Consider the following 90,703-nt stretch of genomic DNA (forward strand, 5'->3'; position numbering starts at 1 on the left):
CGAGGATCCCGCTTCGGGTCTCCGTAGGTCCCCAGCTGTTCCAAGTGCGCGCCGTTGTCCTGAGCGGGCGCGGCCGCGTCATGCGCACACAGCCCCGTCTCCTCGGCCAGCTCACGCGCCGCCGCCCCTGTCAGATCCTCGTCGTCCCGCACGAACCCGCCCGGCAGCGCCCAACGCCCCTGAAACGGCGGTTCGCCGCGGCGCACCGCCAACGCACACAGCGCATGACGGCGCACGGTGAGCACGACCAGGTCGACGGTGACAGCGAAGGGCGGGAAAGCCGACGGGTCGTAGGGCGACATGGAACGATCATAGTCGTCTGCCTGACGATAAACAGTCCCTTCGCTCGTTGCTTCCTCCAATTCCCGGTGCGGCGCACGCGGCTCCGGCCTGGCCCGGCCATTCCGGCCACACCACCGGTCACCTCGTCGGCCGCTTCCGGTCACACGCCCAACTGCAGGGCGTCCGCGGCCTCCTCGACCATGGCGAGGCCGAGTCTGCTGACCCGCACGGAGAAGGCGTGCCCGGCCACCCGCAGTCCTGTCAGCCCGATCTCACCCAGCGGCGCGCTGCGCACCGGGGACAGCGCCACCGTCCCGGCGGGCGCGTCCGGACGGATACCCGCGAGGGAGGTCAGGAGGTGCACACCGGCGGCCGCGGCGACGGCAGCCGGTCTGCAGGCGGCGGGATGCGGCAGCGGGGTACTGCCCTCGACGCGCTGCTCCCCCGCGTACATCTCCGGAATTCGGTACTCGAAGGTCTCCGCAGCGGCCAGGACACCCCCGAGCAGGGACGCCGCCTCTTTCTCGTACCCGGCAACGGCCAGGCCCGCTACAGCGACCGCCGTCTCCTGCACGCTCACGGCCCCCGCGCGATGGCCGAACGGGTTGTACGACGCCTCCTTCACTCCCAGGGTTCGCAGGCCCCAGCCCGAGTCCAGGCCCGGGCCTCCCAGCAGGCGCGCGAGTTGCTCGGTCTGCACCTTGTCCAACAGGCCCGGCGCACACGTGCCGGCTCCAAGAAGCCCGGTGTCCAGAAGATGGGCGGAGCCACTGCCCAGTTGCGGGATCAGGCGGCCGTCCCGGGTGCGTGCTGCCGCGGGTCTGCCACCGCTCCTGTCGTCGGCCCAGAAGTCCACACGGAACCGCAGCCGCAGCTCCCCCGCCCATTCGCGCAGCTCCGCGGCGCCGGGTCTGCCGTACGCGTCGAGCAAATCGGCGCCGAGGATCGCTGCCCGGTGAGCGTGGGCCTGGGTCTCACAGCGCAGCAGCCCTGCCGGGCCGGGATCCGGCAGAAAAGGCCCCTCACGGGCCGCGGTGCGCAACCAGTGCAGGCATCGCTCCGCGGCGGGGAGCAGCTCCGCCACCTCCTGCTCGGCGAGCCCCCAGCGTCTCGCTTCGGCCAGCAGCACCGGGAACAGGAGCGTGGCCTCGATGCCGGTGCAGCTCGGGGGCAGTCCCGCACCCATATGTCGCATCGGGCCCGGCAGGCGCCCGAACTGCGGTCCTGCCCCGTCCAGTTGCGTGCGGGCAAGTGCTCGCAGCGTGCTGCCGGCCAAGCGGGTTCCCAGAGGCAGCACCATCCTGGCCGCCGCGAGCGCCTCGGCCGGTGCCGGACCACAGCGCCAGGGAGCGCCCGCTGCCAGGTAGACGTCCGACGGGTGCGCGGGGTCTCGCATCATGAGCGCTTGCAGGTCATCGATGCAGGTCCGCAGCAGGGGTCCCACGCGCGGGTCGTCCCCTCGCGCGTGCGCCGCGGCGAGGGGGCGGGCCGCGCTGTGTCCTGCGGCTCTGCCGATCCCGGTGCCGTCCGCCCCCACCTTCAGCTCCACGGTCCGCGTACCGCCGGGCGGCAGTTCGAACTCCCAGCGCAGGAGGCCGGCCGAGGCCAGAGCATCCGTGGGCGGCGGTGTCGCCGTGACGACGGTGTGGCCGACCGGGGACGACCATCGCATGCCCGTGTCATGGACTGTCGCGGGCAGTTCGCGGCCTGCGTTTCCCGCGGCCACCGCGCCGAGTTCGGCCAGGTCCGTGCCGAGCGACACCTCCAGGGGCAGCCGCAGAGGCCGCACCGCGGAGCTGTGGAGTGTGATGCGTTCCGTGCCGTCGGCGTGCCGGATCCGCTCCACGATGACGTCCGGGTCCGGCCCCGCGTCCGAAGCTGCGCGCACGGTCCCCACGAAGCGGGCGCGATCGGCCGAGACCATGCGCGCGTGCACCGCGAGCGGCTCCCGGCCCGCCACACGGACCCGGCACCGCGAGAGGAGCCGTCGGCCGCCGCGGTAGAAGCCCTCGAGTCCCTGGGTCGTCAGCTGCCCGCCCTCGGAGGAGATGGCCAGCCCCGGCAGCGCCACGCAGATCAGCGTCCGGTGGGTGGGTGGAAGTTCGAGGGAGCGCCTGGGCATCGCTGCCGGGTCCGCCGAAACGGGCTGGAGGGCGGAGCGGCCCGAGGAAGCCTGCGGTCGCTCATGCCAAGGCTCGGGCAGGCGGCCGCCCGGCAGCGAGGTCATGCCTCCGTCCGGCGGTGACGCCGTGGGCTGCCTCGACACGTTCGCCGTCACGACTGCCGCCCTGCGAAGGGAGCCGCGAGCGAGCGAGGCGCCACGAGCATGCGGGACGCCCCCAGCACGCAAAGCGCCGCCAACCCGTGAGGCGCCGCAAGCATGCGGGGCACCCTCAACATGCCGGACGCCTCCGTCTTGCGCGGTGCCGCCAACGCGCCGGACACCGTGCCCCCCGCTGTCGCCGCTACCTCGCGCACCACCCAGGTTCCGGGTGAAGACCACCCGGCACCGGGCGACCCAACCGGCCGGTGGCCGCCGCCTCTGTCCGTCATCCGCTTCCGCTGCGGCTCCCGCATGAACGGTCTCCTTTCGCGCACGGTCGCGCGAGGCGCCGGCATCCTGCCGGGTTGGTGGACGCGCCGACGGGGCCCGGCCGCCGCTACCGACACACAGTTGAACGGAGTCGCCCCGCTCCAAGTAACGCCACGGCGCGGCGAACCACCGATGCCCTCGACCACAGACCGCAGCCACGAACGCGGCGACGGCCATGGCCCTGTTCATCCGTCGTCCCTGGTCCGCGGCCGTCCTACGCGACGGTTTCCCGTAGGTCGCCGAGGCGCACGCGCTCCCGCCCGGGGCGGCCTGGTGCCCGCCCGGTGACGATGCTCGCCGCGTCGCCGCAACGCGGCTTCCAGACCGCGGGCCGCCCGGGACGCCCCCGGGTCCACGGCGCCTCCCGGCAGCGGGGCGCCAACTCGTCCTTGCTCCGCGGCGAGGTCCCTGTCGGCCGGCCCACCCGTCTTCCCGGCATCGTCCGTGTCCTCGGTCGGCCGAACATCTCCCGCGTCCTCGGTCGGCCGAGCTCCCTCCGCGGTCGGCTCCGTACCCCGACCGGCCCGCTTGCCGCGCAGCGAACGTCGTACCGGTTCCAGATCGAGCCCATCGGCCCGTGCCGCGTTGAGGAGCCGGGCGAACACGTAGCGCGGGTCGACGGTGAGTGCCATCTCCAGGACTTGGTCCGCCTCGACGGTGTCACCGAGCGACCAGGCGATCCAGCCCGCGAGGGACAGCGGCGCGGCGGCGTGTTCTCCGTAGGGCCCGACGCAGCGCCGCGCCAGGGCCCTCCACAGACGGAGCGCGCAGGAGGCTTCGGCGCCTTCCATCCACTCTGCGGCTCGGTCCCGGGTCAGTCGGTCCTGGAGGCCGAGGATCAACGCCGCGGCTTCGTCGTGCGCAACCAGTTCGTCGTCCCTGAGGTCGGCCTCCAGTTCCGCGTCCTCGCACGGCGCGTCCGAGAGACGGCGCATGACGCGGCGTGCCAGGTCGAGGGTCTCCGCCTCCACCTCTTCACGCGAGACGCCGGCGAAGATCCTCGGCACGAGGTCCATCGCCGCGGCGTCGAGCGCCCGCGTCTGTTCCGCGACGAGTGCCGTCTCCAGCGGGGCCAGGCGTGCCCGCACTTCCTGCGTCGACGCGCGTACGTGGATACCGGCGTAAGCCGCTGTGGCTGCCATGACCGAGGTGCCGTCGGTGGCGATGACGTTGCCCTCCGGCGGACAGCAGTCGAGGCGCGGGCAGCAGTAGGACCAGTACCTGCCGTCCGAGAGGCACAGCGCTTCCGTGACCGGCACGTCCAGGCTGCCGCACGCCGTGCGCAGGAACTGGGCGAGAGGGCGCAGCCGCTCCATGATCAGTCGCGCGGACTCCATACCCGGGGCCGCGTCCTGGCAGAGGAACGCGACGATGCTGTCCGGCCGCCCGTCCCGGCGCTCGCATTCGCCGATCAGGCAGCGCGCCATCTGTTGCGCCACGGACGGCCAGTCCTCCGCACGATCGGGGATGCCGAGGCGCACCCGGCCGCCGAATCGCCCCTTGTGCAGGGCGACGAGGACGACGCTGTCGTCCGGCCGGAACCCGAGCAAATACGGCAGCGCCTCGGCGAGTTCACCGGCCGTGCGCAGGGTGATCTTTGCCGCACCGGTCGCACCGGCGGGCTCGCTGTGATTCGTCATGGGACGACCATCCCGCGGATCGGCAAACTCCGTTTCGCGCTGTGGATAACCTCGATCAGGGACACGACACGAGTTGTCCACAGGTCGACGCCCTCGTTCGCGCGATGTCAGTCCCATCGGGTTGCATAGGGGCATGAGCAACGAAGAGCTGCGGACGGCCGCCGATGCCGTACTCGCGCGTCTGGTCTCCGACCCGAGCGGGACGGCCCGCCTGCGCGAGGACCAGTGGCGCGCGATCGAGGCCCTGGTCGCCGAGCACAGACGTGCCCTCGTCGTGCAGCGCACCGGCTGGGGCAAGTCCGCGGTGTACTTCGTGGCGACCGCGCTGCTGCGCGAGCGCGGCGGCGGTCCGACCGTGATCGTCTCCCCGCTGCTCGCGCTTATGCGCAACCAGGTGGAAGCCGCAGCGCGTGCCGGTATTCGCGCCCGCACCATCAACTCGTCGAACGCGGAGGAGTGGGACGCCGTCCGGGCCGAGGTCGCGGCCGGCGACGTCGATGTGCTTCTGGTCAGCCCCGAGCGGCTGAACAACCCGGATTTCCGGGACAACGTGCTGCCACAGCTGGCCGCCGCCACCGGCCTGCTGGTCGTCGACGAGGCGCACTGCATCTCGGACTGGGGGCACGACTTCCGTCCTGACTACCGACGCCTGCGCACGATGCTGGCCGAGCTTCCCCAGGGCGTCCCCGTCCTGGCCACGACGGCGACGGCCAACGCCCGCGTGACGGCGGACGTCGCGGACCAGCTCGGCACCGGCGGCGGCTCGGACGCCCTCGTCCTGCGCGGACCGCTCGACCGCGAGAGCCTGAGTCTCGGGGTGCTGCAACTGCCGGACGCGGCACACCGGTTGGCCTGGCTTGCCGGTCACCTCGACGAGCTGCCCGGCTCGGGGATCATCTACACGCTCACGGTCGCCGCCGCCGAGGAGGTCACGGCCTATCTGCGCCAGTGCGGTCACACCGTGACCTCGTACACCGGCAAGACGGAGAACGTGGATCGCCAGCAGGCCGAGGAGGACCTCCTGGCAAACCGGGTGAAGGCCCTGGTCGCCACCTCCGCGCTCGGCATGGGTTTCGACAAACCGGACCTCGGGTTCGTCGTGCATCTCGGCTCCCCGTCCTCGCCGATCGCGTACTACCAGCAGGTGGGGCGCGCGGGACGTGGCGTCGAGCACGCGGAAGTACTGCTGCTCCCCGGTAAGGAGGACGAGGCGATCTGGCGTTACTTCGCCTCGCTCGCGTTCCCCCCGGAGGAACAGGTACGCCGCACCCTGGATGTGCTGGCGCAGTCCGACCGGCCGCTCTCGCTGCCGGCTCTCGAACCCCTGGTGGAGCTGCGTCGTTCGCGGCTGGAAACCATGCTCAAGGTGCTGGACGTGGACAGCGCGGTGCACCGGGTGAAGGGCGGTTGGATCGCCACCGGCAGGCCGTGGACGTACGACACCGAACGCTATGCGTGGGTCGCCAAACAGCGGGAGGCCGAGCAGCAGGCGATGCGCGACTACGTCACGACGACCGACTGCCGCATGGAGTTCCTGCGTCGCCAGCTGGACGACGACGCGGCGGCCCCTTGCGGGCGCTGTGACAACTGCGCGGGAGCACGCTTCGAGGCCGCCGTCTCCCCGGACGCCCTGGACTCGGCGCGGGGCGAGCTGGGTCGCCCCGGCGTCGAGGTGGAGCCCAGGAAGATGTGGCCCACCGGCCTCGCCGCCGTCGGCATCGACCTGAAGGGCCGCATTCCCGCGGGCGAGCAGATGGGCTCGGGGCGGGCGCTCGGCCGCCTCTCGGACATCGGCTGGGGCAACCGGCTGCGTCCCATGCTCACGCCCCAGGCGCCGGACGGCCCGGTGCCGGACGATGTCGCCCGAGCCGTCGTGGAGGTCCTGGCCGACTGGGCGAAGGGGCCTGGCGGCTGGGCGAGCGGAGGTCCTGACGCGCAGCCGCGCCCCGTGGGCGTCGTCACCCTGGCGTCGCACACGCGCCCCCAGCTCATCGAGTCGTTGGGTGCGGGCATCGCCCAGGTCGGACGCATGCCGCTCCTGGGGCGTATCGCGTACGCGCCGGGCAGCGACACGACGCACATCCCGCGGAGCAACAGCGCGCAGCGTCTTCGTGCCTTGGAGGGCACGTTGACGTTGGAGCCCGAGCTGACCGAGGCCCTCGCGCGCGCGGGCGGCCCGGTGCTGCTCGTCGATGACTACACAGAGACCGGCTGGACGCTTGCGATGGCCGCTCGGCTGCTCCGTCGGGCAGGCGCCGAGGGGGTGTTGCCGCTGGTCCTGGCGGTGCAGGGCTGACTCAGGAGTCGAAGAGTCTGCCTGTGGGCAGGGATATAGACGACGCATCGCCAGATACCGCAACCGGACCGCGATTGCTCGTTGCCGTGCGCCAGCGCGACGGGAAGAATTGGCAGCGCTCCCCGCGTGGCTCCCCGTGGTCCGGTAGGGGCTTATGTCGCGGTGCGCTCCCCCAGTCCGCCCCTGCCCGCGTCCGGGCGTGTAGCCGAAGGGAGGACCGTGACCTTCGGATTCCCTCCATCCTCGGCCGCATCGACGTCCGCGTCATCGATGCGCTTCGAGAGGTCCACCGATTCCGTCAACCGACCGACCAGATTGCTGGAACCCACGGAGTGGGCGGCGGCGGGAATTCCGCTGCTGCGCAATCCCCGTGAGGTCGTCAGCGGGCTGCACGCGCGCCACCGGCCGGTGCCCCGGACCGCTGTGGTGGCCGTCCTGGACCCGGAGGAGCGATTGAGTGCCAGCGCCTCGTTCACACGCCGTGAAAACGCCATCGACGGCTGGACGTTCCGCAACGCACTGCTTTCCCAGCTGCGCCGGGTGATCCCGCACGACCTGCGCCGTCGTACTCCGGTGCGTACAGCGGTCCTGCTGTACTGCCGCGAGGGGAACACGCGGTGGACGGAGGAGGACGGCGCGTGGATGTGGGGGCTGCGTGACGCGTGCACGTTGCACGGCCTGCGCTGTGGCGCGTACATCACGATGACGCGTGACGGCTGGCAGGTGCTGGGCGAGGGCCGTGGCGGCCGACGCCCGAGCGTGGGCTCCGTGACCGAGGTCCTCGGCGGCGACGAGGAGTCGACACCGCGGACCGGCGGCGCCGCGACGGAGATGCTCCGCCGTGCGGCGGCTCGCTGAACCGCACCACCGCGGGCACGCACCGGCCTGACCACCGCGGGCACGCACCGGCCTGCCGGTCTCCCCGGGCACCGACGAGCGGTGCGGGCAGCCGGCAAGCGGTGCGTCAGACCCCGGCGCCGAGCAGTGTGTTGACGCGCTGCGGGTCACCGCACACGATCAGCAGGGTGCCTGCGCTGCCGAGAGCGAGCGGCAGAGCGGTGGTGGCTGCCTCATCGGCGCCGCCGTTCACGGCGACGACGACCACGGGCCGGGACGCGGCACGGCTCAGGGCGGAGGCGTCTGCGTAGAAGACGTCGTCGCCCGCGTCGTGCTGCGCCCAGTAGGCGGTCTCGCCGAACGACAGCTCGTGAGCGGCCCACGGGTGCGGTTCCCCCGTGGTGATCACCAGGATGTCGCCGGGCGCACGACCCGTGTCGAGCAGCAGGTCGACGGCTTCCTCCGCGGCGTCCAGCGCGCCCTCGGCCGAGGCCGGGATGAGCTGGACCTGCGGCTGCGAGGCCGAAGTCGACGGGACGGCCGGGGCGTTGGGCCCCGGCTCGGCGGCGGGAGCCGACTCGCGCGAGGTGCGCTGCGCGGGCGGCGTAGGCCTTACGGGACCCGGACGACCGGGTCGCGGCGGCGCCGCAGGACGCGGGCCGGGTACAGGACGGGGGGTCGGCGCGGTGCGGGGACCCTGGGCACTCTCGTGAATCTGAGGCTCCTCGGGAATGAGAGGCATGAGCTGATATCTATCAAACGCAGGTGCGGCTCGCGTCAGCGGGTGGCACATCAGTACGAACGCAATGGTCAGAAGTCGAAGCCGAGCTGGCCCTCGATTTCTGGAACGCTCACGTCCGCCCAACTGCGGGCTTTCTTGAGATGCCGCCACTGGGGCAGCGCATCAAGATACGCCCACGAAAGCCGGTGGTGCGGGGTGGGCCCCCGCTCCTCCAACGCGGCGCGATGCACCGGCGACGGGTATCCGGCGTTGGCCGCAAACCCGAAGTCTGCATGGTCGATGCCCAGTTCGGCCATCATTTTGTCGCGGCGGACCTTGGCGATCACCGACGCCGCGGCAACGGCGACGCAGGATCGGTCCCCCTTGATCACCGTACGGACCTGCCAGGGAGCACCGAGGTAATCGTGCTTCCCGTCGAGGATCACCGCTTCCGGCCGCACGGGCAGACCCTCGAGGGCACGGACCGCGGCGAGACGTAGCGCCGCGGTCATCCCCAGGTCGTCGATCTCCTCGTGCGAGGCGTGCCCGAGGGCGTGTGCGGTGACCCAGCCCTCCAACTGCTCCGCGAGCACCTCGCGGCGCTTGGGGCTGATCAGCTTGGAGTCGGTGAGCCCCTCCGGCGGGCGCCGCAGTCCCGTGACGGCGGCGCAGACGGTGACGGGGCCCGCCCAGGCACCACGGCCGACCTCGTCGACACCGGCGACGATCTTGGCTCCGGTGAGAGCGCGCACAGAGCGCTCGACGGCGTGAGTGGGTGGTTCGTACGGCATGGCGGCAAACAGCGTACGCCGCCCGTGCCGCGCCGCGACACCCGGCCGGGTCTAATCCACGTGCCGCCGCAGCAAGGGGACCATGACCTGGTCGATCAGCGTCACCAGATCTGCCTCCTCCCATTCGCTTCCGCACACCTTCGAGCGGTACATCATCATCGCCGGGATGACGTCGAAGACCGCAGCGTCCGAGGCGTCGGACCGCACCTCACCACGCTCGATTCCGCGACGCACGACTTCCTTGATCAGCTCGACGCTGGGCTCGACGACGCCCTCGATGATCACCGCATGGAAACGCTCAGCCGTGAACGTGTCGCATTCGTGAAGTACGGAGCGAAGCGCAAAGCCCGGCCGTGAGTACATGGCCGTCCGCATCTGCCGGCACAGCTCCAGCAGATCCTCACGGACGTTGCCGAGATCCGGGGCGGAGTCCATCTTGGGCAGCCCGGACTGCAGGGCGTCGACGACCAGGTCCTCCTTGGAGGGCCAGCGCCGGTACACCGCGGCCTTGCCCGTCTGCGCACTCGCGGCCACGCCCTCCATGGTGAGGCCGTTCCAGCCGACCGTACTGAGCTGATCCAGCGCGGCGTCGAGGATGGCCCGTTCGAGCACGGGACCACGCCTGCGCATGGACGCGGCCGATTGAGCGGAAGCGGCCGTCCAGCGCGAAGTAACCATCGTCATCTCTCCGTTGAGCAGGTCGAGCGGCACGAGACGCACGGCAGTAAATTCAGTGAACGGTTGCGTTCACTAGAGGGGAGTCACTACCGTTGACGCGACAGTGAACGGGTTCGTTCACTAATAGGCTCGTGGGGGATCCATAGTGTCAACCTCTCAGTTAACGCCACGTCAGAAGCCGGGAGCGGCCCGCCGGGAGGGACACCCCGGCATCGCACTCGCCGTCATCGCGGCCTGCCAACTCATGGTGGTCCTCGACGCGACGATTGTGAACATCGCGCTCCCGCATATTCAGAACGCGCTCAGCTTCTCGACGACCGACCTCACCTGGGTCGTCAGCGCCTACACGCTCACCTTTGGTGGTCTGCTGCTGCTCGGCGGCCGGGCCGGCGACATCCTCGGCCGCCGCCGTGTCTTCATGACCGGCATCCTGCTGTTCACCTTCGCCTCCCTCCTCGGCGGGCTCGCCCAGGAACCGTGGCAGTTGCTGGCCGCGCGCGCCCTGCAGGGCGTCGGCGGCGCGATCGCGTCGCCCACGTCACTGGCCCTCATCACGACCACTTTCCCCGAAGGGCCCGAGCGGAACCGCGCGTTCGGGGTCTTCGCGGCGGTCTCGGCGGGCGGCGGCGCCGTAGGTCTCCTCGCCGGCGGCATGCTCACGGAGTGGCTGGACTGGCGCTGGGTGCTGTTCGTGAACGTGCCCATCGGCATATTGATCGCGGTCCTCGCGCCGCGGTACATCAGCGAGTCCGAGCGACACCCAGGACGCTTCGACATAGCCGGAGCGCTCACCTCCACGCTCGGGATGGCCTCCCTCGTGTACGGCTTCATCCGTGCCGCGGAGGAGGGCTGGCGAGACAACCTGGCCATCGGGTCGTTCGCCGCGGCGATCGTGCTGCTGCTGTCCTTCGTGGCCGTCGAGAGCCGGGCCAAGGAACCGATCACTCCGCTGAGGATGTTCGCCGACCGCAACCGGTCGGGGACGTACGTGATCATGCTGAGTCTCGCCGCGGCCATGTTCGGCATGTTCTTCTTCATCGTGCTGTTCGTCCAGAACGTGCTGAGCTACTCGCCCATCAAGGCCGGTCTCGCCTTCCTGCCGGTGACGGTGGCGATCGCGTTCGGTGCGGCTCTCTCGCAGCGCTTCCTGCCGGTCCTGGGGCCGAAGCCGTTCCTGGCCGGCGGATCGGCCCTGGTCGTGGTCGGGCTCACCTGGCAGACGCTCATCAGCCCCGACAGCTCCTACGTGAGCGGGGTGCTCGGCCCGATGGTGGTCTTCGGGTTCGGCATGGGCCTGAACTTCGTGACGGTGACGCTCACCGCGGTGTCCGGAGTGGCCCCGCACGAGGCCGGAGCGGCGTCCGGTTTGCTCAACACGACGCAACAGGTGGGCGGTTCGCTGGGTCTGTCCATCCTGACGACTGTCTTCGGTACAGCGAGCCGTAACGAGGCGAAGGACCAGGTGGCCGACTTCATGGCCCATGCCTCACCGGAGCAGAAAGCCGCGTTCGCGAAGACCCATGAGCTGCCCGCGCCCTGGAGCCATGAGGTGCTGGCGCACGGCATCTCGACGGCCTTCATTCCAGCAGTCGCCATGGCCGTTCTCGCCCTGGCCGTCGCACTGGTAGTGATCAAGGTCCGCAAGAGCGATCTGGAGGCGCTCTCCGGCACGGCGAGCGCGGCCGGACCGGCCGGAGGCTGAGGCTCCGGAGGGGACGTGGGTGCCGGGCCTCGCCGAACGGCGGGACCCGGCACCCACGAGGTCTGCCGCGCCTACGCCACCGATCAGCGCGGTACATCGGAGCGAGACGGCCGACTCCACTCCGGAAGGGCCTCGGTACGCTCCAGCCAGTCGGCCGGCGGTGTCGCGCCGCTGCCGGCGGCGATGACGCCGCCCACGATCGCGCAGGTCGTGTCCATGTCGCCGCCCACCTGAGCAGTGGTCCAGAAAGCCTCTTCGAAGTCGTCGAGCCCGCGCGCCGCCGACCACAGGGTGAACGGCACCGTGTCGTGCGCGGTCGTCCGCCGACCGCACCCGAGCACCGCGGCCACAGTGCCCGCATCGCCGTAGTCGAGCATGTCCCTGGCCCTGCGCAGCCCCGCTCCCACCGCACTGCGTGGCACGAGCGCGATCACACCGTCCAGCAGCTCCTGCGGGCTCGGTGGGCCCGCCGGGTCCGCCGCGAGCGCCGCGGCGGCGGCCACGGCCATCGCTCCGACGACGGCCTCACGGTGCTGATGCGTTGGATACGCCGAGATCTCGGCCTGGTGCGTGGCCTGCTCGGGGTCGTCGGCGTAGTAGGCGCCGAGAGGTGCGATACGCATCGCCGCTCCGTTGCCCCACGACCCCTGTCCCTTGAACAGAGCGGACGCGAGCGCCCGCCAGTCGCCGCCCTCCCGGACCTGCCGCAGCAGCCGGTTCACCGCCGGTCCGTAGCCGCGGTCGAAATCGTGGTGCTCGGCGAACGACTGTGCCAGGACGTCCTGGTCGATGCGCTCGTGAGCCGCCAGGACGGCCACCACGGAGCAGGCCATCTCGGTGTCGTCGGTCCACTGCCAGGGGCCGTCCGGAACCGCACGGCGCTTGAGCAGCGGATAGTTCGCCGGGACGAAGAACTGGGAGCCCAGCGCGTCGCCCACGGAAAGTCCACGCAGGCTGGACAGGGCGCGGTCCAAGCGCCCGTCGGGTGAGGTATCAGCGGTCATCGCCCTGTCACCCTATCCGGTTGCCCCATAGGATCTAGGGTCACACCAATGTTCGAATGGCCGGTCCATTTCGTACTTGCCGTTCTTTCCCAGAACGAGCGCCCTCGTCTCGGCGTTCCCGGGATTCGACAGCGACTCGAATTCCGCGACGGTCCAGTGGAACCAGCGCATACAGAACAGCCGCATGGTCAGCCCGTGCGTCACCAGAAGCACGTTCGGCGGATGGTCCGGGTGCTCGAAGCTGCGGTACAGGCTTTCCAGGAACGCGCCTACGCGGTCGTACACATCGGCCCCGGACTCGCCCTGCGCGAACCGGTAGAAGAAGTGGCCGTAGGCATCGCGATACGCCTTCTGAAGCCGTACGTCGTCACGGTCCTGCCAGTTTCCCCAGTCCTGCTCCCGAAGGCGTGGCTCCTCGCGCACCCGCACCAGAGCGGGATCGAGACGGAACGCCCGGAACGTCTCGTGGGTGCGCCGGTACGGCGAGACATAGACGCTCACCCGCTCGCGACCGAACAGCTCCCGCAGCCGCTTGCCCGTCTCCTCGGCCTGCTGCCACCCCGACTCCGTGAGTGCCAGGGCATGGTCGGGCTCGCGCTCGTACACGGTGTCGTCGGCGTTGCCTTCCGATTCGCCGTGCCGGACCAGAACAATGCGCCGCGGTCGTGCCATGCGCAAACACTAGATCGGTTCGGCCGGTTTCGAGCACTCGTACGAGCTCCATCCGGCGTACGCACCACGACTACGCGCGCGTGGTGTGCGCGTCGCGGCACGCGCGCGTGGTCACGCGTTCACACCGTCCAGGTCGGCTCCAGCCGCACGATGTCACCGTCGATGGCTTCGATGTCGGTCTCGGTCTGCGCTCTCAAGGACAACCGCTCCACCCGGTCGACCTGGTACTTTCCGCGCTCGGCAGCCGACAGCCACATCGACAGGACCAGAAACTCGTCGCCCGGCGCCTCCCCGAAGAAGCCACGCACCATCCCCGGCGAGCCGGCCATCGCCGGGTTCCACACCTTCTGCTGCATCAGCGTGAAGTGCTCGGCCCGCTCGGCCCGGACCTTGCAATGGGCGACACGGACGACATCCGTATCCGTGAATCTCGGCTCGAACCCCGTCTTCAGATCGAAGAGGTGATCGAACAATTTCGCCTGCATGCCCCTATAGGTGCCGCTCTGCGCCGCGGCAAGCCGGTCATGGGACCGCGCCATGAAGGAGTCGTAAAAGGCACGGCTCTCCCAGAAACCGAAGACATGGGCCACATCGGGCCGCTGCCTGCTCCAGCCCCCGCCCTGCCCCCGGAACCCCGGCTCTCCAAGGAGCCCCGCCCATTTCCGCTGTCCCCGCTCGAACCCCCGACGGTCCACCACAACGCAGCGAATCCACTTGACCAGCACCGCGCCATCGTACGGCGCGGTGCGTGACACGGGGTCACTCTCCGGTGCAGTGCACGCTTACCAGCTCGGCGGGATCGCCCTTGCTCAGCTCGATCCCGAACTCACGGTCGAGAACCGCACTCAACTCCCGCTCACCGATGTCCCGTTCTGCCCGTCGCTCATCCACGTATTCGGTGACAAAACCTCCCCCGGTAAGCATGTTCCGCGTTCCGCGTCATTCCCCAATGATCGACCCGTGGTGTCAGTGGGAGGACGTAGCGTGTCGGTAGCAAGCAACATCGCGTGAAGAAGGGGGAGTTCGGTGAGCAGTCTCCGCAAGGGGATCGAAAAGATCGAGGTCGGCCTGAAGTGGGACCCGAGCCCGTTGGGTTCGCCGCCCCACGACCTGGATCTCATCGCTGCGCCGTACACGAGCGAGGACCCGCACGGCAGCCCCGCCTACGTCGTCCACTTCGACAGCCGCTCCCCCGACGGGACCATCCACCTCGACCGGGACAGCCGGACGGGACAGGGCTTCGGTTTCGACGAAGTGATGACCCTCGAGCTGGAGCGGCTCGCGCCGAAGTACGGGCGCGTGGTCGTCGGCGTGGTCCTCCAGCAGAGCGAGCAGGAGCTGGGACGGCTCACGGTGTTCGGGGACGTGGCGAACACCGCGGTACGCATCCGGGAGGACTACACCGAGCTGTCGCACCACGACCTCTCGGCAGTGGACAGCAGCTCGGCGGCCACCATCGCCGAGTTCACGCGCGGCGCCGACGGCGAATGGGCGTTCCGCGAGCTGATACGCGGTTTCGACGGCGACCTCACGGCGTTCGCCGCCGCGATGGGCACCCTGTAGCGCCGGAACGCCGAAGGGGCGGCGGAACCGAGTGGTCCCGCCGCCCCTTCAGGTCAGGCGATCAGCTGCAACCGCTGGTCGAGCCGCAGCCCTCGCAGATGTAGCAGGAGCCGGCCCGCTGCATCTTCGTACCGCAGGAGAAGCAGAGCGGGGCGTCGGCCTGGATGCCCAGCTGCATCTCGACGAGCTCGGCGCTCGTGTGCACCTGCTGCGGGGCGGCCTGGACGGCGGCGGCTTCGGCCTTCGGCGTCTCGACGACCTTCAGGGACTCGGCCTGCGACGTCTGGAGAGGCGCCGACTGCGCCAGGCCCTCGACGTCGAGCTCGTCCTCGGACGGCTCGTAGGAGCCCGTCTCCAGGTGGCGCTGACGCTCCTCGGCGGAGTGGATGCCGAGCGCGGAGCGCGTCTCGAAGGGCAGGAAGTCGAGCGCCAGACGGCGGAAGATGTAGTCGACGATCGACTGCGCGATCCGCACGTCCGGGTCGTCCGTCATGCCGGCCGGCTCGAAGCGCATGTTCGTGAACTTCGAGACGTACGTCTCCAGCGGCACGCCGTACTGCAGACCCACGGAGACGGCGATGGAGAAGGCGTCCATCATGCCCGCGAGGGTGGAGCCCTGCTTGGACATCTTCAGGAAGACCTCACCGAGACCGTCGTCCGGGTAGGAGTTGGCGGTCATGTAGCCCTCGGCGCCGCCCACCGTGAAGGAGGTGGTGATGCCGGGACGGCCCTTGGGGAGACGCTTGCGGACGGGGCGGTACTCGACGACCTTCTCGACCGCCTTGCGGATCTCCGCCTCGGTCTTCTCCGTGACAGCGTCGGTCTCGGACTTCGCCTTCTCCTTGGTCTTGGCGGAGAGGGGCTGGCCGACCTTGCAGTTGTCGCGGTAGATGGCGAGCGCCTTGACGCCCATCTTCCAGGCCTCGAAGTAGACCTCTTCGACGTCCTCGACCGTCGCCGTCTCCGGCAGGTTGACGGTCTTGGAGAGGGCACCGGAGATCCAGGGCTGGATCGCGGCCATCATGCGGACGTGGCCCATCGCGGAGATGGAACGCTCGCCCATGGCGCAGTCGAAGACCTCGTAGTGCTCGGTCTTGAGACCGGGAGCGTCGATCACGTTGCCGTTGTCGGCGATGTGGGCGACGATCGCCTCGATCTGCTCCTCCTGGTAGCCCAGGCGGCGCAGGGCCTGCGGGACGGTGCCGTTGACGATCTGCATCGAGCCGCCGCCGACCAGCTTCTTGAACTTGACCAGGGCGAGGTCGGGCTCGAGGCCGGTGGTGTCGCAGGACATCGCGAGACCGATGGTGCCGGTCGGGGCGATGACGGACGCCTGCGAGTTACGGAAACCGTTCTTCTCGCCGAGGCGGACCACGTCCTGCCAGGCCTCCGTGGCGGCGGCCCAGATCGGGGTGTCCAGGTCGTCCACGCGGACGGCCACGGTGTTGGCGTCGGCGTGCTGCTTCATGACGCGCTGGTGCGGGGTCGCGTTCTTGGCGTAGCCCTCGTACGGGCCGACGACCGCGGCGAGCTCGGCGGAGCGCTTGTAGGACGTGCCCGTCATCAGCGACGTGATCGAGCCGGCCAGCGCGCGGCCGCCGTCCGAGTCGTAGGCGTGGCCGGTCGCCATGAGCAGGGCGCCCAGGTTCGCGTAGCCGATACCGAGCTGACGGAAGGCGCGGGTGTTCTCGCCGATCTTCTGCGTCGGGAAGTCCGCGAAGCAGATCGAGATGTCCATCGCGGTGATGACCAGCTCGACGACCTTCGAGAAGCGCTCGACGTCGAAGGACTGGTGGCCCTTGGCGTCGTCCTTCAGGAACTTCATCAGGTTCAGCGAGGCGAGGTTGCAGGACGTGTTGTCCAGGTGCATGTACTCGCTGCACGGGTTCGAGCCGTTGATGCGGCCGGACTCCGGGCACGTGTGCCACTGGTTGATGGTGTCGTCGTACTGGATGCCGGGGTCGGCACAGGCCCAGGCGGCCTCGGCCATCTTGCGGAAGAGCGACTTGGCGTCGACCTCCTCGATGACCTCACCGGTCATCCGGGACGTCAGACCGAACTTGCCGCCCTCCTCGACCGCCTTCATGAACGTGTCGTTCACACGGACCGAGTTGTTGGCGTTCTGGTACTGGACGGACGTGATGTCGTCGCCGCCCAGGTCCATGTCGAAGCCCGCGTCACGCAGGGCGCGGATCTTCTCCTCTTCCTTCACCTTGGTCTCGATGAAGCCCTCGATGTCGGGGTGGTCGACGTCGAGGATGACCATCTTGGCCGCGCGGCGCGTGGCGCCACCCGACTTGATCGTCCCTGCGGAGGCGTCGGCACCGCGCATGAAGGAGACGGGACCCGAGGCGTTGCCGCCCGAGGAGAGGAGCTCCTTGGAGGAGCGGATACGGGAGAGGTTCAGGCCGGCGCCGGAGCCGCCCTTGAAGATCATGCCCTCTTCCTTGTACCAGTCGAGGATCGACTCCATGGAGTCGTCGACGGACAGGATGAAGCAGGCGGAGACCTGCTGGGGCTGCGGCGTGCCGACGTTGAACCACACCGGCGAGTTGAAGCTGAAGATCTGGTGCAGGAGGGCGTACGCCAGCTCGTGCTCGAAGATCTCGGCGTCGGCGGGGGAAGAGAAGTACTTGTAGTCCTCGCCGGCCTTCCGATACGTCTTCACAATGCGGTCGATGAGCTGCTTGAGGCTCACTTCGCGCTGCGGAGTGCCGACGGCACCCCGGAAGTACTTGCTGGTGACGATGTTGACCGCGTTCACCGACCAGAACTCGGGGAACTCGACGCCACGCTGCTCGAAATTGACCGAGCCGTCGCGCCAATTGGTCATGACGACGTCACGGCTCGCCCATTCCACCTCGTCGTACGGGTGCACGCCGGGGGTGGTGTGGATGCGCTCGATACGCAGACCCTTGGTGGCCTTGGAACCCTTGGTACGGGAACCTCGTGCCGGGCCGCTCGTCGTCTCTGTCATGCCGCCTCCCATATACCGGGCTAAAACGCCCAAAAGTGCCGCGTAATTCCCGTGGCACGGTGTGTGTCTTGTATTGCGGACGCCGCTCACGCCGCCCGCAACAGGTCTGTGGTGCCGCCGCCCCGTCCGGACCGGTCAGTCGGCGGCTTGGGCGGGCACGGGAACCTCGACAGTTCCTCCGGGCCCGCTGTCACGCTCTGCGCACTCTCCGGCGGCGCCGTCCGCCGTCGCGCCGGGCGCTTGTTCCCTCAGTTCCGCGATCGCGGACTCGAAGTCCTCCAGCGAGTCGAACGCCCGGTACACGGACGCGAAGCGCAGGTAGGCGACGAGATCCAGCTCCTGAAGCGGGCCGAGCATGGCCAGGCCCACATCATGCGTGGTCAGCTCCGCGCTTCCGGTGGCGCGCACCGCTTCCTCGACGCGCTGGCCGAGCAGAGCCAGAGCGTCCTCGGTCACGGGCCTGCCCTGGCAGGCCTTGCGCACTCCGTTGATCACCTTGGTGCGGCTGAAGGGTTCGGTGACTCCGCTCCGCTTGATCACCATCAGTGAACACGTCTCCACCGTCGTGAAACGACGGGAGCAGTCCGGGCACTGGCGGCGTCGGCGGATCGATGTGCCGTCGTCGGTGGTGCGGCTGTCGACGACACGGCTGTCGGAATGCCTGCAGAAGGGACAGTGCATGAACTCCCAACCCTCCTTCACGGCACGACTCGATAGCCTCACGGGGCTTGTTCCGCCCCTCGAAGCAGCCCCAAGCATAGGCGATGACTTCGGCCGCGAAGGACCGGGGACCACAACTTCTGGGCTGCTGATGCAATCCAACCACTACATCTGGGGTTTGGCCGCCTTTGCAGCACTAGCGCGTGTCGTCGAGCCCGAGTTGGCCGCGTATGGCACGGAAACCCCACAGGCCACAGCTGTCGACCGGCGCGACGCACGCAGGGAGGGGGCGGTGCCCGACCGTCGAGGGGCCCAGTGGCAGACTGGGAGGGCCCTCGGAGGGGGTCTCGGTCCCGGCGGAGAAGCGTACCGGATTGAACCGAATTGCCACTCTGTGCGGCCGCTAGCCATACACCTAGGCACATGATCACGACAAGTAATCTACGGTTTTTCACTCGAACGTGTGTTTGGCGCAACCTTTCGAAAGGAACTACCGTTGGCTAGCTAGGGAGACATTCTCGAGAGGGGCCGACCGACGTGACCACCACCGCAGACAGCGCCACCATCACTGCCCAGGGCCGCGCCCCGGGCCGACTCGAGCCGGTGCATGCCATGACTGACGCGCCCATGAGCCAGGAGGGGCCCAAGCCGGGCCGTTCCCTGCCCGGCCGACCTCCAGGAATCCGCGCCGACAGCTCGGGTCTCACCGACCGCCAGCGTCGCGTGATCGAGGTCATCCGGGACTCGGTGCAGCGTCGCGGGTACCCGCCGTCGATGCGGGAGATCGGCCAGGCGGTGGGCCTGTCCAGCACGTCGTCCGTCGCGCACCAGCTCATGGCTCTCGAGCGCAAGGGCTTCCTGCGCCGCGACCCGCACCGTCCGCGTGCGTACGAGGTCAGGGGCTCGGACCAGCCGAGCACGCAGCCCACGGACACGACGGGCAAGCCGGCCGCCTCGTACGTGCCGCTCGTCGGTCGGATCGCCGCAGGTGGGCCGATTCTCGCCGAGGAATCGGTCGAGGATGTCTTCCCCCTCCCCCGGCAACTGGTCGGCGACGGCGAGCTGTTCGTCCTCAAGGTCGTCGGCGACTCGATGATCGAGGCCGCGATCTGCGACGGTGACTGGGTCACGGTCCGTCGCCAGCCCGTCGCGGAGAACGGCGACATCGTCGCCGCGATGCTCGACGGTGAGGCCACCGTCAAGCGCTTCAAGCGCGAGGACGGCCATGTGTGGCTCCTCCCTCACAACTCCGCGTACCAGCCGATCCCCGGTGACGAGGCGACGATCCTCGGCAAGGTGGTAGCTGTTCTGCGCCGGGTGTGACTCCTCCCTGACCGGGCCCCGGAACCAACTGCGCCGGTTCCGGGGCCCAGCGCTGTCCGCACCAGGCCCCGAGGCCGGCCGAACCGCCCCGGGAAGCTACTTCTCGTCGGCCTTCGCCGTCGCGTCGATCGCCGCGAGCGAGCGCCGTGCCTGATTCCGGTCCGTTGTGTACCAGAAGTCCGGCATCGAAGCCCGCAGGTAGCTGCCATAGCGGGCCGTCGCCAGGCGGGGGTCCAGGACCGCCACGACGCCGCGGTCTCCGGTCGCTCGCACGAGGCGGCCCGCACCCTGCGCCATCAGCAGCGCCGCATGGGTCGCCGCCACCGCCATGAAGCCGTTGCCACCCGCCTCCTCGACGGCCTTCTGCCGGGCGCTCATCAGCGGATCGTCGGGCCGGGGGAACGGGATCTTGTCCATGACGACCAGCTGGCAGCCCGTACCCGGTACGTCCACGCCCTGCCACAGCGACAGCGTGCCGAACAGACACGTCTTCGGATCTGCTGCGAAGTTCTTGATCAGCTCGCCGAGGGTGTCCTCGCCCTGCAGCAGGATCGGGTATTCGGGGATCCGCGTCCGCAGCTCCTCGGCCGCGGCCTGTGCGGCGCGCATGGAGGAGAAGAGGCCCAGCGTTCTGCCGCCGGCCGCCTGCACCAGCTCGGTCAGCTCGTCCGTCATGTCGTCCCGGGTGCCTTCGCGGGCGGGACGGGCCAGGTGCTTGGCGACGTACAGGATGCCCTGCTTCGGGTAGTCGAACGGCGAGCCGACATCGAGGCCCTGCCATTCAGGCAGGTCGTCGCCGTGCGTACCTTCGGGCGCGAGACCCAGGGAAGCGCCTACGCCGTTGAAATCACCGCCGAGCTTCAAAGTCGCCGATGTCAGGGTCACGGAGCGGTCGGAGAACAGCTTCTCCCGGAGCAGCCCCGACACGGACATGGGTGCCACCCGCAGCGATGCCCCGCTCTGCCGGAACGTGGACCCGGCGCGGGGCTCGTGGCGCTCGTACCAGACGACGTCCCACTCCGACCCGTTCGTGATCCGCTCCGCCACATCGTGGATCGTCTCCACGGAGGCCAGAGCCTGCTTGCGTACGGCGTCCTCGTCCTGGACGGATTTGTCCCGCGTGGAGCCGATCGCGGTGATGACCGTCCGCGCGGCGTCGCGCAGCGCCATCAGGGCATAGCCGAGGTCTTCCGGGATCTCCTCGAGGCGGCCGGGCAGTGCCAGCTCCATGAGCCGCTCGAAGCCCTCGGCGGCCGTCTGGAGCTGGTCCGCGGCCTTCTCGTTCACCAGCTTCGCGGCCCGCCGCACCGCGCGGTTGACCTGGCCCGGAGTGAGCTCGCCCGTCGCCACACCGGTCACCCTGGACACCAGCTCGTGGGCCTCGTCCACGATCAGGACCTCGTGCTCCGGCAGGACCGGCGCGCCCTCGATGGCGTCGATCGCGAGCAGGGCGTGGTTGGTGACGATGACATCCGAGAGCTTGGCCCGCTCACGGGACATCTCGGCGAAGCACTCCTGTCCGTACGCGCATTTCGACGCGCCCAGGCACTCGCGCGACGACACGGACACCTGGGCCCAGGCCCGGTCCGAGACACCCGGTGTGAGGTCGTCCCGGTCACCGGTCTCCGTGTCGTCCGCCCAGTCCCGCATGCGCAGCAGGTCCTGCCCGAGCTTGCTGGTCGGCGCCGCGGCCTCGAACTGGTCGAAGAGCCCCTCCTCCTCGTCCTGCGGCATGCCTTCGTGCAGGCGGTGCAGACACAGATAGTTCGACCGGCCCTTGAGCATGGCGAACGTGGGGCGGCGGCGCAGCAGCGGGTGCAGCGCCTCGACCGTGCGCGGCAGGTCCCGCTCCACGAGCTGGCGCTGGAGGGCGAGCGTCGCCGTCGCCACCACGACGCGCTCCCCGTGGGCCAGGGCCGGCACCAGATATCCGAGCGACTTGCCGGTGCCGGTGCCCGCCTGGACAAGCAGATGGGAACCGTCGTCGATCGCCGCGGCGACGGTCTCGGCCATGGTGACCTGGCCAGGGCGCTCCGTGCCGCCGACGGCAGTGACGGCGGCGTGCAGGAGCTCGGGGAGTGAGGGCTTCGTCATAGCTCGACCACCCTAAACGGCGGCACTGACAATCCCGCGATCACGGTTGGTGCAGGGGGTTGGCGACGGTGCCGTGCACGGCGGCGTGCGGGCGGTGTGCACGGTCGCGGTAGCCGTCGAGGTGGAGGCGGTTGCGGTTGAGGCACAGCCGCTCGATCCGCGGGGTGAGCAGGTCGAACATCTCGTACCGCTCCTTCAGCTCCGGGAAGCGGGCGTGGTGGCGCAGGATCTCGGCGCGTACCAGGAACCAGAACTGCGCTTCCGGGACGCCGAGTTGTTCCTCGCACAGGGGCGCCAGGTACCGGAAGACGCCGATGAAGAGGCCGGAGTGGATGAACTGCGTCAGGAAGTCGGGCCTCTCCGTGAGCAGGACGTCGCGTACGTCCTGCGGCATGGAGTCGTGTTCCGGGAGTGGTTCGCCGCTGACGTTGACGTCGTCGACGAAGTCCTTGACCGCGAGGCGCACGGGTACGTCCTGCTCGTCGAAGACGACGATGGCGTTCTCCCCGTGCGGCGAGAACACGGTTCCGTAGCGGTACAGGAAGCGCAGCAGGGGTGGCAGGAGAGCGGCGAAGAGCCTGCGCAGCCAGGTCTTCGCGTCGAGTCCCGAGCGCGCGACGAGTTCCGCTGTGAAGGACCGCCCCTGCGGATCGACGAGTAACAGGGAGGCGAGCGTACGGGCGCGCTCCCCGGATGCGAGGTGCCGCGTCACGGGCTCCCGCCAGATGGCTCCCAGCAGCTCTTTGTACTGGTAGGGGACTTCGTCGAGATCCCCGTACACGGGGTGCTGGACCGCGACGGAAGCGACCTCACCCAGCAGGATGACTCCGCACTCGTCCTTGAGGAAGGTGTCGGCGTCGCGCAGTGCCAGCATCCAGGTGGTCACGGCGGGTGCGGCAAGGGTGCGCTCCGTCGGGAGTCCGCGCCATACAAGGGTGTTGAGAACCGACAGAGGCAGTTTGACGGTGTGCCGTTCCGGATGCGTGGTGTTCAGGAACGTGCGGATCGACTGCTGGGGCAGGCGCAGGTCGCCGTCGGTGGGGAGCGGGACGATCGCGTCCGTGGCGACGGAGTGCGCGAAGAGCGGGAGCACGATGTCGTCCCACTGCCACGGGTGCACCGGCAGGTAGAGGTACGCGGCCGGGTCCAGGCCCCTCGCACGCAGGCTGTCGGCGAACAGTTGCCGTATGGGTGCGTCCAGTTCGCGGGAGTAGAGAGAGTCGGCGGATTCCAGGCCCGCGGCACCACGGTAGGTGGCGAGGCTGGTGTGCACGGCGATCCAGGGGAGGCTGGTGTGACGGCGGGCCTCTGGTGCCCAGCGGGAGGCGTCCGTCGCCGAGAAGCCGAGCCGGCCCTTGTTCAGGACAATCCAGGGGTGGCCGGTCTGGTGGCCCTCGAGCTCGGCGTATCCGAGGTCGGTGAGCTGCGGTGCGGTCAGGGCGGTGTGGTCGAGCCGGGCGTCGGCGGCGAGGGTGACGGAGAGCTCGCGGATGAGGTGGCCCAGGGTGGTGCCGTCGAGGCCGATGAGGTGCTTGGTGCGCAGGAGGAAAGCGAGGGGGTCGGTGAAGGGCTCGGGGTCGGATGGTGCGGCGGTCACGTCGTCCGCTGCGTGCGGTCCGGGCTCGGGCTCGGGGTCGGGTGATGCGGCGGCCTCGTCGTCCGCAGCGTGCGGTACGGGGTCGGATGGTGCGGCGGTCGCGTCGTCCGCTGTTCCCGGCCCGGGCACCCACTCGATGCTGTCCGGGTCCACCTGCCAGCTGCCGTACGCGCCACGGCGGGCGTTGAACCGGACTCGGCCACTGCCGGATCCGTCGTCGCTCGGGACGTTCAGGATGTAGGGGTGACGGCCCGGCGCCGCGTCCACCGCCGCGTCCCGGTCGACGGGCAGCGGCCGGAGGATCTCCTCGTACGCGAATTCACCGATCAGTTTGGCCAGCAGACGTGCTCCTGCCCTGTCCCAGTTCTTACGCGTGAGCTCGGGCGGGTCGTACAGCACGGGCGGCTCTGCGGAATGCGGGACGACGGGCGGGTTCGGCACAAGGACTCCTCGCGAGGGAACCGGATCGGGTCGAGCGGTGTACCAAGCGTGACGAGCTCACAGCACGGTGCGCAGGGCTCGGTCACGGACCATGAGCGCGGCCCGCTTGTCGGGGAGGTCCACCTCGGCGGAGAAGCGGAAACCGGCGCTCAAGAAGGCGGAGACGGAGGGGGTGTTGCGAAGGTCTGGCTCTGCGACGACCCGCGCACACGGCGGACGGTGATCGAGTACGAGATCGGCAACGGCTCTGAGCAGTGTGGTTCCGAGCCCATGACCGCGATGGGCGACGCCGCCGATGAGGAGGTGGATACCGGTGTCGTGGGGGCGGGCGGGGTAGTGGCGGGCCAGCGGGTCGAGGTCGGCGCGGTAGATCTCCCAGTAGCTCATGGGCGTGCCGTCGAGTACACCGAGGCAGGGCACACTGCGTCCGTCACCGTCGAGCTGGGGGCCCAGGTGGTCCGCGGTGACGGATTCGGGGCCGGCGAGTTCCCAGAAGGCGGCCACGGCGGGGTCGTTCATCCAGCGGCTGAGGAGCCCGAGGTCGCGCTCGATGCGGACGGGGACGAGCTGGAACACGCCTGAGGGGGTGGTGACCGGTCCCCATCCCCCTACGTGGTCGAGCAGATCGTCCTGGGATGTGCTCGTGAGGACAGGAACGCTCCGGTGGTCGCCGCCCGTCCCCTCGGTGGGTTGCGTCCCGTCCTGTTCAGCGATGAGCGCGACGAGTTCGTCGGGAAGGCGCAGGTCCAGGGTGTCCTGGCAGTCCGGGTTCTCCGGAGGGGCGGTGGGTTCGTCCGGGTCGGTGACGGGGGCGGGGTCGGCGTCGGCGTCGGCGTCGGTGCTCGCATGGGTGGGAGACACGGCGACGCTCCTCTCAGGAAGGGGTGCGGAATGTGGTCCTCGGGTTGGGTTGTCGGGGGTCTCAGGTGTGGAGGGGGTTGGCGATGGTGACGTAGACGGATTGGGTGTCGACGGGGCCGACGAGTTCGTCGAGGCCGTGCAGGCGGGTGAGGAGATTTGCCTTGCAGCGCAGCGTGGGCGAGTCCAGCAGGCGATGCGGCAGCGGGCTGCGCAGTCGGCGGGGGCCGGCAGCGGCCTCGCCGAGGAAGCGGCGGAACGCGGCGATCAACAGTCGTTCGTCGGCGAGCTGTTGGGAGCCGAAGGCGCCGACGAGACCGAAGACGTTGTTGATGGCGAGGTAGTAGGCGAATCGTTCGTCGGTGACGTCGTCGGAGACGAAGGTGTCGCTGAGGGCGCCGATGCCGGGCAGGCGCTTGTCGAGTTCGGCGCGACGGGACTCGCGGAAGTAGTAGCCCTGGTTGTCCCGGTATCGCCCGCCGGTGGGCCAGCCGTCAGGGTCGAGGAGGAGGAGGGTGTTCTGCTGGTGGGCCTCGAGGGCGACGCCGGCTTCGCTGTCGAGCCAGAGCACGGGGCGCACCACGTGCTCGAGGTAGCGCAGGAACCACTCGGCGGCCACGGCTTCGCGGGAGCGTCCGGTACGGGTCGCGAGGTTCGTGACGATGTCGGCGAGCCTGGAGCTCATCGGGGAGCGGTCCAGGTGGGTGTCCTGGTCGTACGGGGGCCGGGGCGAGACGAAGCCGGCGACGCAGGTGGCGTCGGTGTCGGGCGCGAAGGGGTTGTTGCGGATCATGACGTCGAGGCCGGGGACGGGTTCGCCGGCCGGATCATCGACCGCGAGCCAGGCCGGGTCGCGGACGATGTCGAAGCCGGGGTGGACGGCGTGCCACTGCTCGGCGAGGCCGTTGCGCAGGAGCCGGTGGACCTCGACGCCCCGGTGCAGTTCCTTGCGGAGGTTCTCGCGGCGGGAGTTGGTGATCCGCAGGCTGAGGGAGAGCTTCAGCATCGCTGATGCGCCGGGCCGGTACAGGGTGCGGACGGAGGAGGTGGGATACCAGGGCTCGCCGTGGGGGCCGAGTTCGCGCAGGAGTCCTGCGTCGAGGAGAGCTGCGGTGCCGGGTCGGTGCTTCAGTTCGCGCAGCTGCCAGGGGTGCATCGGCAGGGCGGCGTAGCCGCGGGGCAACGGGAGGTCGGGGCCGGCGAGTTGTGCGGTGAGGCGGGTGGCGGGGACGGGGCGGCCGCGTTCGGTCCAGGCCGAGTCGTGGGCGAGGACGTCGGGTGCGACAGCGATCCAGTGCAGGGGGAAGGAGCCGCGCAGTTCCGGTGAGTAGAGGCGGGCTTCGGCTTCGGAGAGTCCTTCCCGGCTCTTCGGCGTCGGGTGCAGCGGGTGGCCGAGAAGCAGGGCCTGTTCACCGGCGAGGAAGTGGTCGGGGGTGTCTTCGCGACGGCTGCGGCGGTCGGCGATGAAGACGGCCGTGCGGCGGACGGAGTCGGCGACGCGGCCGACGAGGTCGCCACCCTCTTCCTTTTCGTCGGCTTCGGCTTCGGCTTCGGCGGGCCCGGACGGCGCCGGGATCGTGTCGGTCGGGGCCGATTCGCGGCTGAGGAGGGAGGCGAGGGTTACCGCGTCGACGCAGGGGGCGCCCTGGGGGCCGTCCTCCAGGTAGGGCAGGCCGAAGCGGTGCCAGCCGGTGGGTGACCAGTAGTGGACCGGGACGAGGAGGGCGGTGCCGCTCGCGGGCAGGGCGACGCGGAGGGCGCCGACGGCAGGAGGGGCGAGGTTGTTCTCGCGTACCCAGCAGCGCAGCAGGTTCTCGACGGCCGCGACCTGGGCGGAGGTCGCGGGGTCGGGGTGTTCGAGGAGGTCGACGGGAGAGGCGTGCAGATGTTCGGCCTCTTGGGCGCCGCCCTTCTGCCAAGGGACCGTTTCGCGCTCCGGGCCGCGCGGGCTCTGCGTGTCGCAGGCTCCTCCGGCAGGGGTGCGGGGACGACCGTCGGATGCGGGAGTGGCGTTCAAGAGGGCTTCCTTGCGTGGGGTGGGGGCTCCGTGAGGCGGTGGTCCGGCTGGTCCGGTTGCCGCGGCTGGCGCTGGGGCAGGGCGTGCCGCCGGGTACTGGTGCGGCTAGGTGCGTGCTCGGGCCACGGCGGCGATGGCGTCCGCGAGCCGGTCGACGATGGCCGCGGCCTGTTCATCGGTGATGGTCAGGGGAGGCAGGAGGCGTACGACGCTGGAGTGGCGGCCGCCGAGTTCGACGATCAGGCCCCGGTCCAGGCAGGCGTCGCGAACGGCCGCGGCCAGGTCGGGAGCGGCGGGGAGCGGTGTGGCCAACGGTTCGCCGAGGAGGGCGTCGGCCGTGAAGTCGGCGATGTCGACGCCGTCAGCGGTGCGCGCGGTGGGGTCGGTGGGCCCGGTGGGCCCGGTGGGGTCGGTGTAGGCCGTACCGGTGGCATCCGGGCCGGTGATACGCGGACCTGCGGCGCCCGAGCCGGTGGTACCCGGTCCGGTGGTACCCGAGCCGACGGCGCCCGAGCCGGTGATACGCGATCCTGCAGCGCCCGCGCCGGCGGTACCCGGTCCGGCGCTACCCGGTCCGGCGGCACCCGAGCCGGCGGCACCCGAGCCGGCGGTATTCGGGTGAGCCGCACCCGGGCGGCCGACGGCGTTCGGACCGGTGGAGGCCCGGCGAGCGCCCTCCGGGTCCACCAGTTCGACTCCGATCATCAGGCCTCGGCCTCGTACGTCACCGATGCACGGGTATTCCGTGGCGAGGGCCCGGAGTTGGCCGATCATGCGGGTGCCGAGTTCGGCGGCACGTTCGGCGAGGCCGTTCTCGCGCACGTAGGCCAGGGTCGCCGTGCCGGCGGCCATCGCCAGTTGGTTGCCGCGGAAGGTGCCCGCGTGGGCGCCGGGGCCCCAGACGTCGAGGTCGTCGCGGTAGACGATCACGGCGAGCGGGAGGCTGCCGCCGATCGCCTTGGACAGGACCATCACGTCGGGTACGACGCCGCTGTGGTCGACGGCCCAGAAGGCGCCGGTCCTGCCGACGCCGGTCTGCACCTCGTCGGCGATCAGTGGGATCGAGCGGGACTCGGTGATCGCCCGCATGCGGCGCAGCCAGGTGTCGGGGGCGGGGTTGACACCGCCTTCCCCCTGCACCGGTTCGAGGATCATGCCCGCCGGGTGCGGCACTCCCGATTTGGTGTCGTCGAGGAGCGACTCGGTCCAGCGGGCGGCTAGTTCGGCTCCGCGTGGGCCGCCGATGCCGAAGGGGCAGCGGTAGTCCTGCGGATAGGGCAGCCGGGCGACCCGTACGTCCTGCGCCCCGCCCGACGCTTCGAGGGCTCCGGCGGTCATCCCGTGGTACGCGCCGGTGAAGGCGAGGAGGCCCTGGCGGCCGGTGGCGGTGCGGACCAGTTTCAGGGCGGCCTCGACGGCGTCCGTTCCGGCGGGCCCGCAGAACTGGATGCGGGCCCTGTCGGCGAGGGCGCGTGGCAGCGTACGGAACAGCTCGGTGGTGAAGGCGTCCTTGACGGGTGTGGCCAGGTCGAGGACGTGCAGCGGCGCACCCGAGTCGAGCACCTTGCGGATGGCTTCGAGCACCACGGGGTGGTTGTGGCCGAGGGCGAGGGTGCCCGCGCCGGAGAGGCAGTCCAGATAGCGGCGGCCGTCGGCCCCCTCGATGGTGAGGCCTCGGGCCCGCACCGGCACGATCGGCAGGGCACGCGCGTAGGTGCGCGCCGCGGACTCCCGGGCGGACTGGCGGCGCAGGATGCCTTCGTGCACGGCGCTTTCGCGTGCGGCTGCCTTGCGCACCTCCCCGTCGTAGGGGGTGGGCACCGTCAGGGGCGCAGGGTCGGTCACGGCCACGGTTGCTGGTCCTCCCGCTGGAGATACGGCCGACTAATGTTGTCAACTTACCTTTGTGCGGGGCGAGTTGGCAGGTACAGCATCGAAGGACCGCCCTGGCGGCACACCAGGACGGTTCGAGGGCTGAGCGCCGACTGCGGTTCCCCCGGACGCACTAACGACGAGGGAGCGAGAGGAACACGGGCCGCTCGCAGACTCGTGACGAGACCTGCGCCACAGATCGTCTCCGCCGAGGGCCCCGGTGCGGCACCGGTGTGCGGCAGGGCCGGCCCGGGGTGAACGCCGGCCGCGGATCCCGCGTACGTACCGAAGACGCGGAGCGGAGGTGGCGGTTCGTAGCTGGGTCATGATCCGTCCGTGACGGAACCGTTGCGGTCCCGTCGGTCGTCCCCGACGGCACCGGCATAGTGTGGGGTGCCGTTCGGGGAGGGGCCGCACCGCTCGTCCACCGCACCTGTTCGGCAGTGCACTGATCTCGAAGCCCAGGGGGATTCACACCATGCGACCCATACGCCCGCTGTTCGCCGCTCGCCGCGCCCGGAGCGTACGCGGCAGAACGTCCCCCGTGGCGGCGGCCGTTGCCCTTGGCGCGGCGCTCGCCCTCACCGCTACCGCGTGCGGTCCGAGCGAGGACGAGGCGAGCGACAAGGCGACGTCCTCCGCGGCCGCGGGCGATGGCTCGTTCAAGATCCCGGACAACATCAAGGACAAGCTCAAAGAACACGGGATCGATCCGGACAAATGGAAGAACGGCGAGTGGAAGAACTGGGACAGGGACAAGTGGCTGCGTGAGGCGCAGGACTTCGTCAACCCGATCATCGACGGTCTGTGGGACTCGGACCGGATGCGTGACGCCGACAAGAACCCGGGCGGCGAGGTCGACGAGAACGACCTCTCCGGCGACCAGGGGGTGACGGACCCGACGCCGCAGCCGGTGGAGGCGGCGGCCGCCGCGAGTCCGTACCACGACAGTGCGCCGTACGCGGGGAAGTTGTTCTTCGACGGGCCCGAGGGGTCGATGGTGTGCTCGGCCACCGTGGTCTCGGACCCTGCCCACCCGGGCAAGTCCGACATGCTCTGGACGGCCGGTCACTGTGTGCACGCCGGCAAGAGCGGCGGCTGGTACCGCAACATCGCGTTCGTCCCCTCGTACAACAACGACGGCAAGAGCGCCGAGGAGTTGCAGGGGGCGCCGAAGGACGAAGTCGCTCCGTTCGGTGTGTGGTGGGGCGACTGGGCACAGACGTCCGACCAGTGGATCGAGCAGGGTGGCCCGACCGGTGGTGCGGGGGCGCCGTACGACTTCGCCGTCATCCATGTGACGCCGGAGAAGGGCGGCTCGGGCAAGTCGCTCGAGGAGACGGTCGGTTCGTCGCTTCCGGTGAACTTCAACGCGCCGACGGTGGCGAGCATCTCCCAGCTGACGGCGAAGGGCTACCCGGCGGCGCCGCCGTTCGACGGGCAGAAGCTGTTCCAGTGCGCGGACAAGCCGGGGCGTCTGTCGCTGAACTCGACGGACCCGACGATGTACCGGGTCGGCTGCACGATGACCGGTGGTTCGTCCGGCGGCGGCTGGGTCGGGCAGGGTCCCGACGGCAAGCCCGCGCTGGTGTCCAACACCTCGATCGGCCCGGTGACGGCGGGCTGGCTCGCCGGTCCGCGGCTCGGCAAGGAAGCCAAGGGCATCTACGACGCCGTGAGCAAGAAGTTCGCCGGCCAGTAGTACGGCCCGCGTCGGTGTCCGGGCAGGTCAGTGACGTAAGGAACCCGGTCCGGACACCGGTGTGAACCAGTACGAACGGCAGGCGGGGTGCCGCGTCCTCCACCACCCCGCCGCCGTGACTCGCCACGCGCCGCCGCCAGAACCTTCACCGCTCCGCCGCTGTTCGTCCCCGACTCCACGGGCATAGTGGGGTGCTGTGTCGAAACGGGTGCGCGCGGACGCCCGCCCCGCATCAATGACACGCACATGACAGACACGCGCTCATGACAGACATCGCGCCGGCGCCGCGCCGTGGTCCCGCATCACGAGCACGCCGGGCGCCGTTTTACTTCGGGGGTACTCGCACCATGCGTTCCACACGTCCGTCCGCCGTGCGCGGCCGGGGGCGGCGCTCCGTCCTCGCCGCGACCGGGATCGCCGCCGCTCTGGCGCTCACCGCCACTGCTTGCAACGACGGCGAGGACAGTGCCGCGGCCAAGCCGGCCGCCGCTTCCTCGCAGGGGTCGCAGAGCGGTGCCGAGCTGCCGGCCGACATCGCCGACAAGCTGAAGAAGCACGGCATCGACCCCGACAAGTGGGAGAGCGGCGCCTGGAAGAACTGGGACAAGGACGACTGGCTGCGTGAGGCCAAGGACTTCGTCAACCCGGTCATCGAGGGGCTGTGGAAGCCCGAGCGGATGAAGTCCGCCGAGGAGCCGAAGAAGACGATCGCGGCGAAGGACTACGCGAGCGACCAGGGCGTCTCCGACCCGGAGCCCGCGCCCGTCCGGGCACAGGCCGAGAAGGTTCCGTACCACGAGAACGCGGCACCGGTCGGCAAGGTCTTCTTCGACTCCCCCGAGGGGTCGATGGTCTGCTCCGGCACCGTCGTGAAGGACCCGCGCAACCCGGGCCGGTCGAACCTGGTGTGGACGGCGGGCCACTGTGTGCACGCGGGTTCGGCGGGTGGCTGGTACCGCAACATCGCGTTCGTGCCGTCCTACAACGACCAGGGCAAGTCGGCGAACGCGCTGCGCAACGCGACGCAGACGGAGATCGCCCCGTACGGCACCTACTGGGCCGACTGGGCCTCCACCTCCAACGAGTGGATCGGCCAGGGCGCCGAGTCCGGCGGCGCGGGTGCGCCGTACGACTTCGCGGTGCTGCACGTGAAGCCGGAGCAGGGCACCAAGTCCCTGGAGGAGACGGTCGGCAACGCGCTGGACGTGGACTTCTCGGCGCCGTCCGTCCAGACGGTCGATTCGATGGGCGCGTGGGGCTACCCGGCTGCCCCGCCGTTCGACGGGCTGCTCATGAACAAGTGCCTCGACCGGCCCGGCCGGCTCTCGCTCAGCCCCGAGCAGCCGACGATGTACCGCATCGGCTGCACGATGACGGGCGGTTCGTCGGGCGGCGGCTGGTTCCGTGTCCGTGACGGCAAGACCGTCCTGGTGTCGAACACATCGATCGGCCCGGCCGCCAACACGTGGCTCGCCGGACCGCAGTTGGGCCAGGAGGCCCAGCAGGTCTTCGACATGATGAGCGAGAAGTACGGCAGCCGGTAAGACGGCAAGGCGATAGCAAGGAGCCCCGTCCGGGCGGACCCGGACGGGGCTCCTTCACTTCATGCACGTCGAGCCAGGCCTGCAGGGCCGGTCGGCGTCAGCGCGTGCCCGCCGCCGTCGGAACGTACGGCGCGAGGTCCGCCGCCAGTTCCTCGTGGACGCGCGCCTTCAGGAGCGTGCCCTCCGGGGTGTGCTCCTCGGAGAGCACCTCACCGTCGGTGTGCGCCCGCGCGACGAGCCCGCCGTGCGTGTACGGGACGAGCGCCTCGATCTCGACCGCGGGTCGCGGCAGTTCGACGTCGATGAGCGCGAGCAGCTCCTCGATGCCGGCGCCTGTACGGGCGGAGACGGCGATCGCGCGCTTCTCCTGGCGCATCAGTCGCTGAAGCACCAGCGGGTCGGCCGCGTCCGCCTTGTTGATCACCACGATCTCGGGGACCTTGGTGGCCCCGACGTCGCGGATGACCTCGCGTACGGCGGCGAGCTGCTCCTCGGGCACCGGGTGCGAACCGTCGACCACGTGCAGGATCAGGTCGGAGTCGCCGACCTCCTCCATCGTGGAGCGGAACGCCTCGACGAGGTGGTGCGGCAGATGGCGGACGAATCCGACCGTGTCGGCCAGCGTGTAGAGCCGGCCGCTCGGGGTCTCGGCCCGGCGCACGGTCGGGTCGAGGGTGGCGAACAGCGCGTTCTCCACCAGTACGCCCGCGCCCGTGAGGCGATTGAGCAGGGAGGACTTGCCCGCGTTCGTGTAGCCGGCGATCGCGACCGACGGCACCTTGTTCCGCCGGCGCTCCTGGCGCTTGATCTCGCGGCCGGTCTTCATCTCCGCGATCTCACGGCGCATCTTGGCCATCTTCTCGCGGATCCGGCGCCGGTCCGTCTCGATCTTGGTCTCACCGGGGCCACGGGTCGCCATGCCACCGCCGGAGCCGGAGGAGCCACCGCCACCCATCTGCCGGGAGAGTGACTGGCCCCAGCCGCGCAGCCGCGGCAGCATGTACTGCATCTGCGCGAGCGCGACCTGCGCCTTGCCCTCTCGGGACTTGGCGTGCTGGGCGAAGATGTCGAGGATCAGGGCGGTCCGGTCGACCACCTTGACCTTGACGACGTCTTCGAGGTGGATGAGCTGGCCGGGGCTCAGCTCACCGTCGCACACGACGGTGTCGGCGCCGGTCTCGAGGACGATGTCCCGCAGCTCCTGGGCCTTGCCCGAGCCGATGTACGTCGCCGCGTCGGGCTTGTCCCGGCGCTGGATGACGCCGTCGAGCACCAGGGCGCCCGCGGTCTCGGCGAGGGCGGCCAGCTCCGCGAGAGAGTTCTCCGCGTCGTCGACCGTGCCCGACGTCCAGACGCCGACGAGGACCACGCGCTCCAGGCGGAGCTGGCGGTACTCGACTTCGGTGACGTCCTCGAGCTCGGTGGAGAGACCCGCCACGCGGCGCAGGGCCGCGCGCTCGGAGCGGTCGAACTGATCGCCGTCCCGCGCTGTGTCGATCTCATGGCTCCAGGCGACGTCCTCTTCCATCAGGGCATCGGCCCGAAGACCTTCGGTGTGGTTCTGCGCGAAGCTCTGCTCGTCCTGGGAAGGGGAAGAAGAGGAGGTCATTGGATCCTTACGTCGCTGGGAGTGTGGCTGACTGCTCGGTACATGTGACGGACGCCTCGTCCGTCATCACTGACAACGCTCGACCCCGCTCCGGGATTCCCGGAAGAGGCGATTCCCCGGAAGAGCCGATCAGAGCGACCTTATGGCCCGCGCCGCCGATGGCAAGATGTTCGCACGGGACGGGCCGTCTCGTCACCCGAGTTATTTCCCGTGATTGCCGGGTCGAAGCCTCACCGCGCGCCCTGCTTCTGCTCCGGCTTGGACTTCCAGTCCGGGTGCCCGGGCATCGGCGGCGTCTTCTCCCCGTAGAGCCAGGCCTGGAAGAAGCCGCTCAGGTCGCGTCCGGCTACCTGTGAGGCGAGCGTGACGAAGTCGGCGGTCGTGGCGGTGGAGTCCCGGTGCGTGCTCACCCACCTGCGCTCCAGCCGCTCGAAGGCCTCCTTGCCGATGTCCTGGCGCAGCGCGTAGAGGACCAAGGCGCTGCCGTCGTAGACGACCGGCCGGAAGATGCTGATCTTCTCGCCGTCCTTGGGGCCCTTGGGTGCGGCGGGCGGGCCGCCGGCCGCGCGCCAGCCGTCGGAGGCCGTGTAGGCGTTGCGCATCCGCTTCTCCATGGGCGCGTGCGCCTTCTCCTCGGTGTACAGGGCCTCGTACCAGGTGGCATGCCCTTCGTTGAGCCAGAGGTCGGACCAGGTGCGGGGGCTGACGCTGTCGCCGAACCACTGGTGCGCCAGTTCATGGACCATGATCGATTCGACGTACCACTTCGGGTACTCGGGTCGTGTGAAGACGTCCCGCTCGAAGAGGGAGAGCGTCTGCGTCTCGAGTTCGAAGCCGGTGTTGGCCTCGGCGATGAGCAGGCCGTAGTTCTCGAAGGGGTAGGGGCCGACCTTGCCTTCCATCCAGGCGATCTGGCCGGGCGTCCTGGCGAGCCAGGGTTGCAGCGCCTTCGTGTCCTTGGCAGGAACGACATCGCGTACGGGCAGGCCGTGCGGGCCCTTCTGGTGCAGGACGGCCGAGCGGCCGATGGAGACCTGGGCCAGTTCGGTGGCCATGGGGTGGGCGGTGCGGTAGACCCAGCTGGTGGTGGGGCCGGAGCGGGTCGTCGCGACGGGCAGCCCGTTGGCCACCGCTTGCAGGTTCTTCGGGGCGGTCACTCGGAACGTGAAGTACGCCTTGTCCGAGGGGTGGTCGTTGCTGGGGAACACGCGGTGCGCGGCGTCCGCCTGGTTCGCCATGGCGAGCCCGTCCTTGGTGCGGAGCCAGCCGACGTCCTGCTTGCCCGGCATCGGGTTGCTGGTGTGGCGCACGGTGATGTGCAGGGGCAGGCCCGGCAGCACCGGCCGGGCGGGCGTCACGACCAGGTCCTCCTGGCTGGTCGCGAAGCGCGCGGGCTCCCCGTTGACCTCCACGGAGCTCACCGTTCCGTGCGAGAAGTCGAGGTTGACCCGCTCCAGCCGGTCGGTCGCTTGGGCGTCGATCTTGGTGACGGCGGCGAGCGGCTTGCTGTTGTCGCCTCCGTAGGTGAAGGCGATGTCGTACGACCTGACGTCGTACCCGGGGTTGCCCAGGTGCGGGAAGAGGCGGTCGCCGATGCCGAGCGGGGTGGCCGACTGCGGCGCGCCCGCCGCGAGGAGGGCGACGGAGGCACCTGCGGCGAGCAGCGCGGCGGTGCGGGGCGTTCGGGAGCTGAGCAGCATGAACTACGGCTATCAGCGTGTCGCCCCACGGCGGGGGCGGTACACGCCGCACCCACCCGAACGAGACCCCCGGGGCCCGCGACGGGCTCAGAGAGCGCCGGTCGCCGCGTGCTGTGCGCGCCCCACGTCGAACACCCCCGGCACGTTGCGCATCGCCCGCATGAGCCCCGGCAGATGCGCGGCGTCCGGGAGTTGCAGCGTATACGTGTGCCGGACGCCGCCCTGGGTGGGCGGTTCGACGGTCGCCGAGATGATGGCGACGCCCTCCAGCGCTATGGCTTCCGTGAGGTCCGCCAGGAGATGCGGGCGGCTGAACGACTCGGCGACCAGCGTCACGCGGTACTCGGCGGTCTCCTCGTCGGCCCAGCGCACGTCGACCTCCGCGCGCCCGTCGTCCTTCATGCGCGCCACCCCGGGGCACGCGACACGGTGCACGGTGAAGACACCGCCGCGTACGGCGAAGGCCGTGATCTCGTCGGGCGGTACGGGCGTACAGCAGCCGGCCAGACGCACGGCGGCGCCCGGCTGGTCGACCAGCGCGTTGGCCGCGGCGGGCCGCACGGAAGGCCCGCTGTAGGGCGCGCGCGGGGCCGCTTCGGGGGCGCTGGGGCCCTCGGGGTGGGCGGTCAGCCAGCGCCGGATGGCGATGCGTGCGGCGGGCGTACGGGCGTGGTCGAGCCAGTCGCGGGAGGGTTCGGAGGCGGCGGCGCCCTCCATGCGGTCCATCAGGAGCTGCACCGTGTCGCCGTCGACGAGGACCGTGCCGAGCGTCGCCAGGCGGCCGTTGACCCGCGCGCCGATGCAGGCGTGGGCGTCCTCGCCGTACTGGGCGTACGCGGCGTCGACGCAGCTGGCGCCGGCGGGCAGGCCGATGGTGCCGCCGTCCGGCCGGAAGACGGTGATCTCGCGGTCCTGGGCGAGGTCCTCGCGCAGCGTCGACCAGAACATGTCGGCGTCGGGTGCGGACTGCTGCCAGTCGAGGAGGCGGGAGAGCCAGCCGGGGCGCGTGGGGTCGGCGCGCTCTCCGTCCGTGTCCAGGTGCTCCTCGCCGGACGGCGTGTACGGATTGCCGAGGGCGACGACACCCGCCTCCGCCACCTTGTGCATCTGATGCGTACGGATGAGGACTTCGGCGACCTCGCCGTCGCCGCGGGCGACGGCGGTGTGCAGCGACTGGTACAGGTTGAACTTCGGTACGGCGATGAAGTCCTTGAACTCCGAGACCACCGGGGTGAAACAGGTGTGCAGTTCTCCGAGGACGCCGTAACAGTCCGCGTCCTCCGAGACGAGGACGAGGAGCCGGCCGAAGTCGGAGCCGCGCAGCTCACCGCGCTTGCGGCGGACCCGGTGGACGGAGACGAAGTGCCGGGGCCTGATGAGGACCTCGGCGCTCAGGCCCGCCTCGCGCAGCACACCGCGCACCTCTTCGGCGATCGCGGCGAGGGGGTCGTCCTCGCGTGCCGCGTTGGCCGCCATGAGGGCGTGGGTCTGCGTGTACTCCTCGGGGTGCAGGATCGCGAAGACGAGGTCCTCGAGTTCGGTCTTCAGGGCCTGGACGCCGAGCCGCTCGGCGAGCGGGATGAGGACATCGCGGGTGACCTTCGCGATCCGTTCCTGTTTCTCCTGCCGCATGACGCCGAGGGTGCGCATGTTGTGCAGGCGGTCGGCGAGTTTGATCGACATGACGCGCACGTCGTTGCCGGTGGCGACGAGCATCTTGCGGAAGGTCTCGGGTTCGGCGGCCGCGCCGTAGTCGACCTTCTCCAGTTTGGTGACGCCGTCGACGAGATAGGCGACCTCCTCGCCGAACTCGGTGCGCACCTGGTCGAGGGTGACGTCCGTGTCCTCGACGGTGTCGTGGAGGAGGGAGGCGGTCAGGGTCGTGTTCTCCGCGCCCAGTTCGGCGAGGATCAGCGTCACCGCGAGCGGGTGCGTGATGTAGGGCTCGCCGCTCTTGCGCATCTGGCCGCGGTGCGAGGACTCGGCCAGTACATAGGCGCGGCGCAGCGGGTCGAGATCGGCGTCGGGGTAGTGGGCGCGGTGCGCTTCGACCACGTGCCCGATGGCGTCGGGAAGGCGGCCGCGGGAGGCAGATCCGAGGAGTGCGGCGCGGCCCAGACGTCGCAGGTCGATCCGGGGGCGGCCACGCCTGCGGTGTACTCCGGGCGTGATCGGCCCTGGGGTGGCGGGGTTGGTCGCCTCCGCGCTCATGAGCACCTCCGGCTTTCTCGACCCGGCGGCGGGCTGGCGGGGGTACCCGTCCGGACCGGTGCTTGATGCTACCGAGCCCATCACGTGGCTCGGTCCCGCTCTCGCCCAGCGTGAAACGGATCACCCATTCGAGCGACGGTTCACGGGTTTACGGTTTCGATAGCCGCGAACCAGTCCGTGTCGATCATGCCCTCGGCCACGATCACGGCCGGCCCGGTCATCTCGATCTCGCCGCCGGGCCGCTCGGTGATCGTGAGCCGGCCGCCGGGCAGATCGATGTCGTACGTGACGGGCGCCCCGGTCAGGGCCGGGTCGAGGCCGTCTCTGCGGGCCGCTGCGACGGCCACGGCGCAGGCACCGGTGCCGCAGGAGCGGGTCTCGCCCGAGCCGCGCTCGTGCACGCGCATGGCGACGTGCCGCGGGCCGCGGTCGACGACGAATTCGACGTTCACACCCTGCGGGTAGGCGTTCGCCGGAGCAAAAGGGGGCGGGTCGTAGAGGGTGCCCGCGTGCGCCAGGTCGTCCACGAAGGCCACGGCGTGGGGGTTGCCCATGTTCACGTTCGTCGCGGGCCAGGTGCGCTCGCCGACCGACACGGTGACGGCGCCCTCGGGCAGCGCCGCCTTGCCCATGTCGACCGTGATCAGGCCTTCCTTGTCGATGTGGACGCGCTTGACGCCGCCGCGCGTGGCCACGGCGACGTCGCCCTCGCCCACGTGCCCGGCGTGCTGGAGGTAGCGGGCGAAGACCCGGACTCCGTTGCCGCACATCTCGGCGATCGAGCCGTCCCCGTTCCGGTAGTCCATGAACCACTCGGCCTCGGCCGCCATGGCACGCGCCTCGGGGTGGGCGGCGGAGCGCACGACGTGCAGGACGCCGTCGCCGCCGATTCCGGCGCGGCGGTCGCACAGCGCGGCCACCGCGGCCGCGGAGAGCTCGATGCCGTTCTCCGGGTCCGGGATGATCACGAAGTCGTTCTGCGTCCCGTGGCCCTTGAGGAAGGTGGTCATTTCCCGATCGTACGAGATACGTCCGACGCCGCGGTCAGCGGAGTCGCGCCACCCGCCAGACGGCCAGGACCGCCACCGCCGCCACCACGACCACGTACGCGCCCACGACGCGCCAGTCCGGCCACCGGCCCGAGCCGCGCGGCGGGAAGCCCGGCAGCGTGTAGCCCACCCGGCGGGCCGCCATCATGCCCCAGCCGGCCGCGCACGAGCTGATCAGCAGGCCGAGCATCGCGACGACCGCGCCACCGTCGCCGAACTCGAAGAACAGCGGGAACGCGAACATCAGTGAGCCGACGGTGGCCAGGATCACGATGGGGGCGAGCTGCCAGATGCGGAGCCTGCGCTGCGGGCGCAGCTCGATCTCGACCTCGGCCGCCTCGTCCTGCGCGGTGAGCTCGTCGGCGGTCGGCCCGTCGGCGATGACGCCGTCCGGGATCGCCTCTGGACCGTCGGGGCTCAACTGCTCCCCGCCCGGTGCGGTGTCACGAGGGCCGGCCTCCATCGCCACGCGCCCTCCCACTTCGGACTCCACTGGTCGATCGATGGTCGATGATGGCACGGCCGAAGAGGCCGGGATGACGGCCGGAGCTTCCCGATGCCATCACGTGATCAGGCTGTAACCGGTCGTTCGACCAACGCGATTGCCCGGTCCTGGAGTTCCCCGCGCTCGGCGACGGCCCCACTGAGCCAGTGCACCCGTGGGTCACGCCTGAACCACGAGTCCTGGCGGCGCGCGAAGCGCTTGGTGGCGCGGACCGTCTCCGCACGCGCCTCTTCCTCGGTGCACTCCCCCGCGAGAGCCGCGAGTACCTGCTGATAGCCGAGCGCGCGCGACGCCGTGCGGCCCTCGCCCAGGCCCTGGGCCGCCAGAGTGCGCACCTCGTCTACGAGACCCGCCTCCCACATTCGGTCGACGCGTGTGGTGATGCGGTCGTCGAGTTCGGGGCGCGCTACGTCGACGCCGATCTGGACGGTGTCGTAGACGGAGTCATGTCCCGGCAGGTTGGCCGTGAACGGCTTTCCGGTGATCTCGATGACTTCGAGGGCGCGCACGATGCGCCGGCCGTTGCTCGGCAGGATCGCGGCACCGGCCTCCGGGTCCGCCGCGGCGAGGCGGGCGTGCAGGGCGCCGGAGCCGCGCATCGCCAGCTCCTCCTCCAGGCGGGCGCGGATCTCGGGGTCGGTACCGGGGAACTCCATCTTGTCGACGGCGCCGCGTACGTAGAGTCCGGAGCCGCCGACGAGGACGGGCCAGCGGCCCTCGGCGAGGAGGCGGTCGATCTCGGCGCGGGCGAGCCTCTGGTACTCGGCGACGCTCGCGGTCACCGTGACGTCCCAGATGTCCAGGAGGTGGTGCGGGATCCCGGCGCGCTCCTCGGGCGTCAGCTTGGCGGTGCCGATGTCCATCCCTCGGTACAGCTGCATGGAGTCGGCGTTGACGACCTCGCCGCCGAGCTCCTTGGCGAGGAAGACACCGAGATCTGACTTTCCGGCCGCGGTCGGACCGACGACGGCGATGACCCGCGGGGCGGGAGCTGCGCTACTCACCGCCCCAGTCTCGCAAACCCGGGGGTCACTTCTCGAACGAGCTACGTGACGCCACGGGTCCGGGTTCGTTGCCTGTTGCGAGGTTCCAGCCGCCGGTTTCGAGGACCGGTGACCCGGGCGACGCAATGGGACGCACCGGGCAGGGCGGGATTTCGCCCACACGAGTAACGTATGGAGTTGAAATGGGCGTTTTTGCCATGTTTCGCCGGAAGGCCAAGGACAGCGACGCGGCGTCGGCTGCCGAGACGCAGGCCGCCCCTGTGACCGCCGAGGCGGAGCCGGAGGGCCAGGAGGGCGCCGAGGGCGCGACGTCCCCGTCCGAGGCCGTCGCCGGGGCTTCCACGGCCGAGGAGAAGGCCGGGGTGACCGAGGCCGGCGAGACGGCCGAGGCCGCCGCTGCGGAGAACGTGGAGATTCCGAAGCAGCAGTCCGCGGAACAGGCCGCCGACAACGAGGCGGCCGACGAAAGCGTCCGTAAGTAGCTTCCGCGAGGAAAGGTGTTCCATGGGCTTCCTGGACAACTTGAAAGCCAAGCTCGGCCCCGCCAAGGACAAGGTCTCCGACCTCGCGCAACAGCACGGGGACAAGATCGACCAGGGTCTGGACAAGGCCGCCCGAGCGGTCGACGGCAAGACCAAGGGCAAGTACAGCGACAAGATCCAGCAGGGTACGAGCAAGGCGAAGGACGCTCTGGACCGTCTGTCCGCACCGGACGGAAAGGACGGCGGTAAGCCGCCGTCACCCCCCGCGGCCTCCTGACGCCGCACCCGCGCACATGGCCGACGGCCGCGAAGCCCTCGGGTTTCGCGGCCGTCGCCGTCTCCCGTGGGCCGGAGGCGCTGGATGTACTGATCACGAGCGCTGGGCACTACAGCGACTCGGCCGCGGCAGCGCTACGTCCAAGAGGCCACGAAGTAGCCCACTCCGTAGGGCGCGTCCTCGTACAGGAGGCGGCCCGTGCCGTCGTCGCCGTGGTCCTGGGACCAGGCCGCGGAGAGGAGTTGCCAGGGCGCGCGGCCGGAGATCTTCAGCTCGGCGGCGAGCCCGGCGTCCAGCTGGGCCAGGTAGCCGTCCCGGTCGAGGGTGCGCAGGGACTCCGCGATCCGTGAGTCGACCCCGTCGGCGCGCTCGTCCAGGTACCCGGGGGCCTTCACCGTGCGGCAGGCGGTGCCGTCGCCCATGACCAGGAAGCCCACGCGCTCCTTGCCCGTGCGGCCCTCGCCGAGGCGCCACGCGCCGTCCGCGCCGGCGAACGCCGAGTCGTCCGGCGCCACCTCGTGACCGCGGGTCTCGCCGGTCCACCCCGCGCGCGTGAGGAGCCAGGCGCCCACGGCCAGGGACGGCGCGAGCGTGACGTCGGCGGACTCGTCCGGTGCTCCGAGGTACACGTCGAGGTCGACGCCGAAGGGGCGGAACGAGCCTCGGGCACCAGGGCGGTGGACACCGGGGCGCGGGCCCTGGCCGATCACCCACACCAGGTCGGGGCCGGCGGCGAGGACCGCGCCGATCGCCTCGTCGCACGCCTCGCGCGCGGCGTCCAGCTCGGGGGCGGCGCCGGCCGCGACCTCCGGTACGAGCAGAGGCGGACAGGGGCAGACGGCTGCGGCGACAAGCATGATCGGCAGCTTACTGGTCGGGTGCCCGCCAGACGTCGGGGACGGCGTCCCCGGCCTCCGCAGCGCCCGCGGACGGGTGGCCCGGCGCCGGCCCGTCGGTGCTCCAGACCAGCTCGCTGAGGCAGTACCGCAGGTGATAGGTGGCCAGCTTGCCCTCGATCTGCACGTGGTAGACGTCCGGGTCCTGCCGGAACACCTCGCGGCGCTGCTGTTGCAGGGCGCGGCTGAACCGGTGCGTGCACGCCGTCTCGTACAGCCTGCGGCGGGCCTCCTCGCGGGTGGCCTCGAAGCGTGCGACCGGCTCGGCCCCGTGCGCCTCTCTCCCCTGGCTCAGTTCACGCGTGATCAGCCATGCGGTGGCCACGTGTCCCCCCTCACTCTCGTAGGCCGGCTCAGTCGACGGCGCAGCCGCCCGTGACCGCCGGCAGCGGCTCCGGTACGCCCACCTTGGGCAGGCCCAGCAGGACGCCCGGCTTCTTGTCCTGCTGTTCCTTGGTGCGCCGCTCCCAGGCGTCGCCCGCGCGCGTGGGGCGCACGTTCAGGACGGGGCCCTCGGCGAGCAGGTGGTGCGGGGCGGCGTAGGTGATCTCGACCGTGACGACGTCGCCCGGGCGGACCTCGCCGTCCGGCTTGGTGAAGTGGACCAGGCGGTTGTCGGGGGCGCGGCCGGAGAGGCGGTGCGTGGAGCCGTCCTTGCGGCCCTCGCCCTCGGCGACCATGAGCTCCAGGGTGCGGCCGACCTGCTTCTTGTTCTCCTCCCAGGAGATCTCCTCCTGGAGGGCGACGAGACGCTCGTAGCGCGCCTGGACGACCTCCTTGGGGATCTGCCCCTCCATGGTCGCGGCCGGGGTCCCGGGGCGCTTGGAGTACTGGAAGGTGAAGGCGTTGGCGAAGCGGGCCTCGCGCACGGCGTGCATCGTCTGCTCGAAGTCCTCCTCGGTCTCGCCGGGGAAGCCCACGATGATGTCGGTGGAGATCGCCGCGTCCGGCATGGCGGCGCGGACCTTGTCGATGATGCCGAGGAAGCGCTCCTGGCGGTACGAGCGGCGCATCGCCTTGAGGACCGTGTCCGAACCGGACTGCATCGGCATGTGCAGCTGCGGCATCACGTTCGGCGTCTCGGCCATGGCGGCGATCACGTCGTCGGTGAAGTCGCGCGGGTGCGGGGACGTGAAGCGCACGCGCTCCAGGCCCTCGATCTGCCCACAGGCGCGCAGCAGCTTGCTGAAGGCCTCGCGGTCGCCGATGTCGCTGCCGTACGCGTTCACGTTCTGGCCGAGCAGGGTGATCTCGCTGACGCCCTCGCCGACCAGGGCCTCGATCTCCGCGAGGATGTCGCCGGTCCTGCGGTCCTTCTCCTTGCCGCGCAGGGCGGGCACGATGCAGAAGGTGCAGGTGTTGTTGCAGCCGACCGAGATGGACACCCAGGCCGCGTACGCGCTCTCGCGGCGGGTCGGCAGCGTGGAGGGGAAGGCCTCCAGGGACTCGGCGATCTCGACCTGTGCCTCTTCCTGGACGCGGGCGCGCTCCAGGAGGACGGGCAGCTTGCCGATGTTGTGCGTGCCGAAGACGACGTCCACCCAGGGCGCCTTCTTCACGATGGTGTCGCGGTCCTTCTGGGCGAGGCAGCCGCCCACGGCGATCTGCATGCCCGGGCGCTGTGTCTTCCTCGGAGCGAGCCGGCCCAGGTTGCCGTAGAGCTTGTTGTCCGCGTTCTCGCGCACCGCGCACGTGTTGAAGACCACGACGTCGGCGTCGCCGTCGGAGCCCTCGGGGGCGCGGACGTAACCCGCGCCCTCCAGGAGGCCCGACAGGCGCTCGGAGTCGTGGACGTTCATCTGGCACCCGTAGGTGCGTACTTCGTACGTCTTGGCGGGATTGGGTGAACGGTCGTCCACGGACGGGCTCGGCTGGCTGCTGCTCATGACAACAAGGGTATGGGGTGCACAGGGGCGCCCCGAGCCGCCCCTGTGTCCTTCCCCCGCTACTTGCGGCGGTCCGCGACGGCGGCGATCCAGCGGATGAAGTCGGCGGGGTCCTGGTCGGCGCCGTGACCGGCGTCCCAGTAGTAGGCCGTGTCCACGTCGTCGCCGAGTGCGGTGAGCCGGGCGGAGAGGTTGCCCGCGACCGTGTGCGAGGTGTCGGTGTCCTTGGTGCCGAGCCGGATCCACCAGTGCCGGGAGCGGTGGCCGTTGCCTTGACCGGACAGGTGGTGCATGGGGTTCATCAGGTCGAGCTTGGCGGGCAGGTCGGGGTCGAGGCGGGCGCTGCCGCCGTTCTCGTGGCGGAGGCTGTAGAGGGTGAAGTGGCGGGCTCTGGTCGTGCCCGTGCCGAAGAGGTTGGTCTCGGGGCTGGTCATGGCGAAGTCGTCGAAGGCCGGGGCGTTCTTCTTCCGGGGGCCTACGTGGGTCAGGAAGTCGTCCCAGGTGAAGGTGGCCCGGCCGTGGGACCAGGTGATGAACGGGTTGGCGGCCAGGTAGGCGGTGCGGTCCTCGGCCGACAAGGAGGCGAGGTATTTCGTGGCCGACGGCTCCATGTAGGTCTTCAGGAGGTACGCGTCCAGGTTGCGGGCGGTGAGGGAGCCGAAACCCTTCGCCTTCAGGTGGAGCGAAGCCAGATAGTCGGCATATGTAGTCGCGAGTTCCCTGGAAGTGGTGCGGTCCACCAAGGAGCCACCACTGAGGGGGTTGCTTCCCCAGCACCACTCGTAGGCCATGTCGGCGTGCTCCAGGTCCGTGATGGGGCACCACGTGCCGGTGGCGAAGATCGCGTCCGAGGCGGGGGCCGCGCCGAGTTCCTCCAGGTAGGGACGGTAGAGCGGGCTGTCGCCCGAGGCGCCGAGCAGGGCCGAGAGGGCGCCGCCCGCGCTGACTCCGCCGGAGACGATGCGGTCCACGTCGCCGGGGACGCGCCCCTTGTTGAACCTCAGGTACCGGACGGCCGCCTTCAGGTCGACGATCACAGCGGGCGCGGTGCCGTAATACGTACCACTGGAGTCGACGAGGGTACGGCCGCGGGCGCCGGGCTCCACGACCACGTATCCGGCGGCGAGCGCGAGGCCCTGGCGGCTGGTGCCGCCGCCCATCCCGGAGGCGTTGATCCCGGTGGCGCCCGCCACCGAGGACGGCATGTACCCGCCTATCTGGTTGGCCAGCAGGATGGGCGCGCGCCCGGCGTCCACGGCCTTGCCGTCGATCGTCACCGGGACGCTGACGTTCAGGGACTGGTACGCGGGGTCCACCGGCTTCGCCACGTAGGAGGCGACCTCGGTGAAGCGGTAGACGACCTCGTGGGCGGTGCCCTCGGTGTCCTTGATGGTGGCGGTGAGCTCCGTGTACGCGTGCGGGTCGAAGACCAGGGAGGGCGGCGCGGCAGCTCTCGCCATTGAGGCAGTGGCGAGAGCGGCCGTCGGTGCCGCGGCGGCGGCCGCGGTGAGTCCCATGACCACTGTCCTGCGCTTCACGTGCGTCTCCTGTCATCGCGGCTCTACGGACAACTCCCCGGCGTCCGCGCCCGGTTGGGGCGCGGACGCGTTCGGTCCGGCTGCGGGCACCACAATAGGAATCGCTCACAAAATTGTCAGCAATTTCGCCTACATTTAGCCGGGGACTTCGGTCGGCACGGGTTCCGCCGTCGGCGCGGGCTGCTGCGTGCGCCGAACCGGCGTACGCAGCAGGAGGAACGCGACCAGCGCCGCTACGAGGGTGAGTGTTCCGGCGACCGTGAGGCACAGGCGCATACCGTCGAGGAACGCCTCCCCCACGGCGCCCATGGCCGGTCCGGTGGCCGCACCCAGGTCGGCGCCGGCGACCGCGCCGAGCCCGCCGTCATGCGCCGCCGCGACAGCCCGCCGACCGGCCTCTCCCGTGACGCCGGCGTCGGCCAGCCGCTCCGGGAACGAATCCAGCGCCCTGGTGGTCAGCAGGGCGCCGAGCACGGCAGGACCAAGGGCGCCGCCGACCTGCCGGAAGGCGTTGTTGCCCGCCGCCGCCATGCTCGCGAGGGGGTAGGGCACAGCGGAGACCGCGGTGGCGGTCATCGGCGTGATGACGCAGCCCATGCCGAGGCCCAGCACGATCAGCCGCCAGGCGACGGACCCGAACGACGTGTCCACGTCGAGGGTGAGCAGCGAGAAGAGCGCCGCGGAGACGACCAGCAGCCCCGAGGTGATCATCGCGCGGGGCGAGATCCGGTGCATCAGACGTCCGGCGGGACCGCCCACCACGAGAGCCGCCGCGGAGACCAGCAGCAACCGGACACCGGCGTCCAGCGTGTCGAGCCGCTGCACCATGCCGAAGTACAGGCTGAGCAGGAAGAAGAAGCCGATGAGCGCCAGAAAGGTGATCATGGCGACGAGGGTGGCGGCGGTGAACCCCGGGCTGCGGAACAGGGTCAGGTCCAGCATCGGGCTGTCGCTGCGCCGCTCGGCCAGGACGAAGCCGATGCCGCCGAGCACGGCCACCGCCAGGGCGAGCACGACCCTGGTCTCGGTGAAGGACGCGGCGCCGCCCTCGATGACCCCGTACACCAGCGCGGTGACCGCGACCATGGCGGTGAGCTGACCGGGCCAGTCCAGCGTGCGGCCGTGCGCGGCGCGCGAGTCGGCCAGCAGCCGGGCGGCCACCACCATGGTGATCAGCGAGACCGGGATCGGCAGCACGTAGATCCAGCGCCAGGCGGTGTGGTCGATGACCGGCCCGGCGATGAGCGGGCCCACGGTCAGCGCCGCGAGCAGGGACATGGCCCACAGCCCGATGTACTTGCCGCGCTCCCTGACGTCCGGCACCGCGTGGCTGATGAGGGCCAGCGTGGTCGGCAGCAGGGTCGCCGCGCCGAGGCCCGCGAACGCCTGCCCGAGCCACAGCACCTGCACGGACTGCGCGGACAGCGCGATCGCGGCGCCGAGGGCCGAGAACAGCAGCCCGGCCTGGAACACCTTCTTCCTGCCGTGTACGTCGCCGAAGACGCCCGCGGTGAGGATGAACGCGGCCATCGGCAGTACGAAGGCGTCCTGGACCCAGGCCAGTTGGGACGTGGTCGCGCCGAGCGCCTCCTGGATCGCCGGCAGGCTCACGGCGACGGTGGTGATCGGCAGGTAGGCGACGAAGACGCCGAGGCAGGCCATGAAGAGGGTGGCCGCTCTGCGGTCCCCCGCGCTGCTCGCCGGTGTCGTGACGTTCAAGAGAACTCTCCTTCTGGACGCGGGCGCAGCCACCCGGCACGGGCGTGATCGCCCGGCAGGGACGTGATCGCCCGACACGGACGTGATCGCCCGGAGAGCCAGATTCGGCGTGCGCCGCGTCGAACGCCTATGCAGAAGCGGGAAGTGCACCAGAACCTCCAGCCCAGAGCGTTCGGCTGCATACTTCCCTCATGCTTGACGCCGTCGACAGGACGATCCTCCGCTCGCTGCAGATCGCGCCCCGCGCGCCGTTCCGGCTGATCGGCGAGATCGCCGGGGTCTCCGAACAGACCGCCGCCCGCCGCTACCAGGGTCTGCGGCGCAGCGGCGTCATGCGGGTGGTCGGCCTCGTCGACCCGGCCGTGTACGGCGACGCCCGCTGGGTCGCGCGGGTCCGCTGCCGCCCGGACCGGGTCGGGCCGCTCGCGCACGCACTGGCCCAGCGGCCGGACATCGCCTACGCCGCGCTGGTCTCCGGCGGTTCGGAGATCGTCTGTGTGATCAGCGCGCCGGTCGACGCCGCGCGCGAGGACGTCCTGCTGCGTCAGTTGCCCCGGGCCGCCGCAGTCCTGGACGTCAGCATCGACCTGATCATCCACCCCTTCGGCGCCGGGGTGCCGGGCAACTGGACCGGGTACGGCGATCCCCTCACGGCCGAACAGACCCGCCTCCTCCAAGCGCAGCGGCCTCCTGGGCCCATCGGCCCGGCCCGGCCGCCCGCCGACGAGGACGCGCCCCTGCTCGCGGCCCTCGCGGAGGACGGACGCGTCACGCACACCCGGCTCGCCGGGCTCACCGGCTGGTCGAAGGCCCGGGTCGCCCGCCGCCTCGAGAGGCTCGAGCGGTCGGGAACGCTCCTCTACGACGTCGATCTGCTGCCCGAGCTGCTGGGCCACCGGCTCAACGCCACGCTCTGGCTGCGCGTGGCACCGGCCCGCCTCGCCCGGGCCGGTGAGGAGCTGGCCCGTCACGACGAGGTCGCCTTCGCGGCGGCGACCAGCGGCGACCACAACGTGATGGTGAGCGTCGCCTGCCGGGACGCCGAGGATCTGTACCGCTATCTGACGACGCGCGTCGCGGCTGTTCCCGGCATCGACGGGTACGGAGTCAGCATCCGGGTCCGGCGCCTCAAGCAGGCGGCCTCCCTCATCGCCCACGGGCGCCTCGTCCAGGCGGCGCCGCCGGTCTGAGACAGACCATTTGGGACAGCACGGTCCCCGCCCGAGACAGACCGGCGATCACGAGCGGCCGAGGGCAGCGTCCACCCGGTGGGCTCCGGCACCCCGCCGGCAACCGGACGGGCAGGGACCGAGGGCCTGCCGCTGCCCCGCGAGAAGCCCGCCAGGCCTGGTCAGCACCCGGTCCGAGCTGGCAGGATCGCGCGTATGCCCGCTCCGTTCACCCGTGTCACCCGCCGCCGCGCACTCACCGGAGCCACGGCCGGGCTCGTCGTGTTCGGACTGCTGCTGTGGTGGCTGCTCCCCCTGGGCGAACCGGCGCAGAGTGGACGGGTCACGATCAGCACGGGCGCCCGCACCGGCGTCTACGAGAAGTACGGCAACCTGCTGAAGACGGCCCTGTCCCACGACCTCCCCCGGCTCGACGTGACCCTCACCGGCAGCGAGGGTTCATGGGACAACGTGGAGCGGGTCGCCACCGGCAAGGCCGACTTCACCATCGCCGCGGCCGACGCGGTCGCCAAGTACCAATACGAGGACCGGCCGGGCGCGCTGCGCCTGCGCGGCTGCGCCCGCCTCTACGACGACTACATGCAGCTCGTCGTGGCGGACTCCTCCTCCGTGCGGAAGGTCGCCGACCTGCGCGGCAAGAAGGTCGCCGTGGGCGGGGACCGCTCGGGCGTGCGGCTCATCGCCGACAAGGTGCTGCGCGCGGCGGGCCTGGACATCAACAGGGACGTCACGCCCGTGGGTATCGGCATAGACGCCATGCCCCAGGCCCTCAAGTCGGGGGAGATCGACGCGTTCTTCTGGTCGGGCGGCCTACCCACCAACCACGTCCGCAACCTGTCGGCGAAGTTCCCGGTCCGCCTCGTCGAACTCGGCAGCCTCGTCGACGAACTGCACAGACAGGGCGAGTCGTCCCGCTACTACCGGGCCGCCGTGATGCCCGCCGACGCCTATCCGGCCGCCCAGCAGGGCAAGGCCGTCAGCACGCTCGCCGTGGCGAACCTGCTGGTCACCACCGATCGCACCGATCCGGAACTGACCGAGGCGATGACGCGTACGGTCATCGACAGCCGCGACCACATCGGCGCCGAGGTGCACGCGGCGCAGCTCGTCGACCTCAGGACGGCCGTCTACACGGACCCGCTCTCCCTGCACGAGGGCGCGCGCCGCTACTACCGGTCCGTCAAGCCCTGAGAGCCGCCCCGGGGCTCCGGCACCGGCGCCGCCCTGGGCACGCGCACCGTCACCTTCAGCCCGTGCGGTTCGTGCGGGGCGTACGTGAGGGAGCCGCCGCCCGCTGTCAGCAGCGCCCGGGAGATGGACAGGCCGAGGCCCGAGCCCTTGATGTTCTGGTGCCGGCCGCTGCGCCAGAACCGGTCGCCGATCCGGGCGAGCTCCTCCTCGCGCAGACCGGGGCCGTGGTCGGCGACGACGATGGCGCTGCTCTCCCCGTTCGCCGCGACCGTGACCGTGACCTGCTCGCCCGCGGGCGTGAACTTCAGGGCGTTGTCGATCACCGCGTCCAGGGCGCTGGACAGCGCGACCGGGTCGGCCCAGCCGGTCACCGCGGGGCAGTCGGCGACCAGCCGTACACCCTTCTCGTCCGCCGTCAGGCGCCAGGCCTCGACGCGCTCGGCGGCCAGCTCACCGATGTCGGTCAGCTGCAGGTCGGCGTCGGCGTGCTCGGCCAGGGCCAGGTCGAGCAGGTCGTCGAGGACCCGGGCCAGGCGCTTGCCCTCGGCCCGTACGGACGCGATCTCCTCGTTCCCCTCCGGTAGTTCGTAGGACAGGACCTCGATGCGCAGCAGCAGGGCGGCGAGCGGGTTGCGGAGTTGGTGCGAGGCGTCGGCGACGAAGGCGCGCTGCTGCTCGAGCACGTCCTCGACGTTGTCCGCCATCTCGTTGAACGACCGGGCCAGGCGCCGGAGTTCCGGCGGGCCGCCGGCGGCCGCGACCCGCGACTTCAGGCGTCCGGTGGCGATGTCGTGGGTGGTCGCGTCGAGGACCCGGACCGGACGCAGCACCCAGCCGGTCAGGCGCAGCGCGGCGCCCACCGCGAGGAGCATCGCGGCGACCTCGCCGGCCGCGATGAGGAGCCAGCCGCGCAGTGTCGCGGCCCGCATCGCGTCGGTGGGCGAGTCGGTGACGACGACCGCGACGACGTCACCGTCCCTGATGACCGGTGAGGCGACCACGAGCCGGCCCCGCTGCCACGGCCACACCTGTGGCGGATCGTGGCTGCCGCGCGAGTACAGCGCCTCGTCGAACGCGGCCCGCAGGGCGCCGTCCCGTGGCACCCGCAAGTCACCCGGCGCCCGCCCCATCGGCTCCCAGGTGCGGTAGAAGACGCCGGCCTTTATGCCGTACACGTCGTGGTAGCGGGCGAGTTCCTTCTGCAGCGTCTGCTGCCGTTCGTCCGCCACGTCCTCCCCGCCCTCGTCCGGCCGGGTCGTGACGAACTGCGCGAGCGAGGCGAAGCGGGCCGTGTCGTCGATCCGGTCGACGACGACCTTCTGCTGCTGTGCGGAGGCCACGCTCACCGCGAGCGGGAACCCGAGCGCGAGCAGCACGCCCGCCATGAGGACGATGAGCAGCGGAAGCAGACGGGCGCGCACCCGGGGACTCTACGGCTTCCGCTACGCGGCCGGGGCCACGAGGCGGTAACCGACGCCGCGCACGGTCTCGATGAGCGCGGGCATCCGCAGCTTGGAGCGCAGGGAGGCGACATGGACCTCCAGGGTGCGCCCCGTCCCCTCCCAACTCGTGCGCCACACCTCGCTGATGATCTGCTCCCGGCGGAAGACGACGCCCGGCCGCTGCGCGAGCAGGGCCAGCAGGTCGAACTCCTTGCGGGTGAGCTGCACGACGGATCCGTCCACCGTGACCTGCCGGGTGGGCAGTTCGATGTGGACGGCGCCGAGCCGCAGCCCGCTCTCGGCCACCGGCGCACTCTCCGCACCTGTGTTGCGCCGGCTCACGGCATGGATGCGGGCCAGCAGTTCGCCGGTGTCGTAGGGCTTCACCACGTAGTCGTCCGCGCCGAGATTGAGCCCGTGGATGCGCGAGCGTACGTCCGCGCGCGCGGTCACCATGATGACGGGCGTCGACGTGCGCTTGCGGATCTTGCCGCAGACCTCGTAACCGTCCTGGTCGGGCAGGCCCAGGTCGAGCAGGACGACTCCGAAGCCGTCGGGTTCGGGGACGAGGGCCTGGAGCGCCTCCTCGCCGTTACGGGCGTGCAGCACCGAGAAACCGTGCCGGGCCAGCACGGCGGACAGGGCCGCGGCCACATGGTCGTCGTCCTCGACGAGCAGCAGTCTCATTCCGGCCCCCTCTCCCGTCCCGGATTCTTCAGGTTCACCAAGGCATCCACGCCGATACATGCGGATGCCGTCAAGAGTCTGCCGGTCACGGCCGTGTTCCGTTATGCAGCCGGTACGCGCCAGCCCCGCCCTCTTCACACATGGTGTCCGGTTGCGGCCGGATCGTTATGCTCAATTTCCCCTCAGATGTAATGACGCTGGTCGCATGGCGTTATTAATGTCCTCCCAACCGAGGAGGATGGAGCAAGACCCCGATGACCGAAGTTTCGGTGACCAAGGACGCCACTCCCCCTGCGGGCGACGCACTGGTCGCGCTGAGCGAAGTGAACAAGCACTTCGGAGCGCTGCACGTGCTGCAGGACATCGACCTGACCGTCGCGCGAGGTGAGGTCGTCGTCGTCATCGGCCCCTCGGGCTCCGGCAAATCGACGCTGTGCCGCACGATCAACCGCCTGGAGACGATCGACTCCGGCAGCATCACGATCGACGGCAAGCCGCTGCCCCAGGAGGGCAAGGAACTGGCCAGGCTGCGTGCGGACGTGGGCATGGTGTTCCAGTCCTTCAACCTCTTCGCGCACAAGACCGTGCTCGAGAACGTGACGCTGGGTCAGGTCAAGGTCCGCAAGGCGGACAAGAAAAAGGCCGAGGAGAAGGCCCGGACGCTGCTCGACCGGGTCGGGGTAGGCGCCCAGGCGGACAAGTACCCCGCACAGCTCTCCGGCGGCCAGCAGCAACGTGTCGCCATCGCACGGGCGTTGGCGATGGACCCGAAGATCATGCTCTTCGACGAGCCGACGTCGGCGCTCGACCCGGAGATGATCAACGAGGTGCTCGAGGTGATGCAGCAGCTCGCCCGGGACGGCATGACGATGGTGGTGGTCACGCACGAGATGGGCTTCGCCCGCTCGGCGGCCAACCGCGTCGTCTTCATGGCGGACGGCCGGATCGTCGAGGAGTCCGCCCCCGACCAGTTCTTCAGCAACCCGCGCAGCGACCGGGCCAAGGACTTCCTGTCGAAGATCCTGCACCACTAGTTCACTGCCGAATCTGCCGACACGAAGGCCGACACGAAGGATGTTCACCATGAAGCTCCGCAAATCCGCCGCTGCGGCGACCTTGGCCGTGCTCGCTCTGACCGCTACCGCCTGTGGCGGCGAGTCCGGCAACGCCGGTGACAAGCCCGCCGGCACCACCGGCGGCAAGAACCAGCCGAAGCTGCCCACCTACAAGGTCGCCACGGACGTCAAGCTGGACTCCGCGGCCCTGAAGCGGGCCCAGAAGGCCGGCAAGATCGTCGTGGGTGCCAAGAACGACCAGCCCTACCTCGGCTTCGAGGACACGGACGGCAAGCGGTCCGGCTTCGACATCGAGATCGCCAAGATGGTCGCCGCCGACCTCGGCTTCAAGCCGTCCCAGGTCGAGTTCAAGACGGTCGACTCGAACGTCCGTGAGACCACCATCTCCAAGGGCGAGGTCGACCTCTACGTAGGCACCTACACGATCAACGACGAGCGCAAGAAGCAGGTCGGTTTCGCCGGCCCGTACTTCCTGGCCGGCGCGGACCTCCTGGTGCGCAAGGACGACAAGGCCATCACCGGCCCGGACTCGCTCAAGGGCAAGACGGTCTGCTCCATCAAGGGCTCGACTCCGCTCCAGGAGATCAAGAAGCCCAAGTACGGCGCGAAGACCATCGAGCTGTCGAAGTACTCCGAGTGCGTGCAGCAGCTCCTCAACAACGAGGTCGACGCCGTCACCACCGACGACGCGATCCTCAAGGGCTACGCCGCCCAGCGCCCCGAGAAGCTGCGGGTCGTCGGCAAGCCCTTCACCAAGGAGCCGTACGGCGTCGGCATGAACAAGGACGACAAGGCGCTGCGCGACGCGGTCAGCGACGCCATCGAGGCGCACCAGAAGAACGGCGACTACAAGAAGGCGTACGACGCGACGCTCGGCCTGTCCGGCTCCGCGTACACCGAGCCGCCGGCGCTCGCGCGTTACTGATCAGCGCCTACTGATCGACGCCTGAGGGGTTCTCTTCCGCGGCGGGCGCATCCCTGCGATGCGCCCGCGGCGTGGCCCTTGCTGTCCGTCTCCCTGTCGCCCGTCCGCTGCCGCCCACGAGGACATCCCCGTGAACGTATTGCTCGACTATCTCCCGGAGTTTCGCGAGGGGTTCATAGGCACCGTCCTGCTGACCCTGGCCAGCGGGCTCCTGGCGATGGTCCTCGGCGTGATCATCGCCGGCTTCCGTGTCTCCCCCGTCCCGCCCCTTCGACTGTTCGGCACCGCCTGGGTCACGCTGTTCCGCAACACGCCCCTGACGCTGCTCTTCCTTGTCGTCTGGTTCGTCATCCCGGTCATCTTCCTGCCGGGCCTCAACCCGTGGACCAAGGCGCTGCTCGCGCTGGGCTGCTACACCTCGGCGTTCGTCTGTGAAGCCGTCCGCTCCGGCATCAACACGGTGCCGCTGGGCCAGGCCGAGGCCGCCAGGTCGATCGGCATGACCTTCTCCCAGACGCTGCGCATGATCATCCTGCCGCAGGCCACGCGGACCGTGCTGCCGCCGCTCAGCTCGATCTTCATCGCGCTGACCAAGAACTCGGCCATCGCGGGCGCCTTCAGCGTCGCCGAACTCTTCGGGGTGCAGAAGCTGTTGAGCGACAAGGGTTACGCCATCGGCTGGATCTTCCTGTGGGTGGCCCTCGGCTACCTCGTCATCACCTTCACCATCAGCGGTCTCTTCCGGCTGCTCGAGCGGCGCATGGGGGTCGCACGATGAGTTCGAGCGTCCTGTACGACGCACCCGGCCCCAAGGCCCAGGTGCGCAACCGGATCTACACGGTCGTCGGCTCCCTCGCGGTGCTCGGCCTGATCGCGTTCACCCTCTACCGGATGAACGCCACGGGCCAGTTGGAGTCCGAGGTCTGGAACATCTTCAACAACGCGGGAGTCCGCGCCAACATCCGTGACGGTGTGCTGACCACCCTGAAGGTGTTCGCCGCCGCCGGTGTGCTCTCCCTGGTGCTCGGTCTGCTCCTCGCGGTGGCACGCCTGTCCGACCACAAGTCGGTCAGGTGGTTCGCCACCGGCTTCATCGAGCTGTTCCGCGCCATCCCGCTGCTGATCACGATCTACGCCCTGTGGGTGCTCTTCCTCACCTACAAGGAGAACCTCGGGATCGTCGGCGAGAACTCCGCCTTCTGGGCGCTCACCATCGGCCTGACCGTCTACAACGGCTGTGTCCAGGCCGAGGTCATCCGCGCCGGCGTCAACGCCGTACCGCGCGGCCAGGTCGAGGCGGCGTACGCACTGGGGCTGCGCAAGTCCCAGGTGATGACGATGCTGCTGCTGCCGCAGGCCGTCCGCGCCATGCTGCCGACGATGATCAGCCAGCTCGTGGTGACCCTCAAGGACACCTCGCTCGGCTACATCATCACCTACGGCGAGCTGCTCTTCGCGGCCCGCACGATGGCCAACAACATCATCGTCAACGGCGACAACCCCATCACCGCGGTGGTCATCGTCGTGGGCGCCATCTACATCGCGATGTGTCTGGCACTGTCGTCGCTGGCCACATGGATCGAGCGGCGGGGACGTCGCACCAAGAAGGGCGTGGCCGTGGCTCCCGCGGGCGAACCCACCGTGGAGATGTCGGAGATCGAGCAGGCTCTCGGCAAGGGCGGCACCGGCGGCGCCGGCGGCGCCTGACGGAACGACACGCACCATCATCGACCGTTCCGGTGTCTCGGAGGCAGTGGCATGATCGCCACTGCCTCCGTCACTTGACGCAAGCACCGGCAATGGGTTGCATACGCTCTGTGAACGTGCACCCCGCTCCAACTGCCCCTTCTTGTACGTCCAGTACGCCACCCGCACCGCGCGGGACACTTTCCGGCGGACTTCCCGGGGCAGGAGGGGCCGCGCCGTGGATCCGGTGATCGTCGTCGGCGCGGGCCCCGTCGGGCTCGCGCTGTCCCTCGCCCTCGCCCGCCACGACGTCCCGTCCGTGGTGCTCGACGAGGGTCCCGGCAAGGACGAGCAGCGTCCCGCCCGCACCGTCGTCCTGCGTGAGGACACCGCCGCGCTCGTCGAGCGCCTGTCGGGTACGTCGTTCGACCGGGCCGGCTCCCGTTGGACCGGTTGGCGTTCCCTGCGCCGCAAACAGGAGATGCGTACACTCACCTTCGGTGAGCAGTCCCCCGCACCGCTCCACATCGCCCAGCACGAACTGACCGGCGCGCTGCGCGAGGCCGTCGCGCGGGAGCCGCTCATCAAGGTCGCCGTCGACAGCCGCCTCGACTCGATCGAGGAGGACAGGTCAGGGCTGACCGCGCACACGCGCGGCCCCAAGGGCACGTGGTGGCGCGGCAGTTATCTGGTGGGCTGCGACGGCCCCCGCTCCACGGTCCGCAAACTGCTCGACATCCGCTTCCCGGGCCGTACCGCCGTCGAACGGCATGCGGTCGCCGCGCTGCGCACGGAACTTCCGTGGCCCGGTGAGGCGTTGCTCCATCGGAGCCCTCCGTGGCGGACCTCGGGTCCGGCGGGCTCGGAGGTCGTCGGCCGCCCCCTCGCCGACGGCGTCTGGCGCCTGGACTGGCTGCTGCCGCCCCGCAGCGACCTGGTCACCCCCGACGTGCTGGTGGCGCGCATCCGGGAGACCCTCGCGGGCTGGTGCGGAGGCTCCACCCCGCCGTACGAACTGCTCGACACGGGCGTCCACACCGTCCACCACCGTCTCGCCCGCCGCTGGCGCGTGGGCCGGGCCTTTCTCGCCGGCGACGCCGCACATCTGCTGGGGGCGCTCGGCACCCAGGGCCTGGACGAGGGGCTGCGCGACGCGGACAACCTCTCCTGGAAGCTGGCCCTGACCTGGCACGACGGGCCGCACCCGGCCCCCGCCGCACTGCTCGACAGCTACCAGGCAGAGCGCCGCGCCATCGTCGCCGCCCGTCTGCGCGCCGCGGACCAGGCGCTGCCGATACTGCGCGGCGGTAAGGGGCCGAGAGGACTGCGGGCCTACGTTCCCGGAGGCGCCCGGGGCCACGACGCTCTGCTCACGGACGGTCACCTGGGTCACGGCCCGCTGGGCGCGCCGGGGGCGTACACCGACTCGCCTCTCGCACCCCTGCCCACCGAATCACAGGTGGACGTGGGCACCGCACCGGGCGCCCCGATCGCCGATGTGCGGGTGACGGCGCCCGACGGTTCGTTCGTCCGGCTGCGCGACCGGCTGGGCCTCGGACACCTGCTCGTCGTCCTCGTCGCGCCCGGCACCGGTGTGTGGGAGCGCAAGCACTGGATGTCCGCGGGGCTGATGCCCCGGCTCGCGGCGGCCATCGCCGCGCTGCCGCACGAGGCGGAACTGCTCGTCGCGGAGAGCTACCCCGGGGCTGCCGCCCATACCGTGCTGCTGATCCGGCCCGACGGGCATCTCGTGACGGCGCTCAGCGGAGTGCGCCCCGCGGAACTGTACGAGGCGGCACAGACGGCGCTCGGCGGCGCCGCACCCGAGGGCGAACCGGTGGAGTCCGCGGCGAGAACGGGTGGACCTGCCTGATCACGTGTCTCCGGGGGCGCGCGAGGGGCGTTGTGTCGCGCGCCACTCGCGGGCCGCTCGCGGGTTACTCGTGTGCCGCTGGTGGCCGGCCAGCGGGCCAGCAACAGGCCCTGTAACAGGCCCTGCAACAGGCCGCTTGCGAGGCTGAGCCGGGGTTTCTGGACGTGAGTTGACCGGCATCCGCCTCCGTGGTGTACTCCGGAGCGTGACGATCGACACCGATGTACGCCTGTGGCGGAGGGTCCATATGGACCTCGTCCGCTATGCGGGCTGCGTGTGTCGCCCGTCCTGCTGAATTCGCCTTTTCCCCTTCCGCGTGCCTGCCCCGCGCTGCCGGTCCCTTCGGCGCCCCGCGGCACGCGTCCTTCGCGAACTCCAGGACGGTATTTGTGTCTCTTCCCACGACGACCACGTCATCCGCGCCCCTGACGTCCCCCGACTCTGCCCCCGCCTCGTCCGGTCCGGCTGCGCAGGGCGTGGCGCCCACCCAGGCCGAGCTGCTCGACTTCGTCCGCCGCACCGCTGCCGACCGCGACCTCATCGCCTCCCTGCCGCTGGATCCGGAGGGCCGCACGTGGGTACGGCTCGAAGGTCCCGGCGGCAGCGAGGCCTGGCTCATCGGCTGGCCGCCCGGCACCGGCACCGGCTGGCACGACCACGCCGAGTCCGTCGGCGCCTTCCTCACCGCGTCGGGTGAGCTGCGGGAGAACGCCCTGGCTGCCCGGCTGCCCGCCGACGGCTGGCAGACCCTGGAACTCTCCGAAGGAGTCGACAGGCAACGGAGTCTGACGTCCGGTCAGGGCCGCGCCTTCGGCCGCCACCATGTGCACGAGGTCCTGAACGAGTCCCTCAGCGAGCACGCCGTCTCGGTGCACGCCTACTACCCGCCGCTCCCGCAGATCCGCCGCTACAGCCGCACCGGTCAGGTGCTGCGCCTGGAGTCGGTGGAGCGCCCGAAGGACTGGCAGTGAGCGCCGCGGACCCCCGCCGGGTGGGCATCGACGAGCTGCTGGAACAGGTGCGGTCCGGACTCGACCGCGTCGAAGCGCGGGAGGCCTTCGACGCGGCCTCCGGAGGTGAGGCACTCCTGGTCGACATCCGGTACGCGGCGCTGCGCGAGCGCGACGGGCTGATCCCCGGAGCGCTGGTGGTCGAGCGCAACGAACTGGAGTGGCGTCTCGACCCCCAGGGCAGTCACCGCGCGCCCGAGGCGACACATCATGATCTTCGCGTGATCGTCGTCTGCAACGAGGGCTACGCCTCCAGCCTCGCGGCCGCGTCCCTGCGTCAGTTGGGGCTGCACCGGGCGACGGACCTGGTGGGCGGCTTCCAGGCGTGGCGAACGGCGGGCCTGCCGGTCACCGAGGCGTAAGGTCCCCGCCCTGCCGGTCACCGAGGCGTACAGTCCCCGCCCTGCCGGCCTCCGACGCCTCTACTCCCCGAACCCCAGGTCCTCCGTCTCCTCCCCCTCTTCCTCCAGCGCCTGACGCACCACACGGAGCGCCAGGCCCTCGGGGTACCCCTTGCGGGCGAGCATGCCCGCGAGGCGGCGCAGCCTCTTGTCGCGGTCGAGGCCGCGCGTGGAGCGGAGCTTGCGCGCGACGAGCTCGCGCGCGGTCTCCTCCTCCCGCTCGGCGTCGAGCTGCCCGACCGCCTCGTCGATCACCGTGGAGTCCACGCCCTTGGTGCGCAGCTCACGGGCGAGCGCCCGACGGGCCAGTCCCCGCCCGTGGTGCCGGGACTCCACCCAGGCGTCCGCGAAGGCGCTGTCGTTGATCAGCCCGACCTCCTCGAACCGGGACAGCACCTCCTCCGCCACCTCGTCCGGGATCTCCCGCTTGCGCAGAGCGTCCGCCAGCTGTTTGCGCGTGCGCGGGGTCCCGGTGAGCAGACGTAGGCAGATGTTCCGTGCCCGCTCCGCCGGGTCCCCTGACGGCTCCCCTCGCCCGCCCCCCGACGAGTCAGGGGGGCCGTCGTCCCCCGTGGCGCCGGACGGATCCCCGAACCCGCTCCGGCGTCGGCGTCCGCGCGGCCCGGCCCCGCCACGCGAACGTCCCCCGCGGCGCGGCCCGCCCGCCGCACCGTCCCCCGCTTCGACGTCGTGCCCGGCTTCCCCGTACGCGGCATCGTCGTACGCCTCGTCGCCCCCGTGCCCCCGGCCCTCGGGGACGGCGGGGCGGGCGTCGTACTCACCCCAGTCGGTTCGTCGTGTCACGGACTAGCTCTTGGCCGCCGCGGCCTTGGTCTTGGCGACCTTGGGAGCGGGCACCGTCTTTGCGGCGTCCTCGACGGGCGCCCCGGCCACCACGTCGGCGGCCGGCTCGACGGCGGGCTCCTCCGGACGGACACCGACGCCCAGCTTCTCCTTGATCTTCCTCTCGATCTCGTTGGCCAGGTCGGGGTTGTCCTTGAGGAAGTTGCGCGCGTTCTCCTTGCCCTGGCCGAGCTGGTCGCCCTCGTACGTGTACCAGGCGCCGGCCTTGCGGACGAAGCCGTGCTCCACGCCCATGTCGATCAGGCCGCCCTCGCGGGAGATGCCCTGGCCGTAGAGGATGTCGAACTCGGCCTGCTTGAAGGGCGGCGCGACCTTGTTCTTGACGACCTTGACGCGGGTGCGGTTGCCCACCGCGTCCGTGCCGTCCTTCAGGGTCTCGATGCGGCGGATGTCCATGCGCACCGAGGCGTAGAACTTGAGCGCCCGGCCACCGGTCGTGGTCTCCGGCGAGCCGAACATCACACCGATCTTCTCGCGGAGCTGGTTGATGAAGATCGCGGTGGTCTTCGACTGGTTGAGCGCACTGGTGATCTTTCGCAGGGCCTGGCTCATCAGACGGGCCTGCAGACCCACGTGCGAGTCACCCATCTCGCCCTCGATCTCCGCACGCGGCACGAGCGCGGCGACGGAGTCGATGACGATGAGGTCGAGGGCGCCGGAACGGACCAGCATGTCGACGATCTCCAGAGCCTGCTCGCCGTTGTCCGGCTGGGACAGGATCAGGTTGTCGATGTCGACGCCGAGCTTCTTGGCGTACTCGGGGTCGAGAGCGTGCTCGGCGTCGATGAAGGCCACCGACCCACCCGCACGCTGCGCGTTCGCCACGGCGTGCAGCGTCAGCGTCGTCTTACCGGAGGACTCCGGACCGTACACCTCCACCACGCGGCCGCGCGGGATGCCGCCGACGCCGAGCGCGACGTCGAGCGCGGTCGACCCGGTGGGGATGACCTCGATGGGTTCATTCGGCCGCTCGCCCATGCGCATGACAGCGCCCTTGCCGAATTGCCGTTCAATCTGTGCGAGCGCGGCTTCGAGCGCCTTCTCGCGGTCGGTTCCTGCCATGGGTTCCACCCGGTTTGCTTGTGTCGATCGCTTCACGTCAAAGACGCTAACGCCTGCCACTGACAATCGGCCTCGACGCCCGTCCGCCTGTGGATAACTCGAGGCTCCTCGCCCGGTCACTCTCTCCGGATCCCTTGGGATTCCTGAGAAGAAAGCCCCTGGTCGCTCCATAAGAATGGATGTTCGATTTCAGTGTCAAGCGCACCACGCGGGGCGCGCCGCGCGGCGGGACCGGCTTCGGGACCCGCCTACCGACCCTCGGCGTTGGGCTCGTTCGGCCCCCGCAGAGCGCGTCGTGCGCGGGCCAGGACCGACGCGCCGCCGCGCCTGCGGTGTCCGTGTACCCGCGGATCGTCGGTGACGTCGTACCGCTTCACATACGCGCCCAGGAACGCCTGGAGCGTCGCGACGGCGGGGATCGCGATCAGGGCGCCCACCGCACCGAGCAGCGCCGTGCCCACGATGACCGACCCGAAGGCGACCGCGGGGTGGATGTCCACCGTCTTCGCGGTCAGCTTCGGTTGCAGCATGTAGTTCTCGAACTGCTGGTACACGACGACGAAGATGAACACCCACAGCGTGTACCAGGGGTCCACGGTGAAGGCGATCAGCATCGGCAGCGCGCCCGCCAGATAGGTGCCGATGGTCGGGATGAACTGCGAAACGAGGCCCACCCACACGGCGAGCACCGGTGCGTAGGGCACCCCGAGGGCCTGCAACAGGATGTAGTGGGCGATCCCGGAGATCAGCGCCATCAGGCCGCGCGAGTACAGGTAGCCGCCCGTCTTGTCGACGGCGATCTCCCAGGCGCGCAGCACCTCGGCCTGCTTGGCGGGCGGCAGCACCGAGCACAGCGCGCGCCGCAGCCGCGGCCCGTCGGCGGCGAAGTAGAACGAGAACAGCGTGACCGTCAGGAGCTGGAAGAGGCCGCCGAGCACCTGCGCGGAGACGTCGAGGACACCGGTCGCGCTGTTCTGGACGTACTTCTGGAGCCAGTCCGAGTGCAGCAGGCTGTCCTGGACCTCGACGCGGTTGAGCTCCGTGTGGAACGTCTGGTTGACCCAGCTGATGACCTGGTCGAGATATTTCGGGAAGTCCTCGACCATGTCCACGATCTGGCCCGCGAGCATCGACCCCATCAGCACGACGAAGCCCGCGCCCGCGATCATCACGGCGAGGAAGACGAGGCCCGTGGCAAGGCCGCGGCGCAGACCGCGCGCCGACATCCAGCTCACCGCGGGCTCCACCGCGAGCGCCAGGAAGAACGCGATCAGTACGTTGATCAGCAGCCCGGTGATCTGGTGGAAGGCCCAACTGCCCAGTTGGAAACAGGCGATGAGAGCCAGGGCTAGCACCATGGCGCGCGGCAGCCACCGCGGCATGCCCGCGCGCGGGACCGGCGTCGGGCCCGGCGGCCGCTCGGGGGGCGCCGTACCGGGCGGTGCCGCGTCGGCCGTCACCGGGAAGGTCTCGTCTGTCGCTGCCACGGAGCCAGTCTCGCCCACACCTGGGACAATCGGTGAACTCCCCCGTCCCGCCACCGCTCTCAGCGCTTCTCGGCGGGCACGTTCATCGTCGTGCACACCACGCGCCAGACGTCCTTGGCCTCCCAGCCGGAGTCGAGCGCCTCGTGCACCGTGCGCCCGCCGAGACCCGCCATCACATGATCGCGCGCGAACGTGTCGGCGTACCCGGACCCGAAGTGATCCGCCATCCGTTGCCAAAAGACCGTCAACCGCATGCCTCCAGTATCCCGCCCCTGAGAGTGGGGCCCGGTCCGGGAGGCTCGCCGAGAACGCTTTCCGTCCTACGGTCGGTGCATGGCTGAAACCGGAGCTTCCCCACTCCCCTCATCGCCGTCGGCACGCTCCCCGCTCTCCCGCGCCGAATCGTTCGTCTGGTCGACCGCGCGCGTCCTGGAACAGCGCCGCTTCGCCTATCACTTCCTGGAGGCCTCATCCGCCGCGGCCGACGCCGTCGAGCTCGCCCTGGCCGCCTACCGCAACGAGGACGACGGGTACGGCTACGCCCTCGAACCCGATCTGCGCGGCCCCGCCGGCCAGCCCCTGCACACAGGTCACGCGCTGCGCGTCCTGGACTCGATCGGACGGTGCTCGGGGCAGCGCGTGGAGCGCGTGTGCCGGTATCTGACCACCGCGTCCACCCCGGAAGGGGCCCTTCCGGCGGTACTTCCCAGCCAGCGCGGCTATCCGCATGCCCCGTTCGTCCCCGTGGTCGACGACCCGCCGGGCGAGCTGCTGGCCACGGGCCCGGTGGTCGGCCTGCTGCACCGCAACGAGGTGTGGCACGCCTGGCTGTTCAGGGCCACCGAATTCTGCTGGTCCGCCGTCGAGTCCCTGAAGACCTCGCATCCGTACGAGGTCGAGGCGGCGGTCGCCTTCCTGGACGGTGTGCCGGACCGCTCACGCGCGCGGGCAGCCGCCGACCGCCTCGGCCGTCTCGTCCGCGAGCAACGCCTCGTGGTCCTCGATCCGGGGCACATGGAAAACTACCCGGTCGCTCCTGGTTACGCGCCGGGCGAGCACCACTTTCCGTACGACTACGCGAAGACGCCCGAATCGCTGGCCCGCTCCTGGTTCACCGACGAGGAGATGGCCCGCGCGCTTGACCACCTGGAGAGGGAACAGCGGGAGGACGGCGGCTGGCCGGTCAACTGGCGCCAATGGGCACCGGGCGCCACCGCTGAGTCGCGCCCCATGGTGACGATCGAGGCCCTGCGCACCCTGCGCGCTCACGGGCGTCCCCTGTAGTCATCACTCAGGGCACGCAGGGGGGCACGTCAGCCCGTAAGGGCCCGTACCCCGGCCGTGGCGACCACGGCGACAGCGACGACCACGAGGAAGGGCGCGCGCAGCACGAGGGCGACGGCGGCCGCGGCCAGGCCCGCGGCCTTGGCGTCCAGGATCAGGACGCGGCCCTCCGCGAACGTCTGCTGAGCCGTGAGCGCGGCGAGCAGCGCGACCGGCAGCAGGGCCGCGAGCCGCTTCACCGCGGGCCGCTCCAGGGCGCCCGCGGGTACGAGCAGACCGATCAGCTTGACGGCGTAGCAGCCCACTGCGGTGACACCGATGGCGATCCAGATGTTCATCGGTCTCCTCCTTGTGCGGCGTCGGAAGCGGAAGTGCGGCGACGCCCTTCTATGTAGAGCACGGTCGGCGCCGCGAGGGCGGCCACCAGCACGGGGACTCCGGCGGGCAGCACAGGAAGCAGCCCGAGCCCGAGTACGACGGCGACGGCCGCGACGGCGCGCTCCGTGGTGCTGCGCAGCATCGGTGCCAGCAGCGCGAGGAAGACGGCCGGACCGGCCGCGTCGATCCCCCAGGCGTCGGTGTCGCCGATGGCCTCGGCTCCGAGGGCGCCGAGGAGCGTGGTCAGGTTCCACAGGACGTACAGGGTGAGCCCGGTGACGGTGAAGCCCATGCGCACACTGCGCCGCGTCGGCTGGGCCAGGGCGACCGCCGCCGTCTCGTCGATGACCCAGTGCGCGGCGAACGGCCGCACCGCGCGCGGGAGGGCCAGTAGCTGCGAGAGACGCAGCCCGTAGAACGCGTTGCGCACCCCGAGGAAGAACGCGCCGGCGGCGGCGGTGAACGGGTTGCCGCCGGCCGCGAGCGCGCCGACCAGCGCGAACTGCGACGCCCCGGTGAAGACGAGAAGGCTGAGCGCGCAGGTCTGGAGCACAGTGAGGCCGCTGCCCGCCGAGGTCACTCCGAAGGCGAAGCCGGACAGGCCGACGGCGACTCCGACGCCGAGTGCGTCACGGACGACCGCGCCGTCGGACTTCAGGGCCTCGTCGGCGTGCTCGGGGCGGGGGCTGTCCGGTGGTCGTATGTCTGCGGGTGTTGTCTGTTCTGCCACGTCTCGGACAGTACGAGAGGGCGCTGGGCGGTTTCTTGTACGTTCTTGCGCTCGCGCTGGTAGGCCCCGGGAGGCACGCCGACGATCCGGGTGAAGTGCCGGTTCAGATGCGGCTGGTCGGTGAAGCCGACGGCCACGGCCGCCTCGGCGGGCGCCGTGCCTTTTTCCAGGAGGCGACGCGCGACGCGCACGCGCGCGTTGGTGAGCCAGGCGTGCGGTGGCATCCCGTAGGCGTCGCGGAAGGCCCGCAGGAGCGCGAACGAGCTGGTGCCGAGGTCCGCCGCCAGGGTCTCCAGAGACGGCGGATCCGTCATGCCCTCTTCCAGTACCTCACGCGCGCGTGCCGCGGCCGAGGCCCCCGCCGACCGGAGCGGCCGCGGGGCGAGTGCCGTGCCGTGGTCCCGCAGCAGCCGGGCGAGGACGATCCGCAACAGGCTGTCGGCGGCCAGCGCGTTGCCCTGCTCTGCGGCCCGGTGCACCTCGCGGACGAGGTGTGCGGCCTGCGGGTCGGTGACGATGGTCTCGCCGAAACTCACGGTGCCGCGGATCGTGGTGGTCTCCGCGGCTATCTCGCCGACGACCCGCGCCGACGGATAGAGCGTGGAGTACGACCAGCCGTCGGGCCCGGCGGCCCGCGCGGTGTGCGCCACCTCGGGGTTGATCATGACGACGGTGCCGGGCCTGGCGTGCACGGTGTCGTCGGGCATCCCGACCTCTTCGACTCCGCGGGAGACCGCCCCGAGCACATACCCGTCGTGGCTGTGGCGCGGGAAGGTGTGCCGCAGGTAGCGGGCGCGCAGCAGGTCGAGGCCGGGCAGCCGCTCGTACTGCCAGTGCCGTGCCCATTCGCCCTCGCCCGCCATGCCCCCATTCTGCGTCACGTCACCCCGATGAACCAGTCATTTCCGCAGGTCACGGCCATTGTCAGTGGCGGGGTGCAGGATGGGGTCATGGTCAGGTCCAGGCAGGGCGCCCGCGGCGCCCTTGACGGGTTCTCCCCCGCGACGCGCGGTTGGTTCACGGGGGCCTTCTCCGCGCCCACACCCGCTCAGGCCGGAGCGTGGCAGGCGATCGGCGAGGGGTCGGACGTCCTGGTCGTCGCACCGACCGGTTCGGGCAAGACGCTCGCCGCGTTCCTCGCCGCCCTCGACCAGCTCGCCTCGACGCCCCCGCCCGCCGACCCGAAGAAGCGCTGCCGCGTCCTGTACGTGTCACCGATGAAGGCCCTCGCGGTCGACGTGGAGCGCAATCTGCGCAGCCCTCTGACCGGCATCCGCCAGGAGGCCGTGCGCCTCGGCATGCCCGAGCCCGAGGTGAAGGTCGGCATCCGCTCCGGCGACACCCCGCCCGCCGAGCGCCGCGCGCTGGCCACGCGCCCGCCGGACATCCTGATCACGACACCGGAGTCGCTGTTCCTGATGCTGACGTCGGCCACGCGCGATGCGCTGACCGGCATCGAGACGGTGATCCTGGACGAGGTGCACGCGGTGGCCGGCACCAAGCGCGGCGCCCACCTGGCGCTCTCCCTGGAGCGCCTGGACGAGCTGCTGCCCCGCCCGGCCCGCCGCATCGGCCTGTCCGCGACGGTCCGGCCGGTCGACGAGGTGGCGCGCTATCTGTCGCCGCAGCGCAAGGTGGAGATCGTCCAGCCGCCGTCCGGCAAGGAGTTCGACCTGTCGGTGGTCGTCCCGGTCGAGGATCTGGGCGAGCTCGGCGGCTCTCCGGTCGCCGACTCCGACCAGGGGGCCGAGCGCCCGTCGATCTGGCCCTCCGTGGAGGAGCGCATCGCGGACCTCATCGAGGCCCACCGTTCGACGATCGTCTTCGCCAACTCCCGGCGTCTGGCGGAGCGCTTGTGCAACAGGCTGAACGAGATCGCGTACGAGCGGGCCACCGGTGAGGCCCTTCCCGAGGACCACTCCCCCGCCGAGCTGATGGGCGGCTCCGGCGCCGCGACGGGCGCCCCGCAGGTCATCGCCCGCGCGCACCACGGCTCGGTCTCCAAGGAGCAGCGCCAGCTCGTCGAGGAGGACCTGAAGGCGGGCCGTCTGCCGGCCGTGGTCGCCACCTCCAGCCTCGAGCTCGGAATCGACATGGGCGCCGTCGACCTCGTCGTGCAGGTGGAATCACCGCCCTCCGTCGCCTCCGGCCTGCAGCGCGTGGGCCGTGCGGGCCACCAGGTGGGCGCAGTCTCCACCGGAGTCGTCTTCCCGAAGTACCGCGGCGACCTCGTGCAGTCCGCGGTGGTGACCGAGCGGATGCGCTCGGGCGCCATCGAGTCGCTGCGTGTCCCGGGCAACCCCCTGGACGTGCTCGCCCAGCAGTTGGTCGCGATGACGGCCATGGACACCTGGCAGGTCGACGACCTGCTGGCGCTGGCCCGCCGGGCGGCCCCCTTCGCCTCGCTCCCCGAGTCGGCGTTCACCGGCGTCCTCGACATGCTCGCGGGCCGCTATCCCTCCGACGCCTTCGCCGAGCTGCGCCCCCGCGTCGTCTGGGACCGCGTCGCCGGCACCGTCACGGGCCGCCCCGGAGCCCAGCGCCTGGCCGTCACCTCCGGAGGCACGATCCCCGACCGCGGCCTGTTCGGCGTCTTCCTCGCGGGCACCGACCCCAAGAAGGGCGGCGGCCGCGTCGGCGAGCTCGACGAGGAGATGGTCTACGAGTCCCGCATCGGGGATGTCTTCACGCTGGGCACCAGCTCCTGGCGGATCGAGGACATCACGCGCGACCGCGTCCTCGTCTCACCCGCCCCCGGCGTTCCCGGCCGGCTGCCCTTCTGGAAGGGCGACCAGCTCGGCCGCCCGCTCGAACTGGGGCGGGCGCTGGGCGCCTTCCTTCGCGAGGTAGGTTCACAGAAACCCGACGACGCGCGCGTGCGCCTCGCCGCCGCGGGCCTCGACACCTGGGCCGCGGAGAACGTGTTGTCGTACCTCGCCGAGCAGCGCGAGGCCTGCGGCCACATCCCGGACGACCGCACCATCGTGGTCGAGCGTTTCCGCGACGAGCTGGGCGACTGGCGCGTCGTCGTCCACTCCCCCTTCGGCGCCCAGGTGCACGCCCCTTGGGCGCTCGCCCTGGGCGCCCGGCTCAGCGAGAAGTACGGCATGGACGCCCAGGTCATGCACGCCGACGACGGCATCGTGCTGCGCCTGCCCGACGCCGATCTGATGGGCCTGGACCTCCTCGACCAGGAGCCGTCCAAGCCGGGCCTGGAGTACGACTCCGATCAGGCCCCCATCGGCGCCGCCGACGTCGCCTTCGACAAGGGGGACGTCGACCAGATCGTCACCGACCAGGTGGGCGGCTCGGCCCTGTTCGCCTCCCGCTTCCGCGAGTGCGCCGCCCGCGCGCTTCTGCTCCCGAAGCGCAACCCCGGCAAGCGCACACCGCTGTGGCAGCAGCGCCAGCGCGCTTCACAGCTGCTGGAGGTGGCCAGCGAGTTCGGCTCCTTCCCGATCGTCCTGGAGGCGGTGCGGGAATGCCTGCAGGACGTCTTCGACGTACCGGGGCTCGCGGAGCTGATGGGCGACATCGAGTCCCGCAAGGTGCGCCTCGTCGAGGTCACCACTCCGGAGGCATCCCCCTTCGCCCGCTCGCTCCTGTTCGGTTACGTCGCGCAGTTCCTCTACGAGGGTGACTCCCCGCTCGCCGAGCGCCGCGCGGCAGCGCTGTCCCTGGACTCCCGGCTGCTGGCCGAGCTCCTGGGCCAGGCCGAGCTGCGCGAGCTGCTCGACGCGGACGTCCTGGCCGAGCTCGAGCAGGAGCTGCAGTGGCGCACGGAGGACCGGCGGATCAAGAGCGTCGAAGGAGTCGCGGACCTGCTGCGTCTGCTGGGACCGCTCACGGACGGCGAGCTGGTGGAGCGGGGCGCCGAGCCCGGCTGGGCCGAGGAGCTCGCGTCCGCCAGGCGCGCCATCCGGGTCCGCGTCGCCGGCGCCGACCACTGGGCGGCGATCGAGGACGCGGGCCGCCTGCGCGACGCCCTCGGCACGGCCCTCCCGGTCGGTGTCCCCGAGGCCTTCACCGAGCCGGTCAAGGACCCCCTCGGCGACCTACTGGCCCGCTACGCCCGCACGCACGGCCCGTTCACCTCCACCCAGGCGGCGGCCCGCTTCGGCCTGGGCGCCGCGGTCACGGAGGGCGCCCTCCAGCGGCTCGCCGCGAACGGCCGGGTGGTCCAGGGCGAGTTCCACCCCGCGGGCATCGGCCAGGAGTGGTGCGACGCCACTGTGCTGCGCCGTCTGCGCCGCCGCTCTCTCGCCGCGCTGCGGCACGAACTCGAACCGGTACCGCCCGCCGCTCTGGCCCAGTTCCTGCCTCAGTGGCAGAACGTGAGCGGGCACGGCCTGCGCGGCATCGACGGTCTGGTGCGCGCCGTCGAGCAGCTCCAGGGCGCCTCCGTGCCCGCCTCGGCCCTGGAGAAGCTCGTCCTGCCCTCCCGCGTCTCCGGCTACGCTCCGGCGCTGCTCGACGAACTCACGGCCTCCGGCGAGGTGTTGTGGGCGGGCGCGGGCTCCCTGCCGGGCAAGGACGGCTGGGTCTCCCTCTACCTCGCCGACGCCGCCCCGCTCCTTCTGCCGCCTGCGCACCCCCTGGAGCTCACGCCGCTCCATCAGGCAGTCCTGGACAGCCTCTCCGGCGGCTACGGCCTGTTCTTCCGGCAGATCGCCGACCAGGTCCGCGCCACCACTCAGGATCTGGAGGGCCGGAGCGGCACTCCCCTCACCGCCACCGATCCCCAACTGGCCGACGTCCTTTGGGACCTGGCCTGGTCGGGCCGGCTCACGAACGACACGCTCGCCCCGTTGCGGTCCCTCCTCGGCTCGGGACGCACCGCGGGATCCACCGCCCACCGGGCCCGCAGATCCGTCCCGCGCGGCCGTTACGGAAGCCTGACGGCCGCCGCCAGAGCCACCTCGCGCACGGGCCCGCCCACCGTCGCAGGCCGCTGGTCGCTCCTGCCCGCCCAGGAGCCCGACCCGACCGTGCGCGGGCACGCCCTGGCCCGCACGCTTCTCGACCGGCACGGCGTGGTGACCCGTGGCGCGGTCGCCGCCGAAGGCATCGAGGGCGGCTTCTCGGCGATCTACCGGATCCTGTCCGTCTTCGAGGAGAGCGGGCAGGCCCGGCGCGGCTATGTGGTGGAGGGTCTCGGCGCCGCCCAGTTCGCGATGGACGGCGCGGTGGACCGCCTGCGTGCGGCGGCCAACGCGCAGGAGCGCGGGACGCCACCGCCCGACCCGTTCGGCCAGGCCGGCGCCCCGGCCGGCCGTTCGGCTCCCGCCCGCGCCCTGGTCCTCGCCGCCGCCGACCCGGCCAACGCGTACGGCGCGGCCCTCCCGTGGCCCGAGCCGCCCGCGCACGCGGGCCACAAACCGGGCCGCAAAGCCGGTTCCCTGGTGGTCCTGGTCGACGGCGAGCTGACGCTGTACATGGAGCGCGGCGGCAAGAGCCTCCTCGCCTGGCCCAGCACCGAGGAGGCCGACTCCGCCCCGCCGTCCGCCGCCCACCTCGCGGACGACCCCCGCCTGCCCGCCGCCGCCCAGGCCCTGGCCGAGGCGGCCCGCTCCGGCGCCCTCGGCACGATCACCGTCGAGCGGATCAACGGCGAGGCCGCGCTCACCGCCCCGTACGCCCCTCTCCTGGAAGGCTCCGGCTTCCACGCAACACCCCGAGGCCTACGCCTGCGCGCGTAAGAGCCGATCCCCCGGCCCCCACGCGGAGGCGCCCTGACACCCCGCGCCCCACCCGGACACTGGCTCCACCGAGCACACCCCCAACACGCGTAGAAGCCCGTCACCGATCCCTCGTCCCACGCGGAGGCTCCCCGACACCCGGCACTCCACCCCGACGTCACTCCACCGAGCACGCCCGCGCCCGCACAACCGCCCCCCAGGCCCGCGCCCCGCGCGTAGAAGCCCATCACCGACCCCTCACCCCACGCCGGGACGCCCCGACCCACCCCGCCCCCACATCGACGCCCCTCCCCCAAGCACGCCGGCCCGCCCGCACAACCGCCCCCGCGACAGCAGGCCGCCTACCCTGGAGGCATGCCCGAAGGAGACACCGTTCTGCAGGCCGCCAAGCGGCTGCACACCGCGCTCGCGGGCCAGGTCCTCATCCGCTCGGACCTGCGCGTCCCCCGGTTCGCCACGGCGGACCTCACCGGGCGCACGGTCCTGGAGGTCATCTCGCGCGGCAAGCACCTGATGACCCGTATCGAGGGCGACCTCACCCTCCACTCGCACCTGCGGATGGACGGCTCCTGGAAGATCTATGCCCCCGGCGAGCGCTGGCGCGGTGGCCCCGCCTTCCAGATCCGGGCCATCCTCGCCAACGAGTCGCACGCGGCCGTGGGCTACCGCCTCCCCGTACTCGAACTGCTGCGCACCAGCGAGGAGGAGAAGGCCGTGGGCCACCTCGGCCCCGACCTCCTCGGCCCGGACTGGGACCCCGACAAGGCATTGAGCAACCTGCGCAAGGACCCCGACCGCGCCGTCGGCGAGGCCGTTCTCGACCAGCGCAACCTCGCCGGCATCGGCAACGTGTTCAAGTCCGAACTCTGCTTCCTCCTGGGTATCACGCCCTGGCTGCCGGTCGGCGAGCTGGACCCCGACACCGCCGAGCACCTCCCGCTGCTCTCCAAGAAGCTCCTCGAGTTCAACCGTGACCGCCCCAACCGCGTCACCACCGGCCGCGCCGGCCCCGGCGAGCGCCTGTACGTCTACGGCCGAGCCTCGCGCCCCTGCCTGCGCTGCCGCACCCGGATCCGCGTGGCCGAACAGGGCGACGGCTCCCGCGAACGTCCCACCTACTGGTGCCCCACCTGCCAGCCGGGCCCACACCCCACCGGTCAAGCCGGACCCACCAGGCAAGCCCGGCCCACCAGATAACCCCGCCCCAGCAATTGACGGCCCGTCAGAAACACTCGTACGGTCCCCCCATGCCCGTCAAGGCGTACGACCTCACCGGCCGCACCGCACTCGTCACCGGCGCCGCGAGCGGCATCGGACGTGCCTCGGCCGCGCTCCTCGCCGAGGCAGGAGCCACCGTGCACTGCGCGGACCGCGACGCACAGGGCCTGCACGAGACGGCGGCCCTCGTCGAAGAGAGCGGCGGCACGGCCCACACCCACACCCTGGACGTGTCCGACCGCACACAGATCGCCGAGGCCGTCAGAGCCGCGGCCGCCCCCACCGGCACGCTGGACATCATGGCCGCCATCGCCGGAGTCATGCACAACAGCCCCGTCCTGGAGACCCTCGACGAGGACCTGGACCGCGTACTCGCCATCAACTTCAAGGGCGTCCTGTACGCCTGCCAGGAGGCGGCCCGCACGATGATCGCGGCCGGCACCCCCGGCAGCATCGTCACCATGGCGTCGGGCGCGGTCGACACGGGCGGCCCCGGCCTCCTCTGCTACGGCGCCGCCAAGGCCGCCGTGGTCCAGCTCACCAAGACTCTCGCCACGGAGGTCGGCCGTCACGGCATCCGCGTCAACGCGGTCGCGCCGGGCTGGATCCGTACCCCGATGACGACCCGCCACGACGAGAGCGCCCAGGCCCACACGGAATCCCTGATGGTGCGCATGGCCCCGCTCGGCCGGGTCGGCGAACCGGAGGACATCGCACACGCGGTGCTGCATCTGGCCTCGGACGCCGCGGCGTTCACGACCGGTCAGATCCTCCGTCCGAACGGCGGCGTCGCCATGCCTTGGTGACCCGCCCCCGCATCCCCGCCTCGACACTCCACCCCGCCCGTCCTGCCCGCCCCCCGTGCCGCGCCCGCCCCCCGTGCCGCGCCCGCGCCCCGTGCCGCCCCGACGCACCGGCGACGCCCGCCGCCCGCGACTTCGGCAGTGCGTGCACCGGCAGCAGACTCAGCCCCCAGCCCCCCGCGGCCACCGCCCCCTCGAATGCTCCCGCGTCCGGCGCGAAGGCCAGCCGCAGCACACCCCACCACCACAGCCCGCCGAGCACCAGGCCCGGTATCCAGCGCAGCAGCCGCCCTGCCACGACCGCTCACCTCCGCCCGTCACCCGGACCTCGCGCCTCGAACGCCGAACACCTGCCACCGGCCTCGACAGGGCGTACCGAGGGGCGCGTCACGAGCCCCGTGACACGCCCCCGCACTCCGCACCGCCCGTGCGGCTACCGGATTCAGCCGCGGTTCTCGGCCTGGAACATCCAGTGGTGCTTCTCCAGATCAGCCGTGATGCCGATGAAGATGTCCTGGCTCACCGGGTCCGCCTCACCGGTCGCCTCGATCCGCTCGCGCATACGGGTGATCACCGCGCCGAGCGCCTCCACGAGCGTCCCCACGGCATCCGTGTCCTTCACCCAGCCGTCCGACACCGCGCCGATACCGCTGCTGGCGGCCACGGTCTTCGCCCGTCCGTCCGGCGGGACGCCCAGCGTCGAGGCCCGCTCCGCGACCGTGTCGGAGTGCTGTCGAGCGGTGTCCACCACCTCGTCGAGCTGGAGGTGCACGGAACGGAACCGGGGACCGACCACGTTCCAGTGGACCTGCTTCGCCACCAGGGAGAGGTCCACCAGATCCACGAGCGCGCCCTGGAGCGCCTCGGACACGGTCTTCAGGTCAGCATCGGACAGCGGACTCTTCACGACGTACATCCGTTACCTCCGTAGTGAAATCACGCTCAACGATGGCATAGATGCACTATTACGGACACACGAGAAGACGAATCCGGAATCTTCGGCCTGGGGCGGACAGCCGAAAGCCCCGACCTTGTTCCCAGCCGGGGCTTCCTCGAATTCACACTGCGCAAGGCGCTACGCCGCTACGACGTCGACCGCCTCCGCAGGCGCCTTGATGGTCACTCGTTCCGGCGGGACGCCGGTCACGGAGACCGCATTGAGCATCGGACGAACCGGTGCGCGCACCGGTTCCGACGGGACCGCTGCTGCCGACTCGGCCAGCTCCGCGAGAGCGAGCTCGTCACTCACCTCGCGCATCAGCTCGGACATCCGTACGTCAAGCGCGTCGCAGATAGCGGAAAGCAGCTCGGAGGATGCCTCCTTCTGCCCCCGCTCCACCTCGGAGAGATAGCCGAGCGAGACTCGGGCGGACGAGGAGACTTCGCGCAGAGTACGGCCCTGGCGCTGGCGCTGCCGACGCAGCACGTCACCCAGCAGGCGACGGAGCAGAATCATCGGTGGCTCCCTCCTCGGACCGCGTAGCCGCATCCTTCACGCCCCACCGTACCGCCTCGTGCGGCGGCCGTGCGGGGAGCGATGTCGTGTTCACTCAGGGCTGCAAACATCAAAACCCCCCGTTCTGTTCCGTATCCTGTGCCCGCGCATTCCCACGACGTTCGTCGGAACACCCTCCGACCAGCTCTTCCATGATGAGGCCGAGCACGCTGCGTACACTCTCCCTACGGATTTCCGTACGGCCGCCGTTCAACCGCAGCTCGAGCACTTTGCGGCTACCAGCGAAATTACGTGTGCCCTTCGGCGCACTGTTCCGGGGCCCCACGGCGGCCACGTAGACGGTGCCTACCGGCTGTCCGTCCTGCGGCTCGGGCCCGGCGACGCCGGTCGTGGCGATCCCCCAGTCCGCGCCGAGCGCTTCCCGAACACCCGCCGCCATCTGCAGCGCGACGTCGGGATGGACGGGTCCGTGCGCGGCCAGCAGGTCGGCATCGACACCGAGCAGCTCGTGCTTGAGCTCGGTCGCGTACGCCGTGACCGATCCGCGGAAGGCCTTCGAGGCGCCGGGCACCGCCACCAGCTCCGCGGCGACCAGGCCACCGGTCAGCGACTCGGCCACGGCGAGGGTCTCCCCCCGCGCGATCAGCAGCCGCAGCGCCTCGACAGCCTCGTCCGTCACTTCTCGGCCGCCTCCGACGACGCAGCTTCCGAAGACACGGCTCCCGAAGGCGCGGCACCCGAGGGCGCCGCCTCCGACGTCGCAGCCTCCGAGGACACGACTTCCGAAGACGCGGCTTCCGAAGACACGGTCCCCGACGACGCGGCCTGGGACACGGCCGCCGCGACCGCCACCTCCGCCAGACCCGCGCGCCGCAGCACGACCGCCTGGCGAACGTAGTCGAGCCCGGTCAGCACGGTCAGCGCGACGGCCACCGCCATCACCCAGAACCGGAACGTGGCGAGCGGCCCGGTCAGCGCCAGCACGTACATCCCAACGGCCGTGCCCTGCGCGAGCGTCTTCATCTTGCCGCCGCGGCTGGCCGGAATGACTCCGTACCGGATCACCAGGAAACGCATCAGCGTGATCCCGAGCTCACGCCCGAGGATGACGCCCGTCACCCACCACGGCAGATCCCCGAGGGAGGACAGACAGATCAGCGCCGCGCCCATGATCGCCTTGTCGGCGATGGGGTCGGCGATCTTCCCGAAGTCGGTGACCAGGTTGTACGTACGCGCCAGATGCCCGTCGAAGACATCGGTGATCATCGCGACGGCGAACGCCGCCCACGCCCAGGCCCGCCACGCCGGGTCGTACCCGCCGTCGGCCAGCATGAGCATCACGAACCCGGGCACGAGCAGCAGCCGCACCATGGTCAGGAGATTGGCGACGTTCCACAGGCTGGCCTGATCGACGGCCGCAGCGCCCAGCTTGCCGCCGGGCGCCGGCGTGCCGGTCCCGCCCGTGGCGGATGCCGGGACTCCGGTCATCTGGCCGCCTCCTCAAACCTGTCGAGCGGCTCGGCGACGAGGTCCACGCCCTCGGTGCCCACCACCTTTGCCTCGACCATACGGCCGACGCTCAGTCCGGCGCCGCCCGTGAGCCGCACCTGCCCGTCCGTCTCGGGCGCCTGGTGCGCGCCGCGCCCGACGACACCGTCCTCGTCGTCCACGGACTCCACGAGCACCTCGACGGTCTCGCCCAGGCGCTCCTCGGCCCGCTGCGACACCAGCTGCTCGGCAAGGCGCGACACGCGCGCGAGGCGCTCGGCGACGACGTCCTCGTCCAGCTTGTTCTCGTACGTCGCCGCTTCCGTGCCCTCCTCGTCGGAGTAGCCGAACACACCGATGGCGTCCAGCCGCGCGCCGTTCAGGAAGCGCTCCAGCTCGGCGAAGTCGGACTCGGACTCACCGGGGAAGCCCACGATGAAGTTGGACCGGACACCGGCCTGCGGTGCCTTGCTCCGAATGGTGTCGAGCAGCTCCAGGAAGCGGTCGGTGTCACCGAAGCGGCGCATCGCGCGCAGCACGCCGGGCGCCGAGTGCTGGAAGGAGAGGTCGAAGTACGGGACGACCTTGTCGGTGCCCGTCAGGACGTCGATGAGGCCGGGCCGCATCTCGGCGGGCTGCAGGTAGCTGACGCGGACCCGCTCGATCCCGTCGACGGCGGCCAGCTCGGGCAGCAGGGACTCCAGAAGGCGGATGTCGCCCAGGTCCTTGCCGTACGACGTGTTGTTCTCGGAGACCAGCATGACCTCCTTGACGCCCTGCTCGGCGAGCCAGCGCGTCTCGTTCAGCACGTCACTGGGGCGGCGCGAGATGAAGGAGCCGCGGAACGAGGGGATGGCGCAGAACGAGCAGCGCCGGTCACAGCCGGAGGCCAGCTTCACGGAGGCGACGGGCGCCCCGTCGAGCCGGCGGCGCAGCGGCGCGCGCGGCCCGGACGCGGGCGCGAGCCCGTCGGGCAGGTCCGCCGGGGCGTGGCCGGGAAGCGCGATCCCGGCACCGGCCTCCTGGCGCTCGGCAGGGCTGATCGGCAGCAGCTTGCGCCGGTCGCGCGGGGCGTGCGCCTCCACATTGCCGCCGGAGAGGATGGTCTGCAGGCGGCCGGAGATGTCCTCGTAGTCGTCGAAGCCGAGTACGCCATCGGCCTCGGGCAGAGCGTCGGCGAGCTCCTTGCCGTACCGCTCGGCCATGCAGCCGACGGCCACGACGGCCTGGGTTCTGCCATGGCCCTTGAGATCGTTGGCCTCGAGCAGGGCGTCGACGGAGTCCTTCTTGGCGGCTTCGACGAAGCCACAGGTGTTGACGACGGCGACATCCGCGGACTCGGCGTCCTCGACGAGCTCCCAGCCGTCCGCCTCCAAGCGGCCTGCGAGCTCCTCCGAGTCCACCTCGTTACGGGCGCAGCCAAGGGTGACAAGTGCGACGGTACGGCGTTCGGGCATGGACTCAAGACTACTTTGTTCCACTGACAGCCCTCGCCGCGAGGGTTACCGAAGGATCGCCCAGGTCATCGTCGAGGCCGTCGCGGGGGCCGTCGCTCAGCCGACTTCGGGGTCGCCCTTCGTGTACGTGAGGCGCTCGACCTGGCCCGGCTGGAACTCGTCCTCGATCTGCTTGCCGTTCACGAACAGCTGTATGGCACCCGCGTCACCGAGCACGAGATCGATCTTCTGGCTGTCCTGGAACGTCTTGGTCTGCCCCTGTTCGAGCAGTCCGTCGAACATGATCCGCCCGTTGTGATCCTTCGCCGAGATCCAGCTGCGTCCGTCCGCGGCGTTGAGCTTGACGGTGACCTTGTCCTGGGGAGCCGCCGCGATCGCGCTGTCGGACGGGTCCGGCTTCGGGTCGGTCGGCTTCTTGGTCGAGGGACTCGGCTTCGGGGCGGGCTTGCTGGTCGCGGGGGTGGCGCCCTCGGCGGCCTGCTGCTTGTCGCCGTCGTCGCCGCCGTTGACCACGGTGTAGCCCACGAAGGCGATGACGGCCACGATCGCGGCGACCATGGCGGCGGTCCAGTTGGGCCGGCGCGGCTCGGAGCGGATGCGCTCGGCCTCGAACAGCGGCGTGGCGGGTGTGGGCGCGGGCCGGTTGCCGTGCTCGGCGCCGTACTGCTCGAGGAGCGGCTCGGGATCGACGCCCACGGCGCGCGCCAGCGTCCGGATGTGCCCGCGCGCGTACACGTCGCCGCCGCAGCGGGAGAAGTCGTCCTCTTCGATGGCGTGCACGATCGGGCCGCGCACCCGGGTGGACTGGCTCACCTCGTCGACGGTCAGCCCCGCGGCGATACGTGCCTGCTGAAGGGCACGACCGATCGAGGGCCCGTCGTCCGCGCGCGGGGTGCTGTCATCGGAAGGACGGTCTTCTGAAGGACGGTCTTCCGAAGGACGGTCGTCTTCAGGGGAGTTGCCGATGGACACGGGGGCGCCTTTCGAGCGTGTAACCACCTGCTGGAGGTTCAGTCTAGGGGGGGTACGAAAGGGTGGGGCAACCGGGCGGTCGGACTTTGTACGCCATCAGAATGGCCCGACATCCCGATGGTGGGACAAGAAGTTGTCCCTTCCCTCAACTTGACGTACTCGTTGGGGAAACGGTTGCCCCGGATCCCCGTACGAGTGACATCAAAATCGAAAGATCCTCAGGATTGAGTCTCCCCGCGGATCACTGCGAGCACTCCGTCCAGTTCGTCCGGCTTCACGAGGACGTCGCGGGCCTTCGAGCCCTCGCTGGGTCCCACGATGTTGCGCGACTCCATGAGGTCCATCAGGCGTCCGGCCTTGGCGAAGCCCACCCGGAGCTTGCGCTGCAGCATGGACGTGGACCCGAACTGGGTGGAGACGACCAGCTCGGCGGCGGCGCACAGCAGCTCCAGGTCGTCGCCGATGTCCTCGTCGATCTCCTTCTTCTGCTTGGTGCCCACGGTGACGTCGTCCCGGAAGACGGGCGCCATCTGGTCCTTGCAGTGCTGCACGACGGCATGGATCTCGTCCTCCGTGACGAAAGCGCCCTGCATACGGGTCGGCTTGTTCGCGCCCATCGGGAGGTACAGGCCGTCGCCCTTGCCGATGAGCTTCTCGGCACCCGGCTGGTCGAGGATGACGCGACTGTCGGCGAGGGAGGAGGTGGCGAAGGCGAGGCGCGAGGGCACGTTCGCCTTGATGAGACCCGTGACGACGTCGACCGACGGGCGCTGCGTGGCGAGCACCAGGTGGATGCCGGCCGCGCGCGCGAGCTGCGTGATCCGCACGATGGCGTCCTCCACGTCACGCGGAGCGACCATCATCAGGTCGGCGAGCTCGTCGACGATCACCAGCAGGTACGGGTACGTCTTCAGCTCCCGCTCGCTGCCCTCGGGCGTCTTGAGCTTGCCGTCGCGGATCGCCTGGTTGAAGTCGTCGATGTGCCGGTAGCCGAACGCGGCGAGGTCGTCGTAGCGCAGATCCATCTCGCGCACGACCCACTGGAGCGCCTCGGCGGCCTTCTTCGGGTTGGTGATGATCGGCGTGATGAGGTGCGGAATCCCCTCGTACGCCGTCAGCTCCACGCGCTTGGGGTCGACGAGGACCATCCGGACGTCCTCGGGCGTGGCCCGCATCATGACCGAGGTGATCAGGCAGTTGATGCAGGACGACTTGCCGGATCCGGTGGCGCCGGCCACCAGGATGTGCGGCATTTTCGCGAGGTTCGACATCACGTAGCCGCCCTCGACGTCCTTGCCTAGCGCGACCAGCATCGGGTGCTCGTCCTCGGCGGCGTCGGCGAGGCGCAGCACGTCCCCGACGTTGACCATTTCGCGGTCGGTGTTGGGGATCTCGATGCCGACCGCCGACTTGCCGGGGATGGGGCTGATGATCCGGACGTCCGGGGAGGCGACGGCGTAGGCGATGTTCTTCGCGAGGGCCGTGATCTTCTCGACCTTCACGGCGGGGCCGAGCTCCACCTCGTAGCGCGTGACCGTCGGACCGCGTGTGAAGCCCGTGACGGCCGCGTCCACCTTGAACTCGGTGAAGACGGTCGTGAGCGAGTCGACCACGGCGTCGTTGGCGGCGCTGCGCGACTTGCCGGGCCCGCCGCGCGTCAGGAGGTCGAGCGAGGGCAGCGCGTACGTGATGTCACCGGCGAGCTGGAGCTGCTCGGCGCGCGGCGGCAGGTCCCGGGCGTCGTCGGGCGAGGACTTGGTCAGGTCGGGCACGGCGAGCTTCGACGGCGTCGGCTCGGGCTCGGCGGCGACCGGCGCGGACTTCTTCCCCCGGGCCGTCGGCACGGGCGCCGTGCGCTCCGGCGCGGGGGTCTCCCCCGAGCGCTCCCCGCGTTCGGTGCCGACGCCCTGCGTGAGGTCGGCGACGAGCGGCGACGGCGGCATGCCGTGCAGCACGGCACCGTCCAGCGCGGCGGCGGCTGCGGCGGCCACGTCCACCGCGTCCATGCGGCGCTCCATGGCGGGCTGCACGGACGTGCGCCTGCCCCTGCGCCGCTTGGAGAGGGCGTCTTCCTCTATGCGGCCGGGATCGTAGGTCTCGGGGGCCGCGGAGCGCCGCCTCGCGGGCGGGGGCGCGGCCTCGCGCCACTCCTCGTCGTACTCCTCGGCGGCGAACTCCTCCACGGCCAGGTCGTCGTGGACGATGCCGAGCCGCACGCCGAGCAGCCGAAGCCGCTGCGGGATCGCGTTGACCGGCGTCGCGGTGACCACGAGCAGCCCGAAGACGGTGAGCAGGACGAGCAGCGGGACCGCGAGCACCTCGGTCATCGTGAAGCTCAGCGGAGTCGCGGCGGCCCAGCCGATGAGCCCGCCCGCGTCCCTTATGGCCTGCATACCGTCGTCGCGCGCCGGCGAGCCGCACGCGATGTGCACCTGTCCTAGCACGCCGACGACGAGGGCGGACAGGCCGATCACGATGCGCCCGTTGGCCTCGGGCTTCTCCGGGTGCCGGATGAGGCGTACGGCGATCAGGCCGAGCAGTATCGGCACCAGCAGGTCGAGCCGGCCGAACGCGCCGGTCACCAGCATCTCGACGAGGTCGCCGACCGGGCCGCGCAGATTGGACCAGGTACCGGCCGCGCAGATCAGCGCGATGCCGAGCAGCAGGAGCGCAAGCCCGTCCTTGCGGTGCGCCGGGTCGAGCCCCTTCGCGCCGCGCCCTATGCCGCGGAACATCGCTCCTACGCTGTGCGCGGCGCCGAGCCACAGGGCGCGTACGAGCCTGTACAAGCCCCCTGTGGGGCTGGGCGCCGGCTTGGGCGCGGGCTTCTTCGCCGCGGCCTTCTTCGCGGGCGCCTTCGCCACGGCCTTCTTGGCGGCAGCTCTTTTCGCAGGGGCCTTCTTCGCCGGAGCCTTGGTCGGCGCGGCCGCCTTTTTCGCGGGCGACTTCTTGGCTGCGGGACGTGAGGCCATAGGTGTGAGGTTACCGGGGGAGGCGCCCGCGTACACGTGTGCCCAGCGCTTCACCCTTTTGTGTCGCGAACTGGCGGTACCAGAACTGACGCGCCCTCAAAGCCCGGGCAGGGCCTCAGCTCTGGGACGGCAGCGAGGGCGCGCCGTTGCCCGTACCGGGCTCCAGCGCGTCGAGCGCCCGGCGCAGACCGGTCAGTTTGCGCTCCAGGTGCGCTGCGGTGGCGACGGCTGCCGCGTCCGCGGAGTCGTCGTCGAGCTGCTTGGACAGCGCCTCGGCCTGCTCCTCGACCGCGGCGAGCCGCGCCGACAGCTCGGCGAGCAGCCCCGCGGGCTCCTTCGCGTCGCCGACCGACCGGCCGCCGCCCTCCAACTGGAGGCGAAGCAGCGCGGCCTGCTCTCTGAGCTGGCAGTTCTTCATGTACAGCTCCACGAAGACCGAGACCTTCGCGCGCAGCACCCACGGGTCGAACGGCTTGGAGATGTAGTCCACCGCGCCCGCCGCATAACCACGGAACGTGTGGTGCGGACCGTGGTTGATCGCCGTGAGGAAGATGATCGGGATGTCCCGGGTCCGCTCCCGGCGCTTGATGTGCGCCGCGGTTTCAAATCCGTCCATTCCGGGCATCTGAACGGCCAACAGAATGACCGCGAAATCGTCCGTGAGCAGCGCCTTGAGCGCTTCCTCCCCGGACGATGCCCGCACCAGCGTCTGATCGAGCGCGGAGAGAATGGCCTCCAGCGCCAGCAGATTCTCCGGCCGGTCATCGACCAGGAGGATCTTGGCCTTCTGCACCATGGCCCGCCCTCCTCGCCCCGGCATGGGGCCGCCCCTGTCCGCAGGATTCGAGGCGACTTCTGTCGCCGCCCCAGGGGACGACTCCCTTGCGCCGTCCGTCCTTGTGCCGGTCATCGTAGCCGCACCCCGCTCGCCGCCACACCCTGTCACCGAGATGTCACTGTGCACGTAGCAGAAACGCAGTGGGAGACCAGAAGGTTCCCCGGTTACCGCGCTTCTACACGGACACGGCCACACTCAGTCAGCAACTTCGCGTGAAAGTTTCGGATTCCGATCACTCACCACTCATCCACTGCTCCATCACGGACAGCAGGTGATCGGGATCCACCGGCTTCGTGACGTAGTCGGAAGCGCCGGACTCGATCGCCTTCTCCCGGTCGCCCTTCATCGCCTTCGCGGTGAGCGCGATGATCGGCAGTCCGGCGAACTGCGGCATCCTGCGGATCGCCGTCGTCGTCGCGTAGCCGTCCATCTCCGGCATCATGATGTCCATCAGCACGACCGTCACATCGTCGTGCTGCTCCAGGACTTCGATGCCCTCCCGCCCGTTCTCCGCGTACAGCACCGACAGTCCGTGCTGCTCCAGGACGCTGGTGAGCGCGAAGACGTTGCGGATGTCGTCGTCGACGATGAGCACCTTCTCGCCGCCGAAGTGGAACGATCGCCGCACCTTGGGAGTGCCCTGCGTCTCGATCTCGTCCCAGTGCTGCTGCGCGGGCGTCGGCTGCCCGGAGAGCGCCGAGCGCGCCTCCGATGCCGGGGTGGGGCGGCGACGGCGCCGGAACAGCGCCGCGGCACCGTTCTGCGTCTCCTGGTACGACTTCACCTCCGCCGGGGTCTCCACCTCGGACGGCTCGGGCGCGGCATCCAGGGCCAGCGGCCGGCCGGGCTCGACGGCCGGGGCGAGCTGCGTGTACCCCTGGGGCGGCAGCTCGCTCGGGTGCAGCGGCAGGTACAGCGTGAACGTGGAGCCGCGGCCGGACTCGCTCGCCGCGTGGATCTCGCCGCCCAGCAGGCGGGCGATCTCCCGGCTGATGGAGAGCCCCAGGCCCGTACCGCCGTACTTGCGGCTGGTGGTGCCGTCGGCCTGCTTGAACGCCTCGAAGATGACCCGCATCTTGCTGGCCGCGATACCGATACCGGTGTCGGTCACCGAGAAGGCGATCAGATCACCGTCCGCCTCCCGCAAGGAGCCCGCTTCCAGGAGCTGTTCACGGATGGCGTTCGGCACGTCGGCGCCCGCCGGCCTGATGACGAGCTCCACCGCGCCGGAGTCCGTGAACTTCACCGCATTGGAGAGCAGGTTGCGCAGCACCTGAAGGAGGCGCTGTTCGTCGGTGTGCAAGGTGGTGGGCAGCTCCGGCGACACCCTTACGGAGAAGTCGAGTTGCTTCTCCGCGGTCAGCGGCCGGAACGTCGCCTCTACGTAGTCGACGAGCTGCACCAGGGCGATACGCGTCGGAGAGACGTCCATCTTGCCCGCCTCGACCTTCGACAGGTCCAGGATGTCGTTGATCAACTGGAGCAGGTCGGAACCCGCCCCGTGGATCGTCTCGGCGAACTCGACCTGCTTCGGCGTGAGGTTCGCGTCGGCGTTGTCGGCAAGCAACTTGGCAAGAATCAGCAAGGAGTTGAGCGGAGTGCGCAGCTCGTGCGACATGTTCGCGAGGAACTCGCTCTTGTAGCGCATCGACACCGCGAGCTGCTCAGCGCGCTCCTCCAGGACCTGCCGCGCCTCTTCGATCTCGGTGTTCTTCACCTCGATGTCACGGTTCTGCTGAGCGAGCAGTTCGGCCTTCTCCTCCAGCTCGGCGTTGGACGCCTGGAGGGCCTTCTGCCGGTTCTCCAACTCGGCGGACCGCTCGCGCAGTTGCTCGGTCAGCTCCTGCGACTGCTTCAGCAGCACTTCCGTCTTCGTATTGACGGAGATCGTGTTGACGCTCGTCGCGATCATCTCCGCGATCTGCCCCAGGAAGTCCTTCTGGATCTGCGTGAACGGCGTGAAGGACGCCAGCTCGATCACGCCGAGCACCGTGCCCTCGAAGAGCACGGGGATCACGATGACCTGCGCCGGCGGCGCCTCACCGAGCCCGGAGGCGATCTTCAGGTAGCCGCTGGGCGCGTTGTCCACGAGGATCGTGCGCCGCTCCTGCGCGGCCGTCCCGATGAGCGTCTCGCCGGGTCGGAACGACGTCGGCATGGAGCCCATCGAGTAGCCGTAGCTGCCGCACATACGCAGCTCGTACGCGTCCTCGGGCGCGGTCGTCGGATCGGCGCCGTCGTCCAGCGGCAGCGCCAGGAAGAACGCGCCGTGCTGCGCCGAGACCACCGGCGTCAGCTCGCTCATGATGAGCGAGGCCACGTCGTCGAGGTCGCGACGGCCCTGCATCAGACCCGAGATACGGGCGAGGTTGCCCTTCAACCAGTCCTGCTCCTCGTTGGCGATCGTGGTGTCGCGCAGGTTGGAGATCATCTTGTTGATGTTGTCCTGGAGGACCTGGATCTCGCCCGCCGCGTCGACGTCGATCTTCAGATTGAGGTCACCGCGCGTCACCGCGGTGGCGACGGCCGCGATGGCGCGCACCTGCCGGGTCAGGTTCCCGGCCATCTCGTTCACGGACTCCGTCAGGTCGCGCCAGGTGCCGTCCACGTCGCGAACCCGCGCCTGACCGCCCAGCTGCCCTTCCGTGCCCACCTCACGCGCCACCCTGGTGACCTGCTCGGCGAAGGACGACAGCTGGTCGACCATCGTGTTGATCGTCGTCTTCAGTTCGAGGATCTCGCCCCGCGCGTCGATGTCGATCTTCTTGGTCAGGTCGCCCTTGGCGATGGCGGTCGTCACCATCGCGATGTTGCGCACCTGGCCGGTGAGGTTCGACGCCATGCCGTTCACGGACTCGGTGAGGTCCTTCCACGTGCCGGCCACGCCGGGTACGCGGGCCTGGCCGCCGAGGATGCCGTCCGTGCCCACCTCACGGGCCACCTTGGTGACCTGGTCGGCGAAGGAACTCAGGGTCTTCACCATCGTGTTGAACGTGTCGGCGAGCTGCGCGACCTCGCCGCGCGCCTCGATCGTGACCGTACGGGTCAGGTCGCCGTTGGCCACGGCGTTGGCGACCTGGGAGATGTTGCGCACCTGCATGGTCAGGTTGTTGGCCATCAGGTTGACGTTGTCGCTCAGGTCCTTCCAGATGCCGGTGATGCCGGACACCCGCGCCTGCCCGCCGAGCTGCCCCTCGGTGCCCACCTCGCGCGCGACGCGCGTCACCTGCTCGGCGAAGGACGACAGCTGATCGACCATCGTGTTCACCGTGGTGACGAGTTCGAGGATCTCGCCCTTGGCGTCGACGGTGATCTTCTTGGAGAGGTCACCGCGCGCTACAGCTGTAGTGACTTCGGCGATGTTGCGCACCTGAAGGGTCAGGTTGTTCGCCATGCCGTTCACGGACTGCGTCAGGTCCTTCCACGTACCCGACACACCCTGCACCTCGGCCTGGCCGCCGAGGATGCCGTCCGTACCCACCTCGCGGGCCACCCGCGTGACCTGCTCCGCGAAGGCCGAGAGCTGGTCCACCATCGTGTTGAGGGTGTTCTTCAGCTCCAGGATCTCGCCACGCGCGTCCACGTCGATCTTCTGCGACAGGTCACCGCGCGCCACCGCCGTGGCCACCTGCGCGATGTTGCGCACCTGGGCCGTGAGGTTGCCCGCCATGCCGTTCACGGAGTCCGTCAGGTCGCGCCACACACCGGCGACGCCGGGCACCTGCGCCTGACCGCCGAGCCGCCCCTCGGTGCCCACCTCGCGGGCCACGCGGGTCACCTGGTCCGCGAAGGCGGAGAGCTGGTCCACCATCGTGTTGATGGTGTTCTTCAGCTCCAGGATCTCGCCGCGCGCATCCACGTCGATCTTCTGCGACAGGTCACCGCGCGCTACAGCTGTAGTGACCTGAGCGATCTGCCGCACCTGAGAGGTCAGGTTCCCCGCCATGAAGTTGACGGAGTCGGTGAGCTCCTTCCACGTACCGCTCACACCGTCCACACGAGCCTGACCGCCGAGGCGGCCCTCCGTGCCCACGTCGCGCGCCATACGGGTCACCTGGTCGGCGAAGCTGGAGAGCTGGTCCACCATCGTGTTCACGGTGTTCTTCAGCTGGAGCATCTCGCCGGAGACGTCGACCGTGACCTTTTGCGACAGGTCACCGTTGGCCACCGCCGTCGTCACCTGGGCGATGTTGCGCACCTGACCGGTGAGGTTGCGGAAAGCCGTGTTGACGGAGTCCGTCAGGTCCTTCCACGTACCCGCGGCGCCCACCACGAGCGCCTGGCCGCCCAGCTCGCCCTCGACGCCGATCTCCCGGGCGACCCGGGTCACCTCCGAGCCGAAGGCCGAGAGCTGGTCGACCATGGTGTTGACGGTGTTCTTGAGCTCCAGCATCTCGCCGGCGACATCGACGGTGACCTTTTGCGAGAGGTCACCGTTGGCCACCGCCGTCGTGACAGTGGCGATGTCACGCACCTGCGTGGTGAGGTTCCGGAAGACCGTGTTGACGGAGTCCGTCAGGTCCTTCCAGGTACCGGCCGCGCCCGGCACGTTGGCCTGCCCGCCGAGCTGCCCCTCGGCCCCGACCTCGTTGGCGACGCGGGTGACCTCGTCCGCGAACGTACGCAGCGTCTCGGTCATCTGGTTGATCGTCTCGGCGAGCTGGGCGACCTCGCCGCGCGCCGAGACCGTCACCTTCTGCGAGAGGTCGCCGTTCGCTACAGCTGTAGTGACCTGAGCGATCCCACGCACCTGGGCGGTCAGATTGCCCGCCATGAGGTTCACCGAATCGGTGAGGTCCTTCCACACGCCGGCCACACCGGGCACCTGGGCCTGCCCGCCCAGCTCACCCTCCGTGCCCACCTCACGGGCCACCCGCGTGACCTCGGAGGAGAACGAGGACAGCTGGTCCACCATCGTGTTCACGGTGTTCTTCAGCTCGAGCATCTCGCCCGCGACGTGAACCGTGACCTTGCGGGACAAGTCGCCCTTGGCCACCGCGGTGGTGACGAGAGCAATGTCACGCACCTGTGCGGTGAGTCGGTACGCCATCGTGTTGACCGAATCCGTGAGGTCTTTCCACGAACCGGACATTCCACGTACGCGCGCCTGTCCACCCAGCTTGCCCTCGGTACCCACTTCACTGGCCACACGCGTGACCTCGTCGGTGAACGTGGAGAGCTGGTCGACCAGGTTGTTGACGGTCCGCCCGACCTTCAGGAACTCGCCCCGCAACGGATGCCCTGTCCCGTCCGGCACCTGGGAGCGCAGCTCCATCCGTGGTGACAGGTCACCTTCCGCGACCGCCGTGAGCACCCGGCCGACCTCGGAGACGGGTCGTACGAGATCGTCGACGAGCGCGTTCGAGGCGTTGATGGCGGCGGCCCAGGAGCCCTCGCAGGCGCCCGTCTCCAGGCGCTCGGTGAGCTTGCCCTCACGGCCGACCATCCGCCTCACCCGTGACAGTTCACCGGTCAGATGCAGATTCCGGTCGGCCACCTCGTTGAAGACAGCCGCGATCTCGGACATCACGCCGTCACCGCTGACAGTGAGCCGCTTGCGGAAATTACCGTCGCGCATCGCGACGAGACCTGCCAACAGCCTGTTCAGCGCCGCAGTATCCACCGTTGTGGTGCCATTGCGCGGCTTGTGCTGTTTATTCAGGGACTGTCCGCCTTCTGCGCGCGCTTTCCTGCCCCGCGTCGGTGCGCCAGACTCCACTGTGTCCCTCCCGCAGGGGTCGACCAGAACTGCTTGGGTTGCTCGGGTTCGCTTCTACCGCCGCATCGGCTTCTCGATGCGTCCTATCCGGAAGCTTGCCCAGTGTTTCACCCTGGCCGAACCAGGCCATAACAGTTCGGCAGCTTCGCACACCCTCCGCACACCCTCCGGACGGAAACTCCGGCGACCGGCATCCGCATGGACGGCGAAGGTAAGTAACCTTGGCAGCGGCTGTCCACCCACCCCGGTCCGCCCGGCCCGGGCGGTGGCGGAAAACGAGCGGGCATCGGAGGGGCGGCCGCGACATGGGTACGGGAGACCTGGGCCTCGATACTCGTACAGCGAGTACAACTCGTACAAGGAGTTCTGTGATCACCGCGCGCGCGGCTGCCACCTTCGAACCGGTCGGGCGATCCGTCGCGACCGCGCGTTCCTTCGTGCGCGACACCCTGCAGGGGTGGGGTTACGCCGACATCATCGACGACGCCGTGGTCCTCACCAGCGAACTCGTGACAAATGCCGTGGTCCACGCGGGCACGTCCGCGGAGGTCCTGTGCCTGCGCGGTGACGATCATGTCCGTATCGAGGTCTCCGACCGTTACCCGGAGCGTGAGATCCCGCTCCAGTCCTCCGCGATCAACATGGGCAGCCCCGACCGCGAGGGCGGCCGCGGCCTCCAGCTCTGCGCGGCGCTCGCCGGCCGCTGGGGCGTCGACTATTCGGCCACGCACAAGCAGGTCTGGTTCCAGATCGATCTCCCTGAGCGCTCCGTGGGCACCCGCGCCGCGGGCCCTGTGCTCCCCATCGACCTCCTGCCCCTCGCCGACGAGCGCGTCCGCGTCGCGGTCGTACAGATCGACAAGACCGGAGCGATCACCGCGTGGAACGAGGACGCGGAGCACCTCTTCGGTTATGCCGCCGACCTCGTCATGGGCAAACCCCTCACCGACCTCGCCGCCTGGCCCCACACCCCCGGCACCAGCACGGGCATCGCCGACGCGCTCCAGCTCTCCCGCTGGGAGGGCAGCTACGGCATCCGCAGCGCCAGCGGTCGCGTGAACCCGGTCTACGCCTCGCACCTGCGCGTCCGCGACACCGACGGCGACCCGTCCACGGTCTGCCTCCTCGTACGCGATCACGAGCGCGCCGTCCTGCAGACGCCGCTGCGCCTCCCGTCGCCGGACAGCGGCGGCCACTCCGACAGCCAGGGCGCGGACCCGTTCGAGGTCTTCATCGGCTCTCCGGCCCCGGACGACCTCGACGGCCTGCTGCAGCGCACGGTCGAGCGGGCCCGCGACATGCTCGACGCCGACTCGGCGTTCCTGCTCCTGGCCACCGACGACGAGACCGAGCTGGAGGTCCGTGCCTCCACCGGCCTGCCCTCGGCGCGCCAGCGCTTCGCCAGAGTCCCGGTCGAGGTCGGCCCCGGCCGCTACGGTTCGGCGCGGATGCCGGCCGTCCACGAGGACCTCGATCAAGTCCCGGGCGCGGTCCCCCTGTTGAGCGGTACGGGGATGCGCTCGGTCGTCACGGTCCCGCTGAAGGTCGAGGGCCGACTCACCGGCTCCCTCGGCGTCGCGGCCGAGGCCCCCGACCGGTACTCCAACGAGGAGGCGCTGCGCCTCCAGTTCGCCGCCGACCGCATCGCGATGGCCGTCGAGTCGGCCCGCCTGGGCGAGCTCGAGAAGCTCCGCCGCGGCTCCCTCAGCTTCCTCGTCGAGGCCTCCGACCTGCTGGCCGGCACTCTCGACCGGGATCAGACCCTGGCGCTCATGGCCCAGATGACGGTCCCCACGCTCGCCACCTGGTGCGCGGTCTACATGATCGCCGACCAGGCCTCCGACCCGTACCTCTCCTACGTCCTGCACGAGGACGAGGACCGCATCGACGGCCTCAAGGCCCTGCTTTCCAAGATCGCCCCGCCGGATCCCGTGCCGACCCCGGGCGCCCGCGTCTGGCCTGCCCCCGCCGAAGCGGCCCACCAGGCGGCACTCCGTACGTCGATGCGCAGCCTGGGCCTGGGAGAGCCGGCCAGCGTCAGTTCGGGCATCGGCACGACCCTGGCGACAGCTTCCGCGGTCGGCGGCGAGACGGTGGTCCTGCCGCTCGTCGCCCGTAACCGCGTCATCGGCATGCTCACGCTCGGCAAGCCCACGGACGAGCACTTCCGGCAGGAAATCCTCGAGCTGGCCGAGGACTTGAGCCGCCGGGCGGCGCTGGCTCTGGACAACGCGCGCCTGTACTCGGAGCGCATGGCCATCAGCCAGTCCCTCCAGCGCAGCCTCCTCCCGCCGGAGCTTCCGCACGTCCCGGGCGTCGAGGTGGAGGTCATCTACCGCGCGGCCGGTGAGGGCAACGAGGTGGGCGGTGACTTCTACGATCTCTTCCCGATCCGCGACGGCGCGTACGGCTTCGCGATCGGCGACGTCTGCGGCACGGGCCCGGAGGCCGCCGCGGTCACCGGCCTGGCCCGCCATGCGCTGCGTCTGCTGGCCCGCGAGGGCTTCGGCGGCCCGGCGGTCCTGGAGCGCCTGAACGCGGCAATCCTGGATGAGGGCGCCCGCAGCCGCTTCCTGACGCTGCTCTACGGGGAGTTGTGGCCGCAGGAGGACGGTTCGGCGGTCCTCAAGATGGTCTGCGCCGGCCACCCGCTCCCGCTCCGCCTGCGTCAGAACGGTTCGGTGGAGCCGTTCGCGGAACCGCAGCCCCTGCTCGGTGTGATGGACGACCTCGAACTGTACGAGCAGACGATGACGCTCGATCCGGGCGATGTCCTGCTCTGTGTCACCGATGGCATCACGGAGCGCCGCGAGGGCACGCGCATGCTCGGCGACGACGGCCTGGCCGAAGTCCTGTCGGGTTGTACGGGCCTGACGGCCGGTGCGGTGGCGGCGCGCATCATGCGGGCGGTGGAGCGGTTTGCGGCGGACGCCCCTTCGGACGACATGGCGATCCTCGCGATGCGCGTCCCCGGTATCCAGCACGACTGATTCGGCGGGGGCGGCAGCCAGTTGGGGGCGGGAGCAACAGAAAAAGGCTCCCGCCCGATCAGGGCAAGAGCCTTAATTGCAGAGCCCCCAAGCGGAATCGAACCGCTGACCTTCTCCTTACCATGGAGACGCTCTACCGACTGAGCTATAGGGGCCTGTTGCTTGTGCGGTTTCCCGCTCGGCAACGAAATAAAGCATACCTGAAGTTCGGGCCCTCTCGAACCGGCCTTCTAGAAGGCGGGTTGCAGCAGTCCACCCAGTGCGTTGCATGCCGACACGACGCGTTGGAGCTGCTTTCGCGACATCGTTCCGTCGACGGGCAACGCCAGTGTTTCGTCGGCGGCCCGTTCGGTCTCGGGCAGCACCACATCACGCCGGAACGCGGGCAGTCGGTGCACGGGCGTTTTCACCGGCACACTGCACTCGACGCCTTTGCCGCGCAGAACGCGGGCGAAGGCGTCCCGGTCGGGCCGCCCGTTGCCGGGGACTCGCACGACGTACTGCTGGTAGGTGTGCGCTTCGTGCCCGTCGGGTGTGCGCACTCCGTTGAGCCTCGCGCTCAGGTAGGCGGCGTGCGCCCGCCGTTGTGCCACTTCGGCGTACGGCTTCTCGGATTCGCCTTGTTCGAGTACGAGGAGTCCGTGCCTGTTGCCGAGGTCGTGCAGCCGCGCGATGTCGGCCCGGTGTCCGAAGCGGTGGACGGCGATGACGGCCGCGGTGCGCGTGTTCACGAGGTCGGTGACGTGCGCGGGATCTATGCAGTAGGTGTCCGCGTCGATGTCCGCGAAGACGGGAGCCGCTCCGGCGTGTACGACGGCTTCGGCGACCTCGGGGTTTCCGTAGGCCGGCACGATCACTTCGTCTCCGGCTCCGACGCCTGCGGCTTGCAGCATTGCAACTGTGCCCATGGCTTGGATGGTGGTGGGGGAACGTGAACGCGAGATGACGGACAACAAAAAAGCCTCTGGCCTCGAGCGAAATGCTCGAGGCCAGAGGCTTTTTATCAAAATTAGTTCGGCGGCGTCCTACTCTCCCACAGGGTCCCCCCTGCAGTACCATCGGCGC

71 protein-coding genes and 1 tRNA gene (1 of these 72 cut by a window edge) are annotated in these 90,703 nt (G+C 70.3%); 24 read left to right on the forward strand and 48 right to left on the reverse strand.

The features are described 5' to 3' along the window. The 3 genes from ABD366_RS30480 to ABD366_RS30490 all read right to left on the reverse strand — a co-directional run. Positions 1-302, reverse strand: partial view of an NUDIX hydrolase gene (locus ABD366_RS30480; RefSeq protein WP_324769121.1) — the start only. The gene continues 460 nt to the left of window position 1, outside the view; only the first 302 of its 762 coding nucleotides appear in the window; its start codon is at positions 300-302; its stop codon lies beyond the left edge, outside the window. A gap of 140 nt (positions 303-442) precedes the next feature. Next, positions 443-2,404, reverse strand: coding sequence for a glycogen debranching N-terminal domain-containing protein (locus ABD366_RS30485; RefSeq protein ID WP_324769119.1), 1,962 nt, complete (start codon positions 2,402-2,404; stop codon positions 443-445). 656 nt (positions 2,405-3,060) lie between these two features. Then, entirely contained in the window at positions 3,061-4,515 is a 1,455-nt protein-coding gene (locus ABD366_RS30490) for a DUF4192 domain-containing protein (protein WP_324769118.1), read from the reverse strand. A 133-nt stretch (positions 4,516-4,648) separates the two neighbouring features. Here ABD366_RS30490 and ABD366_RS30495 point away from each other — a divergent pair, with 133 nt between their 5' ends. Together ABD366_RS30495 and ABD366_RS30500 are read left to right on the forward strand one after the other, a co-directional pair. Next, entirely contained in the window at positions 4,649-6,811 is a 2,163-nt protein-coding gene (locus ABD366_RS30495; RefSeq protein WP_324769117.1) for a RecQ family ATP-dependent DNA helicase, read from the forward strand. A 219-nt stretch (positions 6,812-7,030) separates the two neighbouring features. Continuing rightward, on the forward strand, positions 7,031-7,669 hold the full coding sequence (locus ABD366_RS30500; protein WP_324769116.1) for a hypothetical protein: 639 nt from the start codon (positions 7,031-7,033) through the stop codon (positions 7,667-7,669). A 106-nt stretch (positions 7,670-7,775) separates the two neighbouring features. Here the strand turns inward: ABD366_RS30500 and ABD366_RS30505 are convergent, their stop codons facing one another. From ABD366_RS30505 to ABD366_RS30515, 3 genes are all read right to left on the reverse strand, one after another. Then, entirely contained in the window at positions 7,776-8,390 is a 615-nt protein-coding gene (locus ABD366_RS30505) for a hypothetical protein (RefSeq protein ID WP_324769115.1), read from the reverse strand. 68 nt (positions 8,391-8,458) lie between these two features. Next, positions 8,459-9,160 (reverse strand): ribonuclease HII, encoded by a 702-nt coding sequence (locus tag ABD366_RS30510; protein ID WP_324769114.1) that lies wholly within the window; start codon positions 9,158-9,160, stop codon positions 8,459-8,461. A gap of 51 nt (positions 9,161-9,211) precedes the next feature. Further along, the gene (locus tag ABD366_RS30515) at positions 9,212-9,838 is read right to left on the reverse strand and encodes a TetR/AcrR family transcriptional regulator (RefSeq protein WP_324769262.1); all 627 of its coding nucleotides are present in this window, start codon (positions 9,836-9,838) and stop codon (positions 9,212-9,214) included. A 145-nt stretch (positions 9,839-9,983) separates the two neighbouring features. Here ABD366_RS30515 and ABD366_RS30520 point away from each other — a divergent pair, with 145 nt between their 5' ends. Then, entirely contained in the window at positions 9,984-11,540 is a 1,557-nt protein-coding gene (locus ABD366_RS30520; RefSeq protein WP_324769113.1) for an MFS transporter, read from the forward strand. A gap of 83 nt (positions 11,541-11,623) precedes the next feature. Here ABD366_RS30520 and ABD366_RS30525 read toward each other — a convergent pair whose 3' ends face one another. From ABD366_RS30525 to ABD366_RS30540, 4 genes are all read right to left on the reverse strand, one after another. After that, on the reverse strand, positions 11,624-12,544 hold the full coding sequence (locus ABD366_RS30525; RefSeq protein WP_324769112.1) for an ADP-ribosylglycohydrolase family protein: 921 nt from the start codon (positions 12,542-12,544) through the stop codon (positions 11,624-11,626). Between the two features lie 12 nt (positions 12,545-12,556). Beyond that, positions 12,557-13,216 (reverse strand): histidine phosphatase family protein, encoded by a 660-nt coding sequence (locus ABD366_RS30530; RefSeq protein ID WP_324769111.1) that lies wholly within the window; start codon positions 13,214-13,216, stop codon positions 12,557-12,559. A gap of 119 nt (positions 13,217-13,335) precedes the next feature. Then, positions 13,336-13,941, reverse strand: coding sequence for a YdbC family protein (locus tag ABD366_RS30535; RefSeq protein ID WP_324769261.1), 606 nt, complete (start codon positions 13,939-13,941; stop codon positions 13,336-13,338). Positions 13,942-13,975: 34 nt separating this feature from the next. Next, positions 13,976-14,107 carry a hypothetical protein gene (locus ABD366_RS30540; protein WP_324769109.1) on the reverse strand — a complete coding sequence of 44 codons (132 nt, stop codon included), beginning with the start codon at positions 14,105-14,107 and terminating at the stop codon, positions 13,976-13,978. Between the two features lie 135 nt (positions 14,108-14,242). Between ABD366_RS30540 and ABD366_RS30545 the strand changes: the two genes are divergently transcribed. Then, positions 14,243-14,779: a TerD family protein gene (locus ABD366_RS30545; protein WP_324769108.1), complete on the forward strand. Its 537-nt coding sequence runs from the start codon at positions 14,243-14,245 to the stop codon at positions 14,777-14,779. 61 nt (positions 14,780-14,840) lie between these two features. Here ABD366_RS30545 and ABD366_RS30550 read toward each other — a convergent pair whose 3' ends face one another. Further along, positions 14,841-17,756: a vitamin B12-dependent ribonucleotide reductase gene (locus tag ABD366_RS30550; RefSeq protein ID WP_324769107.1), complete on the reverse strand. Its 2,916-nt coding sequence runs from the start codon at positions 17,754-17,756 to the stop codon at positions 14,841-14,843. A gap of 135 nt (positions 17,757-17,891) precedes the next feature. Then, the gene (gene nrdR, locus ABD366_RS30555; protein ID WP_324769105.1) at positions 17,892-18,437 is read right to left on the reverse strand and encodes a transcriptional regulator NrdR; all 546 of its coding nucleotides are present in this window, start codon (positions 18,435-18,437) and stop codon (positions 17,892-17,894) included. A 516-nt stretch (positions 18,438-18,953) separates the two neighbouring features. Here nrdR and lexA point away from each other — a divergent pair. Further along, positions 18,954-19,739, forward strand: coding sequence for a transcriptional repressor LexA (gene lexA, locus ABD366_RS30560; protein WP_324769104.1), 786 nt, complete (start codon positions 18,954-18,956; stop codon positions 19,737-19,739). 96 nt (positions 19,740-19,835) lie between these two features. On the opposite strand, the gene ABD366_RS30565 is transcribed toward lexA, so the two are convergent. From ABD366_RS30565 to ABD366_RS30585, 5 genes are all read right to left on the reverse strand, one after another. Next, a complete protein-coding gene (locus tag ABD366_RS30565; protein ID WP_324769103.1) occupies positions 19,836-21,833 on the reverse strand; it encodes an ATP-dependent DNA helicase in 1,998 nt (665 codons plus the stop codon). Between the two features lie 40 nt (positions 21,834-21,873). Continuing rightward, on the reverse strand, positions 21,874-23,871 hold the full coding sequence (locus tag ABD366_RS30570; RefSeq protein WP_324769102.1) for an IucA/IucC family protein: 1,998 nt from the start codon (positions 23,869-23,871) through the stop codon (positions 21,874-21,876). Positions 23,872-23,928: 57 nt separating this feature from the next. Next, positions 23,929-24,732 (reverse strand): GNAT family N-acetyltransferase, encoded by an 804-nt coding sequence (locus ABD366_RS30575; RefSeq protein ID WP_324769100.1) that lies wholly within the window; start codon positions 24,730-24,732, stop codon positions 23,929-23,931. 61 nt (positions 24,733-24,793) lie between these two features. Then, on the reverse strand, positions 24,794-26,746 hold the full coding sequence (locus ABD366_RS30580) for an IucA/IucC family protein (protein ID WP_411293706.1): 1,953 nt from the start codon (positions 26,744-26,746) through the stop codon (positions 24,794-24,796). A gap of 105 nt (positions 26,747-26,851) precedes the next feature. Further along, positions 26,852-28,597 (reverse strand): diaminobutyrate--2-oxoglutarate transaminase family protein, encoded by a 1,746-nt coding sequence (locus ABD366_RS30585; RefSeq protein ID WP_411293705.1) that lies wholly within the window; start codon positions 28,595-28,597, stop codon positions 26,852-26,854. Positions 28,598-29,096: 499 nt separating this feature from the next. Between ABD366_RS30585 and ABD366_RS30590 the strand changes: the two genes are divergently transcribed. Together ABD366_RS30590 and ABD366_RS30595 are read left to right on the forward strand one after the other, a co-directional pair. Beyond that, positions 29,097-30,320 (forward strand): trypsin-like serine peptidase, encoded by a 1,224-nt coding sequence (locus ABD366_RS30590; RefSeq protein ID WP_324769099.1) that lies wholly within the window; start codon positions 29,097-29,099, stop codon positions 30,318-30,320. A gap of 347 nt (positions 30,321-30,667) precedes the next feature. Then, complete coding sequence (locus ABD366_RS30595) at positions 30,668-31,864, forward strand: trypsin-like serine peptidase (protein WP_324769098.1); 1,197 nt, start codon at positions 30,668-30,670, stop codon at positions 31,862-31,864. A gap of 97 nt (positions 31,865-31,961) precedes the next feature. On the opposite strand, the gene hflX is transcribed toward ABD366_RS30595, so the two are convergent. The 6 genes from hflX to miaA all read right to left on the reverse strand — a co-directional run bounded on the left by hflX (position 31,962) and on the right by miaA (position 39,942). Then, the gene (gene hflX, locus ABD366_RS30600) at positions 31,962-33,473 is read right to left on the reverse strand and encodes a GTPase HflX (protein WP_324769097.1); all 1,512 of its coding nucleotides are present in this window, start codon (positions 33,471-33,473) and stop codon (positions 31,962-31,964) included. 230 nt (positions 33,474-33,703) lie between these two features. Further along, positions 33,704-35,173, reverse strand: coding sequence for a M1 family metallopeptidase (locus ABD366_RS30605; protein ID WP_324769096.1), 1,470 nt, complete (start codon positions 35,171-35,173; stop codon positions 33,704-33,706). Positions 35,174-35,260: 87 nt separating this feature from the next. Beyond that, on the reverse strand, positions 35,261-37,384 hold the full coding sequence (locus ABD366_RS30610) for a RelA/SpoT family protein (protein ID WP_324769094.1): 2,124 nt from the start codon (positions 37,382-37,384) through the stop codon (positions 35,261-35,263). Positions 37,385-37,524: 140 nt separating this feature from the next. Then, the gene (gene dapF / locus ABD366_RS30615) at positions 37,525-38,394 is read right to left on the reverse strand and encodes a diaminopimelate epimerase (protein ID WP_324769093.1); all 870 of its coding nucleotides are present in this window, start codon (positions 38,392-38,394) and stop codon (positions 37,525-37,527) included. 34 nt (positions 38,395-38,428) lie between these two features. Continuing rightward, positions 38,429-38,896 carry a hypothetical protein gene (locus ABD366_RS30620; RefSeq protein ID WP_324769258.1) on the reverse strand — a complete coding sequence of 156 codons (468 nt, stop codon included), beginning with the start codon at positions 38,894-38,896 and terminating at the stop codon, positions 38,429-38,431. Positions 38,897-39,003: 107 nt separating this feature from the next. Further along, complete coding sequence (gene miaA / locus ABD366_RS30625; RefSeq protein WP_324769092.1) at positions 39,004-39,942, reverse strand: tRNA (adenosine(37)-N6)-dimethylallyltransferase MiaA; 939 nt, start codon at positions 39,940-39,942, stop codon at positions 39,004-39,006. Between the two features lie 182 nt (positions 39,943-40,124). On the opposite strand from miaA, the gene ABD366_RS30630 reads away from it, so the two are divergent. Together ABD366_RS30630 and ABD366_RS30635 are read left to right on the forward strand one after the other, a co-directional pair. Then, a complete protein-coding gene (locus tag ABD366_RS30630) occupies positions 40,125-40,424 on the forward strand; it encodes a hypothetical protein (RefSeq protein ID WP_324769090.1) in 300 nt (99 codons plus the stop codon). A gap of 22 nt (positions 40,425-40,446) precedes the next feature. Then, complete coding sequence (locus tag ABD366_RS30635; protein ID WP_324769089.1) at positions 40,447-40,701, forward strand: antitoxin; 255 nt, start codon at positions 40,447-40,449, stop codon at positions 40,699-40,701. A 134-nt stretch (positions 40,702-40,835) separates the two neighbouring features. Here the strand turns inward: ABD366_RS30635 and ABD366_RS30640 are convergent, their stop codons facing one another. From ABD366_RS30640 to ABD366_RS30660, 5 genes are all read right to left on the reverse strand, one after another. After that, positions 40,836-41,558 (reverse strand): class III extradiol dioxygenase subunit B-like domain-containing protein, encoded by a 723-nt coding sequence (locus ABD366_RS30640; RefSeq protein WP_324769088.1) that lies wholly within the window; start codon positions 41,556-41,558, stop codon positions 40,836-40,838. 10 nt (positions 41,559-41,568) lie between these two features. Then, positions 41,569-41,922 carry a hypothetical protein gene (locus ABD366_RS30645; protein ID WP_324769087.1) on the reverse strand — a complete coding sequence of 118 codons (354 nt, stop codon included), beginning with the start codon at positions 41,920-41,922 and terminating at the stop codon, positions 41,569-41,571. Between the two features lie 28 nt (positions 41,923-41,950). Further along, positions 41,951-43,483, reverse strand: a complete 1,533-nt coding sequence (miaB, locus tag ABD366_RS30650; protein WP_324769086.1) for a tRNA (N6-isopentenyl adenosine(37)-C2)-methylthiotransferase MiaB — start codon at positions 43,481-43,483, stop codon at positions 41,951-41,953. 59 nt (positions 43,484-43,542) lie between these two features. After that, positions 43,543-45,021, reverse strand: a complete 1,479-nt coding sequence (locus tag ABD366_RS30655; protein WP_324769085.1) for a subtype B tannase — start codon at positions 45,019-45,021, stop codon at positions 43,543-43,545. 135 nt (positions 45,022-45,156) lie between these two features. Further along, a complete protein-coding gene (locus tag ABD366_RS30660) occupies positions 45,157-46,740 on the reverse strand; it encodes a DHA2 family efflux MFS transporter permease subunit (RefSeq protein ID WP_324769084.1) in 1,584 nt (527 codons plus the stop codon). Between the two features lie 191 nt (positions 46,741-46,931). Here ABD366_RS30660 and ABD366_RS30665 point away from each other — a divergent pair, with 191 nt between their 5' ends. Both ABD366_RS30665 and ABD366_RS30670 read left to right on the forward strand, forming a co-directional pair. Beyond that, positions 46,932-47,930 carry an Lrp/AsnC family transcriptional regulator gene (locus ABD366_RS30665; RefSeq protein ID WP_324769083.1) on the forward strand — a complete coding sequence of 333 codons (999 nt, stop codon included), beginning with the start codon at positions 46,932-46,934 and terminating at the stop codon, positions 47,928-47,930. 195 nt (positions 47,931-48,125) lie between these two features. Further along, complete coding sequence (locus tag ABD366_RS30670; protein WP_324769082.1) at positions 48,126-49,121, forward strand: TAXI family TRAP transporter solute-binding subunit; 996 nt, start codon at positions 48,126-48,128, stop codon at positions 49,119-49,121. Here the strand turns inward: ABD366_RS30670 and ABD366_RS30675 are convergent. Together ABD366_RS30675 and ABD366_RS30680 are read right to left on the reverse strand one after the other, a co-directional pair. Further along, the gene (locus ABD366_RS30675; RefSeq protein WP_324769081.1) at positions 49,100-50,542 is read right to left on the reverse strand and encodes a sensor histidine kinase; all 1,443 of its coding nucleotides are present in this window, start codon (positions 50,540-50,542) and stop codon (positions 49,100-49,102) included. The genes ABD366_RS30670 and ABD366_RS30675 overlap by 22 nt on opposite strands. A gap of 21 nt (positions 50,543-50,563) precedes the next feature. Continuing rightward, a complete protein-coding gene (locus ABD366_RS30680; RefSeq protein WP_324769080.1) occupies positions 50,564-51,250 on the reverse strand; it encodes a response regulator transcription factor in 687 nt (228 codons plus the stop codon). Between the two features lie 254 nt (positions 51,251-51,504). Here ABD366_RS30680 and ABD366_RS30685 point away from each other — a divergent pair, with 254 nt between their 5' ends. The 8 genes from ABD366_RS30685 (at position 51,505) to ABD366_RS30720 (ending at position 58,182) form a co-directional block, all read left to right on the forward strand. Beyond that, the gene (locus ABD366_RS30685) at positions 51,505-52,284 is read left to right on the forward strand and encodes an amino acid ABC transporter ATP-binding protein (RefSeq protein ID WP_324769078.1); all 780 of its coding nucleotides are present in this window, start codon (positions 51,505-51,507) and stop codon (positions 52,282-52,284) included. Positions 52,285-52,333: 49 nt separating this feature from the next. Then, positions 52,334-53,251, forward strand: a complete 918-nt coding sequence (locus ABD366_RS30690; protein ID WP_324769077.1) for a glutamate ABC transporter substrate-binding protein — start codon at positions 52,334-52,336, stop codon at positions 53,249-53,251. A 130-nt stretch (positions 53,252-53,381) separates the two neighbouring features. Beyond that, the gene (locus ABD366_RS30695) at positions 53,382-54,029 is read left to right on the forward strand and encodes an amino acid ABC transporter permease (RefSeq protein ID WP_324769076.1); all 648 of its coding nucleotides are present in this window, start codon (positions 53,382-53,384) and stop codon (positions 54,027-54,029) included. Beyond that, a complete protein-coding gene (locus ABD366_RS30700; RefSeq protein ID WP_324769075.1) occupies positions 54,026-54,958 on the forward strand; it encodes an amino acid ABC transporter permease in 933 nt (310 codons plus the stop codon). Before ABD366_RS30695 ends, ABD366_RS30700 begins: the two co-directional genes overlap by 4 nt. A gap of 217 nt (positions 54,959-55,175) precedes the next feature. Next, positions 55,176-56,810 (forward strand): FAD-dependent monooxygenase, encoded by a 1,635-nt coding sequence (locus ABD366_RS30705; protein ID WP_324769074.1) that lies wholly within the window; start codon positions 55,176-55,178, stop codon positions 56,808-56,810. Between the two features lie 205 nt (positions 56,811-57,015). Next, positions 57,016-57,105, forward strand: coding sequence for a putative leader peptide (locus ABD366_RS30710; RefSeq protein WP_344442854.1), 90 nt, complete (start codon positions 57,016-57,018; stop codon positions 57,103-57,105). Between the two features lie 130 nt (positions 57,106-57,235). Then, positions 57,236-57,781, forward strand: a complete 546-nt coding sequence (locus tag ABD366_RS30715; RefSeq protein WP_324769257.1) for a cupin domain-containing protein — start codon at positions 57,236-57,238, stop codon at positions 57,779-57,781. Then, positions 57,772-58,182, forward strand: a complete 411-nt coding sequence (locus ABD366_RS30720; RefSeq protein WP_411293708.1) for a rhodanese-like domain-containing protein — start codon at positions 57,772-57,774, stop codon at positions 58,180-58,182. The genes ABD366_RS30715 and ABD366_RS30720 overlap by 10 nt, the downstream gene beginning before the upstream one ends. A gap of 60 nt (positions 58,183-58,242) precedes the next feature. On the opposite strand, the gene recX is transcribed toward ABD366_RS30720, so the two are convergent. From recX to ABD366_RS30740, 4 genes are all read right to left on the reverse strand, one after another. Further along, complete coding sequence (gene recX, locus ABD366_RS30725) at positions 58,243-59,025, reverse strand: recombination regulator RecX (RefSeq protein ID WP_324769071.1); 783 nt, start codon at positions 59,023-59,025, stop codon at positions 58,243-58,245. A gap of 3 nt (positions 59,026-59,028) precedes the next feature. Then, on the reverse strand, positions 59,029-60,147 hold the full coding sequence (gene recA, locus ABD366_RS30730) for a recombinase RecA (RefSeq protein ID WP_324769070.1): 1,119 nt from the start codon (positions 60,145-60,147) through the stop codon (positions 59,029-59,031). 248 nt (positions 60,148-60,395) lie between these two features. Beyond that, positions 60,396-61,634, reverse strand: a complete 1,239-nt coding sequence (locus ABD366_RS30735) for an AI-2E family transporter (protein ID WP_324769068.1) — start codon at positions 61,632-61,634, stop codon at positions 60,396-60,398. 59 nt (positions 61,635-61,693) lie between these two features. Then, complete coding sequence (locus tag ABD366_RS30740) at positions 61,694-61,888, reverse strand: DUF3046 domain-containing protein (protein ID WP_324769067.1); 195 nt, start codon at positions 61,886-61,888, stop codon at positions 61,694-61,696. 79 nt (positions 61,889-61,967) lie between these two features. Here ABD366_RS30740 and ABD366_RS30745 point away from each other — a divergent pair, with 79 nt between their 5' ends. Next, complete coding sequence (locus tag ABD366_RS30745) at positions 61,968-62,918, forward strand: hypothetical protein (protein ID WP_324769065.1); 951 nt, start codon at positions 61,968-61,970, stop codon at positions 62,916-62,918. Positions 62,919-62,947: 29 nt separating this feature from the next. Here the strand turns inward: ABD366_RS30745 and ABD366_RS30750 are convergent, their stop codons facing one another. From ABD366_RS30750 to ABD366_RS30760, 3 genes are read right to left on the reverse strand one after another with little or no spacing between them, the layout of a single operon-like run. Next, a complete protein-coding gene (locus tag ABD366_RS30750; protein ID WP_324769064.1) occupies positions 62,948-63,256 on the reverse strand; it encodes an AzlD domain-containing protein in 309 nt (102 codons plus the stop codon). Beyond that, complete coding sequence (locus ABD366_RS30755) at positions 63,253-64,026, reverse strand: AzlC family ABC transporter permease (RefSeq protein WP_411293704.1); 774 nt, start codon at positions 64,024-64,026, stop codon at positions 63,253-63,255. Before ABD366_RS30755 ends, ABD366_RS30750 begins: the two co-directional genes overlap by 4 nt. After that, entirely contained in the window at positions 63,951-64,889 is a 939-nt protein-coding gene (locus ABD366_RS30760; RefSeq protein ID WP_324769255.1) for an AraC family transcriptional regulator, read from the reverse strand. The genes ABD366_RS30755 and ABD366_RS30760 overlap by 76 nt, the downstream gene beginning before the upstream one ends. An 87-nt stretch (positions 64,890-64,976) precedes the next feature. Here ABD366_RS30760 and ABD366_RS30765 point away from each other — a divergent pair, with 87 nt between their 5' ends. The 3 genes from ABD366_RS30765 to ABD366_RS30775 all read left to right on the forward strand — a co-directional run bounded on the left by ABD366_RS30765 (position 64,977) and on the right by ABD366_RS30775 (position 71,749). Further along, positions 64,977-69,725 (forward strand): ATP-dependent helicase, encoded by a 4,749-nt coding sequence (locus tag ABD366_RS30765; RefSeq protein WP_324769063.1) that lies wholly within the window; start codon positions 64,977-64,979, stop codon positions 69,723-69,725. Positions 69,726-70,079: 354 nt separating this feature from the next. Then, on the forward strand, positions 70,080-70,922 hold the full coding sequence (locus tag ABD366_RS30770; protein WP_324769061.1) for a DNA-formamidopyrimidine glycosylase family protein: 843 nt from the start codon (positions 70,080-70,082) through the stop codon (positions 70,920-70,922). 50 nt (positions 70,923-70,972) lie between these two features. Then, positions 70,973-71,749: an SDR family NAD(P)-dependent oxidoreductase gene (locus tag ABD366_RS30775; protein ID WP_324769060.1), complete on the forward strand. Its 777-nt coding sequence runs from the start codon at positions 70,973-70,975 to the stop codon at positions 71,747-71,749. A 439-nt stretch (positions 71,750-72,188) separates the two neighbouring features. On the opposite strand, the gene ABD366_RS30785 is transcribed toward ABD366_RS30775, so the two are convergent. The 9 genes from ABD366_RS30785 to ABD366_RS30825 form a co-directional block, all read right to left on the reverse strand. Continuing rightward, positions 72,189-72,662 carry a Dps family protein gene (locus tag ABD366_RS30785; RefSeq protein WP_324769058.1) on the reverse strand — a complete coding sequence of 158 codons (474 nt, stop codon included), beginning with the start codon at positions 72,660-72,662 and terminating at the stop codon, positions 72,189-72,191. Between the two features lie 159 nt (positions 72,663-72,821). Next, positions 72,822-73,202 (reverse strand): helix-turn-helix domain-containing protein, encoded by a 381-nt coding sequence (locus ABD366_RS30790; RefSeq protein ID WP_324769056.1) that lies wholly within the window; start codon positions 73,200-73,202, stop codon positions 72,822-72,824. A gap of 109 nt (positions 73,203-73,311) precedes the next feature. After that, positions 73,312-73,881, reverse strand: coding sequence for a CinA family protein (locus tag ABD366_RS30795; protein ID WP_324769054.1), 570 nt, complete (start codon positions 73,879-73,881; stop codon positions 73,312-73,314). Then, positions 73,878-74,690: a CDP-diacylglycerol--glycerol-3-phosphate 3-phosphatidyltransferase gene (gene pgsA, locus ABD366_RS30800; protein ID WP_324769053.1), complete on the reverse strand. Its 813-nt coding sequence runs from the start codon at positions 74,688-74,690 to the stop codon at positions 73,878-73,880. The genes ABD366_RS30795 and pgsA overlap by 4 nt, the downstream gene beginning before the upstream one ends. Further along, complete coding sequence (rimO, locus tag ABD366_RS30805; protein ID WP_324769052.1) at positions 74,687-76,147, reverse strand: 30S ribosomal protein S12 methylthiotransferase RimO; 1,461 nt, start codon at positions 76,145-76,147, stop codon at positions 74,687-74,689. Before rimO ends, pgsA begins: the two co-directional genes overlap by 4 nt. A gap of 96 nt (positions 76,148-76,243) precedes the next feature. After that, positions 76,244-77,119 (reverse strand): helix-turn-helix domain-containing protein, encoded by an 876-nt coding sequence (locus ABD366_RS30810; RefSeq protein ID WP_324769051.1) that lies wholly within the window; start codon positions 77,117-77,119, stop codon positions 76,244-76,246. Positions 77,120-77,337: 218 nt separating this feature from the next. Further along, positions 77,338-80,091, reverse strand: a complete 2,754-nt coding sequence (locus tag ABD366_RS30815) for a DNA translocase FtsK (RefSeq protein ID WP_324769050.1) — start codon at positions 80,089-80,091, stop codon at positions 77,338-77,340. 115 nt (positions 80,092-80,206) lie between these two features. Beyond that, a complete protein-coding gene (locus ABD366_RS30820; RefSeq protein WP_324769049.1) occupies positions 80,207-80,887 on the reverse strand; it encodes a response regulator in 681 nt (226 codons plus the stop codon). A 274-nt stretch (positions 80,888-81,161) separates the two neighbouring features. Continuing rightward, on the reverse strand, positions 81,162-86,648 hold the full coding sequence (locus ABD366_RS30825; protein WP_324769048.1) for a HAMP domain-containing protein: 5,487 nt from the start codon (positions 86,646-86,648) through the stop codon (positions 81,162-81,164). A 368-nt stretch (positions 86,649-87,016) separates the two neighbouring features. Between ABD366_RS30825 and ABD366_RS30830 the strand changes: the two genes are divergently transcribed. Further along, positions 87,017-89,638 (forward strand): SpoIIE family protein phosphatase, encoded by a 2,622-nt coding sequence (locus tag ABD366_RS30830; protein WP_324769047.1) that lies wholly within the window; start codon positions 87,017-87,019, stop codon positions 89,636-89,638. Between the two features lie 82 nt (positions 89,639-89,720). Here ABD366_RS30830 and ABD366_RS30835 read toward each other — a convergent pair. Continuing rightward, positions 89,721-89,793, reverse strand: a tRNA-Thr gene (locus ABD366_RS30835). 75 nt (positions 89,794-89,868) lie between these two features. Beyond that, positions 89,869-90,531 carry a DegT/DnrJ/EryC1/StrS family aminotransferase gene (locus ABD366_RS30840; protein WP_324769254.1) on the reverse strand — a complete coding sequence of 221 codons (663 nt, stop codon included), beginning with the start codon at positions 90,529-90,531 and terminating at the stop codon, positions 89,869-89,871. Positions 90,532-90,703 lie beyond the last annotated feature (172 nt).

Origin of the sequence: Streptomyces kunmingensis, assembly GCF_039533535.1 — a bacterium.
In the GTDB taxonomy this organism is placed as follows: Bacteria; Actinomycetota; Actinomycetes; order Streptomycetales; family Streptomycetaceae; genus Streptomyces; species Streptomyces kunmingensis.

What these genes read in the sequence shown, in the direction of transcription:
- ABD366_RS30485 (WP_324769119.1), bottom strand. Translation starts at nt 2,404, where the DNA reads ATGCCCAGGCGCTCCCTCGAACTTCCACCCACCCACCGGACGCTGATC.
- ABD366_RS30490 (WP_324769118.1), bottom strand. Translation starts at nt 4,515, where the DNA reads ATGACGAATCACAGCGAGCCCGCCGGTGCGACCGGTGCGGCAAAGATC.
- ABD366_RS30495 (WP_324769117.1), top strand. Translation starts at nt 4,649, where the DNA reads ATGAGCAACGAAGAGCTGCGGACGGCCGCCGATGCCGTACTCGCGCGT.
- ABD366_RS30505 (WP_324769115.1), bottom strand. Translation starts at nt 8,390, where the DNA reads ATGCCTCTCATTCCCGAGGAGCCTCAGATTCACGAGAGTGCCCAGGGT.
- ABD366_RS30510 (WP_324769114.1), bottom strand. Translation starts at nt 9,160, where the DNA reads ATGCCGTACGAACCACCCACTCACGCCGTCGAGCGCTCTGTGCGCGCT.
- ABD366_RS30515 (WP_324769262.1), bottom strand. Translation starts at nt 9,838, where the DNA reads ATGGTTACTTCGCGCTGGACGGCCGCTTCCGCTCAATCGGCCGCGTCC.
- ABD366_RS30525 (WP_324769112.1), bottom strand. Translation starts at nt 12,544, where the DNA reads ATGACCGCTGATACCTCACCCGACGGGCGCTTGGACCGCGCCCTGTCC.
- ABD366_RS30530 (WP_324769111.1), bottom strand. Translation starts at nt 13,216, where the DNA reads ATGGCACGACCGCGGCGCATTGTTCTGGTCCGGCACGGCGAATCGGAA.
- ABD366_RS30550 (WP_324769107.1), bottom strand. Translation starts at nt 17,756, where the DNA reads ATGACAGAGACGACGAGCGGCCCGGCACGAGGTTCCCGTACCAAGGGT.
- nrdR (WP_324769105.1), bottom strand. Translation starts at nt 18,437, where the DNA reads ATGCACTGTCCCTTCTGCAGGCATTCCGACAGCCGTGTCGTCGACAGC.
- ABD366_RS30565 (WP_324769103.1), bottom strand. Translation starts at nt 21,833, where the DNA reads ATGACGAAGCCCTCACTCCCCGAGCTCCTGCACGCCGCCGTCACTGCC.
- ABD366_RS30590 (WP_324769099.1), top strand. Translation starts at nt 29,097, where the DNA reads ATGCGACCCATACGCCCGCTGTTCGCCGCTCGCCGCGCCCGGAGCGTA.
- ABD366_RS30595 (WP_324769098.1), top strand. Translation starts at nt 30,668, where the DNA reads ATGCGTTCCACACGTCCGTCCGCCGTGCGCGGCCGGGGGCGGCGCTCC.
- hflX (WP_324769097.1), bottom strand. Translation starts at nt 33,473, where the DNA reads ATGACCTCCTCTTCTTCCCCTTCCCAGGACGAGCAGAGCTTCGCGCAG.
- ABD366_RS30605 (WP_324769096.1), bottom strand. Translation starts at nt 35,173, where the DNA reads ATGCTGCTCAGCTCCCGAACGCCCCGCACCGCCGCGCTGCTCGCCGCA.
- ABD366_RS30610 (WP_324769094.1), bottom strand. Translation starts at nt 37,384, where the DNA reads ATGAGCGCGGAGGCGACCAACCCCGCCACCCCAGGGCCGATCACGCCC.
- dapF (WP_324769093.1), bottom strand. Translation starts at nt 38,394, where the DNA reads ATGACCACCTTCCTCAAGGGCCACGGGACGCAGAACGACTTCGTGATC.
- ABD366_RS30620 (WP_324769258.1), bottom strand. Translation starts at nt 38,896, where the DNA reads ATGGAGGCCGGCCCTCGTGACACCGCACCGGGCGGGGAGCAGTTGAGC.
- ABD366_RS30630 (WP_324769090.1), top strand. Translation starts at nt 40,125, where the DNA reads ATGGGCGTTTTTGCCATGTTTCGCCGGAAGGCCAAGGACAGCGACGCG.
- ABD366_RS30635 (WP_324769089.1), top strand. Translation starts at nt 40,447, where the DNA reads ATGGGCTTCCTGGACAACTTGAAAGCCAAGCTCGGCCCCGCCAAGGAC.
- ABD366_RS30640 (WP_324769088.1), bottom strand. Translation starts at nt 41,558, where the DNA reads ATGCTTGTCGCCGCAGCCGTCTGCCCCTGTCCGCCTCTGCTCGTACCG.
- miaB (WP_324769086.1), bottom strand. Translation starts at nt 43,483, where the DNA reads ATGAGCAGCAGCCAGCCGAGCCCGTCCGTGGACGACCGTTCACCCAAT.
- ABD366_RS30665 (WP_324769083.1), top strand. Translation starts at nt 46,932, where the DNA reads ATGCTTGACGCCGTCGACAGGACGATCCTCCGCTCGCTGCAGATCGCG.
- ABD366_RS30670 (WP_324769082.1), top strand. Translation starts at nt 48,126, where the DNA reads ATGCCCGCTCCGTTCACCCGTGTCACCCGCCGCCGCGCACTCACCGGA.
- ABD366_RS30680 (WP_324769080.1), bottom strand. Translation starts at nt 51,250, where the DNA reads ATGAGACTGCTGCTCGTCGAGGACGACGACCATGTGGCCGCGGCCCTG.
- ABD366_RS30685 (WP_324769078.1), top strand. Translation starts at nt 51,505, where the DNA reads ATGACCGAAGTTTCGGTGACCAAGGACGCCACTCCCCCTGCGGGCGAC.
- ABD366_RS30690 (WP_324769077.1), top strand. Translation starts at nt 52,334, where the DNA reads ATGAAGCTCCGCAAATCCGCCGCTGCGGCGACCTTGGCCGTGCTCGCT.
- ABD366_RS30700 (WP_324769075.1), top strand. Translation starts at nt 54,026, where the DNA reads ATGAGTTCGAGCGTCCTGTACGACGCACCCGGCCCCAAGGCCCAGGTG.
- recA (WP_324769070.1), bottom strand. Translation starts at nt 60,147, where the DNA reads ATGGCAGGAACCGACCGCGAGAAGGCGCTCGAAGCCGCGCTCGCACAG.
- ABD366_RS30740 (WP_324769067.1), bottom strand. Translation starts at nt 61,888, where the DNA reads ATGCGGTTGACGGTCTTTTGGCAACGGATGGCGGATCACTTCGGGTCC.
- ABD366_RS30745 (WP_324769065.1), top strand. Translation starts at nt 61,968, where the DNA reads ATGGCTGAAACCGGAGCTTCCCCACTCCCCTCATCGCCGTCGGCACGC.
- ABD366_RS30750 (WP_324769064.1), bottom strand. Translation starts at nt 63,256, where the DNA reads ATGAACATCTGGATCGCCATCGGTGTCACCGCAGTGGGCTGCTACGCC.
- ABD366_RS30760 (WP_324769255.1), bottom strand. Translation starts at nt 64,889, where the DNA reads ATGGCGGGCGAGGGCGAATGGGCACGGCACTGGCAGTACGAGCGGCTG.
- ABD366_RS30765 (WP_324769063.1), top strand. Translation starts at nt 64,977, where the DNA reads ATGGTCAGGTCCAGGCAGGGCGCCCGCGGCGCCCTTGACGGGTTCTCC.
- ABD366_RS30770 (WP_324769061.1), top strand. Translation starts at nt 70,080, where the DNA reads ATGCCCGAAGGAGACACCGTTCTGCAGGCCGCCAAGCGGCTGCACACC.
- ABD366_RS30775 (WP_324769060.1), top strand. Translation starts at nt 70,973, where the DNA reads ATGCCCGTCAAGGCGTACGACCTCACCGGCCGCACCGCACTCGTCACC.
- ABD366_RS30785 (WP_324769058.1), bottom strand. Translation starts at nt 72,662, where the DNA reads ATGTACGTCGTGAAGAGTCCGCTGTCCGATGCTGACCTGAAGACCGTG.
- ABD366_RS30790 (WP_324769056.1), bottom strand. Translation starts at nt 73,202, where the DNA reads ATGATTCTGCTCCGTCGCCTGCTGGGTGACGTGCTGCGTCGGCAGCGC.
- pgsA (WP_324769053.1), bottom strand. Translation starts at nt 74,690, where the DNA reads ATGACCGGAGTCCCGGCATCCGCCACGGGCGGGACCGGCACGCCGGCG.
- rimO (WP_324769052.1), bottom strand. Translation starts at nt 76,147, where the DNA reads ATGCCCGAACGCCGTACCGTCGCACTTGTCACCCTTGGCTGCGCCCGT.
- ABD366_RS30815 (WP_324769050.1), bottom strand. Translation starts at nt 80,091, where the DNA reads ATGGCCTCACGTCCCGCAGCCAAGAAGTCGCCCGCGAAAAAGGCGGCC.
- ABD366_RS30820 (WP_324769049.1), bottom strand. Translation starts at nt 80,887, where the DNA reads ATGGTGCAGAAGGCCAAGATCCTCCTGGTCGATGACCGGCCGGAGAAT.
- ABD366_RS30840 (WP_324769254.1), bottom strand. Translation starts at nt 90,531, where the DNA reads ATGCTGCAAGCCGCAGGCGTCGGAGCCGGAGACGAAGTGATCGTGCCG.